The organism is Comamonas odontotermitis (assembly GCF_040396735.1).
GTDB lineage: Bacteria > Pseudomonadota > Gammaproteobacteria > Burkholderiales > Burkholderiaceae_C > Comamonas > Comamonas odontotermitis_C.
The window spans coordinates 1-114,297 of the sequence record NZ_JBEBNZ010000003.1; the positions used below are offsets into that span (position 1 = coordinate 1).

At 60.5% G+C, this 114,297-nt stretch carries 103 protein-coding genes and 3 pseudogenes (1 of these 106 only partly in view); 51 read left to right on the plus strand and 55 right to left on the minus strand.

The window, feature by feature from the left end; translation table 11 throughout:
* Positions 1-874: pseudogene (locus tag ACH2DG_RS04020) on the minus strand (hypothetical protein); the annotation flags it as partial.
* 531 nt (positions 875-1,405) lie between these two features.
* Between ACH2DG_RS04020 and ACH2DG_RS04025 the strand changes: the two are divergent.
* The 3 genes from ACH2DG_RS04025 to ACH2DG_RS04035 all read left to right on the plus strand — a co-directional run bounded on the left by ACH2DG_RS04025 (position 1,406) and on the right by ACH2DG_RS04035 (position 5,068).
* Positions 1,406-2,695 carry a tetratricopeptide repeat protein gene (locus ACH2DG_RS04025; protein ID WP_395024413.1) on the plus strand — a complete coding sequence of 430 codons (1,290 nt, stop codon included), beginning with the start codon at positions 1,406-1,408 and terminating at the stop codon, positions 2,693-2,695.
* Positions 2,696-2,836: 141 nt separating this feature from the next.
* On the plus strand, positions 2,837-4,237 hold the full coding sequence (locus tag ACH2DG_RS04030) for a murein L,D-transpeptidase family protein (protein WP_395024414.1): 1,401 nt from the start codon (positions 2,837-2,839) through the stop codon (positions 4,235-4,237).
* 117 nt (positions 4,238-4,354) lie between these two features.
* Entirely contained in the window at positions 4,355-5,068 is a 714-nt protein-coding gene (locus ACH2DG_RS04035) for a GNAT family N-acetyltransferase (protein WP_395024415.1), read from the plus strand.
* 156 nt (positions 5,069-5,224) lie between these two features.
* Here ACH2DG_RS04035 and cydX read toward each other — a convergent pair whose 3' ends face one another.
* The 11 genes from cydX to ACH2DG_RS04090 form a co-directional block, all read right to left on the minus strand.
* Entirely contained in the window at positions 5,225-5,356 is a 132-nt protein-coding gene (gene cydX, locus ACH2DG_RS04040; RefSeq protein ID WP_395024416.1) for a cytochrome bd-I oxidase subunit CydX, read from the minus strand.
* Between the two features lie 33 nt (positions 5,357-5,389).
* Positions 5,390-6,544: a cytochrome d ubiquinol oxidase subunit II gene (gene cydB / locus ACH2DG_RS04045; RefSeq protein WP_395024417.1), complete on the minus strand. Its 1,155-nt coding sequence runs from the start codon at positions 6,542-6,544 to the stop codon at positions 5,390-5,392.
* Between the two features lie 4 nt (positions 6,545-6,548).
* Positions 6,549-8,150 (minus strand): cytochrome ubiquinol oxidase subunit I, encoded by a 1,602-nt coding sequence (locus tag ACH2DG_RS04050; RefSeq protein WP_395024418.1) that lies wholly within the window; start codon positions 8,148-8,150, stop codon positions 6,549-6,551.
* A 71-nt stretch (positions 8,151-8,221) separates the two neighbouring features.
* Positions 8,222-9,946: an amino acid ABC transporter ATP-binding/permease protein gene (locus tag ACH2DG_RS04055; RefSeq protein WP_395024419.1), complete on the minus strand. Its 1,725-nt coding sequence runs from the start codon at positions 9,944-9,946 to the stop codon at positions 8,222-8,224.
* Positions 9,943-11,694 carry a thiol reductant ABC exporter subunit CydD gene (cydD, locus tag ACH2DG_RS04060; protein ID WP_395024420.1) on the minus strand — a complete coding sequence of 584 codons (1,752 nt, stop codon included), beginning with the start codon at positions 11,692-11,694 and terminating at the stop codon, positions 9,943-9,945. The genes ACH2DG_RS04055 and cydD overlap by 4 nt, the downstream gene beginning before the upstream one ends.
* Before the next feature lie 469 nt (positions 11,695-12,163).
* Complete coding sequence (locus ACH2DG_RS04065; RefSeq protein ID WP_395024421.1) at positions 12,164-13,591, minus strand: TAXI family TRAP transporter solute-binding subunit; 1,428 nt, start codon at positions 13,589-13,591, stop codon at positions 12,164-12,166.
* A gap of 41 nt (positions 13,592-13,632) precedes the next feature.
* Entirely contained in the window at positions 13,633-14,655 is a 1,023-nt protein-coding gene (locus tag ACH2DG_RS04070) for a P1 family peptidase (protein WP_395024422.1), read from the minus strand.
* A 180-nt stretch (positions 14,656-14,835) separates the two neighbouring features.
* Positions 14,836-15,165, minus strand: coding sequence for a hypothetical protein (locus ACH2DG_RS04075; RefSeq protein WP_395024423.1), 330 nt, complete (start codon positions 15,163-15,165; stop codon positions 14,836-14,838).
* A gap of 158 nt (positions 15,166-15,323) precedes the next feature.
* A complete protein-coding gene (locus ACH2DG_RS04080; protein WP_395024424.1) occupies positions 15,324-16,037 on the minus strand; it encodes a sulfite exporter TauE/SafE family protein in 714 nt (237 codons plus the stop codon).
* Positions 16,034-17,470, minus strand: coding sequence for an amidohydrolase family protein (locus tag ACH2DG_RS04085; RefSeq protein WP_395024425.1), 1,437 nt, complete (start codon positions 17,468-17,470; stop codon positions 16,034-16,036). The genes ACH2DG_RS04080 and ACH2DG_RS04085 overlap by 4 nt, the downstream gene beginning before the upstream one ends.
* A gap of 2 nt (positions 17,471-17,472) precedes the next feature.
* Positions 17,473-18,819 (minus strand): uracil-xanthine permease family protein, encoded by a 1,347-nt coding sequence (locus ACH2DG_RS04090; protein ID WP_395024426.1) that lies wholly within the window; start codon positions 18,817-18,819, stop codon positions 17,473-17,475.
* Between the two features lie 212 nt (positions 18,820-19,031).
* Here ACH2DG_RS04090 and ACH2DG_RS04095 point away from each other — a divergent pair, with 212 nt between their 5' ends.
* Positions 19,032-20,078 carry a LacI family DNA-binding transcriptional regulator gene (locus ACH2DG_RS04095; protein WP_395024427.1) on the plus strand — a complete coding sequence of 349 codons (1,047 nt, stop codon included), beginning with the start codon at positions 19,032-19,034 and terminating at the stop codon, positions 20,076-20,078.
* A 117-nt stretch (positions 20,079-20,195) separates the two neighbouring features.
* Here the strand turns inward: ACH2DG_RS04095 and ACH2DG_RS04100 are convergent, their stop codons facing one another.
* The 3 genes from ACH2DG_RS04100 to kdgT form a co-directional block, all read right to left on the minus strand.
* Entirely contained in the window at positions 20,196-21,041 is an 846-nt protein-coding gene (locus ACH2DG_RS04100; protein WP_395024428.1) for an ureidoglycolate lyase, read from the minus strand.
* A 106-nt stretch (positions 21,042-21,147) separates the two neighbouring features.
* Positions 21,148-21,909, minus strand: a complete 762-nt coding sequence (locus tag ACH2DG_RS04105) for an SDR family oxidoreductase (protein ID WP_395024429.1) — start codon at positions 21,907-21,909, stop codon at positions 21,148-21,150.
* 51 nt (positions 21,910-21,960) lie between these two features.
* Entirely contained in the window at positions 21,961-22,983 is a 1,023-nt protein-coding gene (gene kdgT, locus ACH2DG_RS04110) for a 2-keto-3-deoxygluconate transporter (RefSeq protein WP_395024430.1), read from the minus strand.
* A gap of 324 nt (positions 22,984-23,307) precedes the next feature.
* Here kdgT and kduD point away from each other — a divergent pair, with 324 nt between their 5' ends.
* Positions 23,308-24,105: a 2-dehydro-3-deoxy-D-gluconate 5-dehydrogenase KduD gene (kduD, locus tag ACH2DG_RS04115; RefSeq protein ID WP_395024431.1), complete on the plus strand. Its 798-nt coding sequence runs from the start codon at positions 23,308-23,310 to the stop codon at positions 24,103-24,105.
* Between the two features lie 48 nt (positions 24,106-24,153).
* A complete protein-coding gene (gene kdgR, locus ACH2DG_RS04120) occupies positions 24,154-24,936 on the plus strand; it encodes a DNA-binding transcriptional regulator KdgR (RefSeq protein WP_395024432.1) in 783 nt (260 codons plus the stop codon).
* A gap of 126 nt (positions 24,937-25,062) precedes the next feature.
* Here the strand turns inward: kdgR and ACH2DG_RS04125 are convergent, their stop codons facing one another.
* Both ACH2DG_RS04125 and ACH2DG_RS04130 read right to left on the minus strand, forming a co-directional pair.
* Positions 25,063-25,980: an SPFH domain-containing protein gene (locus tag ACH2DG_RS04125; protein ID WP_395024433.1), complete on the minus strand. Its 918-nt coding sequence runs from the start codon at positions 25,978-25,980 to the stop codon at positions 25,063-25,065.
* 277 nt (positions 25,981-26,257) lie between these two features.
* On the minus strand, positions 26,258-26,692 hold the full coding sequence (locus tag ACH2DG_RS04130) for an NfeD family protein (protein ID WP_395024434.1): 435 nt from the start codon (positions 26,690-26,692) through the stop codon (positions 26,258-26,260).
* 169 nt (positions 26,693-26,861) lie between these two features.
* Between ACH2DG_RS04130 and ACH2DG_RS04135 the strand changes: the two genes are divergently transcribed.
* Entirely contained in the window at positions 26,862-29,411 is a 2,550-nt protein-coding gene (locus ACH2DG_RS04135; protein WP_395024435.1) for an Orn/Lys/Arg decarboxylase N-terminal domain-containing protein, read from the plus strand.
* A gap of 183 nt (positions 29,412-29,594) precedes the next feature.
* Here ACH2DG_RS04135 and ACH2DG_RS04140 read toward each other — a convergent pair whose 3' ends face one another.
* Positions 29,595-30,467: a DNA ligase gene (locus ACH2DG_RS04140; protein WP_395024436.1), complete on the minus strand. Its 873-nt coding sequence runs from the start codon at positions 30,465-30,467 to the stop codon at positions 29,595-29,597.
* A gap of 240 nt (positions 30,468-30,707) precedes the next feature.
* On the opposite strand from ACH2DG_RS04140, the gene ACH2DG_RS04145 reads away from it, so the two are divergent.
* Positions 30,708-33,182, plus strand: a complete 2,475-nt coding sequence (locus ACH2DG_RS04145) for a heavy metal translocating P-type ATPase (protein ID WP_395024437.1) — start codon at positions 30,708-30,710, stop codon at positions 33,180-33,182.
* A gap of 113 nt (positions 33,183-33,295) precedes the next feature.
* A complete protein-coding gene (rhuM, locus tag ACH2DG_RS04150) occupies positions 33,296-34,279 on the plus strand; it encodes a RhuM family protein (protein ID WP_395024438.1) in 984 nt (327 codons plus the stop codon).
* Between the two features lie 105 nt (positions 34,280-34,384).
* Here rhuM and fabI read toward each other — a convergent pair whose 3' ends face one another.
* Positions 34,385-35,185, minus strand: coding sequence for an enoyl-ACP reductase FabI (fabI, locus tag ACH2DG_RS04155; protein WP_224149364.1), 801 nt, complete (start codon positions 35,183-35,185; stop codon positions 34,385-34,387).
* Positions 35,186-35,296: 111 nt separating this feature from the next.
* On the opposite strand from fabI, the gene ACH2DG_RS04160 reads away from it, so the two are divergent.
* Entirely contained in the window at positions 35,297-37,156 is a 1,860-nt protein-coding gene (locus tag ACH2DG_RS04160; RefSeq protein WP_395024439.1) for an extracellular solute-binding protein, read from the plus strand.
* A 137-nt stretch (positions 37,157-37,293) separates the two neighbouring features.
* The gene (locus tag ACH2DG_RS04165) at positions 37,294-38,322 is read left to right on the plus strand and encodes a microcin C ABC transporter permease YejB (protein WP_395024440.1); all 1,029 of its coding nucleotides are present in this window, start codon (positions 37,294-37,296) and stop codon (positions 38,320-38,322) included.
* A 22-nt stretch (positions 38,323-38,344) separates the two neighbouring features.
* Here ACH2DG_RS04165 and ACH2DG_RS04170 read toward each other — a convergent pair whose 3' ends face one another.
* Positions 38,345-38,830, minus strand: a complete 486-nt coding sequence (locus ACH2DG_RS04170; protein WP_395024710.1) for a DUF2127 domain-containing protein — start codon at positions 38,828-38,830, stop codon at positions 38,345-38,347.
* Positions 38,831-38,955: 125 nt separating this feature from the next.
* Here ACH2DG_RS04170 and ACH2DG_RS04175 point away from each other — a divergent pair, with 125 nt between their 5' ends.
* The 4 genes from ACH2DG_RS04175 (at position 38,956) to ACH2DG_RS04190 (ending at position 43,332) form a co-directional block, all read left to right on the plus strand.
* Positions 38,956-40,104: an ABC transporter permease gene (locus ACH2DG_RS04175; RefSeq protein ID WP_395024441.1), complete on the plus strand. Its 1,149-nt coding sequence runs from the start codon at positions 38,956-38,958 to the stop codon at positions 40,102-40,104.
* The gene (locus ACH2DG_RS04180; protein WP_395024442.1) at positions 40,097-41,737 is read left to right on the plus strand and encodes an ABC transporter ATP-binding protein; all 1,641 of its coding nucleotides are present in this window, start codon (positions 40,097-40,099) and stop codon (positions 41,735-41,737) included. Before ACH2DG_RS04175 ends, ACH2DG_RS04180 begins: the two co-directional genes overlap by 8 nt.
* A 66-nt stretch (positions 41,738-41,803) precedes the next feature.
* Positions 41,804-42,583 carry an ABC transporter ATP-binding protein gene (locus tag ACH2DG_RS04185; protein ID WP_395024443.1) on the plus strand — a complete coding sequence of 260 codons (780 nt, stop codon included), beginning with the start codon at positions 41,804-41,806 and terminating at the stop codon, positions 42,581-42,583.
* Positions 42,580-43,332 carry an ABC transporter ATP-binding protein gene (locus tag ACH2DG_RS04190; protein WP_395024444.1) on the plus strand — a complete coding sequence of 251 codons (753 nt, stop codon included), beginning with the start codon at positions 42,580-42,582 and terminating at the stop codon, positions 43,330-43,332. The genes ACH2DG_RS04185 and ACH2DG_RS04190 overlap by 4 nt, the downstream gene beginning before the upstream one ends.
* Positions 43,333-43,457: 125 nt before the next feature.
* On the opposite strand, the gene ACH2DG_RS04195 is transcribed toward ACH2DG_RS04190, so the two are convergent.
* The gene (locus tag ACH2DG_RS04195) at positions 43,458-44,072 is read right to left on the minus strand and encodes a lipocalin family protein (protein ID WP_395024445.1); all 615 of its coding nucleotides are present in this window, start codon (positions 44,070-44,072) and stop codon (positions 43,458-43,460) included.
* 355 nt (positions 44,073-44,427) lie between these two features.
* Between ACH2DG_RS04195 and ACH2DG_RS04200 the strand changes: the two genes are divergently transcribed.
* Complete coding sequence (locus ACH2DG_RS04200) at positions 44,428-44,598, plus strand: hypothetical protein (RefSeq protein ID WP_224149356.1); 171 nt, start codon at positions 44,428-44,430, stop codon at positions 44,596-44,598.
* A gap of 219 nt (positions 44,599-44,817) precedes the next feature.
* Here ACH2DG_RS04200 and ACH2DG_RS04205 read toward each other — a convergent pair whose 3' ends face one another.
* Positions 44,818-45,144 carry a MerR family transcriptional regulator gene (locus ACH2DG_RS04205; protein WP_395024446.1) on the minus strand — a complete coding sequence of 109 codons (327 nt, stop codon included), beginning with the start codon at positions 45,142-45,144 and terminating at the stop codon, positions 44,818-44,820.
* A 2-nt stretch (positions 45,145-45,146) separates the two neighbouring features.
* The gene (locus tag ACH2DG_RS04210; RefSeq protein ID WP_395024447.1) at positions 45,147-46,124 is read right to left on the minus strand and encodes a DnaJ C-terminal domain-containing protein; all 978 of its coding nucleotides are present in this window, start codon (positions 46,122-46,124) and stop codon (positions 45,147-45,149) included.
* A 203-nt stretch (positions 46,125-46,327) separates the two neighbouring features.
* On the opposite strand from ACH2DG_RS04210, the gene ACH2DG_RS04215 reads away from it, so the two are divergent.
* The 8 genes from ACH2DG_RS04215 (at position 46,328) to ACH2DG_RS04250 (ending at position 55,928) form a co-directional block, all read left to right on the plus strand.
* On the plus strand, positions 46,328-46,693 hold the full coding sequence (locus ACH2DG_RS04215) for a thioredoxin family protein (RefSeq protein WP_395024448.1): 366 nt from the start codon (positions 46,328-46,330) through the stop codon (positions 46,691-46,693).
* 205 nt (positions 46,694-46,898) lie between these two features.
* Positions 46,899-47,495, plus strand: coding sequence for a ribosome maturation factor RimP (gene rimP, locus ACH2DG_RS04220; RefSeq protein WP_395024449.1), 597 nt, complete (start codon positions 46,899-46,901; stop codon positions 47,493-47,495).
* Positions 47,496-47,564: 69 nt separating this feature from the next.
* Entirely contained in the window at positions 47,565-49,049 is a 1,485-nt protein-coding gene (gene nusA / locus ACH2DG_RS04225) for a transcription termination factor NusA (protein ID WP_224149351.1), read from the plus strand.
* A 23-nt stretch (positions 49,050-49,072) separates the two neighbouring features.
* The gene (gene infB / locus ACH2DG_RS04230) at positions 49,073-51,919 is read left to right on the plus strand and encodes a translation initiation factor IF-2 (protein WP_395024450.1); all 2,847 of its coding nucleotides are present in this window, start codon (positions 49,073-49,075) and stop codon (positions 51,917-51,919) included.
* 95 nt (positions 51,920-52,014) lie between these two features.
* Positions 52,015-52,392 (plus strand): 30S ribosome-binding factor RbfA, encoded by a 378-nt coding sequence (gene rbfA, locus ACH2DG_RS04235; protein ID WP_184709727.1) that lies wholly within the window; start codon positions 52,015-52,017, stop codon positions 52,390-52,392.
* Between the two features lie 3 nt (positions 52,393-52,395).
* The gene (gene truB / locus ACH2DG_RS04240) at positions 52,396-53,427 is read left to right on the plus strand and encodes a tRNA pseudouridine(55) synthase TruB (RefSeq protein ID WP_395024451.1); all 1,032 of its coding nucleotides are present in this window, start codon (positions 52,396-52,398) and stop codon (positions 53,425-53,427) included.
* Positions 53,424-55,253, plus strand: a complete 1,830-nt coding sequence (gene typA, locus ACH2DG_RS04245; protein ID WP_395024452.1) for a translational GTPase TypA — start codon at positions 53,424-53,426, stop codon at positions 55,251-55,253. Before truB ends, typA begins: the two co-directional genes overlap by 4 nt.
* Positions 55,254-55,433: 180 nt before the next feature.
* Positions 55,434-55,928, plus strand: coding sequence for a YcxB family protein (locus ACH2DG_RS04250; RefSeq protein ID WP_395024453.1), 495 nt, complete (start codon positions 55,434-55,436; stop codon positions 55,926-55,928).
* Positions 55,929-55,987: 59 nt separating this feature from the next.
* On the opposite strand, the gene ACH2DG_RS04255 is transcribed toward ACH2DG_RS04250, so the two are convergent.
* Positions 55,988-56,887, minus strand: coding sequence for a LysR family transcriptional regulator (locus ACH2DG_RS04255; RefSeq protein ID WP_395024454.1), 900 nt, complete (start codon positions 56,885-56,887; stop codon positions 55,988-55,990).
* A 106-nt stretch (positions 56,888-56,993) separates the two neighbouring features.
* Here ACH2DG_RS04255 and ACH2DG_RS04260 point away from each other — a divergent pair, with 106 nt between their 5' ends.
* The 6 genes from ACH2DG_RS04260 (at position 56,994) to ACH2DG_RS04285 (ending at position 63,319) form a co-directional block, all read left to right on the plus strand.
* Positions 56,994-58,169, plus strand: a complete 1,176-nt coding sequence (locus tag ACH2DG_RS04260; RefSeq protein ID WP_395024455.1) for a CaiB/BaiF CoA transferase family protein — start codon at positions 56,994-56,996, stop codon at positions 58,167-58,169.
* Between the two features lie 25 nt (positions 58,170-58,194).
* A complete protein-coding gene (locus ACH2DG_RS04265) occupies positions 58,195-58,704 on the plus strand; it encodes a MaoC family dehydratase (protein ID WP_395024456.1) in 510 nt (169 codons plus the stop codon).
* A gap of 79 nt (positions 58,705-58,783) precedes the next feature.
* Positions 58,784-59,761, plus strand: a complete 978-nt coding sequence (locus tag ACH2DG_RS04270) for a Bug family tripartite tricarboxylate transporter substrate binding protein (protein ID WP_395024457.1) — start codon at positions 58,784-58,786, stop codon at positions 59,759-59,761.
* Positions 59,762-59,775: 14 nt separating this feature from the next.
* Positions 59,776-60,933, plus strand: coding sequence for an acyl-CoA dehydrogenase family protein (locus ACH2DG_RS04275; protein WP_395024458.1), 1,158 nt, complete (start codon positions 59,776-59,778; stop codon positions 60,931-60,933).
* 16 nt (positions 60,934-60,949) lie between these two features.
* Positions 60,950-62,005 (plus strand): acyl-CoA dehydrogenase family protein, encoded by a 1,056-nt coding sequence (locus ACH2DG_RS04280; RefSeq protein ID WP_395024459.1) that lies wholly within the window; start codon positions 60,950-60,952, stop codon positions 62,003-62,005.
* 216 nt (positions 62,006-62,221) lie between these two features.
* Entirely contained in the window at positions 62,222-63,319 is a 1,098-nt protein-coding gene (locus ACH2DG_RS04285) for an enoyl-CoA hydratase/isomerase family protein (protein ID WP_395024460.1), read from the plus strand.
* 71 nt (positions 63,320-63,390) lie between these two features.
* Here the strand turns inward: ACH2DG_RS04285 and ACH2DG_RS04290 are convergent, their stop codons facing one another.
* Complete coding sequence (locus ACH2DG_RS04290; protein WP_395024461.1) at positions 63,391-63,789, minus strand: ATP-binding protein; 399 nt, start codon at positions 63,787-63,789, stop codon at positions 63,391-63,393.
* A gap of 94 nt (positions 63,790-63,883) precedes the next feature.
* Complete coding sequence (smpB, locus tag ACH2DG_RS04295; protein ID WP_395024462.1) at positions 63,884-64,357, minus strand: SsrA-binding protein SmpB; 474 nt, start codon at positions 64,355-64,357, stop codon at positions 63,884-63,886.
* 134 nt (positions 64,358-64,491) lie between these two features.
* Between smpB and ACH2DG_RS04300 the strand changes: the two genes are divergently transcribed.
* The gene (locus ACH2DG_RS04300) at positions 64,492-64,932 is read left to right on the plus strand and encodes a type II toxin-antitoxin system RatA family toxin (protein WP_395024463.1); all 441 of its coding nucleotides are present in this window, start codon (positions 64,492-64,494) and stop codon (positions 64,930-64,932) included.
* Positions 64,925-65,269, plus strand: a complete 345-nt coding sequence (locus ACH2DG_RS04305; RefSeq protein ID WP_395024464.1) for an RnfH family protein — start codon at positions 64,925-64,927, stop codon at positions 65,267-65,269. The genes ACH2DG_RS04300 and ACH2DG_RS04305 overlap by 8 nt, the downstream gene beginning before the upstream one ends.
* Before the next feature lie 68 nt (positions 65,270-65,337).
* Here the strand turns inward: ACH2DG_RS04305 and ACH2DG_RS04310 are convergent, their stop codons facing one another.
* On the minus strand, positions 65,338-65,892 hold the full coding sequence (locus ACH2DG_RS04310) for a DUF4124 domain-containing protein (protein ID WP_395024465.1): 555 nt from the start codon (positions 65,890-65,892) through the stop codon (positions 65,338-65,340).
* A gap of 141 nt (positions 65,893-66,033) precedes the next feature.
* Here ACH2DG_RS04310 and guaB point away from each other — a divergent pair, with 141 nt between their 5' ends.
* The 11 genes and pseudogenes from guaB (at position 66,034) to ACH2DG_RS04365 (ending at position 77,740) form a co-directional block, all read left to right on the plus strand.
* Positions 66,034-67,509, plus strand: a complete 1,476-nt coding sequence (guaB, locus tag ACH2DG_RS04315; RefSeq protein ID WP_395024466.1) for an IMP dehydrogenase — start codon at positions 66,034-66,036, stop codon at positions 67,507-67,509.
* Between the two features lie 93 nt (positions 67,510-67,602).
* On the plus strand, positions 67,603-67,863 hold the full coding sequence (locus ACH2DG_RS04320; RefSeq protein WP_224149334.1) for a type II toxin-antitoxin system Phd/YefM family antitoxin: 261 nt from the start codon (positions 67,603-67,605) through the stop codon (positions 67,861-67,863).
* Positions 67,860-68,300 (plus strand): type II toxin-antitoxin system VapC family toxin, encoded by a 441-nt coding sequence (locus ACH2DG_RS04325; RefSeq protein WP_395024467.1) that lies wholly within the window; start codon positions 67,860-67,862, stop codon positions 68,298-68,300. Before ACH2DG_RS04320 ends, ACH2DG_RS04325 begins: the two co-directional genes overlap by 4 nt.
* Before the next feature lie 32 nt (positions 68,301-68,332).
* Positions 68,333-69,949, plus strand: a complete 1,617-nt coding sequence (gene guaA, locus ACH2DG_RS04330; protein WP_395024468.1) for a glutamine-hydrolyzing GMP synthase — start codon at positions 68,333-68,335, stop codon at positions 69,947-69,949.
* 257 nt (positions 69,950-70,206) lie between these two features.
* Positions 70,207-70,368 (plus strand): annotated as a pseudogene (locus ACH2DG_RS04335) (SsrA-binding protein); the annotation flags it as partial.
* Between the two features lie 16 nt (positions 70,369-70,384).
* A complete protein-coding gene (locus ACH2DG_RS04340) occupies positions 70,385-71,221 on the plus strand; it encodes a hypothetical protein (RefSeq protein WP_395024469.1) in 837 nt (278 codons plus the stop codon).
* 286 nt (positions 71,222-71,507) lie between these two features.
* Entirely contained in the window at positions 71,508-72,755 is a 1,248-nt protein-coding gene (locus ACH2DG_RS04345) for a hypothetical protein (protein WP_395024470.1), read from the plus strand.
* 227 nt (positions 72,756-72,982) lie between these two features.
* Positions 72,983-74,356 (plus strand): aspartate aminotransferase family protein, encoded by a 1,374-nt coding sequence (locus ACH2DG_RS04350; protein WP_395024471.1) that lies wholly within the window; start codon positions 72,983-72,985, stop codon positions 74,354-74,356.
* 52 nt (positions 74,357-74,408) lie between these two features.
* Positions 74,409-75,518 (plus strand): GNAT family N-acetyltransferase, encoded by a 1,110-nt coding sequence (locus tag ACH2DG_RS04355; RefSeq protein ID WP_395024472.1) that lies wholly within the window; start codon positions 74,409-74,411, stop codon positions 75,516-75,518.
* On the plus strand, positions 75,515-76,423 hold the full coding sequence (locus ACH2DG_RS04360) for a hypothetical protein (RefSeq protein ID WP_395024473.1): 909 nt from the start codon (positions 75,515-75,517) through the stop codon (positions 76,421-76,423). The genes ACH2DG_RS04355 and ACH2DG_RS04360 overlap by 4 nt, the downstream gene beginning before the upstream one ends.
* Before the next feature lie 30 nt (positions 76,424-76,453).
* Entirely contained in the window at positions 76,454-77,740 is a 1,287-nt protein-coding gene (locus tag ACH2DG_RS04365; RefSeq protein WP_395024474.1) for a class I SAM-dependent methyltransferase, read from the plus strand.
* Here ACH2DG_RS04365 and ACH2DG_RS04370 read toward each other — a convergent pair.
* Genes ACH2DG_RS04370 through ACH2DG_RS04410 form a run of 9 tightly spaced genes read right to left on the minus strand, consistent with a single transcriptional unit; the run spans position 77,676 to position 85,714 of the window.
* Positions 77,676-78,908: a DegT/DnrJ/EryC1/StrS family aminotransferase gene (locus ACH2DG_RS04370; protein WP_395024475.1), complete on the minus strand. Its 1,233-nt coding sequence runs from the start codon at positions 78,906-78,908 to the stop codon at positions 77,676-77,678. The genes ACH2DG_RS04365 and ACH2DG_RS04370 overlap by 65 nt on opposite strands.
* A gap of 3 nt (positions 78,909-78,911) precedes the next feature.
* The gene (locus tag ACH2DG_RS04375) at positions 78,912-79,343 is read right to left on the minus strand and encodes a DMT family transporter (protein WP_395024476.1); all 432 of its coding nucleotides are present in this window, start codon (positions 79,341-79,343) and stop codon (positions 78,912-78,914) included.
* Positions 79,340-79,714, minus strand: a complete 375-nt coding sequence (locus ACH2DG_RS04380) for an EamA family transporter (protein ID WP_395024477.1) — start codon at positions 79,712-79,714, stop codon at positions 79,340-79,342. Before ACH2DG_RS04380 ends, ACH2DG_RS04375 begins: the two co-directional genes overlap by 4 nt.
* A complete protein-coding gene (locus ACH2DG_RS04385; RefSeq protein WP_395024478.1) occupies positions 79,704-80,630 on the minus strand; it encodes an alpha/beta hydrolase in 927 nt (308 codons plus the stop codon). Before ACH2DG_RS04385 ends, ACH2DG_RS04380 begins: the two co-directional genes overlap by 11 nt.
* Complete coding sequence (locus ACH2DG_RS04390; RefSeq protein WP_395024479.1) at positions 80,627-81,325, minus strand: MtnX-like HAD-IB family phosphatase; 699 nt, start codon at positions 81,323-81,325, stop codon at positions 80,627-80,629. Before ACH2DG_RS04390 ends, ACH2DG_RS04385 begins: the two co-directional genes overlap by 4 nt.
* Complete coding sequence (locus ACH2DG_RS04395) at positions 81,318-82,271, minus strand: efflux RND transporter periplasmic adaptor subunit (RefSeq protein ID WP_395024480.1); 954 nt, start codon at positions 82,269-82,271, stop codon at positions 81,318-81,320. Before ACH2DG_RS04395 ends, ACH2DG_RS04390 begins: the two co-directional genes overlap by 8 nt.
* Positions 82,268-83,044: an ABC transporter ATP-binding protein gene (locus tag ACH2DG_RS04400; RefSeq protein ID WP_395024481.1), complete on the minus strand. Its 777-nt coding sequence runs from the start codon at positions 83,042-83,044 to the stop codon at positions 82,268-82,270. Before ACH2DG_RS04400 ends, ACH2DG_RS04395 begins: the two co-directional genes overlap by 4 nt.
* Before the next feature lie 22 nt (positions 83,045-83,066).
* The gene (locus ACH2DG_RS04405; RefSeq protein WP_395024482.1) at positions 83,067-84,212 is read right to left on the minus strand and encodes an ABC transporter permease; all 1,146 of its coding nucleotides are present in this window, start codon (positions 84,210-84,212) and stop codon (positions 83,067-83,069) included.
* Positions 84,209-85,714 (minus strand): TolC family protein, encoded by a 1,506-nt coding sequence (locus ACH2DG_RS04410; protein WP_395024483.1) that lies wholly within the window; start codon positions 85,712-85,714, stop codon positions 84,209-84,211. The genes ACH2DG_RS04405 and ACH2DG_RS04410 overlap by 4 nt, the downstream gene beginning before the upstream one ends.
* Before the next feature lie 225 nt (positions 85,715-85,939).
* On the opposite strand from ACH2DG_RS04410, the gene ACH2DG_RS04415 reads away from it, so the two are divergent.
* From ACH2DG_RS04415 to ACH2DG_RS04430, 4 genes and pseudogenes are all read left to right on the plus strand, one after another.
* Positions 85,940-86,665 carry a response regulator gene (locus ACH2DG_RS04415; RefSeq protein WP_395024484.1) on the plus strand — a complete coding sequence of 242 codons (726 nt, stop codon included), beginning with the start codon at positions 85,940-85,942 and terminating at the stop codon, positions 86,663-86,665.
* The gene (locus tag ACH2DG_RS04420) at positions 86,650-87,816 is read left to right on the plus strand and encodes a sensor histidine kinase (protein ID WP_395024485.1); all 1,167 of its coding nucleotides are present in this window, start codon (positions 86,650-86,652) and stop codon (positions 87,814-87,816) included. Before ACH2DG_RS04415 ends, ACH2DG_RS04420 begins: the two co-directional genes overlap by 16 nt.
* A gap of 163 nt (positions 87,817-87,979) precedes the next feature.
* Positions 87,980-89,065 (plus strand): sterol desaturase family protein, encoded by a 1,086-nt coding sequence (locus tag ACH2DG_RS04425; RefSeq protein ID WP_395024711.1) that lies wholly within the window; start codon positions 87,980-87,982, stop codon positions 89,063-89,065.
* A 91-nt stretch (positions 89,066-89,156) separates the two neighbouring features.
* Positions 89,157-89,332 (plus strand): annotated as a pseudogene (locus ACH2DG_RS04430) (transposase); the annotation flags it as partial.
* 150 nt (positions 89,333-89,482) lie between these two features.
* Here the strand turns inward: ACH2DG_RS04430 and ACH2DG_RS04435 are convergent.
* From ACH2DG_RS04435 to ACH2DG_RS04510, 16 genes are all read right to left on the minus strand, one after another.
* On the minus strand, positions 89,483-90,091 hold the full coding sequence (locus tag ACH2DG_RS04435) for a membrane integrity-associated transporter subunit PqiC (RefSeq protein WP_395024486.1): 609 nt from the start codon (positions 90,089-90,091) through the stop codon (positions 89,483-89,485).
* Positions 90,088-91,710, minus strand: a complete 1,623-nt coding sequence (locus tag ACH2DG_RS04440) for an intermembrane transport protein PqiB (RefSeq protein WP_395024487.1) — start codon at positions 91,708-91,710, stop codon at positions 90,088-90,090. The genes ACH2DG_RS04435 and ACH2DG_RS04440 overlap by 4 nt, the downstream gene beginning before the upstream one ends.
* Positions 91,707-92,396, minus strand: a complete 690-nt coding sequence (locus tag ACH2DG_RS04445) for a paraquat-inducible protein A (RefSeq protein WP_395024488.1) — start codon at positions 92,394-92,396, stop codon at positions 91,707-91,709. Before ACH2DG_RS04445 ends, ACH2DG_RS04440 begins: the two co-directional genes overlap by 4 nt.
* On the minus strand, positions 92,393-93,025 hold the full coding sequence (locus ACH2DG_RS04450; RefSeq protein WP_395024712.1) for a paraquat-inducible protein A: 633 nt from the start codon (positions 93,023-93,025) through the stop codon (positions 92,393-92,395). Before ACH2DG_RS04450 ends, ACH2DG_RS04445 begins: the two co-directional genes overlap by 4 nt.
* A gap of 147 nt (positions 93,026-93,172) precedes the next feature.
* Positions 93,173-93,916: an MIP/aquaporin family protein gene (locus ACH2DG_RS04455; RefSeq protein WP_395024489.1), complete on the minus strand. Its 744-nt coding sequence runs from the start codon at positions 93,914-93,916 to the stop codon at positions 93,173-93,175.
* A gap of 31 nt (positions 93,917-93,947) precedes the next feature.
* Positions 93,948-95,264, minus strand: a complete 1,317-nt coding sequence (locus ACH2DG_RS04460) for a Dyp-type peroxidase (protein WP_395024490.1) — start codon at positions 95,262-95,264, stop codon at positions 93,948-93,950.
* Between the two features lie 2 nt (positions 95,265-95,266).
* Positions 95,267-95,809, minus strand: coding sequence for a hypothetical protein (locus ACH2DG_RS04465; protein ID WP_395024491.1), 543 nt, complete (start codon positions 95,807-95,809; stop codon positions 95,267-95,269).
* 53 nt (positions 95,810-95,862) lie between these two features.
* Entirely contained in the window at positions 95,863-97,026 is a 1,164-nt protein-coding gene (locus ACH2DG_RS04470; RefSeq protein WP_395024492.1) for a catalase family protein, read from the minus strand.
* A 412-nt stretch (positions 97,027-97,438) separates the two neighbouring features.
* Positions 97,439-98,911, minus strand: coding sequence for an efflux transporter outer membrane subunit (locus tag ACH2DG_RS04475; RefSeq protein WP_395024493.1), 1,473 nt, complete (start codon positions 98,909-98,911; stop codon positions 97,439-97,441).
* Positions 98,912-98,925: 14 nt separating this feature from the next.
* On the minus strand, positions 98,926-100,914 hold the full coding sequence (locus ACH2DG_RS04480) for an FUSC family protein (protein WP_395024494.1): 1,989 nt from the start codon (positions 100,912-100,914) through the stop codon (positions 98,926-98,928).
* Between the two features lie 143 nt (positions 100,915-101,057).
* On the minus strand, positions 101,058-102,101 hold the full coding sequence (gene mdtN / locus ACH2DG_RS04485; protein WP_395024495.1) for a multidrug transporter subunit MdtN: 1,044 nt from the start codon (positions 102,099-102,101) through the stop codon (positions 101,058-101,060).
* Positions 102,102-102,119: 18 nt separating this feature from the next.
* Complete coding sequence (locus ACH2DG_RS04490; protein WP_395024496.1) at positions 102,120-102,488, minus strand: YtcA family lipoprotein; 369 nt, start codon at positions 102,486-102,488, stop codon at positions 102,120-102,122.
* A 141-nt stretch (positions 102,489-102,629) separates the two neighbouring features.
* On the minus strand, positions 102,630-103,370 hold the full coding sequence (locus ACH2DG_RS04495; RefSeq protein ID WP_395024497.1) for an SDR family NAD(P)-dependent oxidoreductase: 741 nt from the start codon (positions 103,368-103,370) through the stop codon (positions 102,630-102,632).
* 228 nt (positions 103,371-103,598) lie between these two features.
* On the minus strand, positions 103,599-103,970 hold the full coding sequence (locus ACH2DG_RS04500) for a low affinity iron permease family protein (RefSeq protein ID WP_395024498.1): 372 nt from the start codon (positions 103,968-103,970) through the stop codon (positions 103,599-103,601).
* A gap of 117 nt (positions 103,971-104,087) precedes the next feature.
* Positions 104,088-104,405, minus strand: coding sequence for a plasmid stabilization protein (locus tag ACH2DG_RS04505; protein ID WP_395024499.1), 318 nt, complete (start codon positions 104,403-104,405; stop codon positions 104,088-104,090).
* Positions 104,406-104,733: 328 nt separating this feature from the next.
* Entirely contained in the window at positions 104,734-105,315 is a 582-nt protein-coding gene (locus ACH2DG_RS04510) for a hypothetical protein (RefSeq protein ID WP_395024714.1), read from the minus strand.
* 199 nt (positions 105,316-105,514) lie between these two features.
* On the opposite strand from ACH2DG_RS04510, the gene ACH2DG_RS04515 reads away from it, so the two are divergent.
* The gene (locus ACH2DG_RS04515) at positions 105,515-106,519 is read left to right on the plus strand and encodes an SDR family oxidoreductase (RefSeq protein ID WP_395024500.1); all 1,005 of its coding nucleotides are present in this window, start codon (positions 105,515-105,517) and stop codon (positions 106,517-106,519) included.
* Positions 106,520-106,620: 101 nt separating this feature from the next.
* Here ACH2DG_RS04515 and ACH2DG_RS04520 read toward each other — a convergent pair whose 3' ends face one another.
* From ACH2DG_RS04520 to ACH2DG_RS04530, 3 genes are all read right to left on the minus strand, one after another.
* Positions 106,621-106,830: a CsbD family protein gene (locus ACH2DG_RS04520; protein ID WP_224149284.1), complete on the minus strand. Its 210-nt coding sequence runs from the start codon at positions 106,828-106,830 to the stop codon at positions 106,621-106,623.
* Positions 106,831-107,287: 457 nt separating this feature from the next.
* Positions 107,288-109,660 carry a DNA polymerase II gene (locus ACH2DG_RS04525; RefSeq protein ID WP_395024501.1) on the minus strand — a complete coding sequence of 791 codons (2,373 nt, stop codon included), beginning with the start codon at positions 109,658-109,660 and terminating at the stop codon, positions 107,288-107,290.
* Positions 109,661-109,821: 161 nt separating this feature from the next.
* A complete protein-coding gene (locus ACH2DG_RS04530; RefSeq protein ID WP_395024502.1) occupies positions 109,822-111,195 on the minus strand; it encodes an NF038132 family protein in 1,374 nt (457 codons plus the stop codon).
* A 782-nt stretch (positions 111,196-111,977) separates the two neighbouring features.
* Here ACH2DG_RS04530 and ACH2DG_RS04535 point away from each other — a divergent pair.
* The 3 genes from ACH2DG_RS04535 to ACH2DG_RS04545 all read left to right on the plus strand — a co-directional run.
* A complete protein-coding gene (locus ACH2DG_RS04535; RefSeq protein WP_395024503.1) occupies positions 111,978-112,955 on the plus strand; it encodes a YncE family protein in 978 nt (325 codons plus the stop codon).
* A 12-nt stretch (positions 112,956-112,967) separates the two neighbouring features.
* The gene (locus tag ACH2DG_RS04540; protein ID WP_395024504.1) at positions 112,968-113,777 is read left to right on the plus strand and encodes a polysaccharide deacetylase family protein; all 810 of its coding nucleotides are present in this window, start codon (positions 112,968-112,970) and stop codon (positions 113,775-113,777) included.
* A 69-nt stretch (positions 113,778-113,846) separates the two neighbouring features.
* Positions 113,847-114,297: the beginning of a sterol desaturase family protein gene (locus tag ACH2DG_RS04545; protein ID WP_395024505.1), read on the plus strand. It continues 608 nt past the right edge of the window; only the first 451 of its 1,059 coding nucleotides appear in the window; the start codon lies at positions 113,847-113,849; its stop codon lies off the right edge, out of view.

The following is a 114,297-nucleotide window of genomic DNA, read 5'->3' on the forward strand; positions in this document are numbered from 1 at the left end:
GATCCGTAGGATGGGTCGGATCCGTAGGATGGGTCGGATCCGTAGGATGGGTCGGATCCGTAGGATGGGTTGGGTCCGTAGGATGGGTCGGATCCGTAGGATGGGTCGGATCCGTAGGGTTGGTCGAGTCCGTAGGGTTGGTCGGATCCGTAGGGTTGGTCGGGTCCGTAGGATTGGTCGTATCCGTAGGATTGGTCGAGTCCGTAGGGTTGGTCGGGTCCGTAGGGTTGGTCGAGTCCGTAGGGTTGGTCGGGTCCGTAGGATTGGTCGTATCCGTAGGATTGGTCGAGTCCGTTGGATCCGTCGAGTCCGTCGGATCGGTCATGCCGGGCTCTTCGGTCCCTGGGTTGGTGGGCTTGGAATCATCGTCATCGTCACCGCTGTTCAGCAGGGCGCCTGCAAGCACGCCGCCGCCAATGCCGACCAAGCTGGCAAGCAGGAAATCGCCCAGAACGGCGCCACCTGCATCGTCGTTGCTGTCGGCTGCTTCTACTTTGGCAGCAGGAGAGGCCACATCTGCGGCTGCAGGAACGGTTTCCACGCTGCCCGAGGCCGCGGTGAATGCCGCCACACCCGCAGCGCCGCCACTATCGCAGCTATCCAGAGTGGCTTCGGTATTGGCCGCCAATGTGGCGATCTGCGATTGCCCGTCATGGTTGGTGATGACGGCTTGGGCGTTGCCGCCAGCCGGAACCACGATGGTGTCGCCGATCTGCAGCTTGCCTCCTGCCTGAGCAGCCGTTGACTGGCCACCACGCACGATCTGCACACCGGCAGACGCTTGGGTGAGCGAGGCGGAAGCCATTTTTGCACCGTCGCCGGATTTGGCGGCATCGTTGGTCACGCAGAGGGTCGATGTGTTGGCGGCGGTCATGTACTGTTTCCCTTTAAAAATTGGTTTTGCGGCCGGTCCGGAAACAAAGCCAGACGGCAGATACCCAGAGCTAGCGCAATAGGCGTGCCAACATGTGGAAACAGCGGGGTGAAAAATGAGATGCTTCTAACTTATTGATTCATTTGATGTGTTTTTCTCCCGCGTCGATAGGCATGGGGATGGGTCGGTGCTGTTTCTTGCCGTGTTACGGGGAACGTTACGTAACGTCGGCACCACGCAGCCGTAGCTTTTTGTCTTGATTGGCGTTTACCCTGGGGTGCGCCGAAAAGCGCATTCGTGCTGATCCGGAGCCGAAAATACGCATTGCCCGCAAATGCTGATGGCTTATGCTGATGGCGCTTGAGTCACCGCTGCTTATGCGTCCGCGTTATCGATAAAAATGAATGTATCTAAATGTATAATCGGCGACCTTTGGTCGCACGCATGCGCAAGTGGCTCACAATGTCGCTCATTTGGGTGTCCGGCAGCCTTGCCTGCCTTTTCCAGCCATTGCAGAGAGAACCATTGCTTATGAAGACTGCGCCTCACGTCTTGCCGCCTGTGCAACCCAATCGCCGCTTGTACTGGCATCGCAACTGGGCCGCGCTATTGCTGGGGTGTGGCGTGGCGCTGCATGGCCTGCCTGCATTGGCGGCCCGCGCTGCCGAAGAGGTAACGCAGTTGCTGGAGCAGGGGAAGGCGGATCTGGCTGCCAAGCAGGCCGATAGCCATCTGCAGCAGAACCCGGCAGACGTGGAGATGCGCTTTTTGCGCGGGGTGATTGCCACCGAGCAAAAGCAGAATGCACAGGCGATCAAGATTTTCTCGGCCTTGACGCGCGAATATCCCAACATGCCCGAGCCTTATAACAACCTGGCGGTTCTGTATGCCGCCGATGGGCAGGAGCGCAAGGCTGCCGAGGCGCTGGAGCAGGCGATTCGCACCAACCCCAGCTATTCCACCGCCCACGAAAACCTGGGAGACCTGTATGCGCGTATGGCGAGCGAGGCCTATTCCAAGGCTTTGCAACTGGACGGCTCGCGGCAGGACATTCGTCCCAAGCTGGCGCTGATCACCCAGATCGTGCCCGGAACTGCCAGCCGCGGAAAAACCGTAGTGGCCGATGCCGGAAGTGCTGCGGCACCGTCGGCGGTGAAAGCACCGGCCAAGGCCGAAACTGCGCCTGAACGAAAGCCGGAGCCCAAGCCCGAAGCAAAGCCCGAGCCTTTGCAGCCACCCAAACCACAACCTGTGGCCAAGCCCGAACCCGTTGTGGTCGCCAAGGCAGAGTCGGCGCCTGTTGCCAAACCTGCGGCACCTGCACCAGCGCCGGCTCCCGTTGCCGCGCCGGTTGCGCCTGCACCGGCACCCTTGGCGCCTGCTCCAGCCCCGGCCCAACCTGCAGCAAGCGCCAAGCCCAAGGACGAGCCAGCAGCCAAGCCTGCTGCCGTCGCGGAGGCCAAGCCCGCCGCACGCCAAAGCGCGGTGGCAGAGGTGGAGCGCGCCGTGCATGCCTGGGCGGCAGCCTGGGAGAAAAAGGACATGACAGCCTATCTGGATGCATACAGCGACAAGTTCCAGCCGGCCGGCGGAGGCAGCCTTGCGGCCTGGAAAGAGGAGCGCAGGGCACGGATTGTCGGCAAGCAGTCAATCGATGTAAAAGTGCAGAACCTGCAGGTCAGCCTGGATGGCGATCAGGCTACGGCCAAGTTCCGCCAGTACTATGCGGCGGGCTCGCTCAAGACCACCACCCGCAAGACCTTGAGCCTGCGCCATGAGAAAGGGCAGTGGCACATCGTCCGCGAAGCAACCGGGGGGTGATGCTGCGAGCCATCTCGCACCAATAGCGTCTGAGGGATAGAGCGGCGCGGTATCATGCGCAGCGCGCCACCTGTGGTCGGGTGGCGGGATGAGGATGTCTGGGCAATGCCTTTTAGCAAGCAATTTTGGCGGCCGTTGGCCATGGGAGCACTGGCGGTCGCCGCAAGCGGCGCGCTCGGTGTTGCGCATGCCAAAAAGGCAGCGGAAAGCAAAACCGGCAGTGCCACGCAGAGCCAGCGTGCGGCTGCAGGCTCTTCGGCCAAATCTGCTGCATCCGCCAAGGAAAGCCGGCGCGCGAAAAAAGCCAAGGCCTCCGAGCCTGCCAAAGGCAGCAAAAACATCGCTGCGCTGGCCGCTGTGCCCGTGGCAGCAGCGGTGCCTGTCGCCATTCACGCCAGTGCCGAAGCGCGCTTGTTGAAGGTGATTGATCTGGTACAGCAGCAAAAACTGGATGTGGCTTTGCAGGAGGCATCCCGGCTGACATCAGACGTACCGCATTTTCAGGCTGCGCAGTTGGTGTATGCCGATTTGCTGCGCTACAAGACCGGCCATGCGGGGGCGCTGTCTCCTGCGCCGTTGCCGGAGGCGGGAGCCATGCGGGTCAAACATACGCCACAACCCAGTGCAGCGCCCGGCGCAGACAGCATGGAGCAGTTGCGCGGCTTGCAGGACGAGATCAAGCGCCGCGTGCAGGGCGCCAATGCCTTGCCAGCGATTGGCAGCATTCCTGCGGAGTTTCTGGCGCTGGCGCCCTCGGTGCGCCAGGCAATTGCCATTGATGCGAGCAAGTCGCGGCTGTATCTGTTTGCCAATGAAGGCGGCAAGCTGCGCTTGACGGGCGACTATTACGTCTCTGTCGGCAAGCTGGGCATGGGAAAACTCGAAGAGGGTGACCAACGCACGCCCGAAGGGGTGTATTTCATCGGCAGGCAGATTCCCGGCCCCAAGCTGCCGGAGTTCTACGGCAAGGGCGCCCTGACGGTGAACTACCCCAATGACTGGGACAAGGTGGTCGGGCGCTCGGGCAGCGGCATCTGGCTTCATGGTACGCCGCCAGACCAGTTTGCCCGCCTGCCGCTTGCGAGCGACGGCTGCATGGTGCTTGCCAATACCGATCTGACGCACCTGATGCGTACCGTGGGACGCCTCTCACCTGTGCTGGTGCGTGAGCGCCTGCACTGGGTCGCGGCTGCCGACGCGGGCATGGGTCGTGAGCGGGACGCTTTCCTCTCCGTGTTGGACCGCTGGCAGCAGGGATGGAGTCAGGCGGATGCGCAGGCGGCGCTGTCGCCGCTCTACCAGCCAGACTGGCGAAGCTCGGCGGGCGGACAGGCCATGCAGGAGCGCATGGCGACGGTCTTCAAAGGCGGCGCCGGCTTGCAGGACATATCAGTCTTCGCCTGGAAAGATGCACAAGGCGAGATTCGCATTGCCAATTTCCGCCTCAAGGGAAAGAACCAGGCCGAGCCCCTGTCGCTGCGCCAGTACTGGCGCAAGGTGGGCAGCGAGTGGAAGCTGTTTTCGGAAGACACGCAGAATTGACCGGCGCCTGAGAACGGTGCCATGAAACCGGGCGGATGTCCAGCAGATAGCCGGTTGCTCTGAAAGCCACCATGCTGTCACACTGGGGTTTTGTTTTTGCCCCTGGAGCTGCCCGGCATGACTGACCGTACCAACGAATTTGGCCAAGCCATTGGCTGTGAACTGCCCGACTGGGCACCGCGCGAGCTGCCCGCGCCCGTCACCCTCGAAGGCCGGTTTTGCCGGCTGGAGCCCATCAATGCCGGGCGGCACGCCGCCGATCTGCATGCGGCCTTCAGCAGTGCCCCTGATGTCCGTTTGTGGACCTATATGGCCGTAGGACCCTTTGCCGATGCGCAGGCGTACCACGCCTACCTGGAAAGTGTGGAGACGAGCGCCGATCCGCGCCACTATGCCGTGATCGATCTGGCCAGCGGCAAGGCCGTGGGCACCATGGCGCTGATGCGGATCGACCCGAAAAATGGCGTGATTGAGGTTGGCAGCGTCACCTTCTCTCCACTGCTGCAGCAAACGCTGATCTCGACCGAGGCGCAGTATCTGCTGATGGCCTATGTGTTCGATCAACTGGGTTATCGGCGCTATGAGTGGAAATGTGATCACTTCAACGAGCCTTCACGCAAGACAGCACAGCGCCTGGGCTTCAGTTTTGAAGGCATCTTCCGCCAGGCGGTGGTGTACAAGGGGCGCAGCCGCGATACGGCGTGGTTCGCCATCATCGACAGCGACTGGCCAAAAGCCGCTGCAGCATTCCAGGCATGGCTTTCGCCCACCAACTTTGACGCCACCGGGCGTCAGAAACATTCACTGGCCGAGCTGCGTGGTGCACGGTGATTTTCGTCATCCGATGCAAGTGAAATCAGGTGCAGGCGCTTTTCTGTATTGCGCTTGATATTCAAAATTAATAGCAATAAAAAGGCCCTGGCATGGTGCCAGGGCCTTTCGTATCAAGCCCGTCCCTTTTGCGGCAGGGGCGGCGGCTGCGTTCCTTCAGTTGGCGTTCGGGTCGTTCATCAACTGGTCACGCAGCTTTTGGTCTTCGGTCATTTCAAACCACATCGCGTTGAGCACGGCAAACGCGGCTGCCAGCGGAAGTCCGAGGATCCAGGCGAAATACCACATAAATAATCCTTTCTTTTGATATGCAGCCCAGCCTCAGTAGGCGTGGCCGCTGCCTTCACGAATCTGCTTTTCATCGACCTTGCCCCACAGCACGCGGTACACCCAGGTGGTGTAGGCCAGGATGATCGGCAGGAAGATGAGGGTGCACACCAGCATGATGAACAAGGTCATGTGGCTGGACGAAGAATCCCAGACGGTCAGGCTGAAACGCGGATCGACGGTAGAAGGCAGGATCATGGGGAACATGGATGCACCCACAGTCAGAATGATTCCGGCGATACCCAGGCCACTGAAGATCATGGCCAGGCCTTCCTTGCGTGCGCGCATCAGCACTGCAGCAATCAGGCAGCCCAGGACACCCAGAACAGGTGCGGCCGTGGTCCAGGGGTACTTGCTGTAGTTGGCCATCCACGCGCCGGGCATGTGGGCGGCGGTCTTGAACAGCGGGTTGGACGGGCCGGTGGTGTTCACGGCAGAGGTAATGGCATAACCATCCACAAATTTCCACAGCACGACGCCGGCTAGCGCAAACAGCACGGCGGTCAGGATGGCGGCAATGGAGCCCACGGTGCGGGCACGCTGCGCAACCGCGCCTTCGGTCTTGATGCCCAGCCAGGCGGCGCCGTGCATGGTCAGCATGGCGACGGAGACCAGACCCGTAAGGATGGCAAACGGGTTGAGCAGGCCGAAGAAACTGCCGTCGTAGTGGATGAACAGCTCCGGTGTCAGGCGGAAGGGAACGCCTTGCAACACGTTGCCCAGCGCTACGCCACAGATCAGGGTGGGGATGAAGCCACCCGCGAACAATGCCCAGTCCCAGCCATTGCGCCAGGCCTTGGATTCGTTCTTGCTGCGGTATTTGAAGGCAACAGGGCGCAGAATCAAACCGATCAGGATCACGAACATCGCCAGGTAAAAGCCCGAGAAGGACACGGCATACAGCTGGGGCCAGGCGGCAAAGATGGCGCCGCCGCCCAGAATCAACCAGACCTGGTTGCCTTCCCAGGTGGGGCCCACCGCGTTGATGATGACGCGGCGCTCCACATCGTTCTTGCCCAGGAAAGGCAGCAGCATGCCGGTGCCCAGGTCAAAGCCATCCATCACGGCAAAGCCGATCAGCAGCACGCCCAGCAGCACCCACCAGATGACACGTAGCGTGTCGTAATCCAAAAGTGTATGCAAGATCATGGTGTTACTTTCCTGAATAGGTAGGTTGTGCAGTGGCAACCGAGGCATAGCTCAGCGGCTGGGGCTCCTGTTGCTCGGGCTCCAGCTCAGGGCCTTTTTTGATGGCCTTGAACATCAGCTTCATCTCGATGACAAACAGCACCGAGTAGATCGCCACGAAGCCCAAAATCGTGATCAGCAGGGTGGTGACACCCAGGTTGGATGCAGCCACGGCCGTAGGCAGCACACCTTCGATGATCCAGGGCTGGCGGCCGAATTCGGCGACAAACCAGCCGCATTCAATGGCTACCCACGGCAGCGGGATGGACCACACCGCCACCCACAGCAGCCAGCGGTATTTGTCGAGTTGGTGGCGCGACGCCAGGTAGAAGAACACGGCGGTCAGCACGATGAAGAACATGCCCAGTGCGACCATGATGCGGAAGGTCCAGAACAGCGGCGCGACCTGCGGAATGGTGTCGGATGCAGCCTTGGCAATCTGCGCATCGGTCGCTTGACGTGGGTCATCCACGTAGCGCTTGAGCAACAGTGCATAGCCCAGCGCGTTTCCATTGGCTTCGAATTGCTCCTTCAGCTCAGGCGAGATGGTGGTGGTGGAGCCCGCTTCGCGGATCTTCTCCAGCGCGTCGTAGGCCTTGATGCCGTCGCGGATCAGTACCTCGGCGTGTTTGACCAGGTCGTTGATGCCCTGCAGTTCGGTATCGAGCGAGCGGGTGCCAATCAGGCCCATCACCCATGGGATATGCACGGCATAGTGCGTCTCGCGCGCTTCCTGGTCGGGAAATCCAATGGCGGTGAAGGAGGCTGGCGCAGGCTCGGTCTCCCACATGGCTTCGATGGCTGCCAGCTTCATCTTCTGGTGTTCGCCCGAGAGGTAACCGGATTCGTCCCCCAGCACCACCACAGACAGCGCTCCGGCAAGGCCAAACGCGGCGGCAACGGTCATCGAACGCTTGGCAAGCTGCACATGGCGTCCCTTGAGCAGGTACCAGGCAGAAATGCCCAGCACAAAAATGGCGGCGCATACGTAGCCGGCGGATACGGTATGTACAAACTTGGCCTGTGCAACGGGATTGGTCAGCACCGCGCCAAAGTCGTTCACTTCCATGCGCATAGTCTGCGGGTTGAACACGGCACCTACGGGGTTCTGCATCCAGCCGTTGGCAATCAGAATCCACAGCGCCGAGAAATTGGTGCCCAGCGCCGTGAGCCAGGTCACGATCAGGTGCTTGACGGGGGAGAGCTTGTCCCAGCCAAAGAAGAACAAGCCGACGAAGGTGGCTTCCAGGAAGAAGGCCATCAGGCCTTCAATAGCGAGCGGCGCACCAAAGATGTCGCCCACATAGTGGCTGTAGTAGCTCCAGTTCATGCCGAACTGGAATTCCATCACCACGCCGGTGGCAACGCCCATCACGAAGTTGATGCCGAACAGCGTGCCCCAGAACTTGGTCATCTGTCGCCAGATGACGCGGCGCGTCATCACGTACACCGTCTCCATGATGGCGATCAACATCGACAGGCCCAAGGTCAATGGGACAAAGAGAAAGTGGTAGAGGGCAGTGATTGCAAACTGCAACCTTGATAGCCCGACAATGTCGATATCCATGAAATGGTCCTTTCCGTTCTTGGTATTTATCGATCCAGATGAAATGAGGGTGAGTGGCCAACGGGCAGTGTTCAACCCGGTCGCAGCCGTGCAATCAGCGCATCAAATTCGGGTGTTCCCTTGCGCGCATCCTGCCAGGTGGTGCAAGCGGGATCCACCCACACAATGCGGTCTGCGTGGCGCGCTTCGCGCTGCAGATGGCTGGCCATGACGATGGCAGAGGGTGTGGCCGGGGCGCTCGCTCGGCGCGCAGCGTGCCAGCCGGCGATGGACTTCATCACCTGGTCTGCGGTCTGGCGGTCCAGGCCTTCAGTGGGCTCGTCCAGCAGCGTGAGTGGCGCGGGGTGCAGCAGCAAACGGGCCAATGCGAGGCGGCGCGATTCGCCGCCCGACAGGCCGGCGCCCTGGCTGCCCAAAGCCGTGGCCAATTGCAGGGGGAGCGCTGCGACCACCGCCGCGAGGCCCGCAGCCTCCAGCGCTTCCCACAAGGCGCCGTCGCTGGCGTCGGGGCAGGCAAGGCGCAGATTGCCTGCAATGCTGTCGTGGAACAGTTCGGTGCGCTGCGGCAGGCTCGCGGCAGGCAGGCGCAGTACCTTGCCGGTGGAGGTCTGCAGCTCGCCCGCCATCAAGGCCAGCAGGCTGGATTTGCCCGTGCCGCTCGGGCCGGCGAGCACCAGCCATTCGCCATCGGCCACCTGCAGATCGATGTGTGGCAGTGTCGCCTGGGCGCTGGCGCTGTATTGAACGCTGGCGTCTTGCAGATCGACCACCAGGCCCGTGGTGGGCGGCAGAGGATCAGCGGGGGCGGGAGTGGCCTGCAATTGGGGCGCCAGGCGGCGGGCAGCCAGCAGGGTGCGGCCTGCTTCCATGGCGCCGCGACGTATGTTCAAGAGCGGCTCTAGAGCCGCCAGCAGCACCAGGGTGGCCAGGGCCGCAATCGGCGCGCCGATCTGGCCCTGCAGCACCAGCCAGCCCGCAGACAGCAGCGCGGCGGCCGTGGCGAGGTGCCCGGTCATCGCAATGGCAATGCCCACTTGGGCCTCGATCTGGTTGAGTCGCATGTCGGCGGCCATCTGCTGGCGCTCTGCGGCCAGTACCTGCTGCAACTGGTGGTGCAGGCGGCCGGCCATTACCAGCTCGGTCTGGCCACCGACTGCATCAATTACGGCGGCACGCAAATGCTCCCCCGCAAAACTGCGCCTGATGGCAGTCGCAAAGCCCCGACGCATGCACCAGGCGATGCAGGCGATGCCGCCCGTGAGCACCAGGGCGCCCACCAGCAGGCCGCTGCGCCAGTCCAGAAACAACCCCAAGGCAAGTGCTGTGGCTATGGTGCTGGCAAGCAGGGCCGCCGCGGGGGTGAAGAGGCGCAGATACACGGCGTCCAGCGCGTCGATGTCGGCGGTCAGGCGGTAGAGCAGGCGCGCGGGGCGTTGGCGCAGGCGCAGTGCCACATCAGCGGCAGAAAAGCGCGAAAAGAGCTGTACCCGTAATTGGGCCAGCACGCGCAGGGTGGCGTCATGCGTGGTCACGCGCTCGCCATAGCGGGCAGCGGTGCGCAGTACCGAGAGCAGACGCACGCCCGCGCCCGGGGCAAACACATCAAATACCAGGGCAGTTGCGGTGGACAGGCCTGCCACATAGCAGGCCGTCAGAAACCAGCCGGACAGACCCAGCAGCGCCATGCCCAGGAGCACGGTCGCAATGGCCAGCAGCATGCCGGTCAGCAACTGGCGGCGGTAGCCCGAGCGCACAAACAGTTGGACGACGGGGCGCAGGGCGTTCCAGCTTCTCATACCGTGGCTCCTTCCTCGCGTTTTTCGTCATCGCAGAAGGGGAGGGTGCTGCTGCCGTCCTTTTGGATGGGCAGTACCCGGTCCATGCAGGCGGCCAGCAGCGGGTCGTGTGTGGCAACCACCAAGGTCGCGCCGCCGGCAGCCAGTTGCAAAAGACCCTGTCGCACAAACTGTGCGGTTTCGGCATCCAAATGGGCAGTTGGCTCGTCGGCCAGCACCAGTTGGCAGCCCGGATTGGCAGCGGCGCGGGCCAGGGTCAGGCGCAGCGCTTCGCCACCGGAGAGGCCCAGGCCGCCATCTCCGATGATGGCGTTGCCGCGCTGGGCCAGCACATCGCCCAGCGCGGCACTGTGCACGGCTTGCCGCAAGAGGGTGTCATCCAGATCGCGGCCCAGGCTGATATTACCAAGCAGGCTGGTGGCAAACAAATGCGGCTTCTGGGCAACCCAGGCCATGCGACTGCGCAGCGTCGGTGCGTTGGCGCTGTCCAGGGGCAGGCCTCCGATATGGATGCAGCCTTGCGATGGCGCTGCCAGCCCGGCAATCAATGCCATCACGGTTGATTTGCCACTGCCGCTTTCGCCCCAGAGTGCCACCTTTTCGCCGGGCTGGATGTCGGCATTGAAGCCGTTCACCACCTGCACGCCCCCTTCGGTGTAGCAAAAGCCCACGTCATGCAGCGCAATGTGCAGGCCGCGCGGGGTGTTGGGGTCCGGATGCACCGCAGGGGCTGCTGCGTCGTGGTGAATTGCTCCCACCAACCGGGGGCCGGGCTCTTGCAGCGCCTGCAGTGCCTGTTCTGCGGCAAGACCGGCCGCCTTGTCATGCCAGACGGCTGACAGCTCGCGCAATGGCTCGAAGAAGGCAGGAGCGAGCAGTAGCACAAACATGGCCTGGGCCAGGCTGAGCTGACCGCCCCAACTGCCAAACGGCAACTGGCCCAGCAGGTGGAACCCCACGTACACGGCAACCAGGGCCACGCCCAACGCAGAAAACAGCTCCAGCACTGCCGACGACAGGAATGCAATCTTAAGCACCGCCATGGTGTTGCTGCGCAGGCGCTCGGCGGTGGCTGCAAGCTGGTTGGCTACCGAAGGAACGGCGCCCAGACCGCGGATGCTGGCGAGGCCCTGCAGGCGGTCCAGCAGAAACTGGTTGAGGTTGCCCATTTCCTGCAGATGCTTCTGGCTGGCGGCCTCCGCACGCCAGCCCACCAGGGCCATGAAGATGGGAATCAGCGGTGCGGCCACCAGAAGCACCAGCGCCGACACCCATGAAAACCAGGCCACGCATGCAAGGATCACCAAGGGCACCACCACCACCTTGCTGCGGGCCGTGGTGTAGCGCGCAAAGTAAGGGGTGATCTGGTCGGCCTGCTCATTCAGTACACTTGCGGCCAGGCCGGGGGACGGGCGTTGGCTGTCGGTGGGTGCGCGCCATGCCAGCGTCTGCAGTGCATGCTGGCGCAACTGCTGCGTATAGCGCCGCGCTGCTGTGAAAGCGAGGCGAAGGCCGGCAGCATCCACCAGTGCGCGCACCAAGCCGATGGCCAGGAAGCAGGCCATCGCCTTCCAGACCTCATTCCAGGCCGAACCCTGTTGCAGGGCGCCAATGCTCCAGGCAATCACCGCAGCCTGAGGCAGCCACAACAATGCCGCCACCACTTGCAGCCACGCTCCGCCTCTGGAGGGGCGCTGCACCGCGCCTGTCGCATGGGCGGTGGATGAGGTGGGCGGGTCGGAGGCCATCGTGAATGTTTATGGAGTTTCTAATTTTCAATAATTAGTGAAAGTATTGTAAATACAAATAACACTTGACTTATGCCAAGGGCCTAGGCTCCGATCTTGATAACAGTCAATCCTTTGGCGCATTGTTGCGCCAAGCCGTGCGCGATGCACGCGGTTTTTTGCTATCAAAATTAGCAGTTGAGCCTGCCTAAGAAAGGCATTCCAAGCGGATAACGCCGATTTCGTGCAGCACCGCACCGCCTTCATGTGCGCGGCGGCACGTTGCCTGACGTCAAGGTTTACCCGTATTCTGGTGCTAGCGGTGTGGCGAGACCTTGCTGTAAGTCAAGGAATGCAAGGGTTGTCCCGAGGCTATCGGGACGTGTGTGTCGTCGCCCGTTACCAGTTACCCGTCAACCGCTACGCAGGGGCGAGCAATGTTGGGCAGGGAGGCTGCTCTGCGCCTGGGCCTGGATCTGGCGCAGCAGGGTCAGATGGCCGAAGCGTGGTCTGGCCCTTTGGCCGGGCCCTGTGGGGGTGGCGCAGGCTCCCGGCTTTGCATATCCAGCTTCTGCAGCACCCAATGGATATGGCTGCGCAGCGCGTACAGCTCGTCGGCGTAGGACAGCGGCACGGTGATTTTCTCGACCTTGCGGCCGAGCTCCTCCAGCTCGGCCCGGATACCGGCGCGGTCAGGGTCGGGCTGCTCCATCTCATGCTCAACGGCGCGCAGCCGTCCATACCACTTGAACACCCGCGAGCGCACACGGAACTGGTAGAGCGGCGGAACGATGCGTGACAGCGGCAGCATGAAGGCGAGCAGAACACCCATCACCAGCCACATGCGCTCCACCAGGTTGGCCAGCCAGAAAGGCAGATAGCGCTGCAGCCAGGGAGAGGGCTCGTTGATGGCCCGCACGCCTTCTTGTGCCACCGGCAACTCGCTGCTCTTGGTATTGGGAAAATCACGCGCCCGGTTGAACCAGCCTGCATTGCTGTGGATGTTCTGCGAAGCCTGGGCAAACAGCTGCTTGATGGCGGGATGGGTATCGTCGCGCGCCAGAAGCGAGGTGGTGGATGCCAGCAGGTGCACATTGCGCGGCGGCACATTGGCGGCCAGATCCACGATGCCGCGTGGGAGCGTGACCGGCGTCAAGAATCTGAACTTGCGGCCATAGGCCTCGTTCTGCGGAAAATCCATCAGTTGCACCCCGGGCGTTTGCAGCAGCATCTGCACCATCAGGGATTCGGGCGCGGAGACGAAGACCATGGCGTCGAGTTTGCCCGCCAGAAAATCGACCGTGGCCGGTGTTTCTGTCAATTGCGACAGCGTCAGCTGCCTGGGGCTGAGGTGGTTGGCCTCGAGCAACTGGTTGAACAGGGTGGGCACGCCGCTGCCTGCCGTGCCGACATTCACCTTCCAGCCGGCCAGCTGGGTCATGCTGGTCAACTGCGGGTGCTTGTTGAGGCGCTGTGCGGAATCGGAGCGGTAGAACAGCCAGACCGGCTCCAGAAAAAGTGCGCCCAGTGAGGTGAGGCTTTCCAGGTCTTCATCGGTCAGGCTGGCCGTTCCGCCCTGCACAAAGGCGAGGTCTGCCTTGCCTTCGCGCAGCAGTTGCAGGTTGTTGAACGAGCCTTCGCTGGCTTCCAGATTCACCTTGATCTTGTTGCTGGCGAGGGCCGAGCGGTATTGGTCGCCAAAACTGGCATAGGCGCTTTGCGCCGGGCCGGTGGCGAGCGTCACTTGCGACGGCGGATTGGGCTTGAGCCACCAGTAGGCCGCCACGATCAGCGCCACCGCAATGATCACCAAGGGCCCGCCGGACACCACCGCATCGCGGATATTGAGCACCAGCGTGATCAAAGTCTGGCGCAGTTGGTAGGCCTTGTGGCGCATCGTGGTGGATCGGTCACCCATGGTGTTCGGGTGCTGCGCATGCAGCGGTATTGGAAGACCGCTTACTGTAAATCAGCGGCGCTGGGCAAGTGCAGCGCTTTGTGGTTTTCTCCGGCATCCAGATGTAAGCTGCGCGCCTGCAGCACAGCTTGCAAGGTGGCCTGGGCCACGGCTTCGGCGGCCATGGTGGCCAGCACCATCATGCCGGGGCTGCGGCCGGTGGCACCCGTGCCCAGGCAGAAAAGCGTGTCGCCGTCCGACATGGTGTGCACCGGGTTGATGGCGCGCGCCAGGCCATCGTGGGCGACCGTGGCCAGGCGGCTGGCCTGAGCCTTGGTGATAGTGGCGTCTGTTGCCAGCACGCCAATGGTGGTGTTGGTGCCCGCCAACAGCGGCCTGGGGGGCTCGCCGCGCAGCAGGGCGCGGCGCGTGTCCATGAGCTGCCTGCCATCTGCGGTGCGCGCGCCCGCCACCACTTGAGCGGTGTCGGGGTGGATCACATCGCCCAGCGCGTTGCAGGCAATGATGGCGCCCACGGTCACGCCGTCGACGGTGACAGAAGCCGTGCCAATGCCGCCTTTCATGGCACGCCCGATGCCAAAGATCTTGCCTACGGCAGCGCCTGCACCGGCGCCCACATTGCCTTGCGCAGGCATGGCGCGGCTGGCGGCCTGGCATGCGGCATAGCCGGCAGCGGCGTCGGGGCGCACGCGCATATCGCCCACCAGTACATCAAACAGCACGGCCGCAGGTACGAGGGGAATACGGCCCACCGAGATGTCCAGGCCCACACCTTGCTCTTCAAGCCAGCGCATGGCCCCACTGGCGGCATCCAGCCCCCAGGCGCTGCCACCGGCCAGCACGATGGCATGCACGCGCTCGACCAGATTGGTGGGGTGCAGCAGATCGGTCTCGCGCGTGCCGGGGGCGGCTCCGCGCACGTCCACGCCGCCTACGGCACCTTCTCTGGCCAGAATGGCTGTGCAACCCGTGGGGCGGCGGCTGTCGGTGAAGTGTCCGACCTCGATGCCTTGCACCAGGGTGATGGCGCCCGTGGCCGGAAATTGTTTTGCGTTGGAAGACATGGGCCGATTGTGGGCCAAGGCCGGGCGCGCGGGTGCCACAAAAGCCAAAGCGCTGTCAAACAAGTGTCTGACAGCGCTTTGCTGTGAGCTGATTTGCTACTTTTTATATAGCTTGAGGTGCTTTCCCATCGGGCGCCAGAGCGCATGAATGCTTCAAGTGCCTTGATGCGCGCGCATCCATCAGGGACGAATCACGATCTGCGGGCTGATCACAATGGCTTCGGGCTTGGGAATGGCGATCACGGGGCGGGGCGCCACAACAACCGGTTGCGGCTCCACATACACCGGCTGCTGGTAGACGACGGGCCGGTCGCGGCACTTGCGCTTTTCCTTGTACTCGCCGTTCTTCTTCCACTTGCGCTCGATCTTGCACTGGCCGTCCCAGTACTCTTCCTTGTACTCCTTGCGATGGTGGCGGCGTCCATGGTGGTCGTCGTCATGCGCCCAGATGGGGGCAGACAGGCTGGCCAGGGCCAAAGGAACAAGAAGTTGTGCAAGCAGGCGGCTCATGGGCATTCATGACGGGTGAATGAAGCTGCGAAGCTTAGCGGATATTCGTGTATCAAAAGATGAGCAATGGTTGGTTTGTATATCAGCGCTAACAGTCGCTTTCATGGGTGAAAATCTATCGGATTTTGCACCATGATTGGCTGCGTTGATGTCCTTGATCACAAGGCCTTGGCCAACAGCACCAGACCTGAGGCCACGGAGAATACCTGTACGAAGATGCGCATGGCCCGGGCATCGATGCGGGTGTGTACCATGCGGCTGGCAAATGCGCCTAGCGCCAGAGCTGGCGACAGTTGCGCGGCGGCGATCCAGTGCTCGGCATGCACGCGGCCCATGGCCAGCAGTACCAGTAGCGAAATCACCTCGCCGACCAGAAAGCAGGTTGCCAGCGTGGCGCGCATCTCGGCGGGCGGGCGATGCTGGTAGGTCAGCGCCAATGGCGGTCCTCCAATGCCGGTGGCCGTTTCGGTCACTCCGGTCACAAGTCCGGCGATGAGGAAAGCGGCCACGCCCGGCACGAAGGCTGGCATGAACCAGGTCACGGCGGTTGCTGCAATGGTGGACAGCCCCACAAACACTGACAGGGCCTGGGCGCTGAGCACCAAGAGCACGGCGAGGCCGCCAAAGGTGCCCACCAGACGCCCGGCGCTGATCCAGGCGGCGCCACGCCGGTCAAGCGCATGCCGCTCGCGCCAGGCCACATAGGCGTTGAGCGGCAGCATCAAGATCAGCACGCACACCGGAAGCAGGTCGGGAGCCAGCAAGGTCAGCACCGGCGCCACGATCAGCGCAAACCCCATGCCGCTGGCGCCTTGCACGAGCGATGCCAGGGCCACGACGATCGATGCAATCAACAGTTGCCCGGCACTCATTGCAGATCACCCCGTGCCGGGTAGATGCTGCTGCCGGCGACGGTGCGGGCGCGATGGGCATCGGCAGTCGGGTGCAGGCGCTGAATGGGGGCCTGGGCAATGGCGGCGTGTGCCTTGTCTGCCACCTCGCGCATCAGCGCGCGTGCATCCCAGTCCACGGGCCAGCCCCGGAAAAGGCGCAGCTTGCCATCCACGAAGCTGGCGATGATCTGGTCGCGCTGGGCGAGGCGCACCAGATCCCAGCTCAGGTCGATGCTGGTGCATAGCTCGGGCGTGTCCACGTCCACAATCAGGAAGTCGGCCTGCTTGCCCACGGTAATCTCGCCAATGCGCTGGCCCAGGCCAACGGCTTGGGCCCCCGCATGGGTGGCGTGGTTCAGCCAGGTCCAGCCCGCGCCGGCCGAGGTATCGCCCGCCGCCATGGCAAAGGCAAACTTCTGCGCAGCCTCGGCTGCGTCCATCAGGCGGAAGGCATCGCTGCGCGTGGAGTCAGTGCCCAGCGCAAAGCGGATGCCCATGGCGGCCATCAGCCCGGCGGGGGCGACGGCGTTGCCCTTCCAGGCACTGGCGACCGGGTTGTAGCTGACGGCAGTGTCTGTACTCTTGAGCAACATCAATTCGGCGGGCATCAGCAAGGTGCCATGGGCAATCAAGGTCTGCGGGCCCAGTGCGCCGACGCTCGCCAGATGCTCCAGCGGGCGCATGCCACGGGCAACGACCGAGCGCTCCACGCTGGCCAGGTGCTCGTTCACATGGGTCTGGAAGATGATGCCCGCCTCGGCGCAGCGCTGCGATACGGCGCGCAGCATGGAATCGGACGCCACCTCTGGAATGGAGATGGCCAGCGAGGGATGCACCATCGCGTGGCCTGCATAGTCGGCCATGAAGCGCTCTGCCGCCTTCAATATGGTGCGCCGCTGCTCATCGGTGCTCTGGTTGCCTCCGTCGTTGCAGATGATACCCAGCACGCAGCGCAGACCGGCTTCGCTGGTGGCGTTGGCCACGGCGCTGATCTCGCCTTTGGCGCGCGTGCCGGCGTCGCACACCGTGGTGAAGCCGCCGCGCAGGGATTCGAGCGCGGCGAGCTTGGCGCTTTGGTAGACGAATTCATCGTCCAGGCTGGATTCCAGCGGCACCCAGACCCGGCGGAAGATCTCCGAAGGCTCGCCATAGGCCAGCGATTTGCCAAACGACTGCGTGAGATGGTGATGGCCGTCGATCATGCCGGGCATGACGAGCTTGCCCGGCAGATCCAGCGCCGGGACATCGGCATGGCGCGCATCGAGCAGCGCGCGCGGACCCACGTCGTGGAACCTGCCGTTTTCCACCAGCACAGCGTGGTCCGTGACCATGCCGGTCTTCAGCAGCACATATTGCGGGCGCAGCAGCAGGGTGGAGGCCTGCAACTGCGCGGGAAGGATATCTGGATACATCGTCATTCTTTGGAAGAGAAGGGGGCGGCGGCAGCGGCGGGTGCGGTTGGCTCCTGGCCAACGCCATGGAAGAGCAGATTCAGCACCACGGCGGTGATTGAGCCCATGGCCAGGCCGTTGCCCAGAATGGGCTGCAGGCCCTTGGGAAACTGGCTGTAGAAGCCGGGCACCAGAATCGGCAGCAGGCCCATGGTGAGCGCGCCGGCCAGCACGTACATATTGCTGCGCTGGTGCAGGTCGACCTTGCGCAGGATGTCGATGCCGATCGTGCCGATGATGGCAAAGATGATGATGGCCGTCGCACTGACCACGGGCGCCGGAATGGCGTTGGCCAGGCGCCCCAGCGGCGCGAGCACGGCCACCAGGGCCAGCATCACCCCTGCAAGGGCGGTGACGTAGCGCGAGCGCACCTGGGTGGCACGCACCAGGCCGATGTTCTCGCCGCTGGTGATGATCATCGAGGTGCCGAAGAAGCCGCCAGCCAGCGACATCACCGCGTCGCCACGGATGGTGCGCGGCACCAGGGTGCGCGCGCTGTCCTTGCTGCCCACCATCTCGGCTACGGCCATGGTCTGGCCGGTGGCCTCGACCATGGAAATCACACTGAAGACCAGGAGCGGCACGGTGGCGGCCAGATCGAACTTGGGCGGCCCAAAGGGCAGGAAGGTGGGCAGGCTCAGCACCGGCCCCTGCGCCACGGCGCTGAAATCCGTCTGTCCCAGGGCAGCGGCCAGCAAGGTGCCTGCAATCAGGCCCAGCAGCACCGCCAACTGGCCGAGGGTGCCTTTGAATATACGCGCGAACAGCAAGGTCAGTGCAATAGTGGCAAGCGCAAGGCCGATATGCGAGAGACTGGCGAAGTCGGCCGAGCCGGGCTTGCCCACGATGATGCTGCCATACACCTTGAGCAGATTGATCGACACCAGCAGGAGCAGGGTGCCGATAACGATCTTGGGAAAGAACCGCAGCAGCCGCGAGAAGACCGGCAGGACCAGGAAGTAGAACAGCGACGTGAGGATGACCGCCCCGCAGGCTGTCTGCAGATCGCGCTGCTGGGCGATACCTAGAAACATCACCACGGGCGCGCCCCCCGGCACCATCACGAACGGCAGCTTTGCACCCAGGCGTGCCGTGCCCAGCGACTGCAGGACGGCGCCGAGCCCGCACATCAGGAATGTGGCGCTGATGAGGTTGACGATCAGGTCGGAAGGCAGATCCAGTGCCTTGGCCACCAGGAACACCGAGGTGATGGGCGCAGCCGCCATCACCAGCACATGCTGCAGGGCGAACAGCAGCATCTGGGGCCAGGCGGGGGAAGTGTCGACGCTGTCGGGAGTGGAGTCGTTCATATGCTGTGCAGGCGTGGAACAAAACAGATGGGCTTCCCAAAACGATTTGGGAGACGGCCGGAAAAAACTGCCAGAGGCAGGTTTTGGGGCATGAAGCCGGTAATTGGTGTTTACCAAATCGTTTTGGGTGGTTTAAAGTATACGCATTGCTGGTTACCAGGTGCAACTCTGGGTTTTCCCCAGTACTTCTATTTTTCACACCGCCCTCCCGCATGACTGATTCTTCCGTGCCTGCTAAAACGCCCCGCACCACCATCTCCGATGTGGCGCGGCAGGCGGGTGTTTCAGTCACCACCGTCTCGCACGCGCTCAATGGCCGCGGCCAAGTGGACCCGGCCACGCGGCGCAGGGTGGAAGAAACTGCATTGCAACTGGGCTACCGGCCCAACCGCCACGCCCAGCGCCTGCGCGGGGGCGGAACCAGCATGATTGCGCTGATGTCATCGATGCCCTTTGCCGTGGCGGGCGGCCCTTCGCGACTGGGCTTCATGATGGAGGTCGCCTCGGTGGCGGCTGCGTCGGCGCTGGAGCGGGGCATGGCCATGGTGCTGGTGCCGCCGCTGGAGTCGGGCCGCTCGCCGCTGGATGTTCTGGATGTCGACGGTGCCTTGCTGATCGAGCCGTCTGCTGCGGATCGCCAGCTTGCGGACCTGACGGCGCGCGGTCTGCCTGTGGTGTCCATCGGCAAGCCCGGCGGCTCCGCTTTTGATGACATTCCCTATGTGGATCTGCAATCGGGCACGACGGTGCAGATGCTGCTGGCTCACCTGTTGGCCAGGGGCGCGCGCCATATCGCCCTGGTACTGGGCACGGCCGAGCGCACCTCGTATGCCCAGGCCGACGCTGCCTATGCAAGCATGGTGGAAGAGCGCGGCATGGCATCCGTGGTGTTGCGGATGGACGAAAGCCGGGGCGAAGCCGGGGGGCGCGATGCCGCGCGCACCCTGCTGGCCGCATACCCGCAGATCGATGCCTTCCTGGTGCTGGTGGATGTGTTTGCCGTGGGCGCTGCCCAGTACCTGCAGCAGGCGGGGCTTCGCGTGCCGCAGGACATCATGCTGGCAACCCGCTACGACGGCTTGCGCGCCCGCACCTGCGAGCCGCCGCTCACCGCCGTCAATCTGCACCTCGATCAGGTGGCGCGGCAGGCCATTGACCTGTTATTCGAGCGGCTGCGCGGCGATGCGCAGCGCCTGCGCGCGGACAGCCCCATGCCGGAGATCGTCGCGCGCGCCTCCACGGCACGGTTGCAGGGCTGATCTCCCCTATGGAGTGATTGGCTTGCCAACATACACCCGGCAAGCGCAGAAGCCCTGTTTTTGATGGCAAAAAGCCCGCAGGGCAATGCCGTGCGAGCCGTTCGGTGCCGCAGTGGATCAGGCGGCGACTGTGCTCTGCTGTTGCTCGCCCAGGCCCTCAATCCCCAGGCGCATGGTCTGGCCTGCCTTCAGGTAGACGGGTGTGGGCTTGATGCCCAGGCCAACGCCGGGTGGCGTGCCGGTCGAGATCACATCGCCCGGCTGCAGGCTCATGCACCGGCTGAGGTAGGCGATGATCTGCGCCACGGTGAAGATCATGGTCTTGGTGTTGCCGTTCTGGAAGCGCTTGCCGTCCACATCCAGCCACATGGCGAGGTTCTGCGGATCGGGCACTTCGTCGCGCGTCACCAGCCAGGGGCCGATGGGGCCAAAGGTGTCGAACCCCTTGCCCTTGTCCCAGGTGCCGCCGCGCTCGATCTGCCATTCGCGCTCGGACACATCGTTGATCACGCAGTAGCCGGCCACATGGTCGAGCGCCTCGGCCTCGGTGATGTATTTGGCGGGCTTGCCGATCACCACGCCCAGTTCCACCTCCCAGTCGGTCTTGGTCGATCCGCGCGGAATCTCGACGTTGTCGTTGGGGCCGCAGATGGCGCTGGTCCATTTGCCAAACACCACAGGCTCGGTGGGAATCGCCGCGCCTGATTCGGCGGCATGGTCGGCGTAGTTCAATCCGATGCAGATGAATTTGCCCACGCGGCCCACGCAGGGGCCAATGCGCGGCTGGCCGCCGACGGCGGGCAGGGTGGCTGGGTCAATGGCGCGCAATTTGGCAAGCGCCGCATCGCTCAAGGTGTCGCCGTGGATGTCGGCCACCACGCCAGACAGGTCGCGCAAGGTGTTGCTGGCGTCCAGCAGTCCGGGTTTTTCGTGGCCCACAGGGCCGTAGCGCAGCAGTTTCATGCAGTCTCCATTATCAAAACAATGTTCTTAGTCTATGCAGGGCGGGGTGCGAGGGGTGTCACGCAGCCGCTACCCACTCGTTGTCATTCGTTGCGATCAGCTGTAGTCAGTTGGCCCAGCCGCCGTCGATCACATGCGCCTGCCCCGTGGTGAAGGCGGCATCGTCGGACGCCAGGTAGGCCACGAGCGCCGCGATTTCCTCGGGCTTGCCCACGCGGCCCATGGGCTGGCGGGCGATGAAGGCAGCGCGCACTTCGTCCACCGAGCGGCCTTCGTGCTGTGCCTGTGCCGTGATGCGCTGGGCGAGCGACGGCGAATCGACCGTGCCGGGGCAGATGGCATTGCAGCGCACGCCCTTGGTGCAGTAATCGGCGGCAATCGACTTGGTCATGCCGATGACGGCGGCCTTGGAGGCACTGTAGGCAAAGCGGTTGGGCACGCCCTTGATGCTGGAGGCGGCCGACGACATGTTGATGATGCTGCCGGCGCCTTTTTGCAGCATGCCGGGCAGAAAGGCACGGATGGTGCGGTACATGGCCTTCACATTCAGGTCGAAGGCAAAGTCCCAGTCGGTTTCGCTGCATTCCAGGATGGAGCCCGCGTGTACGAAGCCTGCGCAGTTGAACAGGATGTCGATGGGCCCCAGCTCGGCGGCCAGCGCCTGCACCTGGGCGTTGTCTAGCACGTCCAATTGCCGTGCATCCAGGCCTGAGCCCGAGAGCGACTGAATGTGGATGTCGGTGGCGATCACGCGCGCGCCTTCGGCGGCCAGCCGCTCGGCACTGGCGCGGCCAATGCCTTGGCCGGCTGCGGTCACCAGGGCTACCTTGCCTGCAAGGCGTTGGGAGGGGAGGGTCAAATTGCTCATTCTTTCTTCTTTCCTGTCGATCTTTCCTGGGGGGCTGGCGGTGTCCGTTGGTCAGAAATGGCCATCTTGCGCCAGTGAACTGGGGTTTTGCGCAGGTGCAGCTTGCGCGGATTGCTCCTTGTTTCGTAGCATTTCGTACTTGCGTGCCCACATCGCGGTGAGGATCGGCACCAGGATGGCCGTGAGCAGGCAGGCCGTGGCGGTGATGGCCGTGGCGGAATCGGCCATGGGTTTGAGCTCGGGGATCATGTTGCCGATGATCTGCGGATTGGCCACTGCAGCGCCTGCGGTAGACGAAGCTGCCAACCCCGCCGTGCCATTGCCGCCGCCGATCACCTTGTCGGCCAGGATCAGTGGCACGCCGGTGATGACGATGACCGCCAGACCGACGAACACGCCGGTGAACCCACTCTTGGCAATCACGCCCAGGTCGATCGAGCAGCCCAGCGCGAAACCGAAGAACGGAATCAAGGGGTGGACGCAGCGGCCGAAGAACTCGCGCAGTTCGGCATCGAGGTTGCCCAGCGCAAAACCGATCAGAAACGGCAGCACGGCGCCGACGAAAAGGCGCGGCTCGAATACGGCCACGCCGGTGGCGCCCAGGATCAGCATGCTGACGAGCGGGCCCGACTCGATGGAGGTGAGCACAAATGCCCCGGCTTCCTCCTGGGTGCCGTACTGCTGCATCAATGCGGCGTACAGGCCGCCATTGGTCATGTCCATGGCTGTTACGAGAGCAAGCACCGAGAGGCCGGTGAACAAACCCGTCTGAATGCCGCCGGGAGGCAGCAGCCGGGTCGCGATCATCGCGACCACCCAGGCGACCAGGATCTTGGTGAGCACCAGGGTGCCCGACTTCTTCAGTACCACGCCGGTCGCCTTGAGGTTGATGGTGGCGCCCATGCAGAAGAACCAGACGGCCAGGATCGGCACCGTGCCCGTCATCAACCCATTGGTGAACGAGCCGAAATACTTGCCCGCATCGGGCGCAAAGGTGTGGACGCAGGCGCCCAGCAGCAGGGGAATCAGCATGAGCCCGCCGGGCACGCGCTCGATGGCTTTCTTGATGTGCATGTCTCTTTCCTTGCGCCGCGGCAGGCGCTTTTGTTATGTATGGTTTGTTTTGTTGTCAGACAACAAAGTCTTGACGCCTGCAGTGTTTCATAGAAATCCCACCAAAAATCATGATGTAAACCCTAGTAATTTCGAAAATAGAGAAAAAAATAATAAAAAAACAGAACATAGTTCCGAAAAATAAATTTGATTTCTATACTTGTCTTATCTCTTTGGTGGTGTGGCCCGAAGATGCCAAGGGTTGCCAGGCCATGGCCGTGAGCCCCTTGACCGCCATCGATCTGCAAGCAACGCCATCCCGGCGTCATCCACAAAAGGAACCCCATGTCTCCAGCTGCTGTCCCGTTCAACCCTTTTGATCTGCATGGCCGTGTGGCCATGGTGACGGGGTGCAACACCGGTATCGGTGCAGGCATTGCGGTGGCACTGGCGCGTGCGGGGGCCGATATCGTGGGTGTCAACCGCAGCGAGCCGACCGAGACCGCGCACCAGATTCGTGCGCTGGGCCGCCGGTTTGTAGCGGTGCGGGCCGATCTGGCGTCCACCAGCGCCATCCCTGGCGTGATGGAGCAGGTGCTGGAAGACATGGGCCATGTGGATGTGCTGGTGAACAACGCAGGCATCATCCGCCGTGCCGATGCGCTGGATTTCTCCGAGGAAGACTGGGATGCCGTGATGGACACCAACCTCAAGACGCTGTTTTTCCTGTCCCAATCGGTGGCGCGCCACATGCTGGCACGCGGGGCAGAGCAGGGTGGGGCGTGGCGCGGCGGCAAGATCATCAATATTGCGTCGCTGCTGTCGTTTCAGGGCGGCATTCGGGTGCCGTCGTACACAGCGGCCAAGAGCGGGGTGCTGGGCCTCACGCGCCTGCTGGCCAATGAGTGGGCGGCCAAGGGCATCAATGTGAACGCGATTGCTCCGGGCTATATCGAAACCAACAACACCGAGGCGCTACGCCAGGATGCGGGCCGTGCGCGCGAGATACTGCAGCGCATTCCGGCAGGCCGCTGGGGGGCGCCGCAAGACCTGGGGGGCGCGGCCGTGTTCCTGGCCTCATCTGCGGCAGACTATGTGCATGGTCACACGCTGGCTGTCGATGGCGGCTGGCTGGCCCGATAATGGGCTGCGTATATTCTCCAAGACATAGACCGCCCCGTTTTGCTGCCCATGACCACCATTCAGGACAAATCCGACACTGTAGCTGCCGTTGAAAAGGCGTTTGCCATCCTGGAGTGCCTGGGCAACAGGCGTGATGTGAGCGTGACCGAACTGGCCCAGCAGCTGGCGCTGTCCAAATCGTCCGTGCACCGGCTGCTGCAGACGCTCAGGGCCCTGGGCTACGTGGCGCAGGACGGCGAATCGGAACTGTACCGCGCCACGCTCAAGCTGTTCGAGCTGGGCGGCAAGGCGCTGGAGAATACGGATCTGGTGCGTGAGGCTGACGAGGACATGCGCCGCCTGGGCGAGCTGACGCGCGAAACCATCCACCTGGGCGCCCTGGATGAAGACGCCATCATCTACATCCACAAGATCGAATCGGATTTCGGGTTGCGCATGCAATCGCGCATCGGGCGGCGCAAGCCCTTGCACAGTACGGCCATCGGCAAGGTGCTGCTGGCGCATATGACGCCCAGCAAGGCGCGGGCACTGCTGGATTTGCAGCCGCTGAAGATTTTCACGCCGCAGACGCTGGACACGGCCGAGGCAGTGATGCAGATTCTGCCGCGCGTGTGGAAGCTCGGCCTTGCCGAAGACAACGAAGAGGCCGAACCTGGCCTGCGCTGCATTGCCGTGCCTGTGTTCGACCGCTTTGGCAAGGTGATTGCGGCGCTGTCCATTTCATTTCCCACCATGCGCTGCGACGCCGATACGCCCGAGCGCTATACCGCGCTGCTGAAGGCGGCCAGCCAGTCGATCTCGGCCCGATTGGGCTGGCAGCCAACGGAGTAAGCCGCAAACCTGGGGCTGGTGCCGGGCGCATACCTTCGTCGCAAGGGCAAGAAAAAACCGCTACTGATTCAGTAGCGGTTTGTGTTTTATGGACGGGGATTGGAGCCCATCCATATGGTTGGCCGGTCAGTTGCCGCGCTGCGTGGTCTGGATCATTTTCATCGCCGAGGTGATCAGGCTGGAGACTTCCGTCATGTTGCTGGGCACGACCAGGGTGGTGGTGGCATCGCTGGCCAGCTTGCCATAGGCGATGACGGCCTGTTCGGCCACCTTCAGCTGCACGGCCTGCTCGCCGCCGGGCTGGCGGATGGCCGCTGCGATGCGCTCCAGCGCCTGTGCGGTAGCGTCGGCCACGGCGGTGATGGATGCGGCCTCGCCCTGGGCGTTGTTGATGGCGGCCTGCTTTGCACCTTCGGAGCGGGCGATGAAGGCCTCGCGCTCGCCGGTCGCGATGTTGATCTGCTCCTGGCGACGGCCTTCGGAGGCGGCAATCAGCGCGCGCTTTTCACGCTCTGCCGTGATCTGCGCCTGCATGGAACGCAGGATTTCTGCGGGCGGCGTCAGATCCTTGATCTCGTAGCGCAGCACCTTCACGCCCCAGTTCAGCGCGGCCTCGTCAATGGCCGAGACCACCTGCGCATTGATCATGTCGCGCTCTTCAAAGGTCTTGTCGAGTTCGAGCTTGCCGATCACGCTGCGCAGCGAAGTCTGTGCCAGCTGGGTGACGGCCATGATGTAGTTGGACGAGCCGTAGCTGGCGCGCATCGGGTCGGTCACCTGGAAGTACAGGATGCCATCGACCTGCAACTGGGTGTTGTCACGCGTGATGCAGACCTGGCTGGGCACATCGAGCGGGATTTCCTTCAGGCTGTGCTTGTAGGCGACCTTGTCGACGAACGGGATGATGAAGCGCGGGCCTGGCGCCAGTGTGCCGGCATAGCGGCCCAGGCGTTCCTTGACCCATGCATGCTGCTGGGGCACGATCTTGACGGACATGGCGACAAATATCACCACGATGACAAGGGCAATGATCGCAATTTCCATGTGTTCTCCTCTGGATGGATTCCGGCGATGACCGCAATGACTGCGGGCGGCAGTGGCCCGGGGGCCTGTGGGCCTCAATAGGAGCCCGTGGCCCGATTAAAACATGCGTGCCCTGATGCGGCGCCGCAATGACCTGGGTGGGTGAATGCTATTGTTTTGGAGGCAGGGCCGAACCACTGATGCGCCGTGGCAGCCGATCTTCCTGCTTTTGATCAGGATGCCTGGCCGTGGCGCCAACATGCCCGGGTGGCACCCGCGCCGATGGCACTAGATGGCACTACGCCGCGGCAGGCTCCACCATCAGCCGGTTGCCATCGAGCCGCACCACGCGGTAGTGGCCGCTGGCCGTGGGTTGCGTGCCGTGCTGCAGCACGGCAGTCCACTGCGCGCCGCGGTAGCGCACCTGGGCGGTGCCGTCGGGCTGCCAGTGGTCCACGGTCAATTGCTCGCCAATGTCGAGGTGAATGCTGCGGTCCTCCTGGGTGTTGTGCAGGGCGCCCAGCCGCTTTTGCCGCAGGTAGCATGCGAGGACGGTTGCCGCGCTCACGATCGCAGCCACTACCACTTGCGTTGTCTCGCCAGCGCCCAGGTGCGCGGCAATGGCGGCAGCGGCCAGGCCAATGGCCACCATCAGCAGATACAGTGTGCCGGTCAGCAACTCGGCAATCACGGCAATACCCGCCATCAGCCACCAGATACTTGAGAGTGCCATTGTCGATTCCTCCTTGTTCGCTCAGACTTGTTGCTGCATTGTGCGATATGTTGATCAATTTTGCGGCAATTGACATTCATTACATAAAACGGAGTTCTAAATTCCGTACACTTCGCGCCTGTTTCGTTTCTTGTCTGTTGTTTGCTCTGTTCATTGTGAGGCACTGCCCATGAAATTTCGCTTTCCCATCGTCATCATTGACGAGGATTTCCGCTCGGAGAACACCTCCGGTCTGAGCATCCGCGACCTCGCCCATGCGATCGAGGAAGAGGGCTTCGAGGTACTGGGCGTGACCAGCTATGGCGATCTCTCGCAGTTTGCCCAGCAGCAAAGCCGCGCCAGTGCGTTCATCCTGTCGGTGGATGACGAAGAATTCACCCAGGGCGGCGACGAGGACCTGATCGTGCGCAATGTGCGCGACTTCATCTCCGAAGTGCGCCGCAAGAACCCCGATGTGCCGATCTACATCTATGGCGAGACCAAGACCAGCCGCCACCTGCCCAACGACATCCTGCGCGAGCTGCACGGCTTCATCCACATGTTCGAGGACACGCCCGAGTTCGTGGCCAAGCACATCATCCGCGAAGCCAAGAACTACCTCGAGAGCATTCAGCCGCCGTTCTTCAAGGCGCTGCTCGACTATGCGGAAGACGGCTCCTACAGCTGGCACTGCCCCGGCCACAGCGGCGGCGTTGCCTTCCTCAAAAGCCCCATCGGCCAGATGTACCACCAGTTCTACGGTGAAAACATGCTGCGCGCCGACGTCTGCAACGCGGTGGAAGAATTGGGCCAGCTGCTCGACCACAACGGCGCAATCGGCGAGAGCGAGCGCAATGCCGCGCGCATCTTCAATGCCGACCACTGCTTCTTCGTGACCAACGGCACGTCCACCTCCAACAAGATGGTGTGGCACCACACGGTGGCGCCCGGGGATGTGGTGGTGGTGGACCGCAACTGCCACAAGTCCATCCTGCACTCCATCATCATGACGGGTGCGATTCCGGTGTTCCTGAAGCCCACGCGCAACCACTTCGGCATCATCGGCCCGATCCACGAGAGCGAGTTCTCGCCCAAGACGATCGAAGCCAAGATTGCCGCCAATCCGCTGCTCAAGGGCGTGGACCCCAAGACGGTCAAGCCGCGTGTGCTGACGCTCACGCAGTCCACCTATGACGGCGTGCTCTACAACACCGAAACCATCAAGCAAAAGCTCGATGGCTATGTGGACAACCTGCACTTCGACGAGGCATGGCTGCCGCACGCGGCTTTCCATCCCTTCTATGGCAGCTACCACGCCATGGGCAAGAAGCGCGCGCGCCCCAAGCATTCGGTCGTGTATGCCACGCAGTCGATCCACAAGCTGCTGGCCGGCATCAGCCAGGCATCGCACGTGCTGGTGCAGGACAGCCAGACCCAGAAGCTGGACTTCAACCTGTTCAACGAGGCGTACCTGATGCACACCTCGACCAGCCCGCAGTACAGCATCATCGCCAGCTGCGACGTGGCTGCCGCCATGATGGAGCCGCCCGGCGGCACCGCGCTGGTGGAGGAGTCGATTGTCGAGGCCCTGGATTTCCGCCGCGCGATGCGCAAGGTGGAAGACGAATTCGGCAAGAACGACTGGTGGTTCAAGGTCTGGGGCCCGCATGAGCTGGCCGAAGAGGGCATGGGCCGCGCCGACGACTGGATCATCAAGGGCAAGAAGAGCAAGAGCGGCAAGGCCAGCTCCAACAGCTGGCACGGCTTTGGCGAGCTGGCCGACGGCTTCAACATGCTCGATCCGATCAAGTCGACCATCGTCACGCCTGGCCTCAACCTGGACGGCAAGTTCGACAAGACCGGCATTCCGGCATCGATCGTGACCAAGTACCTGGCCGAGCACGGCGTGGTGGTCGAGAAGACGGGCCTGTACTCGTTCTTCATCATGTTCACCATCGGCATCACCAAGGGCCGCTGGAACACCATGCTGACCGCGCTGCAGCAGTTCAAGGACGACTACGAGAAGAACCAGCCGATGTGGCGCATCCTTCCCGAGTTCTGCCAGCAGCACAAGGTCTACGAGCGCATGGGCTTGCGCGACCTGTGCCAGCACGTGCATGAACTCTACGCCAAGTACGACATCGCGCGCCTGACGACCGAGATGTACCTGTCGGAGCTGACGCCTGCGATGAAGCCTTCGGACGCCTACGCGCACATTGCGCGCCGCAAGACGGACCGCGTCGAGATCGACCACCTGGAAGGCCGCGTGACCGTGGGTCTGGTAACGCCATACCCTCCGGGGATTCCGCTTTTGATTCCGGGTGAAGTCTTCAACCGCAAGATTGTCGATTACCTCATCTTCGCACGCGAATTCTCCAAGCTGTGCCCCGGCTTCGAGACCGATATCCACGGCCTCGTGGAACTGGTGGACGACAAGGGCGAAGTGCGCTACTACGCGGACTGCGTGGCGCTGGATGCGGGCGATCAGGCCGTGCAGACGCAGGTGATCTCGGCGCCCGTGGCCGCTGGCAAAAAGACCAGCCCCATGCTGGCAGGCCGTGCGCCTGCCAAATCCGGCAAGATCAAGACGGAAGCGGCGATGAAGAAGGCGCTGAACGCTGAAAAGCCCGTAGGCGACGCCAGCGTCGGCAAGATCTCGCCCGTGGAGAAGACGCCGCAGGCCGCCACCAAGTCCACCAGGACCACCAAGGCACCCAAGCCGCGTACGCCCAAGTCCTGATAGGCACCCGGGTCTGTCGGCCTGAAAGCAAAAGCAGCACTGCGGTGCTGCTTTTTTTATGCTTGCCGGTGCTTGTCGGCGTGTTGAGGCCGGGTGGATGAAGCCTGAGGCGTTTCCCCTTGAAAATGAGTTATAAAGGCCACCAGTTCAGCGCCTTCAGCTACGCTTTTTGAAGCGCTTCAATCACGGGGCAACGGGCGTTGCGTCTCCGCGCACGCGCCAGTAACTGGCAAAGCGCGGCAAGCCGCTGTCGTGCAGGCCCCGGTAGCGATAGGTGACCCAGGTGCCGATGGCGGGCGGATGCAGGCGGTCCGCATCTTTGAGGCCACTGCCCAGCCTGAACTGCAGGCCTGTCGTTGTGCGTACCAGCAGGGCGCCGGTCTGGTCTGCGTATTTGCCTTTGCCGGGTATATGGCCGATCACCTGCGCCTCGGCATCGTCTTGCGGTTTGAGCTTGAGTACATCGTCACCCCGGCCGCTGCGGTACAGGGCGCTCGCCTTGTGCAGCATCAGGCCTTCGCCGCCGTCCTTGACGATGCGCGCCATGCGCTTGAGCAAACTGGCTTCGCCGGTCTCCTTCCATTGCGGCGCGGCTTGCACCCAGGGCTGGCTCACTGCCTTTTCAAACTGTGCGAGTGCCGCGAGGCGCGCATCAAAGGGGCCGGGCGAGGCTGGCGCGTCAAACAGCATGAAGCGGATGCGGCGCCACTCGGCATCCACGGGCACTGCCTTGCGTGTGGTGGATTGGGCATCGGTGAAGCGCCCGCGCCCCGCCCACAGCTCGCCTTCCACCGGCGTGGCGGGCCAGCTTGCGGTGAACCAGGCAGGTGCGGCAATGCGCTCGCCCTGGCGTGTCCACAATGCAGTTCCGTCCCAGTAGCCGCGCACGCCGTCGTACTTTTCGCTCACCCAGTACTGCTGCAGGTCCAGACCTCCCGGGTACTTCTGTGCCAGCCACAGGGCGGGTTTGTCGGCAGCCTGAGCGGCGAAGACCATCAGGAGCAGCAAGCCAAACAACCAATAGCGCAATCGGGGTGGAATATGCGTGGGGAGCATGGGGGCCTCTGAATACCGCATGGAAAGAATGGCTGCATGCTAGCGCTCGCCAGCCATCCAGGCCATGCCGCCCGTCGTTTGGCAACGCCTGCTATAAAAAATGAATGCATTACGCATGCTGCATAAGCGTTGGCGGCCAAAATAGCCGTTGTTGCCAACTGGCCAACCCTGCGCTTGACCTTCACACCATGGCAATCTTTAGAGTGGCAGACAACGTGATCCAACAAAGATGAGAACGCCATGACCCAAGCAATCCTGAAGAACCCCGCCACACTGGAGCTGCCCATTGAAGGGATGACTTGCGCATCCTGCGTGGGGCGGGTGGAGCGTGCCCTCCAAGCCGTGCCGGGCGTGAAAAGCGCCTCGGTCAATCTGGCGACCGAGCGTGCCAGCCTGCAGTTGGCTGCCGACGCGCAGGCATCGGCTGTGGGCGGTGATGCCATTGCAGCCATCGCCAAGGCGGGCTATGCCGTGCCTGTGCAGCAGATTGAGCTGGCCGTGGAGGGCATGACCTGCGCGTCCTGCGTCGGCCGGGTCGAGCGTGCCCTGAAGGCCGTGCCGGGCGTGCAAGGCGCCACCGTGAATCTGGCCACCGAGCGGGCATCCATCAAGGCCACGGGCGAAGTGGCGCTGCCAGCCTTGCTGGCGGCGGTTGCCAAGGCAGGTTATGAAGCCCGGCCGGTGCAGGGCGCCATGGCGGCCGCCGATCAGCAAAGCGAGCGCCAGCAGCACGAGTTGCAGGCCTTGAAGCGTGACCTGCTCATTGCCACGGCCCTGGCCTTGCCGGTGTTTGTGCTGGAGATGGGCGGGCACCTGATCCCCGGCTTTCACCATTGGGTGAGCCAATGGCTGCCGCAGCAGGCCAGTTGGTTGCTGCAGTTTGTGCTGACGACGCTGGCGCTGGCGGGGCCGGGGCGACGCTTTTTCGCCAAGGGCATTCCAGCGTTGCTGCGCGCAGCGCCCGATATGAATTCCCTGGTGGCGGTGGGCACGTCGGCGGCGTATCTCTATTCGGTGGTGGCCACGTTTGCCCCGTCATGGCTGCCAGCGGGCACGGTCAATGTGTATTTCGAGGCGGCGGCGGTCATCATTGCGCTGATCCTGCTGGGCCGTTTCATGGAGGCCAAGGCCAAGGGCAATACTTCTGCGGCCATCAAGCGCCTGGTGCAACTGCAGGCCAAGACCGCGCTGGTGCAGCGCAGCGGCGAGTGGGTGGAGGTGGCGATTGCCGAGGTGCGCCAGAGCGATGCCGTGCAGGTGCGGCCCGGCGAGCGCATTCCGGTCGACGGTGTGGTGACGGCAGGCGACAGCTTTGTGGACGAATCCATGATCAGCGGCGAGCCGGTGCCCGTGCGCAAGAAGATGGGCGCCGAGGTGGTGGGCGGAACCGTCAACCAGAAGGGCGCCCTGACCCTGGAAGCCACCCAGGTGGGCGAGGGCACGGTGCTGGCGCAGATCATCCGCATGGTGGAGCAGGCGCAGGGCGGCAAGCTGCCGATCCAGGCGGTGGTGGATAAGGTGACCATGTGGTTCGTGCCGGCCGTGATGATCGCCGCCGTGCTCACCTTTGCGGTGTGGCTGCTGGCAGGACCCGCGCCTGCGCTCAGTTTTGCGCTGGTCAATGCCGTGGCGGTGCTGATCATTGCCTGCCCGTGTGCCATGGGGCTGGCCACGCCGACTTCCATCATGGTGGCTACGGGCCGCGCTGCGCAGTTGGGCGTGCTGCTGCGCAAGGGTGAAGCCCTGCAACTGCTCAAGGACGCCAAGGTCGTGGCCGTTGACAAGACTGGCACCTTGACCGAAGGCAAGCCTGCCCTGACCGATCTAGTGCTGGCGCCCGGTTTTGAGCGGGCCGCGGTGCTGTCTGCGGTGGCAGCCGTCGAGAGCCAGTCGGAGCACCCGATTGCGCAAGCTGTCGTGCAAGCCGCCAAGGCAGAAGGCCTGCAGATGCCGCAACTGGCCGGTTTTGAATCGGTGACCGGCTTTGGCGTGCGGGCCCAGGTGGGCGGCGCCCGGGTAGAGGTGGGCGCCGACCGCATGATGGCGCAACTTGGGGCCGATGTCTCGGTATTCGCCGAAGATGCTGCACGCCTGGGTGCCGAGGGCAAGACGCCGCTGTATGCGGCCATCAATGGCCAGCTGGCTGCCATGATTGCGGTGGCCGACCCGATCAAGCCTACCACGCGGGCGGCTATCGATGGCCTGCATGCCATGGGGTTGAAGGTGGCCATGATCACCGGCGACAACCGTCGCACCAGTGAAGCGATTGCCCGGCAGCTGGGCATTGACGAGGTGGTGGCCGAAGTGCTGCCCGATGGCAAGGTGGACGCGGTAAAGCGCCTGCGGGCCGAGCATGGTGCGCTCGCCTATGTGGGCGACGGCATCAACGACGCCCCTGCGCTGGCTGAGGCCGATGTGGGCGTGGCCATTGGCACGGGCACCGATATTGCCATCGAATCTGCCGATGTGGTGCTGATGGGCGGCGACATGCGCGGCGTGGTCACCGCCATCGGCCTGTCGCGCGCCACGATGCGCAACATCCACCAGAACCTGTTCTGGGCCTTTGCCTACAACGTGGCGCTCATTCCGGTCGCTGCAGGTCTGCTATACCCGTTCTATGGCACGCTGCTGTCGCCGGTGTTCGCCGCAGGCGCCATGGCCATGTCGAGCGTGTTCGTGCTGGGCAATGCGCTGCGGCTCAAGCGCTACCACTGAGGTTTATAAAAATAATAGCTGTCAGCGGTTGCTGTGTATAAGTTGGCCTCCAATATTGAGGCTCAACTCAAAAGGGGCTAGTGCAATCCCATTGTTCTGATGTAATACCAGACATGCATGATGCAATTCATCCCATTGCCATTTACTCTGGGCCGCAGGGCCTGGTCGATGTGCGGGTGCAGGGTGATACCGTTTGGCTCAGCCAGGAGCAGATGACCCAGCTTTTTGGCCGCGAGCGCTCGGTGATTACCAAGCACATCCGCAATGTGTTCAAGGAAGGCGAATTGGCAGAAGAAAGCAATGTGCAAATTTTGCACATTGCCCATTCCGATAAGCCCGTACGCTTTTACAACCTGGATGTCATCATTTCTGTCGGGTACCGGGTCAAATCGCAACAAGGTGTGCAGTTTCGCCAATGGGCCACAGGAGTGCTTCGCGAACACCTCACGCGAGGCTACACCCTCCATCGTTACAGATTGGAAGCAAACGCTGCAGAACTGCACGCGGCATTGGAGTTGGTGCGCAAGGCGGCACAGATACCGGAATTGACGGTAGAAACCGGTCGCGGGCTGGTGGATATCGTGACGCGTTACACCCATGCCTTTTTATGGCTGCAACGCTACGACGAAGGCTTGCTTACCGAGCCATTTGCCCAACTGGGCGGCCGGTTGCCGACCGTTGACCAAGCCCGGATGGCGCTGGCCGGTCTTAAGGCCGATTTGATGCGACGAGGTGAGGCGACCGAACTGTTTGCAAAAGAGCGGGGAGATGGACTGGGTGCGCTACTGGGCAATTTGGACCAAAGCGTGTTCGGCGAACCCGCTTATCCGAGCATCGAGTCCAAAGCCGCCCATTTGCTGTATTTTGTGATCAAGAACCATCCGTTTGCAGATGGTAATAAGCGCAGTGGCGCATTTTTATTTGTCGAGTTCCTGCATCGAAATGGGCGGTTGCTGGATTCTGAGGGCCAGCCTGCGATCAATGACGTTGGTTTGGCGGCCTTGGCGCTTTTGGTGGCTGAATCTCATCCCTCGCAAAAGGACGTGCTGATTCGTCTGATCATGCACATGCTGGCAAAAGGCCGTGACGATAGATGAATCGTGATCTGTTTTATCGCCGGTAATGGTTTCGATACCGATAAAAAACCCTGCAAATGCAGCCATTTGCAGGGTTTTTTATTTGGAAAAAGCGGGTGATGCTTCTTACACCTGGTCGGCCGACAGGCCTGCCGTCTGGCTGAAACCGCCGTCCACGTAGGTGATCTCGGCGGTCACGCCCGAGGCGAGATCGCTCAGCAGGAAGGCGGCGACGTTGCCCACGTCTTCAATCGTCACGTTGCGGCGCAGCGGGGCGGCATCGGCCACGCGGCCGAGCAGCTTGCCGAAATCCTTGATGCCGGAGGCAGCCAGGGTCTTGATCGGACCGGCCGAGATGCCGTTGGCGCGGATGGCGCGGCCGTCTTCGGTGCGGCCCACAGCCTCGGCCAGATAGCGCACCGATGCTTCCAGCGATGCCTTGGCCAGGCCCATGGTGTTGTAGTTGGGGATGGAGCGCAGGGCCCCCAGGTACGACAGGGTCAGCAGCGACGACTTGTCGTTCAGGTATGGCAGCGCAGCCTTGGCCATGGCGGGGAAGCTGTAGGCACTGATGTCATGCGCAATGCGAAAGCCTTCGCGCGAGAGACCGTCGAGGAAGTTGCCGGCAATCGCCTCGCGCGGTGCAAAGCCGATCGAATGCACAAAGCCGTCGAACTTGCCCCAGGCTTCGCCCAGGCCCTTGAACATGGCTTCGATCTGGGCGTCATCGGCCACGTCGCAGTCAAAAATCAGGCTGGAGTTGAATTCGGCGGCAAATTCGGTGATGCGGTCCTTGAAACGCTCGCCCACATAGCTGAAAGCCAGCTCGGCGCCTTGCTCGTGGCAGGCCTTGGCAATGCCGTAGGCGATGGAACGGTTGGACAGCACGCCTGTGATCAGCAGCTTTTTGCCGGTCAGAAAACCCATTGTTCTTCTCCTGATAAGTACCGATCCAACGCGGACCGGCCAAAAAAATGGTCGGACGCCCATTCACCAAAAAATGCATGGCAAGGCCCCCGGCTGAGGCAGAATTGTCGCATGCGCTTTTGCCTTCCGCTGATATTGTGTGCGGCCGCTGCCGCTCCTGCCTGGGCCAATCATGCCTATGCCCTGTGGGGCGAGCCGCGCTATGGCGCGGATTTCAAGCATTTTGGCTATGTCAACCCGAATGCCCCCAAGGGCGGTGAGCTGCGCCTGGTGAGCGGCCTGCGCTACTCCACATTCGACAAGTACAACCCGTTCACGATCAAGGGCTCGCCCCCGGCCTACCTGAGCGACATGCTGTTCGAGAGCCTGCTGACCGGCAGCCTGGACGAAACGGCCACCGGCTACGGCCTGCTGGCCGAAGATGTGGTGGTGGCGCCTGATGGCCTGTCCGCCACCTTCCGGCTGCGCAAGGAGGCTCGCTTTCACAATGACAAGCCCGTCACCGCGCAGGATGTGAAATACAGCTACGAAACGCTGATCAGCAAATATGTATCACCCGGGTATAAAACCCTATTGGTGGATGTGGACGGTTGCGATGTGGTCGATGACCGCACCGTGCGTTTCCGCTTCAAAAAGCCCAACCGCGATTTGCCGCTGACCGTGGGCGGTCTGCCTGTCTTCAGCCGCGACTGGGGCAAGGGCGATGATGGCAAGGCCAAGCCGTTTGACCAGATCGTGACCGACATTCCCATCGGCAGCGGCCCGTACAAGATCGGGCCGGTCAACTTCGGCAAGGACATTACCTACGTGCGCGACGCGGGCTATTGGGGCAAGGATCTGCCGGTGCGCGTGGGCAGCAACAACTTCGACAAGGTCACCATCAAGATCTACCGGGACAGCACGGCCCGCCTGGAAGCCTTGAAGGCGGGCGAATTCGACCTGATGCGGTTTTTCAGCGCAGGCGACTGGGCGCGGCGCCTCTATGGCAAGCGTTTTGACAGCGGAGAGCTGCGCAAGGGGGATTTTGCCAACAAGCTGCCGTCGGGTTTTCAAAGCTATTTTCTGAACACCCGCCGCCCGCTCTTGCAGGATGCGCGTGTGCGGCAGGCCCTGGGGTTGGCCTACGATTTCGAGTGGATGAGCCGGCAGATGTTCTACGGCGCCTACCAGCGGGTGCATGGCCTGTTCGGCAACACGGCCTGCGAGACCCACGGCGCGCCCAGCGCCGCCGAGCTGGCTTTGCTCCAGCCATTTGAAAAGAGCCTTCCTGCGGGAACCTTGGGCCCCATCCAGGAGCCGCCCCGCACGGACGGCGGCCAAGGCGAAGAAGGGGGCGAACACACCCTGCGCGGCAATCTGCGCAAGGCGCAGAAACTGCTGGCAGATGCGGGCTGGAAAGTGGGCGGCGACGGCCTGCTGCGCAATGCCAAGGGTGAGCCGCTGGTGCTGGAATACCTGGACAGCAACGAAGGGGGCGCCAAGGTGGTCAGCGCCTGGACACGCAACCTGGAAAAGCTGGGCATCACGCTCAAGCTGCGCTTGGTGGATTTTGCGCTGTACCAGCAGCGCACGGACAAGTTCGATTTCGACATCATCTCGCTCAACATCCCCGGCACCAACAACCCGGGCCAGGAATACGCGGAATTGTTCGGCAGTGCCGCTGCCGACCAGGAAGGCTCGGGCAACTTTATCGGCTTGAAGAACCCCGCCGTCGACGCCATGATCGCCCAGATGAGCAGTGCCAAGACCGAGGAGCAACTGCTGCCCGCCTGCCATGCGCTCGAGCGCATCATTGTTGCAGGCCACTACCTGATTCCGCAGTACTACGCAGGCAGCCACCGCATGGTGTACGACGCTTGGCGCCTGGTCGTGCCGCCCCAGATTCCGGCCTATGCGCCGGGGGAGACCTGGGTCATCAACAACTGGTGGGCGCGCCTGCCGCCGTTGACGGCAGAAACAGCCAAGCCTTGATGCGATCCCGAAAAACTATGATAAAAAGGCCATTTCTGCCCACTGTGCAAGCGCAAGAAGCTATGTTTTTAGTAGTATTTTCGACGGATGCCGGTCCCGTGAGCCACGCAGACGCCTGACGCAGGAGCCCCGCACGCATGTTCGCCTACATCCTCAAACGCCTGCTGCTGATGATCCCGACCCTGCTGGGCGTGCTGCTGCTGACCTTTGCCGTGATCCAGTTCGTACCCGGTGGCCCGGTGGAGCAGTACCTGGCCGAGGCCAAGGCGGGGGCCGGCGGTGGAGCGGAGGGCGGCGGCATGAGCTACCGTGGCGGCCAGGGCGTCGACCAGAAGCGCCTCGACGAGATCAAGGCGCTCTATGGCTTTGACAAGCCGCCTGTCGAGCGCTTTGTGCAAATGGTGGGCCAGTTTGCCCGGTTTGACCTGGGCCGCAGCTTCTTTCAGAACAAGAGCGTCTGGCAACTCATCAAGGAAAAGCTGCCGGTTTCCATCAGTCTGGGCCTGTGGACCTTTCTGATCAGCTACCTGGTGGCCGTGCCGCTGGGCATTGCCAAGGCGGTGCGGGCAGGCTCGCGCTTCGACCTGGTCAGCTCGCTGTTCGTGCTGGTGGGGTATGCCATTCCCGGTTTTGTGCTGGGCGTGCTGCTTCTGGTCGTGTTTGCCGGGCAACTGGCATGGTTTCCGCTGCGCGGGCTTACCTCGTCCAATTGGGAGGAACTGAGCTGGGGTGCGCGCATCATCGATTACCTCTGGCATATCACTTTGCCGGTGACCGCCATGGTGGCGGGCAGCTTTGCGGTGACCGCCATGCTCACCAAGAATTCCTTCCTGGAGGAAATCCGCAAGCAATATGTGATGACGGCGCGCGCAAAAGGGCTGTCGGAGCGTCAGGTGCTGTGGCGCCATGTCTTCCGCAATGCACTGCTGCCCATCGTGACCGGCTTTCCTGCGGCGTTCATTGGCGCGTTCTTTGCAGGCTCGCTCCTCATCGAGACGCAGTTTTCGCTCGACGGGTTGGGCCTGCTCAGCTACGAGAGCGTGATCCGCCGCGATTACCCGGTGGTGCTGGGCACCCTGTACCTGTTCACGCTGATCGGCCTTGTCACCAAGCTTGTCAGCGACCTGTGCTATGTGTGGGTGGATCCGCGTGTCAAGTTCGATTGAGGCGCGCATGCCTAGCCACCCCCTACGCCTTGCGCCGCAGATACAGGCGGCGCAGCAGCACGGCCACCAGCATGAGGTTGAGCAGCAGCACCAGCGCACCCTGCCAGTGGCGGTGCGCCAGAAGGTGTCGGACTTCCAGCGGTATGTACAGGCCCGCGGACAGCGCGCCCAGCCATTCGCCCCAGGCTTTGTCGTGCCACAGGCCCCAGGCCTCCAGCCAGCGCAGTGCGATGTAAAGGGAGCCCAGCAGCACAAGGGTGTGGATGGAGCTGGCATTGATCCTGTCCACCCAGTTGATCAGCACGGCCGGGTAGCGGGCTTCGGGCGACAGGCCGAAGTGCCCGATCAGCTCCAGCGCGAGGCGGTGCAGATCGTGGTGCAGCAGGCTCAACAGACCCAGAAGGCCCAGCAGCGCAGCAACGCCCTTGAGGGCTTCAAAGATGGCAATGCCCTGCAGCGCAGTGCGCAGGGCATGGGGGGGATTGGCAGCAGACATGGCGCACAGCATGGCCGAAGGCGCGCCGTTTTGCTGTCGGCCAATGGCGCTATCAATGGCGATATAGTCGGCCTCAGGCCCAACCATTCAGCGACAGGAGGGGAGCTGCGCCCGCGCAGACTCCGCAGACCATACCGATGACCGAGCGTGTTTCCACTGCGGCCCCCGGCCGCTCACCCGCCGCCCGCGCCTGGCGACGCTTCAAATCCAACAAGCAGGGGTTCTACAGCCTGGTGGTTTTTGTGGTGCTGGTGGTGGTGAGCCTGTTTGCCGAGGTGATCAGCAACGACAAGCCGCTTATCGTGCGCTACGAAGGGCATACCTACTTTCCGCTGGCCAAGGATTACCCGGAAACCACGTTTGGCGGCGATTTCCACACCACCACCGATTTTCTGGACCCCTTCATCCAGCAGCAACTGGCCAAGGATGGCAATTGGGCGATTTTTCCCATCAATCGCTACGGTAAATCCACCATCAATTACTTTGCGAAGGCCCCTAATCCTTCGCCGCCCTCGCGCGACAACTGGCTGGGCACGGATGACCGGGGGCGAGACCTGCTGGCGCAGCTGCTGTATGGGTTTCGCGTCAGCGTGCTGTTTGGGCTGGCGTTGATGGCCATTGGCGTGCTGCTGGGCGTGGTGGCAGGCGCCATACAGGGTTTTTTCGGCGGCAAGACTGATTTGCTGCTGCAGCGCCTGTCGGAGATCTGGGGCTCGATGCCCGAGCTGTACCTGCTGATCATCTTCAGCGCCGTATTCGCGCCCAGTGTGGCGCTGCTGCTGATTCTGCTGAGCCTGTTTGGTTGGCTGGGGCTGGCAGACTATGTGCGCGCCGAGTTTCTGCGCAACCGGCAACTGGACTACGTCAAATCTGCCCGCGCACTGGGCGTGCCCAACTGGCAGATCATGTGGCGGCACATCCTGCCCAACAGCCTGACGCCGGTGGTGACCTTTCTGCCTTTCCGCATGAGCGCTGCAATCCTGACGCTGACCTCGCTGGATTTCCTGGGCCTGGGCGTGCCGCCCGGCACGCCAAGCCTGGGCGAGCTGCTCTCGCAGGGCAAGAACAACATTGACGCCTGGTGGATATCGCTCGCCACCTTTGGCGTTCTGGTGATCACCTTGCTGCTGCTCACCTTCATGGGCGATGCGCTGCGTGATGCGCTCGACCCGAGAAAGCAGCTCAATACCCCGGCTGCGCCCTCCAACAAAGCGCAGACAGCTGCGCAAACTGTAGCGGCAGCCTTGCCTGCCCAGCCAGCACATGTGGAGGTGCGCCATGGTTGACACCATTCGGGCAGAGGCAGCACCGCTGTTGCAGGTGCGCGACCTGCATGTGGCCTTTGGGGGCCAGGACGTGGTCAAGGGCGTGAGCTTTTCGATGCATGCGGGCGAAAAGCTGGCGCTGGTGGGTGAATCCGGATCGGGGAAATCCGTGACCGCCCTGTCGCTGCTGCGCCTCGTGGGAGACGCGCAATTGCGCGGCGAGGCCTTGATGGGTGCGCGCAACCTGCTGCAGATTTCAGAGCGTGAGATACAGGCCGTGCGCGGTGATGAGATCGCGGTGATCTTTCAGGAGCCAATGACGGCGCTCAACCCGCTGATGACCATGGGCGCGCAGATTACAGAGGTGCTGCAACTCAAGCAAGGGCTGTCGGACAAGGCAGCCTGGGCGCAGGCCGTGCAATTGCTGGCGACCACAGGCATCCCCGAGCCCGAGCGGCGCGCCGGCAGCTATCCGCACCAGTTGAGTGGCGGGCAACGCCAGCGCGCCATGATTGCGATGGCACTGGCCTGCAAACCCAAGCTGCTGATTGCCGATGAACCCACCACAGCGCTCGATGTGAGCCTGCGCGGGCAGATTCTGGATCTGCTGAACGATCTGCAGCGCGAGACGGGCATGGCGGTGCTGATGATCACGCACGACCTGCCACTGGTGCGGCACTTTGCCGACCGGGTGGCAGTGATGGAAAAAGGCCTGCTGGTGGAGAAAGGCAGTGTGGCCGAGGTATTTGCTGCGCCGCAGCACCCCTATACACGCAAGCTGCTGGCCAGCACGCCGCAGCGCGATGTCGTCGCGCCGCAGGCTGGTGCGCAGGCTGTGCTGCAGGCGAAGAACCTGTCCGTGGCGTACGCCACGCCGCTGCCGGGCTTCAAAGGTTGGTTCCGCAAGGGCCGGTTCGAGGCGGTGCGCGAAGCCAGCCTGCAGCTGGCGCAGGGCCAGACGCTGGGCGTGATTGGCGAGTCGGGCTCGGGAAAATCCACCCTGGCCCAGGCCATTCTGGGGCTTTTGCCCAGCACGGGTGAGCTGCGCATCGAGCAGCAGCCCTGGCAACTGCCCGCGCAGCGCAACACGGCTGCCAACCAGCAGTTGCGCCGCAAGGTGCAGGTGGTGTTTCAGGACCCGTTCTCGTCGCTGTCGCCGCGCATGACGGTGCAGGAGATCGTGGGCGAGGGCCTGCAACTGGCCCACCCCCGCATGCCCGCCGCCGATCTGCAGCAGCAGGTGCTGGCATTGCTGCGAGAAGTGGGTCTGACCGAGGAGCAGTTCCCCGGCCTGCTTGAGCGCTACCCGCACGAATTCTCAGGCGGTCAGCGCCAGCGGCTGGCGATTGCCCGTGCGTTGATTGTCAACCCGGATATCTTGGTGCTTGATGAGCCCACCAGTGCGCTCGATGTCACCATCCAGCAGCAGGTGCTGGCCTTGCTGCAGCGACTGCAAAAGGAGCGCGGGTTGTCGTATGTGCTGATCACCCACGATGTGGCCGTGATCCGCGCCATGGCGCACGAGGTGCTGGTGATGAAGGACGGGCGGATTGTCGAATCGGGCGAAGTGATGCAGGTGCTGGACGCCCCGCGCGAGGCCTATACCCAGCGCCTGATGGCATCAAGCCTGGAGCTGTCGCCAGTGGCCCCGTGAACTACTGTTTTGATAGCTGATTGCGCTTGATGGGCAAGGGCTGGATATTGTTTTGACGCATAAATCATGACGGAATTGCTGCAGGTGAGCCATTTGGGCAAGCGTTTTGGCGGCGTGCAGGCGGTGGCCGATGTCAGCTTTTCGCTGCGGCGCGGCGAGGTGCTGGCCTTGATCGGCCCCAATGGCGCAGGCAAGACGACCACCTTCAACATGGTGGGTGGACAGTTGCGGGCAGACGCCGGCTCGGTGCGCCTCAATGGCACCGAGCTGGTGGGCAAGCTGCCGCGCGAGATCTGGCGCCTGGGGGTGGGGCGCACCTTCCAGATTGCGGAAACCTTTGCGTCGCTGACGGTGGTTGAAAACGTACAGATGGCGCTGCTGTCGGCGGCGGGCCGCAGCTTTGGGCTGTGGCAGAAGGCGCGTGATTTCCGGCGCGACGAGGCACTGGCCCTGCTGGCGCTGGTGGGCATGCAGGCCCAGGCGGACCGCCCCTGCAGCGAACTGGCCTATGGCGATGTGAAAAGTGTGGAGCTGGCCATTGCCATGGCGCACCAGCCGCCACTTTTGCTGATGGACGAGCCCACGGCCGGCATGGCCCAGGCCGAGCGCCACCAATTGATGGCGCTGACGCAGCGCCTGGCGCGCGAGCGCGACATGGCGGTACTGTTCACCGAGCACAGCATGGATGTGGTGTTTGCCTATGCCGACCGCATCATCGTGCTGGCGCGTGGCCGCCTGATCGCCGAGGGCTCGCCGGACGAGGTGCGCAGCAACCCGGAGGTGCAGGCTGTGTATCTGGGCAAGGGCTCCACCTACAAGGCAGCAGCCAGCAAGGAGGCGGCATGAACGGCGCTGTGAATGCTGCAAACGCAGATGTGCTGCTGGAGGCGCGCCAGCTCAATGCCTGGTATGGAGCGGCCCATATCCTGTTTGATGTGTCGCTGAACGTGCGGCGTGGCGAGGTGGTGGCGCTGATGGGGCGCAACGGTGCGGGCAAATCCACCACACTCAAGGCCATCATGGGCCTTTTGCCGCGGCGCAGCGGGCAGGTACGTTTTTGCGGGCGCGATATCTCGCACCATGAAGCCTGGCAGATTGCCCGCTTAGGCCTGGGCTACGTGCCCGAGGACCGCCGCATCTTCACCGAGCTGACGGTGCTGGAGAACCTGGAGGTGGGCCGCCAGCCCGCCCGCCATTGGCCGGACGGCACGGTGGCGAGCGACTGGACGGCGGAGCGCCTGTTGGCCTTCTTTCCCAATCTGGCAGCCATGCCCCAGCGCCCCGGAGGGCAGATGAGCGGCGGCGAGCAGCAGATGCTGACCGTGGCCCGTACCCTGATGGGCAATCCCTACCTGGTGCTGCTCGATGAGCCATCGGAAGGCGTGGCGCCGGTCATTGTGGAGCAGATGGTGCAGATGATCCTGCAGCTCAAGGCGCATGGCGTGAGCATCCTGCTGTGCGAGCAGAACCTGCACTTTGCCCAACTGGTGAGCGACCGGGCCTATGTGCTGGAGAAGGGCGAAATCCAGTTCGAAGGCAGCATGGCGGCATTGCTGGAGCGGGAGAGGACGGGGGCCCGGCTGGTTGGTGTGTAACGGAAGGCCAGGGCAATGTCGGTGCAGGCCTGAAAATCAAAAAAGGAGCAGAAATGCTCCTTTTTGGTATTAATTTGATAGCTATTGGTGTTTTATGGATGCGCGCCAGAATGGGTTTTTATCCCTTACCACTGCCCAGTCGGATTCACGCCGTCCTGCATCACCCAATGGATGCGTTCGGCCTCCACGCCCATCAACTCTGCCTGGTAGAGCAGCAGTTCGGTGGTTTCGCCATCCAGCACCGGCTCGCGCGAGAGCAACTTGAACGAATCGGTGGTGTCACCCATGATCATGGCCCACTGGTAGTTCGGATCGATGGCGACAATGTGGTAGCCCTCATAGAACGGGCCAAGGAAAGATGCCTTCATTGCACCAAAGTGCGGGGACCCGACAAAGCGCGCATTGCCAGTGGATTCCACCCAGCGGTGGGTGCCGGCGTGAAAGCCCCGCATGGTGATGGACAGGCTGCCGTCGTCTTGCAATTCGTATTCGATGCGCGAACGGGTCAGCGGCTTGCCCAGGCCTTTTTCAATGCGCGCGATCTCATACCAGTCGCCAACGAAGCGCTCCACGTCAAAGTCGGACACCGGCTCGATCTGCGCGGCGGGCACCACCTTGCTGGAATGGTTGCCGAACCACCGGTACACCGCATAGGCCGCAAGGGTCGACAGACCCACAGTGACCAAAGGCAGCCACGGCGCGCGGCCAGGCTGGGAATCTTGCGGTTCTCGCTCATCCATAGAAAACCTCTCTCCTCAAGCAATAAACAATGGGCGGGACTGGCACAAACAAACAGACAGGCACACAAGCAGGCAGACGGGCGTCTACAGACGTATTCTCGCGGCCAAAACATGGGGCCTGGGCTGAATTTGTGCAAGTCTCGATGGCTTGATTGATCACAGGATCGTAAGCAGGTTCAAGAAATTTACAAGCACCCTCGTGAATGCCATGCAATGAGGCTATTGAAAAACAAGGTGTTGGCGTGGTTTAGTCGGCTAATTTCGCACGAATGCGTGGGATTTAGTCTCTGGTTTTTCTCTGTTCCGCTGCTTCTGTGGCCTAATAAGGGTTTTGTCTTTATCGCGAGGTCCCAGCATGGGCAATAAAATCGTTACGGAAGCTGATCGCAAGTTCACCCCTCAACCTGCTCTGCCCAATGGCAAGAGCCTGCCTACTCCAGGCCGCGGTCAAAAGTCGAGCCGCGCTCGTGGTGTGGCTACCCGCACCAAGAAGAACCCAGGCAAGCGTACGCACAAGGGCGGTTAATTCGCCCCGCAGCGGCGGCGAACCGTTTTTGTGCCGTCCGCATGCCGCGCTTGCCACGATCAGGCGCGGCATGCGGATGGCGCATTTTCCGCCGGCTGTCATACAAAAAACCGCACCATAGGGTGCGGTTTTTTATTGTCTGTGCGGTGCTGTCGGCATCAGCCTGTGAAGCCCTGGCTGCTTCTCAAGGCATGGCGTGGTGCCTTGGGTTCGGAGCTGTCAGAAGCCTTGGAGCTTGCGGCGCAGCTCCAGCACTTCTTCCATCAGGTCCACGGTCATTGCGGCCAGTTGCGGGTCGGCATCGTACATGCGCTCGAGCTGTGCCACGCGTCTGGCGCGCACGATGGAGGGGCTGGCAAAGCGCCAACTGGTCACGGCGGTGGCGTGGCGGGTGCCGGTGCTGGGGGTGAGCACGCCGTCCACGACGCGGGCCTGCACCCATTCCACGCTGCGGTGGCAGGCGCGGGCCAGGGTAACGGCATCCAGCGCGTCGTCGTCCAGGATTTCCAGCGTGGTGGTGTGAATGCTGGCGGTGTAGTGGTTCATATTCAGACTCCTTGGCGGGGCTGGAAGCGGGGAAAGGCCTGGGCAAACGCCTCGTAGGCGGCCTTGGCCTCTGCGCTGTCCGCTGGCGGCGTGGTCAACTGCAGCTCCAGGTACAGGTCACCCGGCGTTGCGGCGGGCAGTCCCTTGCCTTTGAGGCGCAGCTTTCGCCCAGCCGACCAGCCGGCGGGAATGGTCACTTCCAGCGTGCCGGCAGGCGTATTCACCTCGGCAGAGCCGCCAATTGCAGCCTCCCATGGCGCCACGGGCAGGGGCATGTAGACATCCTTGCCTTCCGTGCGCCAGCGCTTGTCGGCGCGAAAATGCACTTCCAGCAGCAAATCGCCCGCTTCGCCGCCGTTGTAGCCCTGGCCACCCTGGCCGGCCAGTCGGATCATCTGACCTTCGCGCACGCCCTTGGGTATCTTGACCTGCAACTGGCGCTCTTTCGTGATGACGTCGCCGTGCTCGTCCACCTGGCGGCCGTGCAGGGTCAGCATGCGCTCGACCCCCTGGTAACTGTCGATCAGATCCAGCTCAATGCTGGCGTGCTGGTCCTCGCCACGCATGGGCGGCATGCGGCCGCCCGCACTGCCGGGCCCGCCAGCACCGCGCTGGGCACGGGCCTGACCGAACATCTGGTTGAAGAAATCGCTGTAGTCGGCGTCGCCGTCCATGTGCTGGCGGCTGAAATTGAAATCGCCCGGGTTGAATCCTTCGGTGTTCTGGAACGGGTTGCCAGCGCGCGCTCCGCCTGCAAACCCGCGCGGCGCGTCCAGCATGGCGTCATACTCGGCGCGCTTTTCCGCATCCGACAGCACGGCATTGGCCTCGTTCAATTCGGCCATACGTTTGTCGGCATCCTTTTCCTTGCTGATGTCGGGGTGGTATTTGCGGGCCAGCTTGCGGTACGCCTTTTTGATATCGTCCGCCGAGGCCTTTTTGTCCACTCCGAGAACTTGGTAGTAGTTTTTGCTATCCATGGTGAATGAGTGCTCCCGATTTTTGGCTGGCTGCGTTCACTGGCCATTGCATTGTCCAGTGTGCAACCGAATAAGCACAAAATGGTAGTTTTTTTCAATGATTCAAGTCTGCAGTGCCAGGTTTTGCAAATTAATACCTGGGATTCGGGCTTGCCAATGGTGGTACAAACACGGCTTTGCAATTGCTGAAGGGGAAAGTCCGTATGACAGAGGCTGCGTCTGCACCCTGGCTGGTGGTATGTCTGTGCGCTCAATGGTGTGGTACCTGCAAGGAGTACCAACCGGTGTTTGACGTGCTGGCGGCGCAATTGCCTTCCATGCAGTTCGTCTGGCTGGATGTGGAAGACGAGGAAGACGTAGTGGGCGATCTGGATATTGCGACGTTTCCCACGGTGCTTGTGGGGCAGGGCGACCAGCCGGTGTTTTTAGGGCCGTTGCTGCCGCAGATCGGCATCTTGCAGCGCATGCTGGAGCGTTTTGCCGCATCTGGAGCGCCTGCGCTGCCTCCGGGGGATGCGGCCCATGCATTGCTGGCCAATGTGCGACAACTGCTGGCCGCGCGGGCTTGATGGCGGGGAATGCACGTGGGTATGCAATCGGTGTCCAGTCGTTGCAATGCTACTGGTTTGCCCCTATAATGGATGTAATACACGACCAACCGGGCGGTGCCAACCGCCCGTTTTTTTTGGTCGCATGTTTTTCGGCTCGAAGCTGCGGAATGTGTAACTTTCCGTGGCTCTCGGGTTTTTCGTATTTGCGGGATAAATATTACACGTGAGCTTGCAAGAAATCGCCTTACAAACAGTAACTGGTCTGGGCTATGACCTGGTGGAGATCGAGCGCTCCGCCAGTGGCCTGCTGCGTATCACCATCGATCTGCCGTGGGCAGCGGAAGACCTCCGCCCCGAGGGTATGCCAGAACAGTTTGTGACGGTTGAGGATTGCGAGAAAGTCACCCGCCAATTGCAGTTTGCTCTTGAAGTCGATGGTGTTGATTATTCGCGCCTGGAAGTTTCCTCGCCCGGCATTGATCGCCCGCTGCGCCATGAGCAGGATTTCATCCGCTTTACCGGCGAGGTGATTGACCTGACCTTGAAGGAGGCCATTGGCGCCGCCGCCGAAGGTACTGGCATCAGCGCCAATCGCAAGAAATTCCGCGGCACGCTGGAGCGTACCGAAACTGGTGGCTGGCAGATCGTCTGGAGCGATGCACCACCGGTCAAGCCCGGTGCGCGTGTCAGCAAGAAGCGTCCGCCTGCACCGCTGCAAAGCATGGGGTTCACGCTGGAGGAATTGCGCGAGGCACGCCTGGCGCCCATTGTCAGTTTCAAAGGCCGTGCTGCAGCGCCTGCTGCCGATGAGCAGGGCTGAATCGAGTGCTATGGGAAGTGGGTCTGTTCTCCACTTTCTGTTTGAAGATTGAAATAGGAGAGTCGTCGCATGAATCGCGAATTGTTGATGCTGGTGGATGCCATCGCGCGCGAAAAGAACGTTGAGCGCGATGTGGTTTTTGGCGCTGTGGAATCTGCCCTGGCCCAGGCAACCAAGAAGTTGTATGAAGGCGAAGTGGATGTGCGTGTGGCCATCGACCGCGATACGGGCGACTATGACACCTTCCGCCGCTGGCTGGTGGTGCCTGACGACGCTGGTCTGCAGAACCCGGAAGCCGAAGAAATGCTGATGGATGCGGTGGACCGCAAGCCCGATGCACAGATTGGAGATTTCCTGGAAGAGCAGATCGAATCCCTGCCCATCGGCCGCATCGGTGCGATGGCTGCCAAGCAGGTCATCCTGCAGAAGATCCGTGACGCCGAGCGTGAAATGCTGCTCAACGAGTTCATGGCGCGTGGCGACAAGATCTTCTCGGGCACCGTCAAGCGCATGGACAAGGGCGACCTGATCGTGGAATCGGGCCGCGTCGAAGGCCGGCTGCGTCGTGCGGAAATGATTCCGAAGGAAAATCTGCGCAATGGCGACCGTGTGCGCGCCATGATCATGGACGTGGATTTGACCTTGCGTGGCGCGCCGATCCTCTTGTCGCGTTCGGCCCCTGAATTCATGGTGGAACTGTTCCGCAACGAAGTGCCCGAGATCGAACAAGGCCTGCTGGAGATCAAGAGCTGTGCCCGTGATCCAGGCAGCCGTGCCAAGATTGCCGTGCTCAGCCACGACAAGCGCATCGATCCGATCGGTACCTGCGTCGGCGTGCGCGGCAGCCGGGTCAATGTGGTGACGAACGAGCTGGCTGGCGAACGTGTCGACATCGTGCTGTGGTCCGAGGACCCTGCACAGTTCGTGATCGGTGCACTGGCGCCTGCCAATGTGTCATCGATCGTGGTGGATGAGGAAAAGCACGCCATGGACGTGGTGGTGGACGAGGAAAACCTCGCCATTGCCATCGGACGCGGCGGCCAGAACGTGCGCCTGGCTTCTGACCTCACGGGTTGGAAGATCAACATCATGGATGCTGCCGAATCTGCCCTCAAGCAGGAAGAGGAAACCAGCACCTCGCGCAAGCTGTTCATGGAAAAGCTGGATGTGGACGAGGAAATCGCCGACATCCTGATCGAGGAGGGCTTCTCCAGCCTGGAAGAAGTGGCCTATGTGCCGCTGCAGGAAATGCTGGAGATCGAGCGTTTTGACGAAGAAACGGTCAATGAACTGCGTTCGCGCGCCAAGGATGCGCTGCTGACGATGGACATTGCCCGTGAAGAGAGTGTTGCCGGTGTTTCCCAAGAATTGCGTGATCTCGAAGGGATGACGCCTGAGTTGGTGACCCAACTGGAAGCTGGTGGAATCCACACGCGCGACGACCTGGCCGATCTGGCCATTGATGAATTGACCGAGCTGACCGGCCAGTCAGAAGAAGACGCGAAGGCCTTGATTTTGAAGGCGCGCGAGCACTGGTTTGATGGACAGGAATAAGGTCGGGAGGCACGGAACAAGATATGTCGAGTAATACTGTTGCTGAGTTCGCCGCTGAACTCAAAAAATCGCCGGAAACCTTGCTGGAGCAACTGCAATCTGCAGGCCTGCCCAAGCAAGCTGCGTCCGATGCACTGACTGAGGCAGACAAGCAAAAGCTGCTGACGCATCTGCAGGCTGTTCATGGCTCTGCAGACCGCAAGAAGATCACCTTGACCAAGAAGTCGACCAGCGAGATCAAGCAGGCCGATGCCACGGGCAAGGCTCGCACCATCCAGGTCGAAGTGCGCAAGAAGCGCACCTTCGTCAAGCGCGATGATGTGGTGGAAGCCAATTCGGAAGAAGCCATCAAGCACGCCGAAGCCAAGCAGAAGGAAGCCGAGCACAAGGCCGATCTGGTCAAGCGCGAGGAAGAAGCTCGCCGCGAAGCCGATTCGATCAGCCAGCAAGAGGCTGATCTGGCCCAGGAACGTGCTGCGCGTGAAGAACGCGAACGCAAGGAGCGTGAAGCCGAAGAGCGCGCTGCCGCGTACGCTGCTGCCGAAGTCGCCAAGGCTGCTGAAGCCAAGGCTGCCAAGGAGGAAGAAAAGCGCGAGCACGCCGCAGAAGCTGCAGCTCGCGCCGAGGCACAGGCTGATGCCAAGCGCAAGGCCGAGGAAGAGTCCCTCGCCCGTGCTGCGGAAGAGACTGCACGCGCTGCAGACCTGGACGACCGTCGCCGCAAGGCGCTGGCCGAGGCCGAAGCCATCCGCGCCATGATGAATGCGCCCAAGAAGGTGCTCGTGGCCAAGAAGCCTTCGGAAGAGAAGAAGGACGTCAAGCCGGCTGACGCCAAGAAGGGTACCCTGCACAAGCCTGCCACTACGGGTGCGGCGGGTGCTGCCAAGACGGGTCCGGGTGCTGGCGTCAACAAGGAAGTCAAGTCGGCCAAGCTGTCATCGAGCTGGAGCAACCAGAACGACAACGGCAAGAAGAAGGAAATCAAGACCCGCGGCGACAGCTCCGGCGGCGTGGGCAACCGCGGCAACAACTGGCGCGCCGGCCCCCGTGGTGGCGGTCGCCGAGGCAATGGCCGCAATGACCACAGCCAGGCCGCTGCGCCCGTGGAAGTTCGCGTGCTGGACGTTCATGTGCCCGAGACGATCACCGTGGCCGAACTGGCCCACAAGATGGCCATCAAGGCATCCGAAGTGATCAAGGCGCTGATGAAGATGGGCCAGATGGTCACCATCAACCAGCCGCTGGACCAGGACACCGCGATGATCGTCGTGGAGGAAATGGGTCACAAGGCGCACGTGGCTGCGTTGGATGATCCAGAAGCATTCACCGTCGAGGAAGAGAACCAGGCCGAAGCCGAAGCCCTGCCACGCGCCCCTGTGGTGACCGTGATGGGCCACGTCGACCACGGCAAGACCTCGCTGCTGGACTATATCCGTCGCACCAAGGTGGCTGCGGGCGAAGCCGGTGGCATTACCCAGCACATCGGTGCCTACCATGTGGAAACACCGCGCGGCGTGGTCACCTTCCTGGATACCCCAGGTCACGAGGCCTTCACGGCCATGCGTGCCCGTGGTGCCCAGTCCACGGACATCGTGATTCTGGTGGCGGCTGCCGACGACGGCGTGATGCCCCAGACCAAGGAAGCCATCAAGCACGCCAAGGCGGCTGGTGTTCCTATCGTGGTGGCCATCACCAAGGCAGACAAGCCCGAAGCCAATCCAGACCGCGTCAAGCAGGAGCTGGTCGTGGAGGAGGTGGTTCCAGAAGAATACGGTGGTGATTCGCCATTCGTTGCCGTGTCCTCCAAGACCGGTCAGGGCATCGACGAGCTGCTCGAACAGGTGCTGCTGCAGGCCGAAGTGCTCGAGCTGAAGGCTCCCGTGGACGCCAATGCCAAGGGTATCGTGATCGAAGCCCAGCTGGACAAGGGCCGCGGCCCTGTGGCCACGGTGCTGGTGCAGTCGGGTACCCTCAAGGTGGGCGACGTGGTGCTGGCGGGCCAGACCTATGGCCGCGTGCGCGCCATGGTGGACGAGGACGGCAAGACTGCCAAGGATGCAGGTCCTTCGATCCCGGTCGAAATCCAGGGTCTGTCCGATGTGCCACAAGCTGGTGACGACTTCATGGTGCTGCCCGATGAGCGCCGCGCCCGTGAAATTGCGACATACCGTGCCGGCAAGTTCCGCAACACCAAGCTGGCCAAGCAGCAAGCCGCCAAGCTGGAGAACATGTTCGCCGAGATGGGCGCAGGCAATGTGCAGACCTTGCCGATCATCATCAAGGCCGATACCCAGGGCTCGCAGGAGGCACTGGCTGCTTCGCTGCTCAAGCTGTCGACCGACGAAGTCAAGGTGCAGATGGTGTATGCCGGTGTCGGTGGTATCTCCGAATCCGACGTCAACCTGGCACTGGCTTCCAAGGCCATCGTCATCGGCTTCAATGTGCGTGCAGACACCCAGGCTCGCAAGACGGCTGAAGGCAATGATGTCGACATCCGCTACTACAACATCATCTACGACGCTGTCGATGAGTTGAAGGCGGCCATGTCCGGCATGCTGGCTCCCGAGCAGCGCGAAGAGATCATCGGTATGGCCGAGATCCGCACCGTGTTCGTGGCTTCCAAGATCGGTACCGTGGCGGGATCGTACATCACCCAGGGCCATGTCACCCGCAGCGCGCACTTCCGCCTGCTGCGCGACAATGTGGTCATTTACACGGGTGAGATCGAGTCGCTGCGCCGCATGAAGGACGATGTCAAGGAAGTCAAGGAAGGCTTCGAGTGCGGTATCAAGCTGCGCAACTACAACGACATCAAAGAAGGCGACATGCTGGAAGTCTTCGAGATCAAGGAAATCGCCCGTACGCTCTAAAGGCGATAGCTGCTGGCGCAAGTCGCACAAGGGTTTGGGGTTGAAAAGACTCTGAGCCCCTTGTAAGACAAGCGCCTTCAGCTCACTTTTTATACATGGCAACCAAACGCAAATCTGCTGCACCGAACCGCAGCTTCAAAGTCTCCGACCAGATCCAGCGGGATCTGTCGGAGTTGATCGCCCGCGAGTTGAAGGACCCGCGCGTCGGCATGGTGACCCTGCAAGCCGTGGAGGTGACGCCGGACTATGCCCACGCCAAGGTGTACTTCAGCCTGCTGGTGGGTGATCCGGATCAGACCCAGGACGCGTTGAACCAGGCCGCAGGTTTCCTGCGCAATGGGCTGTTCAAGCGCCTGCACATCCATACCGTGCCGACCTTGCACTTCATCTACGACCGCACCACCGAGCGTGCGGCCGACATGAATGCCTTGATCGCCAAGGCAGTGGCGTCGCGCGGCCCCGAAGAAGGTTGAAGCATGAACGCCACTCGCACCAGGGTGCAGCGGCGCCCTGTGCATGGGGTGGTGCTGCTTGACAAACCCATTGGCCTGTCCAGTAACGACGCTTTGCAGAAAGTGAAGTGGTTGCTGCGCGCTGAAAAGGCTGGCCACACCGGCACGCTCGATCCGCTTGCGACCGGCGTGCTGCCGTTGTGCTTTGGCGCGGCCACCAAGTTCAGCCAGCTGCAGCTCGATGCGCCCAAGACCTACGAGGCCTTGATGTGCCTGGGCGCCACCACCACCACCGGCGATGCCGAAGGGGATGTGGTTCAGACCTGGGAGCTGAGTGCTGCAGAACGCGCTGCCCTGACCGCTGAACGCCTGGCCCTGGTTGCCGCGCAGTTCACCGGCGATATTCAGCAGGTACCGCCGATGTACAGCGCCTTGAAGCGCGATGGCAAGGCCCTGTATGAATATGCACGTGCCGGCATCACTGTCGAGCGCGAAGCGCGCGCAGTCACCATCTATCGGTTGGAGCTGACAGTCTGCGAAGACGAGCAATCGTTCGTTGCCATCAAAATGCTGGTTCAATGCAGCAAGGGCACGTATGTGCGTACCCTGGCGGAAGACATTGGCACTGCCTTGGGGGCTGGCGCACATCTGCGCAGCCTGCGCCGCATCGAGACCGGTGGCATTGACCTCTCGCGTACCGTCACCATCGAACAGATCGAGGCAACGCCCGACGCCGAGCGATTGCAATATGCACTGCCGGCAGATACGTTGCTGGCGGCGCACACGCGTGTCACGCTCGATGGCGATAATGCAGCCAGATTTCTGTCCGGCCTGCGCCGGCGGGGTGATTGGGCGGATGCGGAGGCTGTTGCCGTCTACGGAGAGGTGCCGCTGGGCGGTCTGGAGTCAAATGACCACCCACCGGCACTGCTGGGCGTGGCGCACATTCGGGCGCGGGAACTCATTCCCGACCGGCTTCTCAGCCCCATCGAGATTCAACAAATTTTGGAAGGAACGCCGCGTCCACAAGCCAGCGGCATTTTGGAAACATCATGAGCAAACAAATCCGCAATATTGCGATCATCGCCCACGTTGACCATGGCAAGACCACCATGGTTGACCAACTGCTGCGCCAGTCCGGCACTTTTGCCGAGCACGAAAAGGTCGTGGACACCGTGATGGACAACCATGCCATCGAACGCGAGCGTGGCATCACCATTCTGGCCAAGAACTGCGCCGTGTCGTGGAACGGCACCCACATCAACATCCTCGACACCCCCGGCCACGCGGACTTCGGTGGTGAAGTGGAGCGTGCGCTGTCCATGGTGGACGGCGTGGTGCTGCTGATCGATGCGCAGGAAGGCCCCATGCCCCAGACGCGTTTCGTGACCAAGAAGGCGCTGGCCCTGGGCCTCAAGCCTATCGTAGTGGTGAACAAGGTGGACAAGCCCGGTGCCAACCCCGATAAGGTTGTGAACGCCGCGTTCGACCTGTTCGACAAGCTGGGCGCCACCGATGAACAGCTGGATTTCCCCGTGGTGTACGCCTCGGGCATCAATGGCTGGTCGTCCAAGGAAGAGGGCGAGCCCGGCGCGCAATGGGGTCCCGACATGTCGGCCCTGTTCGAAACCATTCTGGAACACGTGCCATCGGTGCAAGGCGATGCCACGGCACCGCTGCAGATGCAGGTTTCGGCACTGGATTACTCCACCTTCGTGGGCCGTATCGGCGTGGGCCGCATCACCCAGGGTACGCTCAAGCCCGGCCAGCAAGTGGCCGTGATGGCGGGCCCGGATGGCAAGAGCTACAACGGCAAGATCAACCAGGTGCACACCTTCCAGGGCATCGACCGCGTGCAGGCCACTGAAGCCGGCCCTTCCGAGATCGTGCTGGTCAGCGGTATTGAAAACATCGGTATCGGCGAAACCATCACCGATATCTCCAATCCTCAGCCGCTGCCCATGCTGAAGATTGACGAACCCACGCTGACCATGAACTTCTGCGTGAATACCTCGCCGCTGGCTGGCCGCGAAGGCAAGTTCGTGACGAGCCGCCAGATCTGGGACCGCCTGCAGAAGGAGCTGCGCTCCAACGTGGCGCTGCGCGTCAAGGAAACCGACGAAGACGGTATCTTCGAAGTGTCTGGCCGTGGTGAACTGCACCTGACCATTCTGCTGGAAGAAATGCGCCGCGAAGGCTATGAACTGGCCGTCTCCAAGCCGCGCGTGGTGATGAAGATGGTGGACGGCGAAAAGCAAGAGCCTATCGAGCTGGTTACTGCCGACATCGAAGAAGGCCACCAGGGTGGTGTGATGCAGGCCCTGGGCGAGCGCAAGGGCGAACTGGTGAACATGGAGCCCGATGGCCGTGGCCGTGTCCGCCTGGAATACCGTATTCCAGCCCGTGGCCTGATTGGTTTCACCAACGAATTCCTGAATCTGACCCGTGGTTCCGGCCTGATCTCCAACATCTTCGACAGCTACGAGGCTTACAAGGGCGAAATCGGCGGTCGCAAGAACGGCGTGCTGATCTCGATGGACGACGGTGAAATCTTCACCTACGCTCTGGGCAAGCTGGACGACCGTGGCCGCATGTTCGTCAAGGCCAACGATCCCGTGTACGAAGGCATGATCGTCGGCATCCACAGCCGCGACAACGATCTGGTGGTGAACGCCACCCGTACCAAGCAGCTGACCAACTTCCGCGTCTCGGGCAAGGAAGATGCGATCAAGATCACGCCTCCTATCGAGCTGTCGCTGGAATACGGCGTGGAGTTCATCGAGGACGACGAGCTGCTGGAAATCACCCCCGTCAGCCTGCGTGTGCGCAAGCGCCACCTGAAGGAACACGACCGCAAGCGTGCACAGCGCGAAGGTATGTAATCCGTGCTGGGGTGCCGCAGAGCACTCCGATACCTCTCAAAGGCCGCATTTGCGGCCTTTTTCACGTTCTGGGCAGCCATGCCGTCAACCTGTGGCGGTGCCCGGCAATCCGCTGCCGTACGTGTTGCGGTATCAAACAGATGCAATGGTATAAATCTCCAACTGTTGTAGAGCGAGACCATGGCAAACACTGTTTCAGGACGGATAACTCCCACGATTTACCTGCAGGCGCAGCAATTGCATCGGGCCCGGGCCGTCAGGATTGCCTATCTGTGCTGTGCAGTGCTGGCCTTGGCAGGCGCGGTGGGTATTGCGTTGGTGTATCGGTGGGGCTTGGTTGTGCTGGCGGCGGGCATCGGCGGTCTGCTGGGCCAATGGATGGCCGAGAAGTTCTATGTACCCTACAAGGTGAACAAACTCCATGGGCAGTACAAGGACCTGTCGGGTGCGTTCACGATGACATGGGATGCGCAACACCTGCAGGGACAAGGCCCGAGCGGACGCAGCCAGCGGCCTTGGGCCAACTACTGCAAATGGAAGGAAGACAGGAATGTCTTTCTGCTGTACATCGCAGACAACCTGTATGAGGTGATGCCCAAGGCGTGGTTTGCCGATGCCGCTGCAATCGACGATTTTCGGCAATGTGCGTCGCAGATCGGACAGCCGACGCCTTAGTTTTTCTGCTTTTCCGTCGCTGCCTGCATCCTGGCAATTGCTGCACAACGGCAGCAGCTTCATGGTGCACCGTACTGCTGATCCATCAGCAGCTCGCGCAGCCGCTGCGCGGTTGCCACTGGCTGCCTTTGATTCAGCGCCAGTGCAATGCCGATCTGCGGCAGATTGGCGGTATCGGCCAGCTCGCGGAACACGACACCGGGCGTGGCTGCCTTGGCCACCACGGCGGGCACCAGCGCAACCCCCAGGCCCGCGCCAACCAGGCTCACCAGGGTCTGCGCCTGCACGGCGTGCTGCTTGATCTGCGGCAGAAAGCCCGCATTCTGGCAGGCGAGCACGACCAGGGCGTGCAGGCCGGGCACTTCGCTCGGGCGGTAGTTCACAAAGGGTTCATGGGCCAGGTCGATCAGCCGCAGTTCGTCCTTGATCAGCAGTGGGTTGCCGGCAGGCAGGGCGGCAATCAGGCGGTCAGGCTCGACCATGGTGATGGACAGATCCGTGGCCTGTGTGACCGGGTAGCGCAGCAGGCCGGCATCGAAATCGCCACTGGCAACGTGGGCGCAGATTTCTCGCGTGGTCGATTCGGTCAACACCAAGTCGATGGCGGGGTAGGCCGCCCGGAACGCCTGTACCAGCTGCGGAATCAGCGAAAACGTGGCCGAACCGATGAAGCCGATGTGCAAGCGGCCGATTTCGCCACTGGCCGTGGCCTGCGATACGGCCTTGACCTGCCGGGCATGGTAGAGCGCCAGTTTGGCGCTCTCCAGCGCCGCCACGCCTGCGGTGCTCAGCACGGTGCCGCGCCGGTCGCGTTCGAACAATTGCACTCCCAGGTCGTCTTCCAGCTTGCGGATGGATTGTGACAGGGGCGGTTGCGACATATGCAGCTGCTCGGCAGCTTGCCGGTAGTTCAGGGTTTGCGCCAGGGTGACGAAGTGGCGCAGCTGGCGCAGATCCATTGATACCTCCTGCATATCAGCAGCTGTCAATTACGACATAGACATGTGCGTCAAACATATCAAATAATCGTCTCCATTGCTATCACCACAACGACGGAGACAAGCCTTGGGTGCATTGACAGGCGTGCGGGTGCTGGACCTTTCCAGCGTGATTTTCGGCCCCATGGCCAGCCAGGTGCTGGCCGATTACGGTGCGGAGGTGATCAAGATCGAGCCGCCAGGGGGTGATTCCACGCGCTACACCGGCCCGGCGGTGGAGCCGGGCATGGCGGCGATGTTCATGGGCTCCAACCGCAGCAAGAAGAGTGTGGTGCTGGATCTGAAGAAGCCCGAGGCGCAGGCGGCGCTGCATGCACTCTTGCAGGGTGCCGATGTCTTCATGCACAGCATGCGGCCGCAAAAGCTCGCCAAGCTGGGGCTCGATCCGGACAGCCTGCGCAGGCAGTACCCGCGCCTCATCTATGTGGGCCTGCACGGTTTTGGCGAAGACGGCCCCTATGCCGGCCTGCCTGCCTATGACGATGTGATCCAGGGCATGAGCGGCCTGGCAGACCTGATGGAGCGCCAGACGGGTGAGGCCCGCTACCTGCCCACGATTGCGGCCGACAAGACCTGCGGTCTTGTGGGTGCGCATGCGGTGCTGGCGGCGCTGTACCAGCGAGAGCGCACGGGCGAGGGCAGCTTTGTGGAGGTGCCCATGTACGAAACCATGGTGGGTTTCAACCTGGTGGAGCACTTCTACGGCATGCATTTCACCCCTGCACTCAGCGGTGCAGGTTATCCGCGCGTGATGGCACCCTGGCGCAAGCCCTACAGAACGCAGGACGGCCATGTCTGCATGATGCCGTATACCGACGCGCACTGGCGCCGCTTTTTCGCGGCCATCGGCCAGCCCCAGCTGGCGCAGGACGAGCGCTTTGCCACGCAGGCAATGCGTACCCGCAACATTGCGCAGCTGCTTGAGACGATGAGCGGCTACGTTGCACAAAAAGACACGGCCTATTGGCTGGCCACCTGCGAGCAGCTGGAGATTCCTGCCGCGCCGGTGGCGCGCATGGACGATCTGCCCCATGACCCGCACCTGCAGGCCACCGGCTTTTTTGTGGAAAAGGAAGACGCCGCGATGGGCGTGGTGAAGTTTCCGCGCTCGTCCGTGCGTATCAACGGTACGCAGCCCGCCATCGGCATGCCGCCCCGCCTGGGCGAGCACACGCAGGCATTGCTGCGCGAGGCAGGCTGGGACGAGGCGCGCATTGCGGCCTTGCAGTCGAAGGACTCCTGAACAGATAGCATGAAGCGGAGACAGAATGAGCGTGAGCAACCTGATTTCTTCTACTGAAAACCGTGCGGCGGTGCTGGCAGGCACGCCGCGCATGGGGCAGGGCTTTGTCTGGCAGGACCTGCGGGTGGGCCAGCAGCTGCGCACCTTCCGCCGCACCGTGACCGAGACCGATCTGGTCAACTTCATCAACACCACGGGCATGCTCGAAGCGATCTTCATCGAAGACGGCTACGACGGCGGCGCCATACAGGGCCGCCCGGTGCCCGGCGCGCTCACCTACACCCTGATCGAAGGTTTCATCCTGCAAAGCATGATCCAGGGCACGGGCCTGGCCATGCTGGAGCTGCACCAGAAGATTCTGGCCCCGGTGGTGGTGGGCGACACCGTTGAGGCGCTGGTGGAGGTGACCGACATCAAGCCAACGAGCAAAGGTGGCCGCGCGGTGGTGACATCGCGGATTGAGGTCTACAACCAGCGGCAGCAGCAGGTGATGGTGTATACCGCCGTGCGCCTGCTGGCGGGCCGAGGGGCATAGGCCTGCGCGGCTGCAGTTGGTGTTGCACCTTTTGCCGACCTTTTTCGCGTCTTGATGAGAAAACGACAGGAGACACAGAATGAAATACGGATTTTTACGTGGCACGGCGCTGCTCGCCGTCACCGTGGCGGCCGTCTGTGGTGCGGCGCAGGCGCAGGATACCTGGCCGAGCAAGCCGATCACGCTGATCGTGCCCTTTCCACCCGGTGGGCCCACGGACATGGTGGCGCGTGTGCTGGCGCAGCAGGTGGGCCAGCAACTGGGGCAGTCGGTCATCGTGGACAACCGCCCCGGGGCCAATGGCAACATCGGCAATGCAATGGTGGCTAAGGCGCCGGCTGATGGCTACACCGTGCTCTACAACACCTCGTCGATTGCGCTGAGCCCATCGCTCTACAAGAAACTGAGCTATGACGTGGCGAAGGACCTGCGCCCGGTGGCGTTGACGGCGGTGGTGCCGCTCGGGCTTGTCGTCAATCCCAAGGTGCCCGCGAACACTGTGCAGGAATTCGTGAAGTACGCCCAGGACAACAAGGGCAAGCTCTCGTATGGCTCGGCAGGCAACGGCAATGTCACCCATCTGGCGGCGTTTCAGGTGGTGCAGCACTACAAAATTGATGCAAGTCATGTTCCCTACAAGGGCAGCGCTCCGGCTGACGTGGATCTGGTAGCAGGCCAGATCGATTTCATGACCGACACCATCAATTCGGTAGCTCCCTTCATCAAGGATGGCAGGCTCAAGCTGCTGGCCGTCAGCACCGCGGCGCGCATTCCCAATTTTCCCAACGCACCTACGCTGGCTGAAAGCGGCATGACCGGGTTCGAGGCCGGTGCCTGGCAAGGCGTGATGGTGCCCGCCAGAACGCCCGATGCGATCGTGGAGCGCCTCAACGCAGAGTTGATGAAGGCCCTCAAGGACCCGGGCGTGCTGGAGAAGCTGCGCGTGCAAGGCACCGAGCCGCTGGGCTCCACCCCCAAGGCGTATAGCGACTACATCCAGAGCGAGATCAAGCGCTGGGCGGGGGTGGTCAAAAGCACGGGCGTGTCTCTGGATTGATTGAAAGCAAGACCATGACAATTCTCAACGGACTGGGCCTGACGCGCATTCCGCCGGAAGGCGAGGCTCTTCGCGCCGAAGTGCGCGCCTTTCTGCAGGATGCGGTCAAGGACATTCCTGCGCATATCCGCGCCAAATCCTGGAGTGGCTATGACCCGGCCTTCAGCCGCCGGCTCGGCAAAAAAGGCTGGCTGGGCATGACTTTTCCCACCGCCTACGGTGGCCATGCACAGGGCGCCTTTGCGCGCTACGTGGTGGTGGAGGAATTGCTGAACTTCGGCGCGCCCGTGGGTTCGCACTGGATTGCCGAGCGCCAGAGTGCCCCGCTGATCCTGAAATACGGCACCGAGGCGCAAAAACAGCGCTATGTACCGCCCGTGGCGCGCGGCGAGAGTTTTTTCTGCATCGGCATGAGCGAGCCCAACGCCGGATCGGACCTGGCCAGTGTGCGCACGCGCGCCGTGCCCAATGGCGCGGGGTGGCTGCTCAATGGTCAGAAAATCTGGACAACGAACGCCCAGCACTGCCAGTACATGATTGCGCTGGTGCGCACATCGGGCGAGGCGGCAGACCGCCACAAGGGCCTGTCGCAGCTGATTGTGGACCTGAGCCTGCCCGGTGTGACCGTGCGGCCGATTGAAGACATGTCGGGCGACAGCCATTTCTGCGAGGTGTTTTTCGACAACGTGCAACTGGCGCCCGATGCGCTGGTGGGGGCCGAAGGGCAGGGCTGGGAGCAGGTGACGGCCGAACTGGCGTTTGAACGCAGCGGGCCCGAGCGCCTGTTCTCGTCCGTGGTGCTGTTTGACCAGTGGCTGGCCTTTTTGCGCACCGAGGCGTCGCCGCGCGCTGAATCGCTCAGGCTCGCAGGCCAGATCCTGACGCGGCTGGCCCCGCTGCGCGCGCTGTCCGTGGCCGTGCAGGAAAAGCTGGTGCAGGGCCAGAGCCCCATCGTGGAGGCCGCTCTCGTCAAAGACCAGGGGACGGTGCTGGAGCAGTACATTCCCGCCGCGATTGCCGATGACCTGATGGCGCGGGATGGCGCCGCCATTCCGCACGAGCTGATGCTGACGCTGAACTACCTCACCCTGGTCTCGCCGTGCTACACGCTGCGCGGCGGCACCCGCAGCATTCTGCGCGGCATGATCGCGCGCGGCCTGGGCCTGCGTTGACCGCAAGGAGAAGAACATGGACCATTTGATCATCGATGCCCTGCGTGATGTTTTGACCGGGCAATGCATGCCTGCTGTAGTGCGTGCTATAGAAAATGAAGTGGCAGTGCACAATGGGAGTGCGCCAGAGGCGGATTTGACCAACATCTCTGCCACGGCGGCAACCCTGTGGCAGCAGATCGAGGACACCGGCTTTGCCGATCTGTTGCTGCCCGAGGACGCGGGCGGTGCCGGCCTTGCGCTGCGCGACGCCTTTGCCGTCTGGGATCTGCTGGGCCAGCACGCCATGCCACTGCCGCTGGCAGAAACCATGCTGGCGCGGGCCTGGCTGGTGGCGGCTGGCGTGACCGTGCCACAGGGCGCAATTGCGCTTGCGCCGCATTTGCGGGTTGAAGGCGGCGGCCTTTGCGCGGCCGGTGTACGCGGCGCCCGGGTGGCGCAATGGGTACTGGGCCAGCAGGGCGGTGAACTGCTGCTGCTGCCTGTGGCTGGTGCGCAGGCCAGCCCGAGCATTTTTGTGCTCGATGCCGATCTGCACTGGAAGGCCGAAACCCTGGTATCGGCCACGCGCGTGCCCGCACCTGCATCCTTGCTGGTGGCGCAGGCGGGGCTGGTGTCGGCGTTGCTGGCAGGGAGTCTGCTCACCACTTTCGAGAGCACGCTCAATTTTGCCAATGAGCGCCAGCAGTTCGGCCGGCCGATCGGCAAGTTTCAGGCCATTCAACACGAGTTGGCGGTGATGGCCGAGCACGTCAGCGCGGCGCGCATGGCAGCGCAGATCGCCTGCGAGGCAGGTGGCGTGCTGGCCGATCCGCTCAAGGTGGCTGTGGGCAAGGCGCGCACGGGCGAAGCGGCGGTGGAGGTGGCGTCGCTTGCGCATTCCATCCATGGCGCGATTGGATTTACCACCGAGTTTGACCTGCAACTGTTCACCCGCAGGCTCCACCTGTGGCGCCAGACGGCAGGCAGCGAAAGCTATTGGCAACTGCAGGCAGGCCAGGCCCTGGTGGCAGCTGGCGGCATGAGCCTGGACGTGATCCGCCAGATCACGGACAGCACCGCTGCGGCCTGACGCGGCGCCACGACCATCTCTGTCCGCTGCCGGATTTGGCACCTGATTGGCCGCAGCCAACGCCGTTTTTCGGCTATGGTTGCGGTTTTGTTCCTACATCCGTTTCTCAATCATTCGAGTACGCGAAGGCAAAGCGCAGGCAGTGCTGACGCACGACAAGCGACCCCGACAAAGTAATCGGATGATTGAGAGACGGAATAACGATAAGGAGTCAGTATGTTGGTCTATACGGAAGACGTACAAAGCGAGGTGCATGGCCGCATCGGCTTCATCACCCTGAACCGTCCCAAGGCGCTGAACGCGCTATCGCTGGCGATGGTGCGCGAGCTGATGGATGTGCTGCTGCGCTGGCAGAAGGATGAGAACATCGTTGCCGTCGCCATTCGCGGCAGCAACAAGGAGGGAGCGTTCGGCGCCTTTTGCGCAGGCGGTGATATCCGCTTTCTGCACGCAGCGGGTATGGCGGGCAACCCCGAACTGGAAGACTTCTTTACCGAGGAATATGCGCTCAACCACCTGATCCACCATTTTGGCAAGCCCTACATTGCCTTCATGGACGGCATCGTGATGGGCGGGGGCATGGGGATCAGCCAGGGCGGCACCCTGCGCATCGTGACCGAGCGCACCAAGATGGCCATGCCGGAAACGGCGATTGGCCTGTTCCCCGATGTGGGCGGCGGCTATTTCCTCTCGCGCTGCCCTGGCCACGTGGGCGAATACCTGGCGCTGACCGGTCAGATGATCGGCGCAGCAGACGCCATTGCATACAAGCTTGCCGACGGCTACCTGCCCAGCAGCGAACAGGCAGCCCTATGGGACGGGCTGGCCACCGGCAGCTTTGCCAATGTGAAGGCGGTGGATGACTTTGTTGCTTCAAAATTGGTAGCTGCTCCCGCGCGTCAAGCGGGCGCTGATGCTGAAATTGACCAATATTTTTCCAAAGGCGATGTGCCCGCCATCATCCACGCGCTGGAAGCGGCTGGCAGCGATTTCGCCAAGGCAACGGCAGAGACCCTGCGCAAGCGCTCGCCGCTGATGCTGTTTGTGGTGCTGGAGCAGATTCGCCGCGCCCGCCAGCAGACCCTGGCCGACGATCTGCGCATGGAGCGCGACATGGTGCGCCACTGCTTCTACCTGCGGGCAGATCGCAAGAGCGAGACGCTCGAAGGCATCCGCGCACTGGCGGTGGACAAGGACCACAACCCCCGCTGGAACCCCGCACGGATTGAAGAGGTGGATCTGGGCGAAGTGGCACGGATGTTTGTGAGCCCCTGGCCTGCGCATGCGCATCCGCTGGCGCACCTGCAGGGCTGAGAAAAGGATCGCCCCTTCAAAAGCAAAGCCGCACATCGTGCGGCTTTTTTGCAAGTGGCGCGCGGAAGGTATCAGGGGCGTGCAATCTTCCAGGCGCCACCTACACCGTCGCCGGTCTTGTCACCGGGTTTGCCGTCCTTGACGAAGTAGTACAGCGGCTGGCCCTTGTACGCCCATTGGCGGCTGTTGTCGTCGCGGACGATGATGTTGAAATCTCCAACAGGCTTGGCCGATTCAGCCACAGGCAGCGGCGGCCAGTTGGTGGCGCATTGGCCATAGCAGGCAGAGCTTCCGCTGCCCACGGCGTCCTTGCTGAAGGTGTAGAGCGTGTGCCCATTGGGGCCGACCAGGCTGCCATCAGCCGCCTTGACAGGCGTGCTGGCGCTGCTGTGCATGGTGCCGGTTGAGCTGCAGGCGGCCAGCAGCAAGGCGGACAAGGGGAGGGCCAGAGTCGAGAAGCGGGAGAACATGGGTGAGCTCCTTGGTGGACAAGAGACCCTGCCACTCTAACCAGAAGACGGGGCGCCCGCGTGTGGGACAGATGCCCAATATGGGCTGCTTTCCCTAGCGTGTATGTACCTTCATCGCGCGCTCGACCTCGCGCTTGCTCTCGCGTTCCTTGATCACATCGCGCTTGTCGTGCTCGGCCTTGCCCTTGGCCAAGGCAATATCGCATTTGGCGAGGCCATTCTTCCAGTGCAGGTTGATGGGCACCAGGGTGTAGCCCTTTTGCTCGACCTTGCCGATCAGGCGGCGAATTTCGTCCTTTTTCATCAGCAGCTTTTTGATGCGTGCCGAATCCGGGTTGACGTGGGTGGATGCGGTCTTCAGAGGGTTGATCTGGCAGCCCAGCAAAAACAGCTCGCCGTTCTTGATCAGCACGTAGCCGTCGGTCAGTTGGACCTTGCCTTCGCGCAGGGCTTTCACTTCCCAGCCGTGCAGCACCATGCCTGCTTCAAAGCGCTCTTCAAAGAAATAGTTGAATGCCGCCTTCTTGTTATCGGCTATGCGGCTGTTGGTGTTGTTCGTCTTCGACATAATTGCAATGTTAGGGGCAAAACGAGGTTTCCAAGAGCTGTAAGGCTGTTGGCGCTGGCGTTTTTGCCCAATCCGTGATTTTCCATGAATATTCAAGGCCGCGTCCTTGCATGCGGTCCACCCCCAGCGTTTGCATGAAAACCGTCAACAAGTCCGTTCTGATCTGGTACAGCCCCCAGGAAATGTTTGATCTGGTGGCCGATGTGCCCCGTTACCCGGAGTTTCTGCCCTGGTGCGATCATGCGCGCGTGTTGGAGCAGCATGCAGACGGAGTGACGGCCGAGGTGGGTATTGCGCTGGCAGGAATCAAGAAATCCTTCATCACCCGCAATACCTACGAGCCTGGCAGGCGCCTGCAGATGCAATTGGTCAAGGGCCCGTTTTCCCATCTGCAGGGCGACTGGCATTTTTATCCGGTGGGCGATGGCAGCCAGCGCGCCTGCAAGGTGGAGCTGAATCTGAGCTACGGGTTCGACAGCATGACGCTCGCCGCCGTGGTGGGCCCTATCTTTGACAAGATTGCTGCCACGATGATGGACGCTTTCATCCAGCGCGCCGAAAAGATCTATGGCTGAAGCGGGCGTCATCGATGTCGAGGTGGCATGGGCGCGCGATGGGCAGGTGCAGTCGTTTGCGTTGCAGTTGCAGGCGGGGGCCACGGTGGCTGATGCCTTGGCAGCAGCTGCCCAGCGCAGTGGCCAGATGCTGGGTGCGGAGCAGGATGTTGGCATCTGGGGCAGGCAACAACCGCGCAATACGATATTGGCCGATGGAGACCGGGTGGAGTTGTACCAGCCCCTCAAGGTAGACCCCAAGAAGGCGCGCCGGGAACGTTTTGCCAAGCAGGGCGCGCGCCGGGCAGGGCTGTTTTCGCGGCGCAGGCCCCAGTCCAAGCAAGGCTATGGTGCCTGATGCAGGTCAGACCTATGAATGAAAAAGCCACGCAATGCGTGGCTTTTTCATGCGGGCTGGCCGACGGTTTAGCAGTTGTTGAAAATCGCGTCGTCGGTGCGCTTGATCTCGGCAGCGCGCTGTTCGGCGTTCTGAAACACCATTTCGCCCTTTTCGTTGGGCATGCGCACTGCCTTGCCGGTGTCATACATGGCCTTGGCCTGCTGGGCGCGCTTGCAGTTGTCAGCCTTGGCGGCCACCTGTTTTTCCTTGGCTGCCTTGTCTGCATCGGCCTTGGCCTTGTCTTCTGCGGCCTTCTTGGCTTCCAGTTCCTTGTCCTTGCCGCTGGCGGTTTTGGCCGCTGGCTTGGCTGCCAGGGCGGCGCCTTCGGAGGAGGCCGTCGCTTCGCCTTCTTCCGGTACAGCAACGTCGCGCAGGGCAGGGCCCGTGCCCGAAGTCTTGGCGCCCGGAACACCGCCATAGCCCTTGGGGCGCTTGAGAATGTTCTTATCGGGCACATCCAGCCCTGGCGGACGATCGCTGAAGACCTTGCGACCGTCCTTGTCGATCCACTGCCATTGGGCCATGGCGGGCGCAGCCACACCCAGGGCCGCGCAGATGAGAAGCAGCTTGATTAATTTCATGGATGCAGTGTAGCGCGCCATTTATAAATGGCGCACCAAGTTGTTGGTTGCGCAAAACACCGGGTGTCCCCTTGCAGAAAATTCTGCCTCCTGCAGACCATTTACAAAAGACGGTAGAATCCTTTTTTTGGAGCTTTCACAATGCGCCTGATCGGAAAAGCGCTCACCTTCGACGATGTGTTGCTGGTGCCCGCATACTCCCAAGTCCTACCCAAGGACACCTCTCTCTCTACCAAATTCTCCCGCAATATCACGCTGAACCTGCCCCTGGTGTCTGCCGCCATGGATACGGTGACAGAAGCGCGCCTGGCGATTGCCATCGCCCAGGAAGGCGGTATCGGGATTGTTCACAAGAACATGACGGCCGAACAGCAGGCTGTCGAAGTATCCAAGGTCAAGCGCCACGAATCCGGCGTGGTGCTCGATCCTGTCGTGATCACCCCCGAGCACACCGTGCTTCAGGTGCTGGAGCTGTCGGAAAACCTGGGTATCTCGGGCTTTCCGGTGTGCGACGGCGGCAAGGTGGTTGGTATTGTGACCAGCCGCGATCTGCGCTTTGAAACCCGCTATGACGTCAAGGTGCGCGACATCATGACGCCGCGCGAGCGTTTGATCACCGTCAATGAAAAGGATGACACCACGCCTGCAGCGGCCAAGGCTTTGCTCAACAAGCACAAGCTGGAACGCATTCTGGTCGTCAATGACGCATTCGAGCTCAAGGGCTTGATTACCGTCAAGGACATCACCAAGCAGACCACGTTTCCCAACGCTGCGCGAGACCGTGCAGGTTCGCTGCGCGTGGGTGCTGCCGTTGGTGTGGGTGCCGGTACCGAAGAGCGCGTCGAGCTGCTGGCCAAGGCCGGTGTCGATGCCATCATCGTGGATACGGCCCATGGTCACAGCAAGGGCGTGATCGACCGCGTGCGCTGGGTCAAGCAGAACTATCCGCATATCGATGTGGTGGGTGGCAACATTGCCACCGGCGCTGCTGCGCTGGCGCTGGCCGAGGCGGGCGCCGATGCGGTCAAGGTCGGTATCGGCCCTGGCTCCATCTGCACCACGCGTATCGTGGCGGGTGTGGGTGTGCCGCAGATCATGGCCATCGACAGCGTGGCCAAGGCTTTGGCTGGCACGGGTGTGCCGCTGATCGCCGATGGCGGCATCCGCTTCTCGGGCGACATTGCCAAGGCGCTCGCCGCCGGTGCGTCGTCGGTGATGATGGGTGGCATGTTCGCCGGTACCGAAGAGGCGCCGGGCGAAGTCATTCTGTTCCAGGGCCGCTCGTACAAGAGCTACCGTGGCATGGGCTCCATCGGCGCCATGCAGCAAGGCTCGGCAGACCGCTACTTCCAGGAATCCTCCACGGGCAACCCTAATGCCGACAAGCTGGTGCCAGAGGGCATCGAAGGCCGCGTTCCCTATAAGGGTTCGATGGTCTCCATCGTCTACCAGATGGCAGGCGGCGTGCGCGCGGCCATGGGTTACTGCGGCTGCAACACCATCGAAGAGATGAACAACAAGGCCGAGTTCGTTGAAATCACTGCTGCCGGTATCCGTGAATCGCACGTGCACGATGTGCAGATCACCAAGGAAGCGCCGAACTACCGGGCTGACTGAACAGCGCTAATCTGATCAGAATCCCAAATTCTGGTCTTTGTGATAAAATCTGGTCTGAATTCAATTTCAGGCCAGATTTTTTATTTTCAGCCCATGCAATCTGTCGGCATCTACGAAGCCAAGACCCGCTTCTCCGCCCTGATCGAGGCAGTGGAGCAGGGCGAGGAAGTGCGCATCACACGGCACGGCAAGGAAGTCGTGCGCATGCTGCCGGTGCGCCGCAAGCCCGTGATCACCGATGAGCAGATTGCCCGGGAATTGCAGCAGATTCACGCGCTGCAGCAGACTGTTCGCGCGCCAGATGCTGCGAATGGTGTAGCAGCCATGCGCCAGACAGGCAGGAGCCAGGCATGAGCGCAACGGCCTTCATTCTGGACGCCACTGTCACTGCCGCCTGGTTGTTGCCCGACAACGCCAGCCCGCATACCCAGCGCCTCTACAGCCGTATCCGCCGCGACGAAGTGGATCCGCAGGCCCCCAATCTCTGGCAATGGGAGTGTGGAAACCTGATCGCATCGGGCGTGAACAACGGCCGTATCCCCACCACCAGCGTCGAAGGCCTGTGGAGCGTGCTGGAGGCCATACGCCACCGTGTGGAGCTGCACGATCTGGCTCCCGCGCAGCACAAGGCCGTGCTCGATGTGGCGCTGGATACCGGCTTGCCTGTTTACGATGCCGCCTATCTGTGGCTGGCGCAATCGTTGCGCCTGCCGCTGGCCACTTTTGACCAAGCCCAGCAGGCAGCTGCAAAAAAGCGCGGCATTGCGCTGCTGGCACCCGAAGATTTCTGATTTCTTTTCTGTCACCCTAGCCCCTGAACACCATGCAACACGACAAGATCCTCATCCTCGATTTTGGCTCCCAGGTCACCCAGCTGATCGCTCGCCGCGTGCGGGAGGCCCATGTATATTGCGAAGTCCATCCCTGCGACGTCAGCAGTGAATGGGTGCGCGAATTTGCCGCAGACGGCAAGCTCAAGGGCGTGATCTTGTCAGGCAGCCACGCCAGCGTCTACGAAGTGGACGACCGCGCCCCTGACGCGGTGTTCGAGTTGGGCCTGCCGGTACTGGGCATCTGCTACGGCATGCAGACCATGGCCACCCAGTTGGGCGGCAAGGTTGAAGGCTCCAACAGCCGCGAATTCGGCTACGCAGAAGTGCGCGCCCATGGCCACACCGAACTGCTCAAGGGCATCGAGGACTTCACGACGCCAGAAGGCCACGGCATGCTCAAGGTCTGGATGAGCCATGGCGACAAGGTCACCGAGCTGCCTCCGGGCTTCAAGATCATGGCCTCCACGCCGTCCTGTCCCATTGCGGGCATGGCCGACGAGGCGCGCCGTTACTACGCCGTGCAGTTCCACCCCGAAGTCACGCACACCGTGCAAGGCCAGGCGCTGCTCAACCGCTTTGTGCTCGACATCTGCGGCACCCAGGCGGATTGGATCATGGGTGACTACATCGAAGAGGCTGTTGCCAAGATTCGCGAGCAGGTCGGCGATGAAGAGGTGATCCTGGGCCTGTCTGGTGGTGTCGATTCCTCCGTGGCCGCTGCGTTGATTCACCGCGCCATCGGTGACCAACTGACCTGTGTGTTCGTCGACCACGGCCTGCTGCGCCTGAACGAGGGCGACATGGTCATGGAGATGTTCGAGGGCAAACTGCACGCCAAGGTGGTGCGGGTCGATGCGTCCGAGCTGTTCCTGGGCGAGCTGGCTGGTGTGACCGATCCCGAGCAAAAACGCAAGATCATCGGCCGTCTCTTCGTGGATGTGTTCAAGTCCGAGGCCGCCAAGCTCAAGGCTGCCACGGCTGGCAGCAAGGGTGCCACCTTCCTGGCCCAGGGCACCATCTACCCCGACGTGATCGAATCGGGTGGCGCCAAGAGCAAGAAGGCCGTCACTATCAAGAGCCACCACAATGTGGGTGGCCTGCCGGAGCAACTGGGCCTGAAGCTGCTGGAGCCGCTGCGCGACCTGTTCAAGGATGAAGTGCGCGAGCTGGGCGTGGCCCTGGGCCTGCCCCGTGGCATGGTGTATCGCCACCCGTTCCCCGGCCCTGGCCTGGGCGTTCGCATCCTGGGTGAAGTGAAGAAGGAATACGCCGACCTGCTGCGCCGCGCCGATGCCATCTTCATCGAAGAGCTGAACAACTGGATCGACGAGAAAAGCGGCAAGAGCTGGTACGACCTGACCAGCCAGGCATTCACCGTTTTCCTGCCCGTCAAGAGCGTGGGCGTGATGGGCGATGGCCGCACCTACGACTACGTGGTGGCCCTGCGCGCCGTGCAGACCAGTGATTTCATGACCGCCGACTGGGCCGAACTGCCTTACGGCCTGCTCAAGCGCGTGTCCAACCGCATCATCAACGAAGTGCGCGGCATCAACCGCGTCACCTACGACGTATCGAGCAAGCCGCCTGCGACCATTGAGTGGGAGTGAAACAGCATCGTCTCACACCGCCTCAAAGAGGCTCGAAAATCACGGAAATTCCAAATGCGATAAAGGCTTAGGTGTCTCTGGGTGTCTCACCCAGTTTTGCCTAAGCTTACGTATTTGACGGTTGTCGTGACGGTATCTTTTGAGGCGGATGAAAATGCCGCCTACGATACCGTCAGAAGGGTCTGGGCTGCAGCCCAATGTGCTCCCAAAGGTTGGATTGGTGTCTAACTTTTGAGGGGCAGTTCACCAGCTGCAGCAAACGCCTGGTTGGCGAGGGCGAGCAGAAGGGCTATACACTCATGTCCATCAACCTGCACTGGAAGGATGGCCGCGGCAAATGCGACATCGCCCTGGCCAAGGGCAAGGCCGAGCACGACAAGCGCGACGTCGAGCGTGCGATGAAGTGCGGCCTCCGCTAAATCGCAGCCCAGCATCATGAAACGCGTATTGGGCTCCCCACTTATCGCAGCCTGCTTCTTGATGGCGGGCTGCGCATCAACGCTCGATACCAGTCAGAAAGCCGACCGCACGCAAAGTCCTGCCGCCGACGCCCGTTGGCTGACGCTGGCGGTGACACTTCCCGAAGGTGCCAGGCCGCTGCCTGTGAAGCTCCACTACGATTCGGCTCGATGCAAGGAGTCCCGAAGCTATGGCGTGGGCGGGCAGTCCCAAAGCGGCGTTGCAATGATGCGGGCCTCCCACTATGAGGACCTGGAGCTCGTCAAGGAGCCGACGGGTAATCAGTACAAGGGCCATCTTGCTATTGATGGCGGCGGGCCTTGCCAGTGGATGCTGACCTCTCTGGAGGCTGCGTTCGCTTACACCTCGCGGCACCCGCTGGTCAAAGGCAGGGAGGTGCAGGCCAATCGGATCAGCTTTGAATTCGCGAAGGCGAAAGACGCAGTCCGCGCCCCCAGCGTGAGAATGGTTTTTCCATACGTCCCGGTGATCATCACGGACGACGACGTTCCAGAAAAGGAGCTGCGGCTGGCGCCGCTCGGTTTCATTCTCCCTCCGACCTTTGATCCATCGGCCTCGGGCACCATGTACCTGGTTTTCAAGGTGCATGACGACAAGCCCATCACTGCTCAGTCCGTCCCGCAGGACCGCTACCGTTATCTGGTGAGCTATCCCGATGGTTCGACAAGCATCAGTCATTCGAAGAATTATGTGGGCGTGCAGGACGCGAGAATCCGCTGCCTGATCATGACCGTCAAGGGCGATGAGAAGAAAAAGGACTGCTCGAACGTCCGTCCCGATGCGACAGACTAGGTACAGCGTTGGCTCTGTTCATCTCGCTCAGGAAGACGGTTGTGATTGGCTACTCGCCTCAATGCTCTTGAACCAAACGTACGGCACGCTTGCGCACCTAGGGTGAAAACTTGTTCGACTTCGTCATGGCTCAATCCTTTCAGAGTGTTAAGCCTTCTCAAAGCCGGGGGCGATTCAAGCTGTGTGGTGCAGACTGTTTTGAGAAACCAGCCATGTCGAAATGCAGGCAGTCCCGCGGGGGGATCTGCTGATCGCCAACAATCCTGTACTCACTAATATGATGAATATGGTGAAAATAATCTCCAAGCTGCTGTTCTTTCCAGTGGCCTTTTTCATTGCATCATCAAGCCTCGCCTGGGCCGCTCCCGTTGAGGTCTATCGCGGAGTACTGGGCAGCGCCGATGTAGTGATGGAGCTGGGCGAGCCCCAGGCAGACGGCACGCGCAAAGGGCGCTATTTCTATCTGCGCCATGGTGTGGACATTCCACTCCAGGGCCGCTTGGACCAATTGGCTGAGGCCCAACCTCTGACGGGCGAGTTGCTGGAAAAAAGGCTGCATGCCATAACACCGGGCGAGCCACTGTTCGAAGATGCAGCGCAGCGGCAGGTTATCTGGCGCGCTCGCCTGCAAGGCGATGTGCTGACAGGCGAGTGGGAAGATGGCATTCGTGGCGGCAGGCTGCCGTTCAGCCTTGGTCGCGTTGCGCAGTATGACCCCGAGAAGCTTGCACCGCGAGGCGTGGAAGCCGTGACTCTGGCCATTGTGCAAGGCGCGGGCAGCGGGGTTGCGGAGGGTATTGCCATCAGCATGCAGGCCACACCCTACGACTATCTGCGCGTGGCACGCCCGCTGGAGCAGGGCGAGGAGGTTGCGGTGGCTTCCAACCTGGCCTGGCGGCCCGTGCGCGATGCGCGTACCCGATTCTGGTATCCGCGTCTGACACGCCACCCGGATGCCCGAATGCTGGCCGTAGCCAATGCCTTGCTGGAGCAGCGTCATTGGACGATGAGTCTGCAGGCACTGGCCTGCAAGGCTGCCATCTATAAGAGTCTCGACCCCGAGGCAGGGTCACTGGGCTATTTCGATCACGAGCAAATCAAGCTCAGCTATCTTTCCACCACCTTGTTGAGCGTGACCGAGTCCGGCTCCCCTTCCTGTGGCGGAGCGCACCCCAACAATCACTTCGATCCGTTCACATTGGATCTGCTGCATGGCGGCTATCTGGACTTCTCGCGCCTTATCAAGGGCTACAGCCATGGCTCGGAGGGGCGCGAATACAGCCCGCAATTGGTGAGATTCATTCGGAAGGCGGTTGCCAGTCAGCGCGAACCCCGAGATGACGACGACTGCACGGACATGCTGCCCGACTTCATGGCGCTGATGTTCGAGGCTCCGGGCAAACTTGGTTTCGTGGTCTCACGCATAGGCCACGCCCGGAGCGTGTGCCTTGGCCGCGGCGTGAGCCTCTCATTTGGCAAGCTCAAACCCATACTCAAGCCTGAGGCCACCCGTTATCTGTTCCCCTTGAACTGAATCGCCCCGACTTGGCTCCCTCAGCACGATCGACTATCGGGCGAGCCTTGGACTGACGGCATAAAAACAGTCCAAGTTTTATCGGCATCCCTACCGGGGGTTACTGGGTCATTTCTGCGTGGAAATCAACAGCCCAGTTCTATCTTCACAATTTCTACAACAAAGCTCGATAGAGCAACAAGATTGAGTTCTCAAACTGCTAGGCTTCAATATGGAGCCTTTCTGTCGTGACCCTCAATACAGCCCAATTGCTAGCTGACGAAGCCAAGTACTGCTCGTTTGGTGACACCGTCCACTACGTCAATCCTCCGAAGATATTTACCGGCTGCGAAGGCAGCTATATGTATGACGATGCGGGAACGCCTTATCTGGATCTGCAGATGTGGTATTCGGCGGTCAATTTTGGCTACAAGAACAAGCGTCTTGAAGACAAGATGGTTCAGCAGCTTAAGGAACTGCCACAGGTCGCGAGTCAGTACCTGCACCCTACCAAGATCGAGCTGGCCAAGTTTATTGCACAGGACGCCGAGAAGAAATGGGGCAAGCAAGGTCGCGTGCATTTCAATGTGGGCGGTGCGCAGGCAATCGAAGACTCGCTCAAAGTCGTGCGAAATGCCAGCAATGGCAAGAGTCTCATGTTCGCTTTCGAAGGCGGTTATCACGGCCGAACGCTGGGAGCATCGTCGATTACCTCGAGTTACCGCTATCGCCGCCGTTTTGGACATTTTGGCGAACGTGCGCAATTTATTCCATTTCCATATCCGTTCCGCCGCCCCAAGGGAATGACGGCTGAAGAGTACTCAGAGCAGATCGTGCGTGATTTTGCGCGTAAGTTTGAGAACGAATACCACGCCGTCTGGGACCCAAAGACCAGGCAGTGCGAATATGCGGCCTTTTATGTAGAGCCCATCCAGGGAACAGGTGGCTATGTCGTTCCGCCACCCAACTTCTTCAAGGGCTTGAAGAAGGTGCTTGACGACCATGGTGTACTGATGGTCGTCGATGAAATTCAGATGGGTTTCTGGCGCACCGGCACGCTGTGGTCGGTCGAGAACTTCGGCGTCACTCCCGACGTGCTTGTGTTTGCCAAGGCGCTGACCAATGGTCTGAACGCGTTGTCGGGTCTGTGGGCGCGCGAAGAACTCATTAATCCGACGGTGTTCCCCCCAGGCTCGACCCACTCCACATTCGCTTCGAATCCATTGGGGACAGCGCTCGGCCTTGAAGTGATGAGAATGACGCACGAGATCGATTTCGGAAAGCAGGTTCGTGAGTCGGGCGCTTACTTTCTCGAGGGCCTGAAGGAGCTGCAAAAGCGCCACAAGGAGATCGGTGATGTGGACGGCCTCGGACTTGCGCTGCGTGCCGAGATCTGCACTGAAGATGGCTTTACGCCCAACAAGGCGCTGCTTGACAAGATGGTAGATATTGGCCTTGAAGGCGGCCTGGAGTACCAAGGGCACAAGCGTGGTCTTGTGCTGGACGTGGGGGGTTATTACAAGAACGTTATCACCTTCGCTCCATCGCTGATGATTTCACGGGGCGAGATCGATGAGGCGATGGTGCTACTGGATCAGCTGATCACCAAGGCCAAAAAATAGAGGGTACTTCGCCTCTTCCCATACTCCAACGACAGAGGATGCGTAAGGGGAGATGCGATACCTGGAATTTGAAATCGAGGTAACGAACGCGTTGAATCCAAAGCCCTACCGTAATCAACTTGAGCCTCAGGCATTGATTGGGCAGTTCGCTGCGCATCCGCCGGGGGGCTTTGACGTGCTTGGAGCCGACTGGCCAGCACCGGCATTCACCGCGCCCTTCGATCTGCTGACCACGGCAGATGCGGAACTCAAGACAAAGCTGGAGAATCTGCCTGGCGGGAAGTGGCTGTCCTCGCGCCTGAGCCTCAGGACGGACTTCGTGGGTACCACACTCTCAGAGTACGCCTTGATGCCCCGGGGCATCGAGGCGTCTTCGCTGGCCACGCAGCTGCGAAACCAGGCTGGCGCGCGCATGTTGACCGTCGTGAAGGACCTGCCGCTAGCGTCACCCTTGCTATCGGATGAGGAGAATGCATTTTCTGAGGCGCTAATGGCTCAATTGCAGCAGGCAGGGTTCATCCTCGTCGAAGGCCAGGCGCTGGCATATGTGGCTGTCAATTTTGAAAGGCTAGACGAGTATCTGTCGCGTCTTTCCAAAAGCCGGCGCCAGAACCTGAAGCGCAAGCTAAGAAGCCGGGAACACATGCGGATTTCGCGTATTCCGACCGGTGATCACTTTGCCAACGATGAATGCGTGGATGCATATTACGCACTGTTCGAGGCAGTCTATGCGCAAAGCGAAATCCACTTCGACAAACTCACCCGGGAATTCTTTGCCGCAGTGCTGCGCGATGGGACAAACGGAGGCATTGTGTTCGAGTACCGCGATCTGGGTGACGATGCATTGCTGGGCTGGAACCTCTGCTTCGAGCACGAGGGGCGTCTGGTTGACAAGTACATTGGCCTTTCATATCCGCAAGCGCGCGAGGCCAATCTGTATTTCGTGAGCTGGATGGTGAATCTGGAATATGCGATCGAGCGCAAACTCACGCACTATGTAGCGGGGTGGACAGACCCAGCAGTGAAAGCCCAGCTCGGTGCCAGGTTCACATTGACGCAACATGCAGTATTCATTCGCAATCCATGGTTGCGAGCGTTGGGCCGCAGGTTCTCGCGTCATTTCGAGAATGACAGCCAATGGGGCAGGGAGCCTGAAAAATGACTCCATTGGTGCTCGATGTGGATGGGTCGGTAGGTACACTCACCGATGAGGTGCGTTTGTCACTGCATAACTGGCAGGAGATGATACGTTTTGGCTCTTCGCTCAAGCGTTATAGGTCATTTCGCGACCATGTTGAGCAGCGACTGCCTGCGCAGTATGGTACAGCTTTCATCGGGAGCGGCGACTTTCATCATTTGAGCTGGCTGTTGATAGAGCGCTGCATCGCACGGAACGCATTCAATGCAGGCAAGCCACTGCGCGTGGTTGTGCTCGATAACCACCCCGACAATATGCTGTTCCCGTGGGGCGTGCACTGCGGATCCTGGGTGCGGCAGGTGGCGCTGAATCCAGCGGTCTCGCACGTGCACGTAGCCGGCATCACGTCGCAGGACATCAGTTGGAGCCATGCCTGGGAGAACTATGCGGCGCCGCTGCGCGAGGGCAAGCTCAGCTACTGGAGCAGTGGCGTGGATACATCCTGGGCTGGGCGCAAGGGTCTTGCCGAGGCATTCCGCAGCTTTGGCAGCGTGCAGGAGCTTGGCGAATCGCTGGTGCAGATGTTGACGGATGCACGGTCGCCTACTTATCTCAGTATCGACAAGGACGTATTTGCGCGAGACGTGGTACAGACCAATTGGGATCAGGGACAGATGAGCGAAAGCGATGCTGCAGGAATCATCGATGCGCTCAAGGGGCAGATCGTTGGCAGTGATATCACCGGAGACATTTCCTCCTGGCGCTACACCACCTGGTGGAAGCGGCTCATGAGCCTGAGCGACGGGCAGGATACCGAGGTGCCGATCCAGACCCTCGCTGCTGCACAGGCTCGTCAGCACGCTTTCAATGCACGGCTCATGAAGCGCATCGCGTGCTGTCACATCGAGTCGCTAGAATCCGATTCATAGGGTCCAATTCTCAGTGAAGGATTCATCGCCATGTTCGATTCGCTGATCGAAACCCTGCTGCGAGGCGCTTTGGCTCCGTTGGTGAAAACCGGTCGGATTGAAGTGGTGATGCCGACTGGCAAGGTGCTTGCATTTGGCGATGAAGAATACCCTGGGGCGCGCATCCGCTTCACCGATCAGCGCGCAGTGCTTCATCTGCTCCGCGATCCGGATCTGAATTTTGGCGAGATGTACATGCAAGGGCGCCTCCTTGTCGAGAAGGGCTCTATCTACGATGTGCTCGAACTCCTGCTGCGCCATGCCAAGCATGTTCCGGACAGCAAGATGGTGCAGTTTCTCGATGCCCTGCGCATGAAGCTCATCCCCATATGGCAGAACAATCTGCGCAGCAAGTCGCGTGCGAACGTGGCGCACCACTACGATCTGAACGACCGGCTCTATCAACTGTTTCTGGACGAAGACCGGCAGTATTCATGTGCCTATTTCGAAAACGGCAATGAGAGTTTGGAGGCAGCCCAGCTCGCCAAGAAGCGACATATCGCCGCCAAGCTACTGCTGGACCGGGAACAGCGCGCTCTCGATATCGGTTGTGGCTGGGGTGGCATGGCGCGCTATCTGGCAGAAATCGGGGACGTGGGATATGTGAAGGGTGTGACTCTGTCTACTGAGCAGCTTGAAGGCGCCAAGCAACGCGCGTTGCAAACGCCGGTGGCTGGCAGGCTGGAATACAGTCTTGAAGACTACCGTGATGTACAAGGTACTTTCGACCGTATCGTCAGCGTGGGGATGTTCGAACATGTGGGTTCACGCTTTCATGATACGTTCTTCAGGCAGTGCTTCGACCTGCTTGCCGAGGACGGAGTGATGCTCCTGCATTTCATCGGTAACTTTGAAGCCCCGGCATTCAATAATCCATGGATCGAGCGTTACATTTTCCCCGGGGGTAATCTGCCATCCATGTCGGAGTTCACTCAGTCCATCGAGCGTTCAGGCCTGCTGGTAAGCGATGTGGAAGTGCTGCGCCTGCACTACGCGAGCACGCTGCGCATCTGGCGAGCGCGCTTTCTTGCGCGGCGCGACGAAGCAAAGGCCCTTTACGATGAGCGATTTTGCAAGATGTGGGAGTTCTATCTTTCGATGTCTGAGACGGCATTTCGGTATCAGGACATCGCAGTCTTTCAGGTGCAACTCGTTCGCAAGCAAGAAGCGGTGCCGCTCACACGCAACTATGTGAGGTTGCGCGAAGAAGCTCTCAAGGCTCGCGAGCGATTGTCTCCGAGATATGCCCACATAGTCGATCAAACTGTGCATCCGTAAGCCACTCGCTGTTGCTCACAGAGACGAGGCGCTGCGCCCAGTTTCGAGCGATCATCACGCTGTCGGAGAAGTCGCGGCCCAATAAAGGGGCGTAGCGCTCATAGTCGGAGATGACGTTGACGAATGGCAGTGAAAGGCCTAGGTTTGAAACCCAGTGCTCGCGCATCAGCGCATCTCGTGATGTGTGATCGGGCATGCGCACCAGAATCACCGGCCAGGTCCCCTGCGCGTTGGGTGTTGGGTCGCGAATGACTTCAACGCCCGGAATAAGCGAAAGTTGCGCAACGCGTCTTTCAGCGCGCTGCTGCGCCTTATGCAGATGGGTACTCAGCCGCTTGAGAGCGCGTACACCAACACGCCTGCGCCAGGTGCCCAGTTTGTGCTGCGGAATGACGGTATTGAAATCGTCGCCCGCTGCTCCAATCCAGTCATTTCTGGCAAGGCTTTTGCGTAGCGGTGCGCCATATACCCGGTCCAGCGCGGATGGCCGATAGGCCGCAGCATATCCCAAAAGCTCTGCACTGCGCAGCAACTCCCAGCCAAGGCTGTAGCCTACCGTGCGGTGGTGCATGGCATGCAGGCTGCTGCGTATGGCAGCGTCTCGCGCCACGAGCACACCCCCTTCATAAGTTGTCAGCCCTTTGCCGACCGCGAGACTGAAAAGGCCTACGTCGCCTTGCATTCCCACAGACTGACCATTGATACGTGCGCCTAGCGCCTGCGCTGCATCTTCGATCACATAAGCGCCTGCCAGGCGCGCGAAATGCAGTGCCATCTGTACATCAGCCACGCGGCCGCATAGATGGGTGGGCACAATGGCGAGCGTGCGCTCGCTGCAGAGGCCACGCAGCATGTGCTCATCCATGTCGAGTATGCCGGGGCTCAGGTCGCACAGGCGTGGCTGCAGACCGCATTGCGAAATTGCAATGACGACCAGCGGGCATGTATACGCAGGAACGATGACTTCACGCCGCGCTGGCGATAGCCTCTGCAGCGTGCGTAGCGCTACCATGAGTGCCGAAGTGCCAGAGCATTCGAGCTGGGCCTCAGGCACCTCAAGCCATGTAGCCAACGCGTCGGCCAGGTTTGAATCACCCCATGGCAGCAGGTCTGCTGGACACAGGGGCAGGCCCGCTGTGGGAGGGACAGTGACGCGCCCGACTAGCATGATTCAGTGACTGCTCGCGATGCGTGCCGCGCTGGCTGAGCCACTCTGGTGTTCTTCGAGCGGATCATCTGCCTCACTGAGCGCAAGGCAGATGATGCCAGCAATGATGAACAGGCAGCCCACAATTTGTGGTCCGCCAATGTGTTCTCCAAACAGAATATTCGAGAGTGCCAGCACGGAGATGATCTCCAGGTGCGAGGCGGCGAATGCCGGGCCGATAGGGGCCCGTTTGAGCAGGCTCATCCAGGTAAAGAACGCGCCAATGTATCCGACGAATGCACCGTAGATCCAAGGCTGGCCAAACACGCGCAGCAGCCATGCGAACGAGAATTCCAACGGTAGCGCTGCATTGCCGGCCTGCTTGAAACTGAGTTGAGCCAGCGTGTCGAACGCCATGAGCACCAGAAAGCCGATGAGGTAGAAGCGCTTGTTCATCCTGTGAGCCCCACCACGGCTACGCCGACGGAGACCAGCACGATGCCTGCAACGCGCAGCGGAGCAAGCCGCTCCTTGAACAATATACGGCCCGCGATCATGATCGCCACGATGTTGATGGAGCCCAGTAGTACGCCGTCAGACAGCGGAACGAGTGACAGGAACGCAAGCCACAGGACGAATTCCGCCACGTAGCAGCTCATGCCAACCCACAGCCATGGCCTGATGAGCATGAAGCGCCAGCGCGCCGTGCCACCGAGTTCATGCGGGGGCTGGCTCGCCGCAGCCTTGAATGCGAGCTGACCACCGCTGTCAACCAGAACGTTGAGCACCCAAAGTGTGATGACCAAAGGCGAGAGATCACTGCCCATGGCTTCTCGGCTCCGGCATTTGCCGTGTGGCAATACGTGCGAGGAAATCGTTGATGCGCGCGATCACCGTGCGGCGCTCACGATCGATGGTGATCATGTGGTAGCAGTTGTCGAGCAGCACCAGATCAACCTGGGCGTTAACCGCACCGCGAGCAATATCGTGTGCATTGGAGACTGAGGAGATGTCATCCTCATTGGCATGGATCACCAGGCAGGGCGCGCGCAAATCCTTCAAGTGCGCCTGCACATCGGCGGAAAGTGCGCGCAGTTCGATGATGGACCACCACGGATTGCCAGGCAGACCGGCTGCTGCGCTGTCGCCGCTGTGCATCTGCTCGACGATACGGGCCCGCAATGCCTCGTCCTTGATGCCATAGGGCGGTGCTTCCATGAATACGCGCCTGCGGCCAATGCCGAGTTGGCGAAACAGGGGCAGCAGAAACGCGAGCTTGGTGTAGGTCGGAATGCTCCAGCCGTCGTAACGGAAGGTCGTCGACAGCGCACACACCCCTGCCACCTTGTCAGCATGTCTTTCCGCAATGGCGAGCGAGAGCAGTGCACCCATTGACAATCCTCCCACCACGACTTGATCGACATGCTCTGCAAACCGCTCCAGCCCCGACTCGACGCTGGCTAGCCAGTCCTGCCAGCGTGTCTCGACCAGATCGTCCATAGTGCCGCAATGGCCTGCGAGCTGTACCGCATACACCGTGTAGCCCTGGCGATTGAGGCCTTTGCCCAGTACGCGCATTTCGGCAGGTGTACCTGTGAGGCCGTGCACCAGCAGCACGCCGGTTCGTGCTGCGGAGCCGAAGCCGGGCATCACAAACTCATGCGGCGTGAGGCACAGTGCTTCAAGCGCAGCGTGTCCAGTACTTTGCTGTTGTATTGCCTGGAAGCCGTCCGAGACATTCATGCCGCCGTCTCCAGCCCGAGCGTGACTTTCTCCAAAAGGGCCGTGGCGTCGGCAAAGGTCGTGAACGGCGCATGCGAGATGCCGTGCTTCTCGCAATACGCGATGAGCTTGTGTTTGGCGAGCACAAAGTCTGCCGTGTGAGATACACAGAAGTCGGAAGTGCTGTCGCCCACGTAGAGCACGCGTCCATGCAGCCTCTGCTGTTCGGCCAGGCGCTCGCACTTGCAGTTGCCGCTGGCGCGTTGGCAGTGGGCGCTTGCCCAGGGAGAGTCGAGGTGCCAGCGGCGCTCGCTCACCCGAACGAGGCGGTTGGCAATGACTTCGAGGTGGGCTAGACCATGGCGCGCAAGCACATGACGGATGGCATAGTCGATGCCATCGCTGACCACCTGTATCCCAATAGCGTGCGAGTTCGCCACGGCCACAAAGCCCGCAAATGCCGGGTCGATTTCAATCGTGTCCAGGTGTGCTCGCAGCTCGTCCTCGCTCATGTCGAGCAAGGCCACCTGGCCCTTCATGCATTCGCGAGAACCGATCTCTCCGCGCTCCCATTGCGCTTCCAACTCTTGCCAACCTGGCATGCCGAAACGTGTGAGCAGGGTGTCGGTCACATCAAGCAAGCTGATCGTGCCATCGAAGTCGGACTGCACCAGCCAGCCAGGATGAGTGGAGAAAAACTCGATTTGTTTATTCATGAAAAGTCACTCTCACGTTCTGGCCCATACGGGCACCCGTCGGTGGTTGATTGAAGCTCAGCACGCACTCGATGACGCGGATCGGCCCGCGCTGGGTATCTTCCTGCAGATGGGCAACCCCAAATACCGGGCTGATGCGCTGTACTGTGGCTTCCGGTAGCGCGACGGCCATTGCTCCGGTGTCTCCGTCAATAGCTACGGTGGCGCGCATGCCTTCGTGCACGGCGCCCGCAAAGCTCTCGTTGAGCTCTGCCCGGACGATGAGGGGTGACTGTGGCAGCAGCGTGATCACTGGTTGCGAAGGGCCCGCCTGACTGCCTGCGTGGGTACGCAGGCGCACAATGGTGCCAGCCTCAGGTGCATTCAGCTCGAAACGTTTGCGCGTCGAACGCAATTGTTCTACCTTGGCCAGCGCCACCTGCACTTCGGCCCGTGCGACATCGGCTTCGGATTCTGCATCGCGCAACTGTTGCGCGGCTTCATCCAAGCTGTGCGCATCCGCGGCCCCCTCGCGGACAGCGGTCTGCCAGCGTTTGAGCATGGCCTGGAGTTGAGGCAGCCGCGCGGCCTTCGCCTTTTGGCGAGCCTGGGCAAGCTTCCATTCCGATTCGGCTACGGAGAGGTCGGCGCGCGAGGCATCATCTGCCATGCGCAGGAGCAACTGGCCGCGCTGCACGTGCTGGCCTTCTCGGATTGGAAGTTGCTGAACCATGCCCTCAACGCCGGGACCGAGCTCAAGCAGGCCTCCTTCAACGTCGATCTTGCCGCGTGCCACGGCGACTGGGCCGTTTTTTGGTTGTGCAGCGGCGGCAGCATATGCGGTACCGGCTGCTCCGGGAAAGTCACCTGCATTGCCGGAGGGAGAGCACCCGGACACGAGCGCCGCCATGGCTATTGCCGAGAGAGCGAAGCTGATGAGCGCGGTTGACCTTTGGGTTTTCTTCATTGTGGGGTTCCTTGGTCATCACCGGAGGACGAGCTCGGGCGCCAGTCGTTGCGAATGGCACCGTCCTCCATGGCAAGCACGCGATCTGCGTGGCGCACCAGCCGTGGGTCATGGCTCACGCACAGCACTGTGGTTCCATGCGCGCGTGCTGTGCGATGCAGGATGTCGATGACACGCTGGCCGCTTTCGGCATCCAACGCACTGGTGGGCTCATCGGCGAATAGCAGTTGTGGCTGTTTGGCCATGGCGCGAGCGATTGCCACGCGCTGCTTCTCCCCGCCGGAGAGTTCAGCTGGCCGCATATGGGAACGGTGTGACAGGCCCACATCGTCAAGAGCCTGCTGCGCGCGCTTTCGGGTCTCCAGGGTGCGGATGCCCATATAACCGAGCGGTAGCTGGACTTGCTCCAACGCAGTCAGTGCTGGAAACAGGTTGAAGCCCTGGAATACAAAGCCGGTATGGGCCAGGCGAAACCGCTCCAACTCGCGTGTGCTCATGCGTTCCAGATCCTGTCCCAGCGCGAAGGCTTTGCCGCCGTCAGGTGTGAGCAGTCCTGACATCAGTGACAAAAGGGTGCTTTTGCCGCAGCCCGAAGGCCCGGAGATCAGGGACAGCTCACCGGGGTACAGATCTATCGACAGGCTTTGCAGCACATGTACACGTACCACGCCGGAGAGATAGGATTTCTTGAGATCGACAGCGCGCAGGCTGGGTTGCGCCTGAGCTGTTGCCGCAGCCTTGGTGAAACCCGGGTCTTGCGATGTGGTTTGCATTGAGTGCATTGGTTTCACTGGGTTACCTCAACAAGGCGGCCGGATCGGCCCGCAGCAAACCGCGGATGGCTCCCAACCCGGAAAACAAGGCCAGCACTGCAATCAACACTGCGCATGCCAGCATGGCCTGTACATTGAGCGCGACAGGTACCCGGTACACGCGTGCCAGCGCCAGTAACGCGACACTTGCCAGTATGGCAAGCACCATGCCGGCGGCACCGATCCAGAATGCCTGTTCCACTACTACCCGGCCTAATGCGCTGCGGCTCACGCCCAATGCATTGAGGACTGCATACTCGCGGGATGACCCGGCTACCACTGTTCTGAGTGACTGACTGGTGACCACCGCACCGACCAGGCACACCACGATCGCCATGAACAGTACGCCAGCACCCGCGCCGGTGTTGAACATCCAGTACATTTGCGAGCGGTGTGCAAAGGCCTTGGCGGTCCAGGTTTCATGCGGGCCGAAGCTGCGGGCTGCGCTGTTGAGGCGCTGCTGCACCTGCCTCGCATCCGCCCCCGGCCGCGTGCGTGCCACCAGGTATGTATTGCCTTGACCTTCTGGTACGCTTGCAATTTCGCGCACGGTGGAGAGCGACGCTATGACATTCACGCCTCCCAACCCTCTCAGGCCGTCAATTGCCGCCGCGATACGGACCTTGTGATTGTTGATCCAGGCCACATCACCCTCTCTGGAGGCCAGCGAGGACAGATCTGCACGGTCAATGATTACAGCTCCGGGTTCGCGGAGCAATTGCCGTTGCCAGGAGGCGAGAACACGGTCGAACATCATGGCATCAGCGGCAGTGGAAATGCCGGAGAGATACACCGAGACGCCCCCCATGGTCTCTGCGTCGGGACCATTGGCCCGCCAGTCGCCATCCAGCCAGATATAGGGTTCAACTGCAGAGATTCCATCGTCCATGCGCAGGCGCATTTCCACATCGGGCCCGATAGCCCGCCCGTAGTTCACGCTTTGTGTTCCAGGGTAGCCGACCCACAGATCTGCCGATGTTGCATTCACATAGATGGAGGCGGTGCTGAAAATACCCAGAACCAATGCAGCCTGCATCACCAGCAGCACGCCGGCAAAGCCCACGGCAAACACAGAGGGTACAAAACGACGCCATTCGTAGACCAAGGTTTTGCGAGCCAGCGCGATCATGGAGTCTGCCCTTGTGTGGGTGCCGGTGCCACCGTCGCAGGCATTGTTGCTGAGGCTGTTTCTCCGGCTTGCGCGGGCAAAGGGGCGCCTCCAAGCGCTTTGAAAAGGGATACATAGGCCAGCGCCTGCGCTCCGAGGGAAATACCTTGCTCGCTGGCATTTTGCAGCACTGCGCGGCGCTCCGTGATCAGGTTGTATTCGCTAGCCAGGCCCAGCTCCTTGCGTCGCTGCAGCACTTGATTGCGCGCTGCCAGCAGATTCTGCACTGTGCCCTGGGACTGCAGACGCTCTGTTTGGGCATTGAATCCTCCAAGCGCTGCCTCCACTTCCGCCAGGCCGTCCAACACACTCTGTCGATAGGCTTTTATGGCGCCATCCATGGCGGCCTCATCGGCACTGACCTGTGCACGCCTGCGTCCCCAGTCAAACAGCGGAATATCGATTACAGGCCCCACCATGGGCATTTGGTCTGACCGTGTACGCAAGTTCTGCGTGATGTTGTACGAGTAAAGCAGCGAGCCACCCAAGGCAAAGCGTGGGTACAGCGCCGAGCGCGATAGTCCTAATTTGGCTGCTGCCTGTTCCACCCGCGCCTGGGCCAGTTGGACCGGTGCGCGCATGCGCAACATTTCTGCAGGCAGCACCTGCAAGCGCAATGTGCGGGTGTCGGGCAGATTGGCTGTCGCATCCGGATCTAGCCAATGCGAATCTGGTGCCTGCCTGCCCAATAGGGCGGCCAGCGCATGTGCGGCACGAACCTGTGACTCCTTGAGTGTGGCGCGCTGTGCCCGGGCCTGCGTTAGTTCCAGTTGTGCCTGGTGCAGCGCATCTGAACTGCCGATACGCTGCTGCAGGCGTACGTCTGATAAGGTTAACAGCCGCTCGTCCAGTGCAATACGCTCTTCGAGCAGGGCCCGCTGGCGCTGGGCCACACGGATATCGAGATAGCGCTGCACGACATTGGCGATCAATTCAACGCGGACCTGGTGCAACTGGGCCTGTACGCCCATCAGTTCGCCATAGGCCGCGAGCTTGCTGGATTCCATCGCGCCAAACAGGCCCAGGTCCCAGCTCATGTCAATGCTGGCGTGGAAGTAGGAATCCACCGCCGCAATGTCTTGTAAGGTGCGTATGCCGGCGGTGAACTGGGGTTGGTAGGCAGTGGAAGCCACGCTCAACAGAATGCGCTGTGCCTTGAGCTGATCCAATGTTTCGCCCAGGGTCATGTTATGCGTCAGGGCCTCGTCGACCAGAGCGTTCAGCGCAGGGTCGGCCAGCCGCAGCCACCAGTGCTGCAGCTCGGCCACTGTCACTGCCTGGGCATCAGGTCGTGCAGGTGGCGCTTGTAGCCAGCTAGCGGGTGTGCTGTGGTCTAGTTCGGGCTGGGGCGGCGAGGCGCAACCAGCCATCAGGCTTGCAATGCCGATGCCCAATAACGCACTGGAGAGTTTGAATTTCACGATGAAGACACGGCGCAACGCGATGTGCGAAATTTCCTGCATCGCATTGGGCCGTCGCAAGCTTGCGCTAGATTGCAGGATTTATGGAGGAAGCGTGGAGACGCAGATGCAGGCCATAATGTTTAGCAACGCCATGACTTGCGCCAATGCCGTTCAGGCAAAAAATTTTGGATGGGCATGACCACAGTGATTCCCCATCCTTGCAGGTTCTGGCGCGATTCCCAGCGTTCGCTGGATGTGATGCTGTATGCATACAGACCGTCTGCCATGAAATTGATCCATGATTCCGTTTCAGTGCCACTGGTGCTGGTCGTCGAGGACGAGCCGGGCATTTCCACCATTCTTGCGGCCTATCTGGAGCGTGATGGCCTGCGTGTTCAGTTGGCGCAAGACGGGAATGAAGCCGTGCAATTGTTCCGTCAGTTTCAGCCGGACCTTGTGTTGCTTGACATTCATCTGCCCCATGTGGACGGCATCGATGTGCTGCGCTCTATTCGTGACCAAGGACAGACCCCGGTCATCATGGTCACGGCACTTGCCGACGATGTCGATAAGCTGGTTGCGTTGCGCTTGGGTGCGGATGACTATGTGGTCAAACCGTTCAATCCTGCTGAGGTCGTCGCTCGTGTGCGTGCCGTATTGCGGCGCAGCCAGCCGCGTGGTGAGCCCCGGGGCGCAGCACCCATTCGTGTGGGCGCCCTGGAGATCAACGAGCAGGACCACATCGCTGTGGTGTATGACAGCAAGGGACGCCCCAAGCCATTGTCGCTGACCTTGACTGAGTTTCGCTTGCTCTCGTTGCTGGCGTCTCAGCCCAAGCGATGCTTTTCGCGCTCTCACCTGATTGATAATTGTCTTCCTGAGAGTGATGCCCTCGAGAGGGTGATCGACTCGCACCTGTCCAAATTGCGGCGTAAACTGCAGTTGGCAGGGCAGGAGAGCCTGATTGAAACCGTCCGCGGTATTGGCTACCGGCTATGGCCCGAAGCCTGAATCGCATCTGGGTGCGCTTTGGCCTGTGGATTGCCGCCACAGTGCTGAGCACAATGGCGTTGCTGTCGGCGTCCACCTGGGCTTTTTCAAGTCTGCAGTACTACCAGTTCTACCATGCGCTTCCCGAGGCTGTGCGCGAGGAACTGGATGATCTGGTTGCGCGTGATCTGGACGACAGCCCAAGGGCCATGCAGATCTATGGTCAGTATTGGCGTGGAGACATTTTTTTCGGCGAGCAGCTCTCCCTGCTCATTGGCGTGATTGTTTGCCTGCCTTTCGGGCTGGCAGTGGGTTTTTGGGTATCCCGGTATGTCACACGGCCTCTTGCTTCGATCGTGGAGGTGGCGCAACGTGTGGAGCAGGGCGACTTCTCCGCGCGGGCCGTCGCCGATGGCGCCCATGGCGAAATGGGGGAAGTGGTACAGACTTTCAACAAGATGATCGACTCGCTGCGCGATCTGGAGGACGAAAGACTCGCGACGGCAGCCTCCATCTCCCACGAGCTGCGCACCCCGATCACCGTGCTCAAGGCGCGACTGCATGCATTGTGTGATGGGGTGATCCGCGTGGATGATGCCGAGTTGCAGACGCTGCTGTTGCAAACCGAACATCTGGGCCGCCTGGTAGATGACCTGCATACGCTCTCGATGGCAGAAGCAGATCAACTGTCGCTGGAGCACGAGCGGTTGAACCTTGGTCTGCTCGTGGCGGATACCTTGGCCCAACTGCAGCCGCAATTACAAGCGGCTGGAATGGCGCTGGAGCTGGTATTGAACGCCGAAGATGCCGCGGGGGACATCCGCGCCGACCCAGTGCGCATGCGGCAGATCATCTCCAATCTCGTAAGCAATGCCTTGCGCTATGGGGCCAGCGGCCACTGGCTTGGAGTGAGTGTGTGCCCGGTGATGGATGAGCGGGGGGACAGCTGGGTCGAGATGAGCATCTGCGATGCAGGCCCGGGCCTGCCCAAGGAGTTGCTGGCCCACCCATTTCAGCGCTTTGCTCTGGCGCCCGGCAAGCGGCGCCGAGAAGGTTCGGGTCTGGGCCTGTCCATAGTTCGTGTGTTGACCGAAGCACAGGGCGGAAATGTCACAGCCGATGTCTCGCCGCGCGGCGGTGCTCGTTTCACGCTGCGGTTCGCACGCGCCTGAACGGTTCTACCAATATGGCTGGGAATGCCTTTCAATACTGGATTTGAGATGAGAAGTGCTTGGAAATCAAGGCCAACTGGTGCCAGCGTCTTCTGTGCTTTTCTCCGAATGCAGATTCATCGACACTCAAAGTCATCCCAGGAGTCCGCTCGCCATGAATTCGATGCTTGATTTTCTGAGTGCGCAGTGGGATATGGCGACCAGCAGCATGTCTGCCAACGTGGTGGTGCCGGCTGCAAATGTACTGGGTATGGCGCAGTCCTTGGGGGACCCACGGGAAGTTTCACAGGCAATCCTCATCGCCGCGCTGCAGCTCTTCTTGATTGCGTGCGTGATGCGGCCGCTCGAGAGTCTCGTTCCTGCCGAGCGTTGGGAAAATCGTCGCCACACCACGGTGGATCGTAATTTCACCCTGCTGATGCTGCTGGGCCTTTTCCCCCTGTTTAGCTTCATCGTGCTGATGCCTGTCGCTCACCTGCTTGGCGGCGGACCTGCTTCGGACGAGGTGAACGGTCTCAAAGCCTGGGTTCCATGGTTTGCCGATCACCCTTACGCGCTGTTTGTGGTGTACTACCTGGTCTACGACTGTGTGTATTACTGGATGCATCGCGCACAGCACGCGGTTCCGTGGTGGTGGGCAATGCACAGCATGCACCACAGCCAGCGCCAGATGAGCTGCTGGAGCAACGACCGGAGCAATTATGTGGACGGCATGCTGCAGTCCATCATCCTCGCCAGCGTTGGGCTTGTCATGGGGGTGGAAGTGTCTGAGTTCGCATGGCTTTCCCTCTTGAGTGAATTAGTGCAGAACTTCTCGCACGCCAATGTGGCACTGCGTCTGGGATGGGTAGGCCGCCTTGGCGAGCGGTTGTTTGTTGGTCCGCGCTTTCACCGCAACCACCATATGCTGCGTGATCCTGAGCGCCCGGAACGCCATAACTGCAACTTTGGCCAGGTGCTGCCTTGGTGGGATCAGCTTTTTGGCACTGCGCTCTACCACTGTGAGTCTTTGCGCGAGACGGGAGTGAGTGACCCGCAGGTGGATGCCGACAATGAGCGCGGTGTAGTTAGTATGCAGTGGCACAGCACCCGGCGGTTCTGGGGCGCAGTAACATGCAGGGCGGGATGGCGAATGGGTGATGTTTCGTTTGATTCTGACTACCAACCTATTCATGACTCTATTGCACCCAATAAAGGCGTTGTTGCAAAAATCCGTGAATCAGGTGGGATGAGCTCGCCAAAAGACTGAATGGCTGGGGTCGGGATAGGCTCGCACAATGAACTGGAAGACGTAGGCGTTGTTGCACAAATGCCGTCCTCAGCTAGCGTTGGCAGGGGAGATGAGTGGGACTAGCTGGAGTCGGCGCTAATACCGCACAACAACTGGAAGGCGTACAACGCCGCGTTGAAGGCGCGAGGGGACCTGACCATCTGGCCAGATAGGGGCATGCAGTGGCTAGCCCCGCCCACGGGCAAGCGTGGGCGTTGCCAGAAGTTCTCAGATGCAGCCATCCAGTAGGTTGGGGCGGGCTATCTGGAAAAGATGGAACGGCTACCACCGAAGGTCTCTGGTGTAGACCAAGATGAATTGCTTCAAGCGTCTGGCCTTGCACGCCGGTCATGGTATCGCAGCACAGAAGATACACGGCCCGCTGGAAATGAATGGTCACCTTGCGTCCCTTTGCGCATCGCGAATGCTCTGTGCAATCGCATCCGCCATGTGCTGTACGAGTTTCTGCGTGGCTTGGGCCAGGGCGTCCACACTGTCTCCGGACACGGGCTCGCTCAAGGCAAGTTCACGGGACATGGCTCGCTGGCCCTTCACATGCCGAAGTGTCCAGCTGAAAGCAGCATCCACGCGTTGGGCGCTTACAGCGTCAAATTGCCTCAGCTGGACGGAAATGCGATAGGTCGCAGGAATGCTTGCGCTTGAGGTTCTTGATTGATCGGTGGCCCCCAGACGGGATGCAATACCTGAGGAGAGTGCGTCGCGCAGTTCATTTTCAAATGAAGCAGCCCAGCGATGTTGCTCCAGGATCAAAAGCTGCGCGCTTGCTGAACCATTGCCTTCGCGCACCACCAGTTGAGGGCGGGCCAGGCGCTCCGGTACGGCAACCGGCGCCAGTTCGATGGCCAGCGGCTGGTCGCCTGGGGCTGTCACCGCAACAGATGCCGTTGCCTGGGGGGCCAATGTATAGAAATGAGTCCGCGAACTGTTGTTTGCGCAACCCATGAGAAGGGATGCGATCGCAGTGGCGGCGAGGATGTTCTTCATGGTGTAGGGTCCTTTGGCTTTCCGCGCAGCAGGGAATCAGGGCGATCTGCAAGGTAGTCCGTCAAGATTCGAACAGAGGTAGCCGCGCGAGTCAGCTCCTGAAGCACCTGGCGCATGTCCTGCTGCAAAGGCGCGTCCGTAGCCAAAGCACGGTCCGCGTTGTTGACGGCCTTGCGTGCATCCTGCAGGGCTGCACTGAGTTCCGGAACCACGTCCGAGTCCACTCTTCGCATCGTCTGATCCGCGCTGGAGAGGGTCTTGTTGAGTGTATTGAGCGTCTTTCGAAGGTCAGCGGCGATCTCGCTGTAGGGAACCTTGTTGAGTTTGCCCACGATTTCCTGCAACTGGGTCTGCAATTCATCAAGCGATCTCGGCATGGTTGGCAGCTCGATGGGCGAATCGTGAAGATTGATCTTGACGCTTTCTGCCTTGGGGAAGAAGTTCAGCGCAATATAGAGTTGCCCTGTCAGCAGGTTGCCGCTGCGCAACTCCGCGCGCAAACCCTTCTGGCTCAGGAATCGCAGCCGATCAGCGTCCTGGCTGGATTCCTTGGACCCCGCTTTTCCTTGCAGGCGATCGGGGTAGATGCGTGCCAGTACGGGCATCCGGAACTTGCCTGCTACCTTGTCATATTCGACGCTGATGGATTTGACCTCGCCGATTTCGATGCCCATGAAGTCAATCGGCGCCCCGGGCGCCAAGCCCCTGAGGGACTGACTGAAATGCATCAGAACCAGTTGGGAAGGTCCGTCAGGCATCTTGAATGCGGTGGCCTGATCGGGAGACAGGGTGAAGCTGGCGTTCGCGTCTGCAATAGCTCCGGCTGCATCATCTGGGGCGCCAAAGGCAACGCCGCCGAGCAAGGCCGTCGCCAGAGACTGGGTTCGGACGGTAAAACCGCTGGCGCTCAACTGCGCCTCGACACCGCTGGCGTGCCAGAAGCGTGTATTCGTACCCACGAACCTGTCATAGGGCGCATTGACAAATACCTGCAGACTGACACCGCTGCCATCCTTGTTGAGCTCGTATGTCGTCACCTGCCCAACCATGATGCGGCGATAGTAGACGGGAGAGCCAATGTCGAGTGATCCCAGATCTGCCGTGGTGAGACGGAACTGGCGGCCATCGGTACCGCGAGTAATGGGGGGAGGGGCTTCCAGGCCAATGAATTCGTCCGTGGTTTCTTCAGCCACGCCTGGATCGGCGCCGATATACGCACCGGACAGAAGCGTGCCCAGGCCAGAGACGCCTGATACATCCAGCCGAGGGCGAACCACCCAGAAACGGCTGTCTTCGGAAAGAAAGGCCTTGGCGTTCTTGTCCAACTGAACCAGCGCGCGCACATGAGACTGGTCGTGCGCCAGCCGGATGTGTGTCACAAGGCCGACTTGCACGTCCTTGTACTTCACCGCGGTTTTTCCCGCTTCCAGCCCTTCCGCCGTCTTGAAGGTGAGGATGATTTCAGGACCCCGGTCCTGCACCATGCGTATCAGCAAGGTGATGCCGATCAGTGCTGCAACGATGGGGATCAGCCAGATCAATGAAGGAAGCCAGCTGCGCTGTCGTTCAATATGGCTTGCCGACACGGAGGGGGCAGTAGGTGGTTGCTTGTCGCTCATAGGGCTTTTGATTCAGTTGTACTTGTTCTTGGCTCAGGCTCCAATGGAGCGTCATCCCACATCAGGCGCGGATCAAAGCTGAGGGAGGCCAGCATGGTTAGCACGACAACTCCCGCAAAAGCGGCAATTCCCAAGCCCGCAGTGATTTGCGCGAACCCACGGATCTGGACCAGCCCGGTGAGCAGCGAGACCACAAAGACATCCAGCATCGACCAGCGGCCAATGAACTCGACGATGTGATAGAGCGCCGCTCGCTCTTTGCGCCGCCAGCGACTGTGCGTTTGTGTCGTGACCAGAAGAATGAACAAGGCCACCAGCTTGAACAAGGGAACCAGAAAACTGGCTATGAAAATGACGGCAGCCAGCGCGTAGGAGCCGGATACCCAAAACAACATCACGCCGCCCATGATGGTGTCTTGCTGCACCCCAAAGATCGTGCGCGTGATCATTACTGGCAGCAAGTTGGCGGGCACGTAAAGAATGCAGGCGGCAAGCAAAAATGCCCAGGTCAGAGCCAGGCTCTGCGGCTTGCGCCGATGCAGGTGTGCACCGCACCGTGCACATGGTTCTCCCTCTTGCGCATCCTGCCAAACACAGCCGCACTGCAGACACGGCCACAGTCCCTGATGGGAGGCGGTAAATGCACCAGTGTTCTCATCCACCGAAGTGGTGGCTTGCGTTCTCATGGACGGGCCGCCTTCGAATCTTTGGACCGTAGAGTGGCGAGTTGCCAAAACTCACCGGGATTGAAAGAAAGGACGACCGTCAGCAAAACGGTGAGAACCGCAAATGCAAGCAAGGCCGGGCCCAGCACGACGTTCGCCAGGCTATAGAGCTTGACAAGGGCCACCACGATTCCGAGGAGAAAGACCTCCACCATGCCCCAGGGCCTCAGCGACTGAAGTAGACGCACCAAGGCCACAAAGCCTTGTGGATGGCGATCAAGGGACAGGAACGCCAGAAGATACGCAAGGATGAGCAGTTGCGCAACCGGAAACAACAAGGTGGTCAAAAGCACCAGAAATGCGACCAGCGACATCCCTTCGGCGTACAGCATCGACACCGCTCCGAGCAAGGTCGTCTCACTACGCAGGCCGCGAAACTGGATCTCGACGATGGGAAAGAAATTGGCGATCAAGAACATGATCAATCCGGCGAGGGTCAGTGGAAGGATCTTCTGGCGCAATTGGCCAGGATGGCGCTCGAGTTCCGTCCCGCAACGGGTGCATCGCGCCACCTCCTGCGGTTGCAGTGGGGTACGCCCATAGACTGCATCGCAGCCGGTACATACCAGAATATCTTGAGCCTCCGTCATCAGCTTCCCTGTCCAGGTTCTTCTTGATAGTGGATTTGTAATCTCAGACCACTCTTTTAACACCATTTCCTGCATCAACTCGGGTCTTTGGCTGCCATTTGCAGAGGCCATTCAATGGGATCTCCCTGTTCGATGATCCTGGGCCGATCAACCCATGTGCAGGTACAGCATGGCTGCAGCGACCGCGCCGGCAATGGAGCCAAACACCGGGACCGGTGAGTACGACCAGTTGCTCCCGCCTTTGCCTTTGATGGGCAAAACAGTATGGGCGAATCGCGGCCCCATATCTCGCGCAGGACTGATGGCGTTGCCTGTGGCGCCACCGAGGGACAGCCCCAATCCCCACACAAGAAATGCCACAGGAATCGCACCCAGCGAGCCCATGCCAATTGGGGTAGTGGCTTGTTTCGAATAGATCGATACTTCGGCCCCCTGAAAGTGAAAGATCACATAGACGAGAACAAATGCACCGATGGCCTCACTGATGAAATTGCGCGGATAGTGCTTGATGGCAGGGGCGGTGCAGAAAACGCCGAGAATTGTCTCGGGTTGCTCGCGCGTGGCATCAAAGTGGTCTTTGTACATGCTCCATGTGATGATCGATCCCAGCGTGGCCCCGACCATCTGGGCAAGCACAAACATCGGTACCTGGCTCCATGGAAATTTGCCGGCCGAAGCCAGACCAATGGTGACTGCAGGATTCAGGTGTGCGCCGCTAATGGGGCCGGCTACGACCACGCCAACGAACACAGCCAGAGCCCAGCCTGTGGCGCCGACCATCCATCCTCCTTCGTGGCCAAAGGTTCCCTTCAGACTGACGTTGGCATTCACGCTGGTGCCAATGAGCAGCACCAGCGAGGTTCCAATCAGCTCTGCCGCAAATGGAGTCATGGATTTCTCCCGGTTTGCTATGGCGCCTGCATCATCTGGCTATCCAGGCCAGAGCCTGCATGCCGGGCAGGAAGCAGTACTCGCCACCTCGAACGGTAACGAATGCGGGCAGGCCGCTCAGGCGTCTGCGGATCGGCTTGTCCGGGATGGTGTAGGTGCCTGTGCCGTCGTTGTTGCCGACCAGTGCATCCTTTTCTTCACCCAGCCCGACGAAGTCACCATTGTTGATCCAGACCTGCTGAACGAACTCGAACTGCTGCGCAATGCTGGCGCCCATGAAGATGAAAACGATGCCACGCTCCACGCCGTCGTCATCCATGGCATCTTCGGGAAGTACCGGCCCATATGCCGCACCGCGCCGCAGCACACGATGGATACGCGGGTTGACAATTGAATCCGCCAGCCCGTCTCGCGGATTGGTTCGGCGTATGTGCGAACCCAGAGGGCAAATCAGGCCTTTGGGATCGGATGCATAGACGAAATTGTCATTGCGCTGCGGATCCGCTGCCAGGTCTGGATCATCTTTCTCCGGCGCGAGCATCAGTGGCGCGCCACTTCTCCAGCGCCCGACGATCTTGGCGGCAACCAATTCTTCATCCTCCTTTGAGCGCGCATTGGAGCGGAGGAAACGGCGAAAGGCCGCCACATCTGTATGCAGTTGGCGAAATGCCAGGAAGCTGCCGTTGCGTGTCAATGCCTGGGGGCCGGGCAGGGGGGTTATGCCTCCGGATTCGTTGGGGTAACCCAGCAGGAACTCTCCGGGCAGAATACTGTCTTGCCCGGGGTGAGGAACCTGGCCGCTGCCGATCACAAGCGGGTCGTTGATTCCGTCCCGATACCCGAAGTGCTCACGGCCCGTCGGAGGTACACCGACATCCAGGTGATAGACCACGGTGACTCCGCTCATGCCATGTGCAATCTGCAATGGCTCCTTGAGTTCAGCCTCCGTCTTGCTGGAGATCATCACCCCGATGTGTACTTGCCCGGATCCGAAAGGAGCGATCCATGCCGAGGGATCGCTGGCGCCGTAGTCGCCCAAAACCTGCTTTCGCGCAGCCATGCCAGCACAAAATTCGTCGGGGAAGTGCGACAGGTCCTCTGCAGGAACGCCCATGGCCAGCAGTCCTTCATGCGTGAATACGATGTTCAGTGTGAAGGGTCTGGGCACTCCCCAGTCGCTCGCGCTGGTGACGTGGGGCAGCACCTGGCGCAAGGATGCCTTGGCGGCCGCGACGTCGTCAACGCGGTAGAGGATGTAGGCGCCGTGGTACTTGTCCGGGCGGCGCCGCAGAATGGTGCCCTGGATGTCTTCGAGCTCCAGGGTGATCTCGGCATTTGCGCTGGCCATGTTCAGCTCTGCGCAGCATCCAGCAATTGGCCAAAGATCCTGGAGACCTTGGTCGCACGTGTCACATCGCGCACCGTGGATTCATCATTGGACGCGTACCAGACGCTGGCCTGCACCTGGTATTTCTCGATATAGGGCAGTGCATCAGGTGAAGCCAGGCCCGGATAGCCGTCGGCCACATCCATGAACATGTGATCGATCCAGGGGGTCGCAAACTTGATCACATCTACAACGTACGGTTTGAATTCATCGCTGTACGCTGCCGCAAACAGGATCTGCGTGTCGTTGTTGATCAGGCAGACACGCAGGTTGTATACGGTGCCCAGCTTTCCTTCCCAGTAGGCGGCTTCGATCTGGGCCTTGACTGCGCGCTCATAGAAAATCTCGGCACCGCCGGGTCTGACTGGTGCGACCAGCGTGAATTCGGCAATATTGCCGACGCGCAAGCCCACGCCATCGGTCTGTACGCGAACGGGTTGGTGAACCTTCTCAATTTCGTCAGCGGAGACTGACGAAGAAATAGGGGTGTAGTTTTCCAGGGACATGGGGCACCTCTGTGCTGGGCACGATAAAGAAACGAAGGTGTGAAAGACGATGATCAGATGCTGGACGCACTCTTGGGCTCTTCGCGCTTTTGGTCGTTGAGCTTGTGACGCAGAATCGAGGCGCGTCGATAGACCTCCTTGCGCGTTCGCTGCATGTTCCCTAACGGGGCATGCTCTGCAGTGACTCTCCAGGGAGAGAAGGACAGCGCGTCCATCTTGTCCAGGTTTTCCGCGCTGGAAATATCCTGTCTTGGAATTCTGAGCTTGGCCACCGTCACATAGGGAGACAGCGCCTCAGGCCATTCGACCGTCAAGTCTTCCACCGGCATGCGATCCAGATCCACACAGAGTTGAACCTGAATATCGAATTCGTGGCCGTGTTCCTGTAGCTCCGCAACCAAGGCCGGTCGATAGACTTCGCGCGCAGACTTCAAATCCAAGGAACGCCTTGTGACTTTGTCCGCATAGGCCTGTACCGGAGCAAAGCGCACTTTGGCGACATAGTTGCCATGCCTGACAGACCCCATCGTCCAATAGGTGGACAGCAACAGGTTGATGGGTGGGTTGGAGACGGTTTTCAGGAACGCCAGAAACTCATCCCACGCCCATTGGTCGTCCGGGAGCCTCCCTTTTCCGGTGACCCATTCCTTGAAGAATCGATGCGCTCCCACCTTTCCTTGCGAAAAGTACTTTGGCGCGTCAATGAATAGCTCCTGAATAAACAGGTAGTGTTCGACCGTGTTGCAGAAAAAGGTCGGTGCATTGATGCAGGCGTAGTCGAAGGTTTTCGTGTCGGGTTCATCCTCCAGAAGTGTGGGGCCGTCGATATCAAAGATTTTCAATGCAAGACCGGTTGCGGTGCTGAGTGTGGCATCGGCGCCAGCATGCGGCGCACCATTGGAGAAGCGAATTACTGCCTCATGTCTTCCCGGTCGGGCGTAGATGCCCTGTGCGTATTCCGGGGGCAGGTTCCCCAGTATTTCCACTTCGCCCTTCACCATTCCGTAGCCTTGAGCGTGGGCATCCCGAACCGCTCGGCCCGTGCCCTCGGTGGTTTTCGAGGCAGCGATGAATTCCTCGGTCTTTTTGATGATGGTTTGGAGGCTTGTCTCGAAGTCAGGGTCGGTGGCCTCTACTTCGGGCGTGTACGGAACAAACTTAAGCGCCATGTTGTTCTCCTCGATGGCTTCTCCGTCGTGGGTGTACACCACATGCATGGTGTGATCTTGAGCGCTGTACTGTTCGTAACGCGAATACCTATCGCGTCACAATTCCGTAGCAGCGCGGTATAAATTTGCACTATTGATTGACTTGCATCAATACTATTTAGTATTTATCTATTGAAAAATATTTGTTGATTTGAAACAAATTGAATCAGAACTCAACGCAATGTTGAAAGCTTGGGAGGTTCAAGTGTTGAGCGGCTTCTGAAAAGATGATGCCTGCGTTATCCGTGCATGAGGCGGCTGACCATGCCATGCTGCTTCATTCATCAGGAACGCCCGGGCTCCTGCGACGAGGTTCCGTTCTGAGTCCGGCTAGGCCCTGCACCCGTGGTTGGGAGATACGTGGCCGCTACTGCATGGGCGATAGTTCTGCAAGGCAGAGATTGCGGCAGCTGCGCTGTGGCTATGGCTTGTCCATCGCGTATCCACCGCCCAAGGCTTTGATCAAGGCAATGTCGGTTGTCAGGTAGGCGGATTGCGTTTCCACTTGTTGAATTTTTTCATTGATAAGCGGAATGCGTGCCTGCCGGGTTTCGGTTCGCGAGATTTTCCCGCGTTGTAGCCGAGCGGTCGCATCTGCCACCAGTACTTGCCGGTTTTGAATTTGCCTGGCGTCTATGGATGCCTGCTGTTCCAGGCCTTGTATCTGGGTCGCTGCCGAGGCAACTTCTCGTACTGCATTGAGTACGGCTTGGTTGTATTGGGTAATCAGAACATCGCTGGCCGTTCTGCTCTTTTTCAAATTGGCATTGAGGCGGCCGCCGTCAAAAATGGGCAAGGTCAGGCCAGGCAGCAGCAAAAACTGTCGGTTGGTAGAACTCGCGATATTGTGAAGATCAATGTGGTTGATGCCCAGAAATGCCTTGATGTCGAAGCTGGGGTAGAAGGCTGCCTTGGCGACATCGATCTGATCGAATGATGCCTGAACATACCAGCGTAGGGCTACCAGGTCAGGGCGGCGCGAGAGGAGGTCGTAGGATAGGTCGCGTGGCAGAGCCGGGGTTGTCATTGGCAGCGGCTTGGCTATGAGGTTAAGGGAGCGGCTTGCGGGGATTCCTGCCAATGCCCTCAGCGTTTCCTGCACGACCTGGGACTGTGTATCGAGTAGCGCGATGGTTCTCTCGATCTGCTGCAGTCTGGCCTCGCTGTCTGCGATCATGGTCTGGGTGGCAAGACCATTCATCTTTCGGCTCCGGTTTGCACTCACCGCTTCGTTCAGAATGTCTTTCACCTCCTGCAGCAGTTTCAGTTTTGCATATGTCGCCTGCAGGCTGAAGTAGGCGGAGGCGATGCCCGTGGCGAGCTCCAGTTCAACGGCGGCGCTCTGTGCAAGCTGGGCGTTTTCCGCCCCTATGGATGCCCGCACCGCTGAGGCCTCCAGGCCCCAGAAATCAAACGAGTAGCGTCCGATGAGGCCTGCGGAATACACACTGCCAGTCCTGGTGCCGGTTTCATAGCCAATGTCGTCGAGTCCGGGAACGGGCAGCCCCAGATTGACGTCCCCTTGACTGCTGGACCAACGGTAGCTGGCTTGCGCCGTGCCAGCAATGCTCATGGAGGTCATTGCCTGCGCCTGTTGAACTCCTGCTCTTGCCTGTTCCAGCCTCGCGCGTGCAACCTCCACCGAAGGGGCACCATCCAAGGCCTTGTCAATCAGCTCATCCAGGCCTAAATCGTGGTACTTGGTCCACCACCTGGCTTGAGGCCAGCCGTCACTTGCCAGATGAATCTGGGATGCCAGTTGAACATCCTGGGCCTGCAGCATTGCCCGAGGTCCCGAGTCCTGCTGGCGCCATGCACAGGAGGTAAGCACCATCGCTGCAGCAGCGAATGCAAGGACTCTCATGGTGGAAGAATTGCGAAGGTCTGTGGTCATGCCCAACTCGCCGTTCAAGGTGATTCAGGGGCCGGCAGGGCCAGCAACTGGTGTGTGGCAGAGCCTGCTTCAAAGAGTTTATGCAGAAGCAGGAGATACGCCTGGCTTGCCTGGTCTTGGCTGGCCTCGGACTTGGCCAGTTCGATCTGAACAATGAAGCCACGAGCCTCAAGCGCTCCAGGAGCTTCAGACGTGGAGTCAGGCCCCTCCTGGAAGGCAGCTTTTTGGTCGAGTGCATCTGCAAGCAGTTTCTGCAGATCCAGAAGTGTGCGCACCTCATCAGGGCTGGTTTCATGCTGGTGAACCGCGTGGGCGAGAGCATACCCCCCGGCGGCGCTGAGCAATTGCCTTAGTTTTGCAAGGTACAGCTGTTGTAGATGCATGTTGGTGCGAGGGGTACGGGCGTTCCAGGCTGGTTCAAGAGCGATGCGGCCCAGCATGCTCTGTGCTTCGGCCAGGGCAGGCAATGCCTCAAGCAAGCTGGTCCGGGCTTGCTGGTCTTGTTGCGCGGTTCCCATTTGTCTCAATGTCTGCGCGCCTAGCTGCAGGAGCTGCCGAATCCTCGCATGCAAGGCTTTCGCTTCGGATTCCGGCCATAGGCTGGTTTGCAGGAAGAATGCGAGGCCAATGCCCAATCCGATTCCGATGACGCGGTCGCGGATATCGACCAGGTCGGTGCTGGGCCAGAAGCCGCCCAGCATGGTCAAGGCAAAGGTAAAGGCCAGCTGTATGCCGATATAGCTCACACTCGGTGGTCCGGATGCGATGTACGCGGCCAGTGCCAGCACGGGTATGCATATCAGCAGCAAACCGAAAATCGTCTGCGCCTGCGGGACAAAGACAATGGTTGCAATCAGAGCGCAGGCGGCACCAATGACGGCACCCATGACTCGCAACACCATCTTGGAGCTGGCCGCGCCGGGTGAGGGTTCGGCCACTATCAGGGCTGTCAGGGCCATCGTGTGAATCCCACCCCAGTCAGCGCCTGTGTAGACAAGGTAGCTGATGAACACACCCAGGGTGGTCTTGATGGCGAACTCCGTGTACATGGGGTTGGACCAGGCATCAGGCGCCAACATGCCGGAGGCCTGCTTGGTGGGGGCAGGGGTGGTGGTGTCCTGCACACGTTGCGTGAGCCTGATCAATGTATGCCACATACCCGTCGCAGCACTGTTTGTCGCCAGCCGCGCATCGGCGCGTTCTGTGGCATTCAGCGTGAATGGGGTTTCGTTCTGGATGGAATGGTCCAGGCGTGCGATAGTACCGCGCAGCAGGCTGACCTCCACGGTAAGGGTCTGGTCTCCAGGCTCCGCAACGCTGGCTCGTTGTCGCGCAAGCTCTTCCGCCTGGATCTGCAGCAGGGCGATTGCAGCGGCATAGTCTTGGTGTAGAGCCTGGCGGGCGCGAAATTCTGCATTCCGCATCCATGAAAAGCGCATGAGCGTCTGGAGTCTCGTGTAATTGTTCAAGGTGTTTGCTGCGGTCGGCTCCTGCCTGTTGTTGCGGGTACGGGTGGTGCCCCCCAGGATCTGATCAACAACGGTCAATTGCTCGTGCACCAGTTGTTTGAGCTGAGAAAGTGGTTCTACAGGCCACAAGAAGGCATTGATGATTGCGCACAGCACCAGGGGGTACAGGCATGCCATCCACACCCACAGGCAGGCGCGGACCAGGAGCTCTGCACTGGGAATGCTGTCCAGATACTGCTGGGAAGCCGCCAATGCAATCCCCACGATGAAGAAGATCTTTCCAAGTTTGCTGGCCCGCATCAGAAACGCACACAGAAAGATGAGCGCGGTGGAAGCGCCAACACGTGCAGCAGGACTTTCGTACGCAAACAGCAGAATCAGCAACACCGCGCCAATGGCCAAACTCACAATGATGAAGCCGAGTTTTGTGAGCAGGTTGACCACCACGACGTTTGACTGGGTGGCCATGAATACAACAAACAGCGAAAGGCCCAGCAGGGGCAAGTGCAGGCTCATCGCCAGCACGATCACCACCGTGGACGCGAGTACGTATCTCAGTGTGTGGCTCCAGCGGCCCGAGAAGGGGCGCAGCCCCTGGATGATCACTTCAAAATGGCGTTGACCCGCTGTCGGGCCGGGTGCTGCATCGGTTTTCATCGAACAGGCCTTGGCAATGTTTAACGAGCACTGTTTTTGTGCAGGATGACAGTTGCGGAAGCACCCAGGCGAAATAGTTCCGGGTCTGGTTCAAGGACCTTGACTTTCACAGGAAAGCGCTGCGATACATGAACCCAGTTGATGCTCTTTGAAACCCTGGGCAGGCCTCCCAGCAGGCTATTGCCTTCCGATGGATTGACCCCCCACGCAATGGAGTCGACTTCCGCTTCATAGGTGCGCTTGGTGTCTGAGAGCAGATAGACCGTTGCGCGCGTTCCAGGCCGGACATCCTTCAGGTCTCCCTCACGGAAGTTCGCCATGACATACCATTCTTCCGCATCAATCAGGGTAAAGACCGCCTTGGCAGGAGAGACGTACTGCCCCACCTTGGTGTCCAGGGAAGTCACCCTGCCCATGAAGGGCGCTGTGACGGTGGCGTATTCAAGGCGCAGCGACTCTGCCTCCATTTGAGCTTCAATCACGGACTTCTGCGCGATGATCGCATCAACGCCCTGGATGCCGGCGACGGCTGTCTGGCCTTGCAGCAAAGCGGCTTGCAACTGTGCCTGGCTTGCCTTTTGGGCCGTCCGGGCACGGTCTACCTCTTCAGCCGAAGCGAACCCTTGGCCGAGCAATGGTTCAATCCGCTTGAGGGAATCTGCCGCCTGCTGGGCATTTGCTCTCGCTGCTTCGACATTCGCATTCACCGACCGGGCATTGAGCGCTTGTGCATTGACGGAACGCTGTGTCAGTTCAATCTGCTTGTCCAGTACCAGCAACTGGTTTTTCGAGACGTTCAGCGCCGCTTCGAATGGACGAGGGTCTATTTGAAAAAGCACGTCGCCAGGTTTGACAAGCTGGTTGTCGCGTACCTTCATTTCAATGATGCGGCCCGATACTTCCGGAACGATGGAGACTGTATCGGCAAACGCATAGGCATCATCGGTGCGCGGCGATGTCTCCGTGCGCCAGATTGCGTAGGTGACGGCACCTATTGCAAGCAGTACCAGAACCAGAGGGAAGAGGCTTTTCTTCTTTGGGTTTTTTCTATCGGACTCTGTCATCGGATTACCTGACTTCCTTTAGCGCTGAAACGCAAGAACCCAGATCAACACGCCATAAATGGTGGTGATCGCGATATAGCTGATGGGAAGAGGTACGAGCCAGTGAAGCTTGTCGTATCGCTTCACGATGGAATGGGTCGCCACTGTCAGGATGACACCGCCAAGCATGCAGAACATCCAGTCCGGAAACGATGCGCCGAACAAAACCTGCGAAGGCGCTGCCTGGCAGCCTGGGAGCAACAGCACGGAGAACATGATCCAGACGACCAGGGCGAGCCTTGATCTGCGATGGTGTCGATATCCGGGCATTGAAAAAGGTCCTGGCAGCATGCTCTGGTTCGGATGTTGTGCGCCAACCAGCGTCGGCAGTACGAGGGCATCTTGCAACCGCTATCTCAAGGTGGGCAAGGCACTGAGCCATCGGCGCTGTAGAAAAAATACCCCACCCATTTCATGGTAGTGAGAGGTGGTCCAAATGTGAAGAGATGCTTGAGGCCGCAAGCGGTTCAACGGCCCTTGCCTGCATGGCTACTGCGCTGTATAGCCGCCATCCACGACAAGAGACGCGCCATTCATGAACGAGGCATCGTCACTCGCGAGAAACAGGACCACGCTGGCAACTTCTTCTGCGCGACCGAGGCGACCAATGGGATGCAACGCCACCAGGGCCTGTTTCTTGTCGGCAGGCATGTTCTTGAGAAGAGGGGTTTCGATGTAGCCCGGGCATACGGCATTCACACGAACGTTTCGCGCACCATAGTCGATGGCCAATGTCTGGGTCAGGAGCTTGACGCCGCCTTTTGCCGCTGCATAGGCCGTCACTCCTGACTTGCCCACGTGGCTGTGGATGGAGCCGCAATTCACCACTACGCCGCCGCCTTGCCTCAGCATCTGTTCAATCGCGTACTTGTCGCAGAGAAAAACACCGGTCAGGTCGATATCGATGGTGCGCTGCCAGGCCTTGTCATCCAATTGGTCTGCAGGGCCATCCGCTGCAATCCCGGCATTGGCAAACATGACATCAAGGCGGCCATATCTTTCGACCGTTTGTGCAATGAGCGCCTGAACTGCCTGGCTGTTTGCTACATCTGTCTTCACAAACATGGCCTGCCCGGTGGCACCTGCCAATTCCTGGGCAATTTGCTGCCCTTGCTCCGAGAAGTCAGCAATGACAACCTTCGCGCCTTCCTTGACGAAGGCGCGGGCGGTGGCCTCGCCAATTCCGCTCGCCCCACCGGTGACGATGGCAACTTTCCCAGAGAAACGCATAGTGGCCTCCTGTTGGACGCTGAAATACAACGACCCATTTCATTGATAAATCTAAGGCATCAATTTTTTGGAGTCAAGTGTTTTTGATAATTAATGAGTTGGCCGTTTGACCCGCCGTCCGTTTCGCTGTCCATACAGGTGGGGTGTACGTTTCAGAGGCCACCGACACATGCCAGCATGCATTGGCGCGATGCATCGCGCCAGTGGTCTTTTGCCTTTGCAATGGGTTCAGGTCTGCCTGGCTTTCTTCGCCAGTTCGTCGAACTCTTTGCGCAACTCATCCAGTTCCGCTTCATCCAGCTCTTCGAGGGATAGCATGCGATTGCGTGCGGGCTCGATTGCTCGGATGAGTTCATCCAGCTTGATCTGGATGGCTTCCGTGTCGCTGTTCTGGGTGGATTGGATCAGGAACACCATCAGGAATGTGATGATGGTGGTGCCGGTATTGATGACCAGCTGCCACGTATCGTTGAAATGAAAGATCGGCCCTGATAGAGCCCAGAGCACGATGACGGCGCATGCAATGGCAAAACTGGCCGGTCGTCCGCTCAGTCTGGCGACCTTTCTGGCAAGCTGGCTGAATACGGAATGTCTATGCATGGTCAAACCTTTCGAAGCGCGCTGCGCCGCATGCGTCCCTGTTGGCCTGCCTCACTTGGGAAGGGCAGGGGCGCGGGGAGACTGGCAGTCAGGAAAATCAGGTGACGGCCTCCGCATTCATTCGCGCTTTGCTGCCTCGGCCTTACGTTTCCTCGTGGCAGCAGCTTTTTTTGCAGAAGCTGAGCGCTCCTCCGCCGTGCGGCTCGCGGATGCCTTGCCTCCCAGGCGCCCGCCTTTGCGCGACGCTGAGTGATCCACGGAATGTCCGCGGCCAGAGCCGGATTTCTTGCCGCCTCCCGTCTCCTTGTTTACGGTGGCCCAAGCCCGTCGCTCGGCCTCCTTTTCGCTGACACCACGGCTTTCGTAGCTCTCCTCGATATGCTCCGCCTGGCGCTTTTGCTTGTCGGTATAGGAAGATTTGTCACCTCTTGGCACGATAGACTCCTTGGGGAAATGGCGTGCTGGAGCCGCAACGCAATTCCCTGAAAATGGGCTGCACCGATGTGCGCCGTAGGGCCAAGGGCCCTGGTTACCTTCATCCATGACTGGCAGAGGGACGGCAGTCAGGTACCCTGCGCAAGCCTGACTCTGCAGCTGCTGCTACGGATGACACCCTGCATCCCTCCGCCTGGTTTGGCGGTCTTGCATCCGTGGGCTGCTCATTTCCGCGACTTGTCGAGGCAGCGCATGATGAAAGCTCTGGATTGCCTGAATGCAGAACATGCTGCGTGTCACGCAGCATGTGGCGATGCTCAGCGATAGGTTACTGAGCGAATCGGGTCTTGGCATCATTCACGCAAGCATCTTTTGAGGCTGCGGGCAGCGTATCGCAACGCTCCTTGGCCGCTTTGTACTCCGCGTCACGGGTTGCCTGGGCAGCATCCTTGCGAGCCTCGGAGACATCGGCGGCCTTGTCTTGAGGAGTCATGTTCGACGGCGCTTCCTGCGTACGCTTGACCTTGGCATCCTCCTTGGCCTTCACGTGTGCCGCCTGCGCATCTTTCTTGCACACATCCTTGGCATTGCCGCTTTGGTCATCACAGCGCTCCTTGGCGACTTCATAGGCTGCGTCCGCGCGGGCAAGACGTGCCTTGTAATGCGTGGAGTCATTGGGCTTTTCCTTGGCGTCGAGGTCTGCCTTGGCGACGCTCTCGTTGCCCTTGGCTTCTTTCTCGCAGATGTCTTTGGCGTTACCGCTCAGGGTTTTACATTGGGCCATTGCGGATTTGTAGGTCGCTTCAATGCTCTTTTTTTCTGCCTTCACTTCGTCGCTGGTCAATGCAAATCCAGAGGCGGCATACAGCGAAATTGCAAGCGCACTGGTGATTTTCAAATAGCTATTCATTGCATATCTCCTGATGATGAATTTACATGATAGGGTCATCAATATGTGGTGAATGCCATCCAAGGAGAATATGGGTCGTAGGCGTGATCCTATGCTGATTACATCATGTTGATATTTTTAAGCAGACAGGTGAATAAACCCTACGTGCAAACCTCGTCAGCAGCGATATGGTGAACATTTTATAGACAAGGAAATGACCATGTCCAAGTCCATCGATAAATTCAATGAAAAGGCCGAAGCTGCAGTAAAAAGACAATCTGAAATCCAGAAGCAACAGCGGGTCAATGACAATCTTGCAAAAGCTCAAGAAGAAAATATGGATGAAAAAGCTGCACCTGGGCCCGAGCATGCCGAGCCTGAACCCCCAATGCCGGAGCAAACGCTGAAAAAACCTGGCTTGCAAAAGGATATGGTATTGCAGCCAAAAAGCCTTGCTCAAGATTATGTTGGCAGTGCCAAACTCGAAGGCAAGGTTGCCATCATCACCGGTGGAGATTCAGGGATTGGCCGTGCAGTAGCCATTCTGTTTGCCCGTGAGGGAGCAAACATAGCGATTGGGTATCTCAACGAACACCGCGATGCGGCAGAGACCTGCCGTCTGGTAGAGGCCGAGGGTGCACAGTGCCTTGCCGTCTCTGGCGACGTACAAGATCCGGCATTGTGTGAAGATCTGGTGGCCAGAGTGCTGGAGGAGTTCGGGTCAGTCAACGTGCTCGTGAACAATGCTGCCTTTCAGGAGCATGCTGCGGATATCGAAGACATCACCGAAGAGCGTCTTGAGGAGACATTCAAGACCAACATCTTTGGCTATTTCCATATGGCGAAGGCCGTACTGCCCTATCTGGGTGAGGGGGATTGCATCATCAATACCGGCTCCGTCACCGGGTTGCGCGGCAGCCGCAACCTGATCGATTACTCTGCCACCAAGGGTGCCATCCATGCATTCACCAAGGCGCTTGCGGGCAATCTGGCGGAGCGGGGAATTCGCGTCAACGCGGTTGCGCCGGGCCCGGTCTGGACTCCGCTCAATCCTGCCGACAAGGCGGCCAAGGATATTGGCAAGTTTGGTGAGGATACTGACATGCGCCGTCCCGCGCAGCCCGAAGAAATATCTCCGGCTTATGTATTCCTGGCGGCACCTGTATGTTCGAGCTACATCACAGGGATTGTTTTACCGATTACAGGAACCGTTGGGGAGGCATGAATTGAAAAAGGAAGAAAGGACTCATTTTTGAGTCCTTTCTTTGCAATGCACTATTTCAAATAGAAATTGCGATATTTGAAATGCCAAGTGTTGAAGTGTATTTACCAGTAATATTTGTTGCTGGTTTCCCAGGCCTTTACCTGCTCTTCTGCCTTGTCTCTGGCAATACCCTCTCGCTCCTGAATTCTCCCCACCAGTTGCTCGCGCTGGCCGTTGATGACATCCAGGTCATCGTCGGTCAGTTTTCCCCATTGTTCTTTGACCTTTCCCTTGAATTGTTTCCAATTGCCCTTGATGGTATCTTCATTCATGGTGTGAACTCCTGTGGATTGTCCAAAAATGGTGAATTATTTTGAGAATGGATTCTCAAATGATTCACTGCTGATTGCGTATTCATGTTAGGGCAAGATAAATCCTGAGGCTGTAGGTTTTCGTGAAGCATTGCCATGCGAGTTTCCCTACGCACCGGGCATTGAAAGCCGCTGACGCAACCCGGTCAATTGTCGATTTTCGATGGAGCCCAGGTCTGCTATTGGCCGACACCGCGGGTTCATTGGAGCTGCAGTTGCAGGCATCGGCGGTTCTGTTGGGACGGCACTAGGTGTCACCAGACGGGGGAGCGGCCCCAAAGTAGGCGCCGGCAATCGGCGCGTGTGATCGGGATTCGGTGGTGCAGCATCCAGCGCTTGTGGGTGCAGTGGCGTGGCGCACTGGCAGAAGGCCGACATTTGAATTTGCCTGCCGGTATCGCCGATCCCATGGCGCGCTCTAGAACAATTCCTGTTGGGAGGATGTCAGCGTGTTGAAGTCTTCTCCAAGAGGCAGGAGAATCGAGTCGGCAATGGGCTGAAGCTGTTTCGTCAGATAGTGTTCGTAGTCAATGGCAGATTGGCGGCTCTCCAGCGGCTCCGGTCCGTTTTTGGTGATGACGTAGCGAATCCAGCCTCCGCTTTGGTACTGCAAGGGGCGCTCCATGCGTGCGTTGTACGCGTCCGCAATGCGGGCGGCCCGTACCTGGGGTGGCACGTTCGCCACGTAGGCATCGAGGCGGTGCCGCAGGCGCTTGCGGTAGATGAGCTGGTCATCCATCTTGCCCGCCAGCGTTGATTGCGCATACTCGATCACGAACGATCGGTATGGCACTCCCTGGAAGACGCGCGAGAGCAGACCTTCCTGAAACTGCCGTGCAAGAGGCGTCCAGTCGCTGCGCGCCATCTCCAAGCCCCGGTAGACCATTGCCTCGTTGCCAGCTGCGTCGACGCTCAGGCCGGCGTAGCGCTTTTTGCTGCCGATGTCCGAGCCACGGATGGTGGGCATGAAGAATTTCTTGTAATGCGTGTCGAACTCGATTTCAAGATAGCTCTCGATATCCTGCTCCTGCCGCAAGCGCTGCGCCCACCACGCATTGATGTCCTGGGCCAATTCGGCTGCGACAACATGCGCCTCTTCGTTGGAGTGGGAGCGCCCCAGCCAGATGAAGATGGAGTCTGTGTCTCCGTAGATGACCTCGTACCCGCGTTTTTCCACCAGGTCACGGGTGGTCTTGACCATCTCATGGCCGCGCAGGGTGATCGCGGAGATCAGGTCCGGGTTGAAGAACCGGCACTCTGACGCACCCAGCACCCCGGCGAAAGAATTCATCACCAGCTTGATGGCCTGGGACAAGGGCTCATTTCTGGCGCGCTTGGCTTCGTCACGGGCACGCCACAGCGTGGTCACGATTTCCGGCAGGCAGTGCTTCTCTCGCGAAAAGCGTGTGCCCTTGGGGCCTTTGATGAGCCGTTCGGGGTTGATGGCATGCTGGCCCTCGGCCAATCCGACAGGGTCTACAAGAAAGGTACGAATGATCGAAGGGTAGAGGCTCTTGTAGTCCAGAACCACGACGGAGTCGTAGAAGCCGGGCCTGGAGTCCAGTACATAGCCACCGGGGGAAGACTTTCCCTGGATATCGCCCACGCTGGGCGCCACATATCCCAGGCGGTGCATGCGGGGTAGATAGTGGTGGCTGAACGCGGCGATGGAGCCTCCAAAGTGGTCGAGCTGCAGGCCCGTCGTGTGGGCGCGCTCCATGGCAAACTGCAGCAGCTTTGTCTTTTCGAAGATGCGCAGGACCAGCTCGCAGTCCCGGATGTTGTAGATGGCGAGCGCGGGTTTGTCATCCTGGTAGCGCCGCTCGATCTCCGTCATCTTGTCGTACTCGTCGCCGATGTCCTTGCCTTCGCCCAGAAGCTCACGTGACACGTTCTCAAGGCTGAAAGAGGAAAAGCTCCAGACGGCAGCCCGGAGTGCTTCGATGCCATCAATCACCGCCCGGCCGGGCATGGGCGCGAAAAGATAGCCTTGTTTGCCGGGATGGGTGCGCCAGACAATAGGCCTGCGTTCACGGCCCAGCAGAAGAGGGGTCGCACAATCGTCTGCGGTCTTTTGCAGCACATGCAGGTCGAATTGGATGACGTTCCATCCAATGATCACATCCGGGTCATTGCGTTCGAACCACGCGTTGAGCGCTTCGATCATCGCTTTGCGCGTTGCGCAGTAGACCAGCGCAAAGCCTGGCGGCTGCATGGGCTCGGCAGGCGCATCGCCCAGCATGAACACCACGCGCTCTGCCATGCCGTCCAGCGCGATGGAGTAGAGGTCCTGGTGCTGGCTTGTCTCGATATCCAGTGAGACCACCTTCAGTGTGGGCCGAAAATCGGGCGCGGGCTGCAGCCTGCAGTCCACCAGTGTCGAGTTCTCGAGCTGCCCACCTTCCAGTTGGACGCCTGCAGTGATGAACCGCTCCATCAAGTAGCGCTCATGTGGGCGAACGTCTGCTTCGAGAAGGGAGATGCCTACCTGCTGGAGGGCGCGAGCGAGCCGTCCCAACTGGCGAAAATGCTTTGCATAGATTCCCAGCACAGGCTCTTGTTGAAAACTTTTCAGACCCAGCGCACGCAACTCCACATCTGGCATGGCCAGCAACTGTGTCTGCACCGCTCCCTGGTGTCGGGCCTCGACGAAAGCCACAGAGGTCTGGGCCTGCAGAAGCACCTTCAAGGGACCGGAATCGGTCGCCAGCCAGTACTCGATCTCGGTGCCCGCAGGCGTATCTCGCCAATTGCGGGTCAGGATGAATCCTTGGCGTTTGGGGGATGTCACGGCGGATGAAGCAGGGCGATATTTGGACAGATGTGGTTGCAATTGTCCGCCATGGAGAGCGCCTGAACGCACGAATTGACCGAAAGAGTGATGCGCTTGCGCGAAGCCATGAAAGAAGCCATCCGAAGATGGCTTCATCGGCGTCAGATTTTCACGCGGGCCTATTGTTTTCGGCCTCGCACCATGCCCACCATTGCGAGCAGGAAAGACAGCGCAGCCACGCCCCAGGCGCCCAAGGATGGTACCGGTGCTGGCACGTTCGGCGGTGGGGGCGCCGTGACCTGGAAAATCTCGGTTTGTGAAACACTGGTCCCGGTGATGGTCGCCGTGATGGAGTATTGGCCCACTGGCAACGCTGCACCGGTGACGCTGTAGGTCAGGTCGGGATTGAGGACGGTCTGGATAGTTTCAGAATAGCCGCCGGGGCCAGTGATGACGAGGTCGACTGTGGAAGACGAGCCAGGATTCTGGACAGTTCCTTTGTAGGTGGGAGTAGTGTTGGCGGGCAGGCTTCCTGGATTGGTCAGCGTAATGGCGGGAACCACGACAGGAGGGAGAACTTCAAAGACCTGGGTTTGGGTGATGGTCGTGCCGGTGATGGTTGCAACGATGGTGTAGGTTCCCGGCTGGAGTGCCGCTCCTTGGCTGCTGTACGAGTTGTCGGACTGGATGGTGGCTTGCAACGTCTCCGTATAGCCATTGGGGCCTGTGATTTGCAAGTCAACAGTGGTATTGGTGCCGGGGTCGGCCACCGTTCCGTTGTACAGCGGTGCAGTCAGTGCAGGCAAGGTGCCCGGGTTGTTGAGCGCCAGCGTTGATGGCGGGGCGCCCGCAACAAGCAGGCCGTCGACGGCCAAGCCGGATTGATAGCTTGAATCGGTCCAGTTGACAGTACCTATTTCCAGTCGGTAGGCGCCCGGGTTTTGAATAATGTAGGTTGCTTCAACCCATCCTGAATATCCACAGCCACTGGCGTAACAATCACCCGTGCCGCTATTGAGCGTTCCAAGTGGAGTCCAGTTTGGCGCACCAGCGATGATGGGAACGCTAGGCGGGGTAAGGGTGGCTTGATGGGGTGGCATCCCGTTTCCAGGAACCACGGATTCGACAGGATCTGTCCGTGCGGTGAAAAGCAGTGCAACCTGATTGCCCGATCCGTCCAGCAATCTCGCCCACGCGAAATCAGAGAAGGCTCCACCATCGCTGGTGACATAGTTGAACTGGAAACTGACCGTTGAATTTGCGGCAGCCACTGCAAAAGGTTGCGACGTGAAGCTTGCGCCGTTTCGTACCTGGTCTGTTGGCACGCCTGCGGGTAGCTTTGCAATGTCAAAGTTGGGTGGTGAAGAGGTATCCGGTTGGGTGGTGACCCATGCATACCCGGTCGACCCGGCCACTGGGGCATTGGTCACAGATCCATCCGCCGTCGAGTTTCCGCAACCCGCTGTATTGCTGCATGTCCAGGCAGACGAGTCTATTGCCCAGGCACTGGTGGCAATCAGGCAACTGGCCAGAAGTGCTGAATACCGATACATAAAAGAACCTCCATCATTTGTAATCAAACTGATGGTGTTAATTTATTCTATCTATTATTTAATGCAAATACATTTTTAATATCATTGTATTTAGCATGTGAGCGTTAGCCAACTTATTGGATCTGGTTTACCCCGTGGAAGGGGATCGCTTCAGAAGTCTGGAATCGGCGATGGCGGTAGGGTCCAGTACAAAAAGCTTGATCTGCGAGCCAAGAACAGGCATCGCCTCTGGGTGCTTTGCTTTCATTGTGATAGCGCACTCGTGGTGGCTCGTCTCTTGCCACCGTCCATTGACTCTGATGTGCCATCGCCAGTAACGCGTCATGGGCATCTGATTCTCCTTGAGTTACTGTTTGTTTATACAGTAAATGAAGCCAACGACACAAGCGAGAAAAGCGGCAAAAGTGTAGGTGTGTGATAAAGACAGGGCCCCGGGTCGTGCCAACGAGACTGCAGGCCCTGCAAACTTGCTGCAAGGCGGAGTGCCCTGGCCTTGGCGTGATCAGCTAGGCACCCATGGCGAGGCAACGATGTATTAGGGGGTTGTGCAGCATCAAATATTCTGCTGATTTCTTTTGCTCCATCTGCTTGGCATTCATCCAACTGAGCTGTGTCAAGAACTGCCGGTCACGGATGTGCAATTTTTTGCCCGGCAGCGCATGCACAAGCGCGAAGCTCTTGTGGTACCGGGTCGACGAATATTTACATTGCCGCCATTCGGGTACTGCGGGTAACCGCCTTGCGGGCGGCTACACTCGCTGCGTTACTTGTACGGATTGCTTGTGAAGCCCTTTAATCTTGCCCGCTCCCTGCTGGTAGCCGCTTCGGCAGCGGCAGCGCTGGCCGCCCAGGCGGCAAACCCCATTCTGGTGCTCAATTCGCTCGATGCCAATATCAGCGTCATTGATCCTGCGACCTGGAAAGAGGTCAAGCGCATTCCCACAGGCAAGGAGCCGCACCACCTGTACCTCACCCCCGACAGCAAATCCGTCATCGTGGCGAATGCCACGGGTGACTCGCTGACCTTTGTCGACCCCAAGACTGCCGATGTGCAGCGCGTGATCCAGGGCATCTCCGATCCCTACCATCTGCGCTTCTCGCCCGATATGAAGTGGTTTGTCACCGCAGCCAACCGCCTGAACCATATCGATATCTACAGCTGGAACGGCACCGCCCCGAAGCTGGTCAAGCGCATTTCCACCGGCAAGACGCCCAGCCACCTGTGGATCGACAGCAAGAGCACGACGATCTACTCCACCATGCAGGACAGCGATGAGCTGGTCGCCATCGATATCGCCAGCCAGACACTGAAGTGGCGCATCAAGACCGGCCCCATGCCGGCCGATCTGTACGGCAGCCCGGACAACAAGTTCGTGTTTGTGGCGCTCACCGGCGGCGAGGGTGTGCAGGTGTTCGAAGTGGCAGGTGCGCAGCCCAAGCTGGTCAACACCATCAAGACGGACAAGGGCGCGCACGCATTCCGTGCCACGGGTGACGGCCGCCATCTGTTTGTCAGCAACCGCGTGGCCAATACCATCAGCAAGCTCGACATGCAAAGCCAGACCGTGGTGGACAAATACCCTGGCCCCAGCGGTCCTGATTGCATGGATGTGACGCCTGACGGGCGCTATATCTATCTGAGCTCCCGCTGGGCGGGCAAGATGAGCGTGATCGACACCAAGGAGCGCAAGGTGGTGAACCAGGTCAAGGTTGGCAAGTCGCCGCACGGTATCTGGACCTTGGACCATGCTCCGCGCTGATACGGGCCGCGCATGCGTCTGAGTACTCTGTTTTTGATAGCTGCTGGCGCTCTGCCTGTGGGCGCGGGAGCGCAAAATCATGCAAACCAGGCAGCCAGTTGCAGCAAACCCGTCTATCTGACGCTGGATACCGGCCACATGGGAGTGGCCGACAGGATTGCCGAGGTGCTGCAGCAGGAAAATGTGAAAGTCACCTTTTTTGCTGCCAACGAGCGCACCAAGGAGGGTGACGGAAGCCTGGGCGAGCACTGGGCTCCCTGGTGGAAGGCGCGTGCGGCCGAAGGCCATGCCTTTGCCTCGCATACCTGGGATCATGTGTACTGGCGTGCCGATGGAAAGACGGAGCAGGGCGCTGTACGCAGCTTCACGGTGCGCCCATCGCAGGGGCCTTCGGCGGGCAAGACTGCGGTGATGACCGTGCCCCAATACTGTGCCGAAATCAAGAAATCCGAAGACCGCCTGCAGCAGATCACCGGCATCAAGCCGCTGCCGCTGTTCCGCGCACCCGGCGGCAAGACCTCGCCTGCGCTGATTGCTGCGGCGCAAAGCTGCGGTTACGCGCATGTGGGGTGGTCGCCCGCAGGTTTTCTGGGCGATGAATTGCCCAGCGACAAGTATCCCAATGCCCTGCTGCTGGACAAGGCGCTCAAGAGCATCCGCCCCGGCGATATTCTTCTGGCACACCTGGGCATCTGGGACCGCAAGGACCCCTGGGCGCCTGCCGTACTGCAGCCGCTGATCCAGGGTCTCAAGGCACAGGGTTTCTGCTTTGCCACCCTGCGAGATCACCCCCAGTACCGTGAATGGATTCGCAGCCATTGACTGCCGTGATCGACGGTTTTTGGCACACTGAATGGGCTTGCAGCGCGCAGGCACAGGTAATTGCTAGCTATGGAATTCTTCAGCTCTCTTTTTGACAATGCCCAGCAATGGGTGTTTGAACAGGTGTTCCAGCCGCTGCTGTTCAACATGGGACTGGCCAACTTTCTGGAAGATGGCTACACCGCCGCTGGCTGGTTTCTGGTGGGCTGCCTGCAGATTGTCATCATGGTGCTGGTGATTGCGCCGCTGCAGCGCTGGCGCCCGGTAGAGGCGGTGACCGACAGGCACGCCGTCCGCATCGATATTCTCTACACGCTGATCCACCGCCTGGGGCTGTTCCGCCTGGCGCTCTTTTTTACCATCGACCCCCTGTGGGACTGGCTGGTAGGCAACCTGCGCATGCAAGGGTTTGAGACCTGGCATGTGGACGCACTCTGGCCGGGGGTGACCGATGTGGCCTGGGTCAGCCTCTTGATCTATCTGGTGATTTTCGACTTTGTGGCCTACTGGATCCACCGTG

Coding starts and splice junctions, on each gene's coding strand:
- ACH2DG_RS04025 (WP_395024413.1), top strand. CDS start 1,406: ATGAAGACTGCGCCTCACGTCTTGCCGCCTGTGCAACCCAATCGCCGC.
- ACH2DG_RS04030 (WP_395024414.1), top strand. CDS start 2,837: ATGGGAGCACTGGCGGTCGCCGCAAGCGGCGCGCTCGGTGTTGCGCAT.
- ACH2DG_RS04035 (WP_395024415.1), top strand. CDS start 4,355: ATGACTGACCGTACCAACGAATTTGGCCAAGCCATTGGCTGTGAACTG.
- cydX (WP_395024416.1), bottom strand. CDS start 5,356: ATGTGGTATTTCGCCTGGATCCTCGGACTTCCGCTGGCAGCCGCGTTT.
- cydB (WP_395024417.1), bottom strand. CDS start 6,544: ATGATCTTGCATACACTTTTGGATTACGACACGCTACGTGTCATCTGG.
- ACH2DG_RS04050 (WP_395024418.1), bottom strand. CDS start 8,150: ATGGATATCGACATTGTCGGGCTATCAAGGTTGCAGTTTGCAATCACT.
- ACH2DG_RS04055 (WP_395024419.1), bottom strand. CDS start 9,946: ATGAGAAGCTGGAACGCCCTGCGCCCCGTCGTCCAACTGTTTGTGCGC.
- cydD (WP_395024420.1), bottom strand. CDS start 11,694: ATGGCCTCCGACCCGCCCACCTCATCCACCGCCCATGCGACAGGCGCG.
- ACH2DG_RS04065 (WP_395024421.1), bottom strand. CDS start 13,591: ATGGGTGACCGATCCACCACGATGCGCCACAAGGCCTACCAACTGCGC.
- ACH2DG_RS04070 (WP_395024422.1), bottom strand. CDS start 14,655: ATGTCTTCCAACGCAAAACAATTTCCGGCCACGGGCGCCATCACCCTG.
- ACH2DG_RS04075 (WP_395024423.1), bottom strand. CDS start 15,165: ATGAGCCGCCTGCTTGCACAACTTCTTGTTCCTTTGGCCCTGGCCAGC.
- ACH2DG_RS04080 (WP_395024424.1), bottom strand. CDS start 16,037: ATGAGTGCCGGGCAACTGTTGATTGCATCGATCGTCGTGGCCCTGGCA.
- ACH2DG_RS04085 (WP_395024425.1), bottom strand. CDS start 17,470: ATGTATCCAGATATCCTTCCCGCGCAGTTGCAGGCCTCCACCCTGCTG.
- ACH2DG_RS04090 (WP_395024426.1), bottom strand. CDS start 18,819: ATGAACGACTCCACTCCCGACAGCGTCGACACTTCCCCCGCCTGGCCC.
- ACH2DG_RS04095 (WP_395024427.1), top strand. CDS start 19,032: ATGACTGATTCTTCCGTGCCTGCTAAAACGCCCCGCACCACCATCTCC.
- ACH2DG_RS04100 (WP_395024428.1), bottom strand. CDS start 21,041: ATGAAACTGCTGCGCTACGGCCCTGTGGGCCACGAAAAACCCGGACTG.
- ACH2DG_RS04105 (WP_395024429.1), bottom strand. CDS start 21,909: ATGAGCAATTTGACCCTCCCCTCCCAACGCCTTGCAGGCAAGGTAGCC.
- kdgT (WP_395024430.1), bottom strand. CDS start 22,983: ATGCACATCAAGAAAGCCATCGAGCGCGTGCCCGGCGGGCTCATGCTG.
- kduD (WP_395024431.1), top strand. CDS start 23,308: ATGTCTCCAGCTGCTGTCCCGTTCAACCCTTTTGATCTGCATGGCCGT.
- kdgR (WP_395024432.1), top strand. CDS start 24,154: ATGACCACCATTCAGGACAAATCCGACACTGTAGCTGCCGTTGAAAAG.
- ACH2DG_RS04125 (WP_395024433.1), bottom strand. CDS start 25,980: ATGGAAATTGCGATCATTGCCCTTGTCATCGTGGTGATATTTGTCGCC.
- ACH2DG_RS04130 (WP_395024434.1), bottom strand. CDS start 26,692: ATGGCACTCTCAAGTATCTGGTGGCTGATGGCGGGTATTGCCGTGATT.
- ACH2DG_RS04135 (WP_395024435.1), top strand. CDS start 26,862: ATGAAATTTCGCTTTCCCATCGTCATCATTGACGAGGATTTCCGCTCG.
- ACH2DG_RS04140 (WP_395024436.1), bottom strand. CDS start 30,467: ATGCTCCCCACGCATATTCCACCCCGATTGCGCTATTGGTTGTTTGGC.
- ACH2DG_RS04145 (WP_395024437.1), top strand. CDS start 30,708: ATGACCCAAGCAATCCTGAAGAACCCCGCCACACTGGAGCTGCCCATT.
- rhuM (WP_395024438.1), top strand. CDS start 33,296: ATGCATGATGCAATTCATCCCATTGCCATTTACTCTGGGCCGCAGGGC.
- fabI (WP_224149364.1), bottom strand. CDS start 35,185: ATGGGTTTTCTGACCGGCAAAAAGCTGCTGATCACAGGCGTGCTGTCC.
- ACH2DG_RS04160 (WP_395024439.1), top strand. CDS start 35,297: ATGCGCTTTTGCCTTCCGCTGATATTGTGTGCGGCCGCTGCCGCTCCT.
- ACH2DG_RS04165 (WP_395024440.1), top strand. CDS start 37,294: ATGTTCGCCTACATCCTCAAACGCCTGCTGCTGATGATCCCGACCCTG.
- ACH2DG_RS04170 (WP_395024710.1), bottom strand. CDS start 38,830: ATGCTGTGCGCCATGTCTGCTGCCAATCCCCCCCATGCCCTGCGCACT.
- ACH2DG_RS04175 (WP_395024441.1), top strand. CDS start 38,956: ATGACCGAGCGTGTTTCCACTGCGGCCCCCGGCCGCTCACCCGCCGCC.
- ACH2DG_RS04180 (WP_395024442.1), top strand. CDS start 40,097: ATGGTTGACACCATTCGGGCAGAGGCAGCACCGCTGTTGCAGGTGCGC.
- ACH2DG_RS04185 (WP_395024443.1), top strand. CDS start 41,804: ATGACGGAATTGCTGCAGGTGAGCCATTTGGGCAAGCGTTTTGGCGGC.
- ACH2DG_RS04190 (WP_395024444.1), top strand. CDS start 42,580: ATGAACGGCGCTGTGAATGCTGCAAACGCAGATGTGCTGCTGGAGGCG.
- ACH2DG_RS04195 (WP_395024445.1), bottom strand. CDS start 44,072: ATGGATGAGCGAGAACCGCAAGATTCCCAGCCTGGCCGCGCGCCGTGG.
- ACH2DG_RS04200 (WP_224149356.1), top strand. CDS start 44,428: ATGGGCAATAAAATCGTTACGGAAGCTGATCGCAAGTTCACCCCTCAA.
- ACH2DG_RS04205 (WP_395024446.1), bottom strand. CDS start 45,144: ATGAACCACTACACCGCCAGCATTCACACCACCACGCTGGAAATCCTG.
- ACH2DG_RS04210 (WP_395024447.1), bottom strand. CDS start 46,124: ATGGATAGCAAAAACTACTACCAAGTTCTCGGAGTGGACAAAAAGGCC.
- ACH2DG_RS04215 (WP_395024448.1), top strand. CDS start 46,328: ATGACAGAGGCTGCGTCTGCACCCTGGCTGGTGGTATGTCTGTGCGCT.
- nusA (WP_224149351.1), top strand. CDS start 47,565: ATGAATCGCGAATTGTTGATGCTGGTGGATGCCATCGCGCGCGAAAAG.
- infB (WP_395024450.1), top strand. CDS start 49,073: ATGTCGAGTAATACTGTTGCTGAGTTCGCCGCTGAACTCAAAAAATCG.
- rbfA (WP_184709727.1), top strand. CDS start 52,015: ATGGCAACCAAACGCAAATCTGCTGCACCGAACCGCAGCTTCAAAGTC.
- truB (WP_395024451.1), top strand. CDS start 52,396: ATGAACGCCACTCGCACCAGGGTGCAGCGGCGCCCTGTGCATGGGGTG.
- typA (WP_395024452.1), top strand. CDS start 53,424: ATGAGCAAACAAATCCGCAATATTGCGATCATCGCCCACGTTGACCAT.
- ACH2DG_RS04250 (WP_395024453.1), top strand. CDS start 55,434: ATGGCAAACACTGTTTCAGGACGGATAACTCCCACGATTTACCTGCAG.
- ACH2DG_RS04255 (WP_395024454.1), bottom strand. CDS start 56,887: ATGGATCTGCGCCAGCTGCGCCACTTCGTCACCCTGGCGCAAACCCTG.
- ACH2DG_RS04265 (WP_395024456.1), top strand. CDS start 58,195: ATGAGCGTGAGCAACCTGATTTCTTCTACTGAAAACCGTGCGGCGGTG.
- ACH2DG_RS04270 (WP_395024457.1), top strand. CDS start 58,784: ATGAAATACGGATTTTTACGTGGCACGGCGCTGCTCGCCGTCACCGTG.
- ACH2DG_RS04275 (WP_395024458.1), top strand. CDS start 59,776: ATGACAATTCTCAACGGACTGGGCCTGACGCGCATTCCGCCGGAAGGC.
- ACH2DG_RS04280 (WP_395024459.1), top strand. CDS start 60,950: ATGGACCATTTGATCATCGATGCCCTGCGTGATGTTTTGACCGGGCAA.
- ACH2DG_RS04285 (WP_395024460.1), top strand. CDS start 62,222: ATGTTGGTCTATACGGAAGACGTACAAAGCGAGGTGCATGGCCGCATC.
- ACH2DG_RS04290 (WP_395024461.1), bottom strand. CDS start 63,789: ATGTTCTCCCGCTTCTCGACTCTGGCCCTCCCCTTGTCCGCCTTGCTG.
- smpB (WP_395024462.1), bottom strand. CDS start 64,357: ATGTCGAAGACGAACAACACCAACAGCCGCATAGCCGATAACAAGAAG.
- ACH2DG_RS04300 (WP_395024463.1), top strand. CDS start 64,492: ATGAAAACCGTCAACAAGTCCGTTCTGATCTGGTACAGCCCCCAGGAA.
- ACH2DG_RS04305 (WP_395024464.1), top strand. CDS start 64,925: ATGGCTGAAGCGGGCGTCATCGATGTCGAGGTGGCATGGGCGCGCGAT.
- ACH2DG_RS04310 (WP_395024465.1), bottom strand. CDS start 65,892: ATGAAATTAATCAAGCTGCTTCTCATCTGCGCGGCCCTGGGTGTGGCT.
- guaB (WP_395024466.1), top strand. CDS start 66,034: ATGCGCCTGATCGGAAAAGCGCTCACCTTCGACGATGTGTTGCTGGTG.
- ACH2DG_RS04320 (WP_224149334.1), top strand. CDS start 67,603: ATGCAATCTGTCGGCATCTACGAAGCCAAGACCCGCTTCTCCGCCCTG.
- ACH2DG_RS04325 (WP_395024467.1), top strand. CDS start 67,860: ATGAGCGCAACGGCCTTCATTCTGGACGCCACTGTCACTGCCGCCTGG.
- guaA (WP_395024468.1), top strand. CDS start 68,333: ATGCAACACGACAAGATCCTCATCCTCGATTTTGGCTCCCAGGTCACC.
- ACH2DG_RS04340 (WP_395024469.1), top strand. CDS start 70,385: ATGAAACGCGTATTGGGCTCCCCACTTATCGCAGCCTGCTTCTTGATG.
- ACH2DG_RS04345 (WP_395024470.1), top strand. CDS start 71,508: ATGGTGAAAATAATCTCCAAGCTGCTGTTCTTTCCAGTGGCCTTTTTC.
- ACH2DG_RS04355 (WP_395024472.1), top strand. CDS start 74,409: ATGCGATACCTGGAATTTGAAATCGAGGTAACGAACGCGTTGAATCCA.
- ACH2DG_RS04360 (WP_395024473.1), top strand. CDS start 75,515: ATGACTCCATTGGTGCTCGATGTGGATGGGTCGGTAGGTACACTCACC.
- ACH2DG_RS04365 (WP_395024474.1), top strand. CDS start 76,454: ATGTTCGATTCGCTGATCGAAACCCTGCTGCGAGGCGCTTTGGCTCCG.
- ACH2DG_RS04370 (WP_395024475.1), bottom strand. CDS start 78,908: ATGCTAGTCGGGCGCGTCACTGTCCCTCCCACAGCGGGCCTGCCCCTG.
- ACH2DG_RS04375 (WP_395024476.1), bottom strand. CDS start 79,343: ATGAACAAGCGCTTCTACCTCATCGGCTTTCTGGTGCTCATGGCGTTC.
- ACH2DG_RS04380 (WP_395024477.1), bottom strand. CDS start 79,714: ATGGGCAGTGATCTCTCGCCTTTGGTCATCACACTTTGGGTGCTCAAC.
- ACH2DG_RS04385 (WP_395024478.1), bottom strand. CDS start 80,630: ATGAATGTCTCGGACGGCTTCCAGGCAATACAACAGCAAAGTACTGGA.
- ACH2DG_RS04390 (WP_395024479.1), bottom strand. CDS start 81,325: ATGAATAAACAAATCGAGTTTTTCTCCACTCATCCTGGCTGGCTGGTG.
- ACH2DG_RS04395 (WP_395024480.1), bottom strand. CDS start 82,271: ATGAAGAAAACCCAAAGGTCAACCGCGCTCATCAGCTTCGCTCTCTCG.
- ACH2DG_RS04400 (WP_395024481.1), bottom strand. CDS start 83,044: ATGCAAACCACATCGCAAGACCCGGGTTTCACCAAGGCTGCGGCAACA.
- ACH2DG_RS04405 (WP_395024482.1), bottom strand. CDS start 84,212: ATGATCGCGCTGGCTCGCAAAACCTTGGTCTACGAATGGCGTCGTTTT.
- ACH2DG_RS04410 (WP_395024483.1), bottom strand. CDS start 85,714: ATGCAGGAAATTTCGCACATCGCGTTGCGCCGTGTCTTCATCGTGAAA.
- ACH2DG_RS04415 (WP_395024484.1), top strand. CDS start 85,940: ATGAAATTGATCCATGATTCCGTTTCAGTGCCACTGGTGCTGGTCGTC.
- ACH2DG_RS04420 (WP_395024485.1), top strand. CDS start 86,650: ATGGCCCGAAGCCTGAATCGCATCTGGGTGCGCTTTGGCCTGTGGATT.
- ACH2DG_RS04425 (WP_395024711.1), top strand. CDS start 87,980: ATGCTTGATTTTCTGAGTGCGCAGTGGGATATGGCGACCAGCAGCATG.
- ACH2DG_RS04435 (WP_395024486.1), bottom strand. CDS start 90,091: ATGAAGAACATCCTCGCCGCCACTGCGATCGCATCCCTTCTCATGGGT.
- ACH2DG_RS04440 (WP_395024487.1), bottom strand. CDS start 91,710: ATGAGCGACAAGCAACCACCTACTGCCCCCTCCGTGTCGGCAAGCCAT.
- ACH2DG_RS04445 (WP_395024488.1), bottom strand. CDS start 92,396: ATGAGAACGCAAGCCACCACTTCGGTGGATGAGAACACTGGTGCATTT.
- ACH2DG_RS04450 (WP_395024712.1), bottom strand. CDS start 93,025: ATGACGGAGGCTCAAGATATTCTGGTATGTACCGGCTGCGATGCAGTC.
- ACH2DG_RS04455 (WP_395024489.1), bottom strand. CDS start 93,916: ATGACTCCATTTGCGGCAGAGCTGATTGGAACCTCGCTGGTGCTGCTC.
- ACH2DG_RS04460 (WP_395024490.1), bottom strand. CDS start 95,264: ATGGCCAGCGCAAATGCCGAGATCACCCTGGAGCTCGAAGACATCCAG.
- ACH2DG_RS04465 (WP_395024491.1), bottom strand. CDS start 95,809: ATGTCCCTGGAAAACTACACCCCTATTTCTTCGTCAGTCTCCGCTGAC.
- ACH2DG_RS04470 (WP_395024492.1), bottom strand. CDS start 97,026: ATGCATGTGGTGTACACCCACGACGGAGAAGCCATCGAGGAGAACAAC.
- ACH2DG_RS04475 (WP_395024493.1), bottom strand. CDS start 98,911: ATGACCACAGACCTTCGCAATTCTTCCACCATGAGAGTCCTTGCATTC.
- mdtN (WP_395024495.1), bottom strand. CDS start 102,101: ATGACAGAGTCCGATAGAAAAAACCCAAAGAAGAAAAGCCTCTTCCCT.
- ACH2DG_RS04495 (WP_395024497.1), bottom strand. CDS start 103,370: ATGCGTTTCTCTGGGAAAGTTGCCATCGTCACCGGTGGGGCGAGCGGA.
- ACH2DG_RS04500 (WP_395024498.1), bottom strand. CDS start 103,970: ATGCATAGACATTCCGTATTCAGCCAGCTTGCCAGAAAGGTCGCCAGA.
- ACH2DG_RS04510 (WP_395024714.1), bottom strand. CDS start 105,315: ATGAATAGCTATTTGAAAATCACCAGTGCGCTTGCAATTTCGCTGTAT.
- ACH2DG_RS04515 (WP_395024500.1), top strand. CDS start 105,515: ATGTCCAAGTCCATCGATAAATTCAATGAAAAGGCCGAAGCTGCAGTA.
- ACH2DG_RS04520 (WP_224149284.1), bottom strand. CDS start 106,830: ATGAATGAAGATACCATCAAGGGCAATTGGAAACAATTCAAGGGAAAG.
- ACH2DG_RS04530 (WP_395024502.1), bottom strand. CDS start 111,195: ATGTATCGGTATTCAGCACTTCTGGCCAGTTGCCTGATTGCCACCAGT.
- ACH2DG_RS04540 (WP_395024504.1), top strand. CDS start 112,968: ATGCGTCTGAGTACTCTGTTTTTGATAGCTGCTGGCGCTCTGCCTGTG.